At 50.8% G+C, this 115343-nt stretch carries 96 protein-coding genes, 1 tRNA gene, 1 other RNA gene and 6 pseudogenes (1 of these 104 running past the window's edge); 15 read left to right on the top strand and 89 right to left on the bottom strand.

Annotated features, from left to right (window positions below; all coding sequences use genetic code 11):
- The 10 genes and pseudogenes from clpX to ruvA form a co-directional block, all read right to left on the bottom strand.
- Positions 1-1209, bottom strand: partial view of an ATP-dependent Clp protease ATP-binding subunit ClpX gene (gene clpX, locus BR86_RS0104830; protein ID WP_031471862.1) — the 5' portion only. The gene continues 102 nt to the left of window position 1, outside the view; 1209 of the gene's 1311 nt are visible here — the first part of the coding sequence; it begins with the start codon at positions 1207-1209; its stop codon lies beyond the left edge, outside the window.
- Positions 1210-1236: 27 nt separating this feature from the next.
- On the bottom strand, positions 1237-1821 hold the full coding sequence (clpP, locus tag BR86_RS0104825; protein ID WP_031471861.1) for an ATP-dependent Clp endopeptidase proteolytic subunit ClpP: 585 nt from the start codon (positions 1819-1821) through the stop codon (positions 1237-1239).
- A 100-nt stretch (positions 1822-1921) separates the two neighbouring features.
- Positions 1922-3208: a trigger factor gene (gene tig / locus BR86_RS0104820; RefSeq protein WP_031471860.1), complete on the bottom strand. Its 1287-nt coding sequence runs from the start codon at positions 3206-3208 to the stop codon at positions 1922-1924.
- Between the two features lie 156 nt (positions 3209-3364).
- Positions 3365-4078 (bottom strand): DJ-1 family glyoxalase III, encoded by a 714-nt coding sequence (locus BR86_RS0104810; RefSeq protein WP_330372089.1) that lies wholly within the window; start codon positions 4076-4078, stop codon positions 3365-3367.
- Positions 4079-4083: 5 nt separating this feature from the next.
- Positions 4084-5583 (bottom strand): peptidoglycan D,D-transpeptidase FtsI family protein, encoded by a 1500-nt coding sequence (locus tag BR86_RS0104805; protein ID WP_031471858.1) that lies wholly within the window; start codon positions 5581-5583, stop codon positions 4084-4086.
- Positions 5584-5821: 238 nt separating this feature from the next.
- Positions 5822-7141, bottom strand: a pseudogene (locus BR86_RS0104800) (FtsW/RodA/SpoVE family cell cycle protein); the annotation flags it as partial.
- A complete protein-coding gene (locus BR86_RS0104795; RefSeq protein WP_031471856.1) occupies positions 7141-9522 on the bottom strand; it encodes a U32 family peptidase in 2382 nt (793 codons plus the stop codon). The pseudogene BR86_RS0104800 and the gene BR86_RS0104795, both read right to left, overlap by 1 nt.
- The gene (locus BR86_RS0104790; RefSeq protein ID WP_038287788.1) at positions 9506-9838 is read right to left on the bottom strand and encodes a cell division protein ZapA; all 333 of its coding nucleotides are present in this window, start codon (positions 9836-9838) and stop codon (positions 9506-9508) included. The genes BR86_RS0104795 and BR86_RS0104790 overlap by 17 nt, the downstream gene beginning before the upstream one ends.
- A 68-nt stretch (positions 9839-9906) precedes the next feature.
- The gene (ruvB, locus tag BR86_RS0104785; RefSeq protein WP_031471854.1) at positions 9907-10911 is read right to left on the bottom strand and encodes a Holliday junction branch migration DNA helicase RuvB; all 1005 of its coding nucleotides are present in this window, start codon (positions 10909-10911) and stop codon (positions 9907-9909) included.
- A 24-nt stretch (positions 10912-10935) separates the two neighbouring features.
- Positions 10936-11556: a Holliday junction branch migration protein RuvA gene (gene ruvA / locus BR86_RS0104780; protein ID WP_031471853.1), complete on the bottom strand. Its 621-nt coding sequence runs from the start codon at positions 11554-11556 to the stop codon at positions 10936-10938.
- A 369-nt stretch (positions 11557-11925) separates the two neighbouring features.
- Between ruvA and BR86_RS0104775 the strand changes: the two genes are divergently transcribed.
- Positions 11926-13227, top strand: a complete 1302-nt coding sequence (locus BR86_RS0104775; RefSeq protein ID WP_051684583.1) for a ribonuclease H-like domain-containing protein — start codon at positions 11926-11928, stop codon at positions 13225-13227.
- Between the two features lie 32 nt (positions 13228-13259).
- Here the strand turns inward: BR86_RS0104775 and BR86_RS0104770 are convergent.
- Positions 13260-13823: pseudogene (locus BR86_RS0104770) on the bottom strand (DUF5662 family protein); the annotation flags it as partial.
- A 389-nt stretch (positions 13824-14212) separates the two neighbouring features.
- Between BR86_RS0104770 and BR86_RS0104765 the strand changes: the two are divergent.
- Positions 14213-14416: a cold-shock protein gene (locus tag BR86_RS0104765; protein WP_031471850.1), complete on the top strand. Its 204-nt coding sequence runs from the start codon at positions 14213-14215 to the stop codon at positions 14414-14416.
- A gap of 270 nt (positions 14417-14686) precedes the next feature.
- Here the strand turns inward: BR86_RS0104765 and hslO are convergent, their stop codons facing one another.
- From hslO to pckA, 9 genes are all read right to left on the bottom strand, one after another.
- Positions 14687-15604 carry an Hsp33 family molecular chaperone HslO gene (gene hslO, locus BR86_RS0104760; protein ID WP_031471849.1) on the bottom strand — a complete coding sequence of 306 codons (918 nt, stop codon included), beginning with the start codon at positions 15602-15604 and terminating at the stop codon, positions 14687-14689.
- A 13-nt stretch (positions 15605-15617) separates the two neighbouring features.
- Positions 15618-16376 (bottom strand): class I SAM-dependent DNA methyltransferase, encoded by a 759-nt coding sequence (locus tag BR86_RS0104755; RefSeq protein WP_031471848.1) that lies wholly within the window; start codon positions 16374-16376, stop codon positions 15618-15620.
- A 223-nt stretch (positions 16377-16599) separates the two neighbouring features.
- Positions 16600-17112, bottom strand: coding sequence for an SEC-C metal-binding domain-containing protein (locus BR86_RS0104745; RefSeq protein ID WP_031471847.1), 513 nt, complete (start codon positions 17110-17112; stop codon positions 16600-16602).
- Positions 17113-17339: 227 nt separating this feature from the next.
- The gene (locus BR86_RS0104740) at positions 17340-19682 is read right to left on the bottom strand and encodes a SpoIID/LytB domain-containing protein (RefSeq protein ID WP_051684582.1); all 2343 of its coding nucleotides are present in this window, start codon (positions 19680-19682) and stop codon (positions 17340-17342) included.
- Positions 19683-19783: 101 nt separating this feature from the next.
- On the bottom strand, positions 19784-21046 hold the full coding sequence (locus BR86_RS0104735; RefSeq protein ID WP_031471845.1) for an AI-2E family transporter: 1263 nt from the start codon (positions 21044-21046) through the stop codon (positions 19784-19786).
- A gap of 249 nt (positions 21047-21295) precedes the next feature.
- Positions 21296-21477: non-coding RNA, 6S RNA (gene ssrS, locus BR86_RS15575), on the bottom strand.
- Positions 21478-21581: 104 nt separating this feature from the next.
- Entirely contained in the window at positions 21582-22910 is a 1329-nt protein-coding gene (locus BR86_RS0104730) for a thymidine phosphorylase (protein WP_031471844.1), read from the bottom strand.
- On the bottom strand, positions 22907-23332 hold the full coding sequence (locus tag BR86_RS0104725) for a cytidine deaminase (RefSeq protein ID WP_031471843.1): 426 nt from the start codon (positions 23330-23332) through the stop codon (positions 22907-22909). The genes BR86_RS0104730 and BR86_RS0104725 overlap by 4 nt, the downstream gene beginning before the upstream one ends.
- 274 nt (positions 23333-23606) lie before the next feature.
- On the bottom strand, positions 23607-25220 hold the full coding sequence (gene pckA / locus BR86_RS0104720) for a phosphoenolpyruvate carboxykinase (ATP) (protein WP_031471842.1): 1614 nt from the start codon (positions 25218-25220) through the stop codon (positions 23607-23609).
- 346 nt (positions 25221-25566) lie between these two features.
- On the opposite strand from pckA, the gene BR86_RS0104715 reads away from it, so the two are divergent.
- A complete protein-coding gene (locus tag BR86_RS0104715) occupies positions 25567-26469 on the top strand; it encodes a LysR family transcriptional regulator (protein WP_031471841.1) in 903 nt (300 codons plus the stop codon).
- Between the two features lie 319 nt (positions 26470-26788).
- Here BR86_RS0104715 and BR86_RS0104710 read toward each other — a convergent pair whose 3' ends face one another.
- The 11 genes from BR86_RS0104710 to BR86_RS0104660 form a co-directional block, all read right to left on the bottom strand.
- Complete coding sequence (locus BR86_RS0104710) at positions 26789-27262, bottom strand: NUDIX hydrolase (protein ID WP_031471840.1); 474 nt, start codon at positions 27260-27262, stop codon at positions 26789-26791.
- A gap of 27 nt (positions 27263-27289) precedes the next feature.
- On the bottom strand, positions 27290-27571 hold the full coding sequence (locus BR86_RS0104705; protein ID WP_242841563.1) for a DUF1294 domain-containing protein: 282 nt from the start codon (positions 27569-27571) through the stop codon (positions 27290-27292).
- Positions 27572-27579: 8 nt separating this feature from the next.
- Complete coding sequence (locus tag BR86_RS0104700) at positions 27580-28839, bottom strand: AfsR/SARP family transcriptional regulator (protein WP_051684581.1); 1260 nt, start codon at positions 28837-28839, stop codon at positions 27580-27582.
- 216 nt (positions 28840-29055) lie between these two features.
- Complete coding sequence (nudC, locus tag BR86_RS0104695; protein ID WP_031471837.1) at positions 29056-29955, bottom strand: NAD(+) diphosphatase; 900 nt, start codon at positions 29953-29955, stop codon at positions 29056-29058.
- 124 nt (positions 29956-30079) lie between these two features.
- Entirely contained in the window at positions 30080-30871 is a 792-nt protein-coding gene (locus BR86_RS0104690) for a prolipoprotein diacylglyceryl transferase (RefSeq protein WP_051684580.1), read from the bottom strand.
- Positions 30864-32156 carry a phosphoribosylamine--glycine ligase gene (gene purD, locus BR86_RS0104685; protein WP_031471835.1) on the bottom strand — a complete coding sequence of 431 codons (1293 nt, stop codon included), beginning with the start codon at positions 32154-32156 and terminating at the stop codon, positions 30864-30866. Before purD ends, BR86_RS0104690 begins: the two co-directional genes overlap by 8 nt.
- Before the next feature lie 144 nt (positions 32157-32300).
- Positions 32301-32903, bottom strand: coding sequence for a phosphoribosylglycinamide formyltransferase (purN, locus tag BR86_RS0104680; protein ID WP_031471834.1), 603 nt, complete (start codon positions 32901-32903; stop codon positions 32301-32303).
- Positions 32897-33928, bottom strand: a complete 1032-nt coding sequence (purM, locus tag BR86_RS0104675; protein WP_031471833.1) for a phosphoribosylformylglycinamidine cyclo-ligase — start codon at positions 33926-33928, stop codon at positions 32897-32899. Before purM ends, purN begins: the two co-directional genes overlap by 7 nt.
- Before the next feature lie 178 nt (positions 33929-34106).
- Positions 34107-34619: a 5-(carboxyamino)imidazole ribonucleotide mutase gene (gene purE / locus BR86_RS0104670; protein ID WP_031471832.1), complete on the bottom strand. Its 513-nt coding sequence runs from the start codon at positions 34617-34619 to the stop codon at positions 34107-34109.
- A 192-nt stretch (positions 34620-34811) separates the two neighbouring features.
- The gene (locus BR86_RS0104665; RefSeq protein WP_031471831.1) at positions 34812-36254 is read right to left on the bottom strand and encodes an RsmF rRNA methyltransferase first C-terminal domain-containing protein; all 1443 of its coding nucleotides are present in this window, start codon (positions 36252-36254) and stop codon (positions 34812-34814) included.
- 230 nt (positions 36255-36484) lie between these two features.
- A complete protein-coding gene (locus BR86_RS0104660) occupies positions 36485-38053 on the bottom strand; it encodes a helicase HerA-like domain-containing protein (protein ID WP_031471830.1) in 1569 nt (522 codons plus the stop codon).
- A gap of 120 nt (positions 38054-38173) precedes the next feature.
- On the opposite strand from BR86_RS0104660, the gene yqeC reads away from it, so the two are divergent.
- Together yqeC and BR86_RS14540 are read left to right on the top strand one after the other, a co-directional pair.
- Positions 38174-38929: a selenium cofactor biosynthesis protein YqeC gene (yqeC, locus tag BR86_RS0104655; protein WP_051684579.1), complete on the top strand. Its 756-nt coding sequence runs from the start codon at positions 38174-38176 to the stop codon at positions 38927-38929.
- Between the two features lie 12 nt (positions 38930-38941).
- Positions 38942-40078, top strand: a complete 1137-nt coding sequence (locus BR86_RS14540; RefSeq protein WP_051684578.1) for an XdhC family protein — start codon at positions 38942-38944, stop codon at positions 40076-40078.
- 92 nt (positions 40079-40170) lie between these two features.
- Here the strand turns inward: BR86_RS14540 and BR86_RS0104645 are convergent, their stop codons facing one another.
- The 8 genes from BR86_RS0104645 to trkA form a co-directional block, all read right to left on the bottom strand.
- Complete coding sequence (locus BR86_RS0104645; protein WP_031471827.1) at positions 40171-40407, bottom strand: putative Se/S carrier protein; 237 nt, start codon at positions 40405-40407, stop codon at positions 40171-40173.
- 187 nt (positions 40408-40594) lie between these two features.
- Entirely contained in the window at positions 40595-41749 is a 1155-nt protein-coding gene (locus BR86_RS0104640; protein ID WP_031471826.1) for an aminotransferase class V-fold PLP-dependent enzyme, read from the bottom strand.
- Positions 41750-41843: 94 nt separating this feature from the next.
- Positions 41844-42473 (bottom strand): sulfurtransferase-like selenium metabolism protein YedF, encoded by a 630-nt coding sequence (gene yedF, locus BR86_RS0104635; protein WP_031471825.1) that lies wholly within the window; start codon positions 42471-42473, stop codon positions 41844-41846.
- 203 nt (positions 42474-42676) lie between these two features.
- Positions 42677-43759 carry a selenide, water dikinase SelD gene (gene selD / locus BR86_RS0104630; protein WP_081844096.1) on the bottom strand — a complete coding sequence of 361 codons (1083 nt, stop codon included), beginning with the start codon at positions 43757-43759 and terminating at the stop codon, positions 42677-42679.
- 176 nt (positions 43760-43935) lie between these two features.
- Positions 43936-44811: a selenium-dependent molybdenum cofactor biosynthesis protein YqeB gene (gene yqeB, locus BR86_RS0104625; protein WP_075034411.1), complete on the bottom strand. Its 876-nt coding sequence runs from the start codon at positions 44809-44811 to the stop codon at positions 43936-43938.
- Between the two features lie 265 nt (positions 44812-45076).
- Entirely contained in the window at positions 45077-45448 is a 372-nt protein-coding gene (locus tag BR86_RS0104620; RefSeq protein ID WP_031471822.1) for a metal-dependent transcriptional regulator, read from the bottom strand.
- 30 nt (positions 45449-45478) lie between these two features.
- Entirely contained in the window at positions 45479-46918 is a 1440-nt protein-coding gene (locus BR86_RS0104615; RefSeq protein ID WP_031471821.1) for a TrkH family potassium uptake protein, read from the bottom strand.
- An 11-nt stretch (positions 46919-46929) separates the two neighbouring features.
- Positions 46930-48285: a Trk system potassium transporter TrkA gene (gene trkA / locus BR86_RS0104610; protein ID WP_031471820.1), complete on the bottom strand. Its 1356-nt coding sequence runs from the start codon at positions 48283-48285 to the stop codon at positions 46930-46932.
- A 496-nt stretch (positions 48286-48781) separates the two neighbouring features.
- Between trkA and BR86_RS15090 the strand changes: the two genes are divergently transcribed.
- Complete coding sequence (locus BR86_RS15090; protein ID WP_161767281.1) at positions 48782-50005, top strand: polysaccharide deacetylase family protein; 1224 nt, start codon at positions 48782-48784, stop codon at positions 50003-50005.
- Here BR86_RS15090 and BR86_RS15940 read toward each other — a convergent pair.
- From BR86_RS15940 to BR86_RS0104580, 5 genes are all read right to left on the bottom strand, one after another.
- Positions 50000-50176, bottom strand: a complete 177-nt coding sequence (locus BR86_RS15940) for a hypothetical protein (protein ID WP_154661364.1) — start codon at positions 50174-50176, stop codon at positions 50000-50002. The genes BR86_RS15090 and BR86_RS15940 overlap by 6 nt on opposite strands.
- Positions 50177-50344: 168 nt before the next feature.
- Positions 50345-52696 carry an HD domain-containing phosphohydrolase gene (locus BR86_RS15085; protein WP_051684576.1) on the bottom strand — a complete coding sequence of 784 codons (2352 nt, stop codon included), beginning with the start codon at positions 52694-52696 and terminating at the stop codon, positions 50345-50347.
- Positions 52697-52726: 30 nt separating this feature from the next.
- Positions 52727-53800: a protein-glutamate methylesterase/protein-glutamine glutaminase gene (locus BR86_RS0104590; RefSeq protein WP_031471817.1), complete on the bottom strand. Its 1074-nt coding sequence runs from the start codon at positions 53798-53800 to the stop codon at positions 52727-52729.
- Between the two features lie 31 nt (positions 53801-53831).
- The gene (locus BR86_RS0104585) at positions 53832-54686 is read right to left on the bottom strand and encodes a PRD domain-containing protein (RefSeq protein ID WP_031471816.1); all 855 of its coding nucleotides are present in this window, start codon (positions 54684-54686) and stop codon (positions 53832-53834) included.
- Positions 54687-54911: 225 nt separating this feature from the next.
- On the bottom strand, positions 54912-57146 hold the full coding sequence (locus tag BR86_RS0104580; RefSeq protein WP_031471815.1) for a PTS sugar transporter subunit IIABC: 2235 nt from the start codon (positions 57144-57146) through the stop codon (positions 54912-54914).
- A 351-nt stretch (positions 57147-57497) separates the two neighbouring features.
- Between BR86_RS0104580 and pyk the strand changes: the two genes are divergently transcribed.
- Positions 57498-58949, top strand: a complete 1452-nt coding sequence (gene pyk / locus BR86_RS0104575) for a pyruvate kinase (RefSeq protein ID WP_075034412.1) — start codon at positions 57498-57500, stop codon at positions 58947-58949.
- Positions 58950-59120: 171 nt separating this feature from the next.
- On the opposite strand, the gene BR86_RS0104570 is transcribed toward pyk, so the two are convergent.
- Both BR86_RS0104570 and BR86_RS0104565 read right to left on the bottom strand, forming a co-directional pair.
- On the bottom strand, positions 59121-60662 hold the full coding sequence (locus tag BR86_RS0104570) for a BCCT family transporter (RefSeq protein ID WP_031471813.1): 1542 nt from the start codon (positions 60660-60662) through the stop codon (positions 59121-59123).
- Entirely contained in the window at positions 60659-62419 is a 1761-nt protein-coding gene (locus BR86_RS0104565; RefSeq protein ID WP_031471812.1) for an NTP transferase domain-containing protein, read from the bottom strand. Before BR86_RS0104565 ends, BR86_RS0104570 begins: the two co-directional genes overlap by 4 nt.
- Positions 62420-62747: 328 nt before the next feature.
- On the opposite strand from BR86_RS0104565, the gene BR86_RS0104560 reads away from it, so the two are divergent.
- Positions 62748-63890, top strand: a complete 1143-nt coding sequence (locus BR86_RS0104560) for a hypothetical protein (protein WP_031471811.1) — start codon at positions 62748-62750, stop codon at positions 63888-63890.
- A 132-nt stretch (positions 63891-64022) separates the two neighbouring features.
- Here BR86_RS0104560 and BR86_RS0104555 read toward each other — a convergent pair whose 3' ends face one another.
- Genes BR86_RS0104555 through BR86_RS0104530 form a run of 6 tightly spaced genes read right to left on the bottom strand, consistent with a single transcriptional unit; the run spans position 64023 to position 70388 of the window.
- Positions 64023-64811: an ABC transporter ATP-binding protein gene (locus tag BR86_RS0104555; protein WP_031471810.1), complete on the bottom strand. Its 789-nt coding sequence runs from the start codon at positions 64809-64811 to the stop codon at positions 64023-64025.
- Positions 64812-64814: 3 nt separating this feature from the next.
- On the bottom strand, positions 64815-65813 hold the full coding sequence (locus BR86_RS0104550) for a FecCD family ABC transporter permease (RefSeq protein ID WP_031471809.1): 999 nt from the start codon (positions 65811-65813) through the stop codon (positions 64815-64817).
- Positions 65814-67004, bottom strand: coding sequence for an ABC transporter substrate-binding protein (locus tag BR86_RS0104545; protein ID WP_242841562.1), 1191 nt, complete (start codon positions 67002-67004; stop codon positions 65814-65816).
- Positions 67005-67048: 44 nt separating this feature from the next.
- On the bottom strand, positions 67049-68344 hold the full coding sequence (locus BR86_RS15080; RefSeq protein ID WP_031471807.1) for a nitrogenase component 1: 1296 nt from the start codon (positions 68342-68344) through the stop codon (positions 67049-67051).
- 15 nt (positions 68345-68359) lie between these two features.
- Positions 68360-69634: a nitrogenase component 1 gene (locus BR86_RS0104535; RefSeq protein ID WP_031471806.1), complete on the bottom strand. Its 1275-nt coding sequence runs from the start codon at positions 69632-69634 to the stop codon at positions 68360-68362.
- Positions 69603-70388 (bottom strand): nucleotide-binding protein, encoded by a 786-nt coding sequence (locus BR86_RS0104530; RefSeq protein ID WP_031471805.1) that lies wholly within the window; start codon positions 70386-70388, stop codon positions 69603-69605. The genes BR86_RS0104535 and BR86_RS0104530 overlap by 32 nt, the downstream gene beginning before the upstream one ends.
- Positions 70389-70765: 377 nt before the next feature.
- Between BR86_RS0104530 and BR86_RS0104525 the strand changes: the two genes are divergently transcribed.
- The gene (locus tag BR86_RS0104525; RefSeq protein WP_031471804.1) at positions 70766-71431 is read left to right on the top strand and encodes a Crp/Fnr family transcriptional regulator; all 666 of its coding nucleotides are present in this window, start codon (positions 70766-70768) and stop codon (positions 71429-71431) included.
- Positions 71432-71446: 15 nt separating this feature from the next.
- Here the strand turns inward: BR86_RS0104525 and BR86_RS0104520 are convergent, their stop codons facing one another.
- From BR86_RS0104520 to BR86_RS0104465, 12 genes are all read right to left on the bottom strand, one after another.
- Complete coding sequence (locus tag BR86_RS0104520) at positions 71447-71689, bottom strand: hypothetical protein (RefSeq protein ID WP_031471803.1); 243 nt, start codon at positions 71687-71689, stop codon at positions 71447-71449.
- 685 nt (positions 71690-72374) lie between these two features.
- Positions 72375-73487 (bottom strand): DnaA/Hda family protein, encoded by a 1113-nt coding sequence (locus tag BR86_RS15075; protein ID WP_051684575.1) that lies wholly within the window; start codon positions 73485-73487, stop codon positions 72375-72377.
- A 12-nt stretch (positions 73488-73499) separates the two neighbouring features.
- The gene (locus tag BR86_RS0104510) at positions 73500-74777 is read right to left on the bottom strand and encodes an AAA family ATPase (protein WP_031471801.1); all 1278 of its coding nucleotides are present in this window, start codon (positions 74775-74777) and stop codon (positions 73500-73502) included.
- A 105-nt stretch (positions 74778-74882) separates the two neighbouring features.
- Positions 74883-75635 (bottom strand): PDDEXK family nuclease, encoded by a 753-nt coding sequence (locus BR86_RS0104505; RefSeq protein WP_031471800.1) that lies wholly within the window; start codon positions 75633-75635, stop codon positions 74883-74885.
- Positions 75636-75647: 12 nt separating this feature from the next.
- Positions 75648-76826 (bottom strand): MBL fold metallo-hydrolase, encoded by a 1179-nt coding sequence (locus BR86_RS0104500; RefSeq protein ID WP_031471799.1) that lies wholly within the window; start codon positions 76824-76826, stop codon positions 75648-75650.
- A gap of 20 nt (positions 76827-76846) precedes the next feature.
- Positions 76847-77812: a helix-turn-helix transcriptional regulator gene (locus BR86_RS0104495; protein ID WP_242841561.1), complete on the bottom strand. Its 966-nt coding sequence runs from the start codon at positions 77810-77812 to the stop codon at positions 76847-76849.
- Positions 77813-78094: 282 nt separating this feature from the next.
- Positions 78095-78165: transfer RNA gene (locus BR86_RS0104490), tRNA-Gly, on the bottom strand.
- A 162-nt stretch (positions 78166-78327) separates the two neighbouring features.
- Positions 78328-78747, bottom strand: coding sequence for a CBS domain-containing protein (locus BR86_RS0104485; protein WP_031471797.1), 420 nt, complete (start codon positions 78745-78747; stop codon positions 78328-78330).
- A gap of 167 nt (positions 78748-78914) precedes the next feature.
- Complete coding sequence (locus BR86_RS0104480; RefSeq protein WP_031471796.1) at positions 78915-79592, bottom strand: LbetaH domain-containing protein; 678 nt, start codon at positions 79590-79592, stop codon at positions 78915-78917.
- Positions 79593-79689: 97 nt separating this feature from the next.
- Positions 79690-81876: a DNA topoisomerase gene (locus BR86_RS0104475; RefSeq protein WP_075034413.1), complete on the bottom strand. Its 2187-nt coding sequence runs from the start codon at positions 81874-81876 to the stop codon at positions 79690-79692.
- A gap of 308 nt (positions 81877-82184) precedes the next feature.
- Positions 82185-83270: an aspartate-semialdehyde dehydrogenase gene (asd, locus tag BR86_RS0104470; protein ID WP_334291603.1), complete on the bottom strand. Its 1086-nt coding sequence runs from the start codon at positions 83268-83270 to the stop codon at positions 82185-82187.
- A 322-nt stretch (positions 83271-83592) separates the two neighbouring features.
- Positions 83593-84732 (bottom strand): RNA-guided endonuclease TnpB family protein, encoded by a 1140-nt coding sequence (locus tag BR86_RS0104465; RefSeq protein ID WP_031471793.1) that lies wholly within the window; start codon positions 84730-84732, stop codon positions 83593-83595.
- A 71-nt stretch (positions 84733-84803) separates the two neighbouring features.
- Here BR86_RS0104465 and BR86_RS15935 point away from each other — a divergent pair, with 71 nt between their 5' ends.
- Together BR86_RS15935 and tnpA are read left to right on the top strand one after the other, a co-directional pair.
- Positions 84804-84992: a hypothetical protein gene (locus BR86_RS15935; protein ID WP_143099308.1), complete on the top strand. Its 189-nt coding sequence runs from the start codon at positions 84804-84806 to the stop codon at positions 84990-84992.
- Positions 84985-85389 (top strand): annotated as a pseudogene (gene tnpA / locus BR86_RS16570) (IS200/IS605 family transposase). The gene BR86_RS15935 and the pseudogene tnpA overlap by 8 nt, the downstream one beginning before the upstream one ends.
- Before the next feature lie 132 nt (positions 85390-85521).
- Here the strand turns inward: tnpA and deoD are convergent.
- From deoD to BR86_RS0104440, 4 genes are all read right to left on the bottom strand, one after another.
- The gene (gene deoD / locus BR86_RS0104455) at positions 85522-86265 is read right to left on the bottom strand and encodes a purine-nucleoside phosphorylase (RefSeq protein WP_031471792.1); all 744 of its coding nucleotides are present in this window, start codon (positions 86263-86265) and stop codon (positions 85522-85524) included.
- Between the two features lie 224 nt (positions 86266-86489).
- Complete coding sequence (locus tag BR86_RS0104450) at positions 86490-88724, bottom strand: DNA gyrase/topoisomerase IV subunit A (RefSeq protein ID WP_031471791.1); 2235 nt, start codon at positions 88722-88724, stop codon at positions 86490-86492.
- Positions 88725-88753: 29 nt separating this feature from the next.
- A complete protein-coding gene (locus BR86_RS0104445) occupies positions 88754-90673 on the bottom strand; it encodes a DNA gyrase/topoisomerase IV subunit B (protein ID WP_031471790.1) in 1920 nt (639 codons plus the stop codon).
- An 86-nt stretch (positions 90674-90759) separates the two neighbouring features.
- Positions 90760-91923, bottom strand: a complete 1164-nt coding sequence (locus tag BR86_RS0104440) for an RluA family pseudouridine synthase (RefSeq protein ID WP_161767276.1) — start codon at positions 91921-91923, stop codon at positions 90760-90762.
- A 166-nt stretch (positions 91924-92089) separates the two neighbouring features.
- Between BR86_RS0104440 and BR86_RS0104435 the strand changes: the two genes are divergently transcribed.
- Positions 92090-92746: a metallophosphoesterase gene (locus tag BR86_RS0104435; protein WP_031471788.1), complete on the top strand. Its 657-nt coding sequence runs from the start codon at positions 92090-92092 to the stop codon at positions 92744-92746.
- A gap of 166 nt (positions 92747-92912) precedes the next feature.
- On the opposite strand, the gene BR86_RS0104430 is transcribed toward BR86_RS0104435, so the two are convergent.
- Positions 92913-94184: an O-acetylhomoserine aminocarboxypropyltransferase/cysteine synthase family protein gene (locus BR86_RS0104430; RefSeq protein ID WP_031471787.1), complete on the bottom strand. Its 1272-nt coding sequence runs from the start codon at positions 94182-94184 to the stop codon at positions 92913-92915.
- 220 nt (positions 94185-94404) lie between these two features.
- Here BR86_RS0104430 and BR86_RS0104425 point away from each other — a divergent pair, with 220 nt between their 5' ends.
- Complete coding sequence (locus tag BR86_RS0104425; RefSeq protein WP_031471786.1) at positions 94405-96117, top strand: DUF5722 domain-containing protein; 1713 nt, start codon at positions 94405-94407, stop codon at positions 96115-96117.
- 233 nt (positions 96118-96350) lie between these two features.
- Here the strand turns inward: BR86_RS0104425 and BR86_RS0104420 are convergent, their stop codons facing one another.
- The 11 genes from BR86_RS0104420 to BR86_RS0104370 all read right to left on the bottom strand — a co-directional run bounded on the left by BR86_RS0104420 (position 96351) and on the right by BR86_RS0104370 (position 106958).
- Positions 96351-98477 (bottom strand): peptidoglycan D,D-transpeptidase FtsI family protein, encoded by a 2127-nt coding sequence (locus BR86_RS0104420; protein ID WP_038287780.1) that lies wholly within the window; start codon positions 98475-98477, stop codon positions 96351-96353.
- Complete coding sequence (locus BR86_RS0104415) at positions 98455-98970, bottom strand: hypothetical protein (RefSeq protein WP_031471784.1); 516 nt, start codon at positions 98968-98970, stop codon at positions 98455-98457. The genes BR86_RS0104420 and BR86_RS0104415 overlap by 23 nt, the downstream gene beginning before the upstream one ends.
- A gap of 2 nt (positions 98971-98972) precedes the next feature.
- A complete protein-coding gene (rsmH, locus tag BR86_RS0104410; RefSeq protein ID WP_038287853.1) occupies positions 98973-99920 on the bottom strand; it encodes a 16S rRNA (cytosine(1402)-N(4))-methyltransferase RsmH in 948 nt (315 codons plus the stop codon).
- 194 nt (positions 99921-100114) lie between these two features.
- Entirely contained in the window at positions 100115-100537 is a 423-nt protein-coding gene (gene mraZ / locus BR86_RS0104405) for a division/cell wall cluster transcriptional repressor MraZ (protein ID WP_031471782.1), read from the bottom strand.
- A gap of 669 nt (positions 100538-101206) precedes the next feature.
- A complete protein-coding gene (locus tag BR86_RS0104400) occupies positions 101207-101461 on the bottom strand; it encodes a hypothetical protein (protein ID WP_031471781.1) in 255 nt (84 codons plus the stop codon).
- Positions 101462-101582: 121 nt separating this feature from the next.
- Positions 101583-102680, bottom strand: a complete 1098-nt coding sequence (gene ychF, locus BR86_RS0104395; protein ID WP_031471780.1) for a redox-regulated ATPase YchF — start codon at positions 102678-102680, stop codon at positions 101583-101585.
- A 127-nt stretch (positions 102681-102807) separates the two neighbouring features.
- Positions 102808-103938, bottom strand: a complete 1131-nt coding sequence (locus BR86_RS0104390) for a tyrosine-type recombinase/integrase (protein WP_031471779.1) — start codon at positions 103936-103938, stop codon at positions 102808-102810.
- A gap of 114 nt (positions 103939-104052) precedes the next feature.
- Complete coding sequence (locus BR86_RS0104385) at positions 104053-104286, bottom strand: excisionase (protein ID WP_242841560.1); 234 nt, start codon at positions 104284-104286, stop codon at positions 104053-104055.
- A 209-nt stretch (positions 104287-104495) separates the two neighbouring features.
- Entirely contained in the window at positions 104496-105248 is a 753-nt protein-coding gene (locus tag BR86_RS0104380) for a zinc ribbon domain-containing protein (protein WP_031471777.1), read from the bottom strand.
- An 82-nt stretch (positions 105249-105330) separates the two neighbouring features.
- Complete coding sequence (locus BR86_RS15070) at positions 105331-106287, bottom strand: YARHG domain-containing protein (RefSeq protein WP_031471776.1); 957 nt, start codon at positions 106285-106287, stop codon at positions 105331-105333.
- Positions 106288-106304: 17 nt separating this feature from the next.
- Positions 106305-106958, bottom strand: coding sequence for a hypothetical protein (locus tag BR86_RS0104370; RefSeq protein WP_031471775.1), 654 nt, complete (start codon positions 106956-106958; stop codon positions 106305-106307).
- 460 nt (positions 106959-107418) lie between these two features.
- Here BR86_RS0104370 and BR86_RS15930 point away from each other — a divergent pair, with 460 nt between their 5' ends.
- Positions 107419-107595: a hypothetical protein gene (locus BR86_RS15930; protein WP_154661362.1), complete on the top strand. Its 177-nt coding sequence runs from the start codon at positions 107419-107421 to the stop codon at positions 107593-107595.
- Between the two features lie 16 nt (positions 107596-107611).
- The gene (locus BR86_RS15570) at positions 107612-107806 is read left to right on the top strand and encodes a DUF6508 domain-containing protein (protein ID WP_081844068.1); all 195 of its coding nucleotides are present in this window, start codon (positions 107612-107614) and stop codon (positions 107804-107806) included.
- A gap of 171 nt (positions 107807-107977) precedes the next feature.
- On the opposite strand, the pseudogene BR86_RS16565 reads toward BR86_RS15570, so the two are convergent.
- From BR86_RS16565 to BR86_RS0104320, 9 genes and pseudogenes are all read right to left on the bottom strand, one after another.
- A pseudogene (locus BR86_RS16565) lies at positions 107978-108181 on the bottom strand (transposase); the annotation flags it as partial.
- A gap of 109 nt (positions 108182-108290) precedes the next feature.
- Complete coding sequence (locus tag BR86_RS0104360; RefSeq protein ID WP_075034414.1) at positions 108291-109322, bottom strand: tyrosine-type recombinase/integrase; 1032 nt, start codon at positions 109320-109322, stop codon at positions 108291-108293.
- On the bottom strand, positions 109309-110271 hold the full coding sequence (locus tag BR86_RS15065; RefSeq protein ID WP_051684574.1) for a tyrosine-type recombinase/integrase: 963 nt from the start codon (positions 110269-110271) through the stop codon (positions 109309-109311). Before BR86_RS15065 ends, BR86_RS0104360 begins: the two co-directional genes overlap by 14 nt.
- On the bottom strand, positions 110264-111496 hold the full coding sequence (locus BR86_RS0104350; RefSeq protein ID WP_031471772.1) for a tyrosine-type recombinase/integrase: 1233 nt from the start codon (positions 111494-111496) through the stop codon (positions 110264-110266). The genes BR86_RS15065 and BR86_RS0104350 overlap by 8 nt, the downstream gene beginning before the upstream one ends.
- Positions 111497-111616: 120 nt before the next feature.
- Positions 111617-112672, bottom strand: a pseudogene (locus BR86_RS0104345) (IS256 family transposase); the annotation flags it as partial.
- 211 nt (positions 112673-112883) lie between these two features.
- A pseudogene (locus tag BR86_RS0104340) lies at positions 112884-113075 on the bottom strand (AAA family ATPase); the annotation flags it as partial.
- 194 nt (positions 113076-113269) lie between these two features.
- The gene (locus BR86_RS0104330) at positions 113270-113812 is read right to left on the bottom strand and encodes a hypothetical protein (RefSeq protein ID WP_031471769.1); all 543 of its coding nucleotides are present in this window, start codon (positions 113810-113812) and stop codon (positions 113270-113272) included.
- Between the two features lie 84 nt (positions 113813-113896).
- Complete coding sequence (locus tag BR86_RS0104325) at positions 113897-114286, bottom strand: PH domain-containing protein (RefSeq protein WP_031471768.1); 390 nt, start codon at positions 114284-114286, stop codon at positions 113897-113899.
- Positions 114287-114795: 509 nt separating this feature from the next.
- On the bottom strand, positions 114796-115272 hold the full coding sequence (locus BR86_RS0104320) for a pyridoxamine 5'-phosphate oxidase family protein (protein ID WP_031471767.1): 477 nt from the start codon (positions 115270-115272) through the stop codon (positions 114796-114798).
- Between the last annotated feature and the right edge of the window lie 71 nt (positions 115273-115343).

Raw genomic sequence — 115343 nt, 5'->3', positions numbered from 1 at the left:
GGACGCATTGATCGTACAGATGCCGATAGTCGGATCGGACGGAATCTCATACATGATATCGTTCATGATGTTTTCCAGAATCGAGCGGAGTCCTCTCGCGCCGGTCTTCTGATCAACCGCCTTCTTGGCTACGGCCTCTACCGCATCCTCCGTAAACTCAAGTTTTACACCGTCGAGATCAAAGAGTGCCTGATACTGTTTGATCAGTGCATTCTTCGGCTCGGTGAGAATCCGGATCAGGGCCTCGGTCGTCAGTGTGCTGAGTTCCACCGTCACCGGAACACGTCCGATAAACTCCGGAATCAGACCGAATTTGGTCAGATCCTGTGTGGTTACCTGGCGAAACAGGGAATCAAAGTCAAAACTGTTCTTATCCACAAGTTCCGAGTTGAATCCGATGGATCCGGCATTGATTCTTCTCTCAATGATCTTCTCCAGTCCGTCAAAGGCACCGCCGCAGATAAACAGGATATTGGTCGTATCAATCTGAATCAGCTCCTGCTGCGGGTGCTTTCTTCCGCCCTGCGGCGGAACGCTTGCCATGGTTCCCTCAAGAATTTTCAGAAGGGACTGCTGCACGCCCTCACCGGATACATCACGGGTGATGGAGACATTTTCGGACTTCTTGGTGATCTTATCGATCTCATCGATGTATACGATACCGTACTCTGCACGGCTCACATCGTAATTTGCCGCCTGAATCAGCTTCAGCAGGATGTTCTCGACATCTTCGCCGACATATCCGGCCTCCGTCAGTGTGGTCGCGTCTGCGATCGCAAACGGAACATTCAGAATCTTGGCAAGGGTCTGCGCAAGATAGGTTTTGCCGGAACCGGTCGGACCAAGCATGAGAATGTTGCTCTTCTGCAGTTCCACATCCGTCTCCGACTTGGAAGTGATTCTCTTGTAGTGATTGTAGACCGCAACAGAGAGAACTTTCTTTGCCTCATCCTGACCAATGACATACTCGTCCAGGAATTCCTTGATCTCCTTCGGCTTCAGCAGATTGATGCCGGTGAAATCCGGGCGGATATTCTTTTTCTGTTTTCCCTTATAATCTTCCAGCTCTTCCTGGAGGATCTCTCCGCAGAGTTCTACACAGTCATCGCAAATGTATACTCCGTTCGCTCCCGCGATCATTTTTCGCACCTGATCCTGCGTTTTTCCGCAGAAGGAGCATCTGATCTCATTGTCGTTTCTGTTTGGCATCCGCCCACCTCTTATTCTTTCACTCTATCAGTGTTTTTCGATTACACGGTCGATCAGGCCGTATTCTCTGGCCTCTTCGGCGGTCAGATAATTGTCACGCTCCGTGTCGCGGGCAACTTCCTCAACAGATTTGCCGGTATTTGCGGCAAGAATCTCATTCATCTTCTGTCTTGTCTTCAGAATCTGCTCCGCTACGATACGGATCTCGGTCTCCTGACCGCGCGCACCGCCGCTCGGCTGATGGATCATCACTTCTGCGTTCGGAAGCGCATATCTCTTGCCCTTTGCGCCGCCGGCCAGAAGAAATGCACCCATGCTGGCTGCCATACCGAGGCAGATCGTGGATACATCACATTTGATGTACTGCATGGTATCATAGATCGCCATGCCTGCGGTTACGGAACCGCCCGGGCTGTTGATATAGAAGTTGATATCCTTTTCCGGATCCTCTGCTTCCAGGAACAGCATCTGTGCAACAATCAGACTTGCCTGTGCGTCCGTGACTTCACTGTCAAGAAACACGATACGGTCGGCCAGAAGTCTGGAATAAATATCATAGGAACGCTCACCGCGGCTGGTCTGCTCAACGACCATAGGTACTAATGATGCCATTGTCTTCGTCCTTTCTTATAAATCGCGTATATCGCGAATATCCCGAGAGCTGATGCCCCCGGGAATATTTCGACAGTTTTCTTATATTGTTAAATACGAATTACTGAAGATTTGCTGCGCCAACCAGGAAATCGATGGCCTTGGTTCTTGCGAGGCCTTCTACGATCTGCTCCTTCTGGTCCTCGGTCACAAACTTCTTCATCTGCTCAAGCTCGATCTTGTACTGATCTGCCATGTGCTGAACTTCCTTCTCGAAGTCCTCATCAGATACTTCGATGTTCTCTGCCTTTGCAACTGCCTCAAGAACAAGACCTGTTGTGATGTTCTTGACAGCGTTCGGCTTCAGCTGCTCCATCATGGAATCGATGGTCTGGCCGGTGTACTTCAGGTAATCCTGAAGGCTGAGGCCCTGGCTCTGAAGCTGGTTTGCATAATTGTCGATCATGCTTCTGCACTCGGTATCAACCATCGGCTGCGGAAGCTCAACCTTTGCGTTCTCAACAACCTTCTCAACGACCTTGTTCTCGTTCTCGGTCTTTGCGGCTGCAGTCTTGCGCTCCTGAACCTTCTTCTTCAGATCTTCCTTCATCTCTGCCAGAGTGGAGAACTCGGAGTGGTTGTCAGCGAACTCGTCGTTGATCTCCGGAAGCTCCTTCTGCTTTGCGGACTTAACGGTTACGGCAAATACCGCATCCTTGCCTGCAAGATCCTTTGCGTGATAGTCCTCCGGGAACTTCACATTGACATCAAAGGTCTCACCGGTCTTGTGTCCGATGATCTGATCCTCAAATCCCGGGATGAACTGGTTGGAGCCGATGGTCAGCGGATAATCCTCTGCTGTGCCGCCGCTAAATGCGGTACCGTCAACGGTGCCCTTGAAATCGATCACGGTCTGATCGCCGGACTTGATCTCACCGGTAACATCCACAAGACGTGCGCTTCTGTCTGCGATGTTCTTCAGCTCGTTCTCAACATCCTCGTCGGTAACCTGATCGTCAGCCTTCTCTACGGTGATGCCCTTGTACTCGCCGAGCTCAACTTCCGGCTTTACAGCAACGGTTGCCTCATAAACGAAAGTCTTGCCCTCTTCCATCTCAACGATGTTGATCGCCGGTCCGGAAACGATATCCTCTTTGGACTCCTCTACTGCCTGGCGGTAAGAACCGTTCACAACGATCTGTGCAGCCTCCTCATAGAAAGCGCCCTTTCCGTAGATCTTCTCAACCATGGTTCTGGTTGCGTGACCCTTACGGAATCCCGGAACGTTGATATTCTTCTTATTGTGGTTGAACGCCTGGTTCAGCGCTGCCGTAAATTCCTCTGCCGGTACTTCAACGGTCAGCTTAATAATATTCTTTTCGTCTGTCTTCTCTACCTTTACACTCATCAGTGGAGTCCTCCTTGAATTTTTGTACCGCCATTCTTCTTCACGGCGTCACACTACGAATCAACATTATAGCACACGGAATGCGAGTGTTCAAGCGGTTTTGTGCCACTCTTTCCGCTCTCTCCGCGTGTTTTCCGGCATTTTGCGCCCGCGCCTTCATCCGATCCTTTTCTCATAGATCATCCGGTCCTGAACCTCATCCGCCTTCGCCTGTCCGGCAAGAAGTGATGCCACTTCCAGCCCAAAGTCCAGTGCAAAACCGACGGATTTCGCTGTCGTGACATAACCGTCCGTCACAACACCAAGTCCCGTGTATTCCGCTCCGAGAAGTTTTTCTTCATTCGCCGCTCCCGGATAACAGGTGCAGCGTTTTCCCCGGAGCAATCCGAGACGCCCCGGAACCGTGGGCGCGGCACAAATCGCCGCGATTCGCTTCCCGTTCTTCTCCGCGGAGAGCAGTGCATCACAGAGCGCTCTGCATTCCGCGAGATGCTCCGTCCCCGGCTGACCTCCCGGAAGAAGATAACAGTCCGGAGCGGAAAGATCCGCATCCCCGATGCAGGCATCCGCCGTAATCCGGAATCCGTGTGTCCCCGTCACTTCCTTCTTTTCCGAGACGGAAATGAATTTCACCTCAATTCCCGCCCGAACCAGCACATCCGCTGCCGCAAGGCATTCCACCTCTTCAAGACCGTCCGCCAAAAATGCATAAACCAGTGACATCCTCTGCTCTCCTTTCTCATATTCTTTATAATGCTCTTCCCGATGTTCTGTCTGATACCCTGTTTCTCCCGGATGATTCTCTCCTGCCTTTTCCGGTGCTGCTTTTCCTCCGGTCTTCTTCAAACTGCTGCTTTTCTCCGGGCTCATGCCGATCACTTCTTCCCGGTCACCGGATAATCTTTAAAGTATTCATCCATCACTTTCCGCGCGATCGGCGCCGCCACCGATCCTCCGGATCCGCCGTCCTCCGCAATCACACAGACAGCGATTTTCGGATCATCCACCGGTGCAAATCCCACAAACCATGCATGGGAATTGTCCCCGACGCCGGTTTCCGCCGATCCGGTCTTACCCGCTGCCTGATACGGCGCACCGCGGAATGCCGATCCGGTTCCGTCTGTCACAACACTTCTCATGTAAGTTGTCAGGGCTTCCGCCTCCGCCGCACTCATGATCGAACCGGCCGACGCCGGAAGAAATTCCTTCACCGTCTGCCCCGTCGCCGTTTCCACATGATCTGCAAGATACGGCTTCATCATGGTTCCGCCGTTGGCAATCGCCGCCGTCACCATCAGATTGAGGAGCGGTGTCATCTGTGTCTTTCCCTGGCCGATCGCGGTCTGCGCCTTTTCCCACACACCGGAATCGCCCGCCAGCGCAAAGGTATTCCTGCTGTATGTCAGCTCATACGGAATCGATCCGTTAAAGCCGCAGGTCTCCGCCAGTTCACGGAAACGGCTGCTGTCCAGTTTCTCTCCGATACTTGCAAACGCTCCGTTGCAGGAGTTGGCAAAGGCCTGCAGAAGCGTCTGATGTCCGTGTTTTTCTCCGTGATAGCATTTCAGCGTATATCCGTTGGACGTATAGCTTCCGTTGCAGTCAAACGTAAAATTCTGCCAGTCATTCGGGTGTTCCCGGATGTATTCGAGAAGCGTCAGGATCTTAAAGGTTGATCCCGGCGGATACAGTCCCTGCGTCGCACGGTTCACCAGCACCGCCCGGTTCGAATCCGCGGTCAGTTCCGACCACCTTGCGTCAACTTCATTGGCGTTAAAATTCGGTTGGGAAACCATTGTCAGAATGCGGCCCGTATCCGGCTCCATCGCGATCACGGCACCGCGGTATTTGCCCAGCGCATCGCTCGCGACATTCTGAAGTCTTGAATCCATGGTCGTCACCAGCGTGTCGCCCGGATTTTTCTTTCCGCTCAGTTCATTGAACGCCCGCTCCATCAGATTGACATGAGAGGACAGAAGGTAAAAGTTTCCGAGGGATTCCAGCCCCGTTCTTCCGTTCTTGCCCGAATATCCGACCGAATGCGTGTAGAGATACTCGTACGGATAGTAACGCGTGTCCGTCCCGTTCACGTTCTTCGTCTCCGCGAGAACCTGACCGTCGATGCTTTTGATCTCCCCGCGGGTCACGCGGTCCGCAAATGCATCCAGCCTTGCATTGTACGAGCTTCCAATAATCTCCTGACTCGTCACCTGAAGAAAATAGCCGTAGTACCCGATCAGCCCGAGAAACAGAACGCCGAAAAAGCAGGTGACGGTCATAATATTCCTTCCCGCTTCCGACCGCTCACGGTATTTCCGCGCTGCCGCAGACTCCTTCTTTCCGCGGGGATTCCGGAAGTAATCAAAGATCTTCATAGTAGTCCTCCTCATCCGCCGCCGGCATTTCCTTCTTCGCTACGGTCCGCCGGTATCCGTCCTGCGCACCGTTTTCCCTTCCGGTCCGCCGGTTTCCGTCCTGCGCACCGTTTTCTTTTCCGGTCCGCCGGTTCCCATCCTGCGCACCGCTTCCTTTTCCGGTCCGCCGGTTTACCTCCTGCATTCCGCTTCCTCTTCCGGCCCGTTTATCGCTCCGGTACGCTCCGCCGTAGCGGGCCTGCTCATCCATTTCCTCCTCATCCCGCGCCTTCATGATATAGAGGCCCTGAATGACACTGAACATGATGAAGCTTGACAGAATCGAACTTCCGCCGTAGCTCACAAACGGAAGTGTGACACCGGTCGACGGGATGAATTTGGTCACGCCGCCGATCGTGAGGAAAACCTGAGTGATGTAGATCACACCGAGTCCGAGCGCGATCATGCGGTAGAAAACCGCCTCCATCCGCATCGCAAGCTTCATAAACTGCATAAAGCAGCCGACGCAGATCAAAATGATGCAGACGCCGTAGATGCCGCCCAGCTCTTCGGAGATCGCCGCGAAGATGAAATCTTTCTCGACAACTGGGATCTTGTTCGGCATTCCCTGATAAAGGCCCATTCCGAACCATCCGCCGGTTCCGATGGCAAACAGTCCCTGCGCCACCTGATAACCGCTTCCGGAAATATCCGCGAACGGATCTTTCCATGCCTCCACGCGGACGCGGACATGGCGGAACAGGCTGTAGGCGCCGATGGCCGCGAGCGTCCCGCCGCCGAATCCCGATGCGAGGTAAACCCAGTTGGAGGAAGCGACAAACAGCATAAATACATACGCCACAAAGAAAATCAGCGCGCTTCCGAGGTCCTTGGAAAACACCAGGATCAGCACATGGAGCGCCGCCACCGCGCTGGTCTGCAGAATCCCCTCAAAACTGGTCGACCGCTCAAACATCGTCGCCACAAAGAAGACAAAGGTCAGCTTTACAAACTCCGACGGCTGAAAGGAAAATCCGCCCACATTCAGTGACAGCTGAGCGCCGAAACTCGCCGTACCGATTACGCGGACCGCCAGAAGGAGAAGCATTCCGCCGATCGCATAGACCCACGGAATCTTCGCGAGCTGCCAGATGTGCTCGATCATAACCGGAATCACGAGTGTGACGGCGGCTGCCGCCACGACAATCCCAAACTGGCGCATCGACCGCGACACGGAGATCCGGTTCAGCACCACAAAGCTCGTCGCCATCAGCATGCACATGTTGGTCGACAGAAGCCGTGACGACCGGCGATAGATCAGCTTACTCATCAGAAGGTAACCTCCGATGAAAAGTGCCTGCGCCGCGGCAAGCATCAGCGACGACACATTTTCCGTCCGGAGCCACATGACGGTGTCCGCCAGCGTAAGAATCAGGAAAATGCTGATTACCTGATTGCGGACCACATAATCGCGGTCCTCTTCGTATGTATAGGAATAGTATCGAAAATTATAATAGGTGTAGATCGCGATCAGCAGAATGATCAGGAATCTGGCCACCTCCGTCACTACATTAGCCATTACTCCACTCCCCTGCGGAAATGTCCTCTTGTGTAATCCCAGTCTGCCGTCCGGTCCTGTCCCCTCAGGAAGGCATCGCCGTAGGCGCGCAGAATCTTCTCCGCCTCTTCCGGCTTCTCGGTCGTAAAGGTCAGCCGGAGCCAGCGGCACCCGAGCCTTCCGACAGCGGCCCGGTCTCCGAGAAGTGTGACCGGCGCGGCATTGTAAATTGTGTTATAGCAGAACCGGCAATGATTCTTCACCGGGAAGAGCGCATTTTTCCGGTCGCGGATCTCGAGAACGCACGGTTCCTTCGTGCATTTTCCCGTATTCTTCCGAAAGCACTGCGCTGTCACCATCATCGGCACCCGTCCGTAGGCAAAGAGTTCCGCATTCTCAGCACCGCGCTCTGAGAGCTCGTGAAAATTCAGTTCAAGAGGAAGCGTAAACCGCATCGGCGGCATTTCGCCTTTCCGCTGATCCGATCCCGTCCCCGCATCCCGGGCGAATTCCCGGATCTGCGTTTCCGACAGATGATTCATGGTATAGACATTGGCATCCGCCACCACCGGCATGTCCGGGAAATGAACCCGGACATAGGCAAGTTCTTCCAGATTTTTGATCATCAGCGCGTCAAAGCCGGCGTTTGTGAGTTCTTCCCGGTGTTTTTCGAAATACTGTCTCGCCCCGGCACGCCACATATGCGGCAGAATGAGCGCACATTCCTTGTTCGCGGCGTGACAGGCATCCGCATACGGTTTCCAGGTTTTCGCATCGAAACCGGTTGAATCCAGATAGACAACGGAAATGTCGTCCGAGCGGATCACCGTATCCGCAAGAAGCGGCGACTCGATCGCCGCGGTGAGTCTGACTGCGTCATCACTGCATTTTCTCTCCGCCAAAGCATCTTCCGCGTTATCGCTGCATTCCTTCCGCGCCGGAGCGTCTTTCGCCTTCTCCGCAGTTTCTTTCCCGCATTCCGGTCCACAGACCATGGTATCCCCGATTTCCGATATCCGATCCGAAGCGTCCGGGCAGGATTCGCTCTCCGTTCCTTTCCCGCTCCGCATAAAGAACGAATGAATGTTTTCTTCCAGAACGGCGAGCGCTTCCCTCCGTAATTCGTTGAGCTGCTTTACCGGGACAAACACATTTCCTTCCGTCACAATCTCGGTATTGCCGATCACAAACGGCGTGTTCCCCGTCTTTCGTATCTGCTTTTCCAGATCCGCCTCTGAAGTCGGAGCCTTAAGCGCACTCGCACAGACTGCCCCCTCCGCGTATCCGACCGCCGGCGGAAGTTCTCTCCCGGCACCGTCTGTCTCCCGAAGCGTCACCATCAGGGAGATCGGCTCGCCGACCCTCGCGGTGAAGACCGCATCGGCCGTCTCCTTCACCGGAACGCGGAGAAAACGCTCTTCCAGCTCCTTCGTGTACGCCCGGTCTTCCTCGCGGAACTGCGGTTTCTCGTGAAAGACAACCATTTCCGGTCCGTTGTGTCGCCGGTAATATCCGTCGGTCAGGCCGCCCCGGTCAAAGAGTTCCAGAAGTTTTCTCCGGTCTTCCGGATCCACGCGGTATCCCTCTCTTCCGTGCTCCAGCCAGTAGTCCACGTATTTCCGGTAAATGCTGACAACCCCCGCCGTATAGCGCGGGCTCTTCATCCGCCCCTCGATTTTCAGCGAGAATGCGCCGCCCTCGAGTAGATCCGGAAGCACATCCAGCGCGCAGAGATCTTTCATGCTGAGCGGATAGCGCTCGTCCTTTCCGGTGAGATTCCTTTTCCCCTCCAGCACTTCGAACGGAAGCCGGCACGTCTGTGCACACCGGCCGCGGTTGCCGCTTCGCCCGCCGATCATGCTTGAGAACAGGCACTGGCCGGAATAGCAGAAACAGAGCGCGCCGTGCACAAAGCACTCAATCTCCAGTCCCGTTTTCTCATGCAGATCACGGATCTCCGGAAGCGAAATCTCACGGGCCGGCACAATCCGCGTCACCCCGAGTTTTTTCAGTTCCAGCGCCGACTCCGCGCCCGTAACCGACATCTGCGTGCTCGTGTGAATCGGAAGTTCCGGGAAATGTTCCCGGATTGCGCGCAGAACGCCCATGTCCTGCACCAGAACCGCATCCAGACCGGCCTCATAGTACGGACGGAGAAATGCGATCAGATCCTCCATCTCCCGCTCTTTCACCAGCGTATTGACCGTCATATAGAGTTTTCTTCCGTGAAGGTGCACATAGCGGATCGCCCGGATCATCTGATCCTCGTCCGCATTTTCCGCAAAAGCCCTCGCACCGAAGCGGCTTCCGCCCATATAAACAGCGTCAGCTCCGGCAGACACGGCAGCCATAAGGCTGTCCATGGAACCCGCCGGAGCCAGAATCTCAGCTTTCCTGATCATTTTGTTTTCCCTTTTTTACGCGCTTCGTCACCAGTTCTGCCCTGAGCCGGTAGACTTCCTTCTCCAGTTCATCCTTCTGCGCCGCCAGAACGCGGTTGTGCTCGCGCTCCTTAAAATAATCATCGGCCAGATTCAGATTCAGCGTCAGATTCCGGTAATCGTCCGGCAGTCTCGAATATCCTTCCGTCCGCGAAATCTGCTGGATCTTGTCATTCAGATAGGCAGCGACCTGATGGAGGTAGGATTCCTCCTCCAATCCGCCGAGTGTATAAATCTTTCCGCCGATCAGTACATCCACATAATTCTTATTATCCATTCCAGTCTCTCACATTCCGAGAACCGATGTTCTCCCTGTATATTTCCGCTATTATCGTCTGTATGTCTTTACGGTTCCGTCCTCTTCGCGTACCCGAGATGAGAAAATGCCGCCCCGGTCGCCACACGGCCTCTCGGCGTGCGGTTTATAAGACCGTTCATCAGAAGATACGGCTCATAGACATCCTCCAGCGTGCCGGCGTCTTCTCCGAGGGCCGCCGCGAGAGTCTCCAGGCCTACCGGACCGCCCTCGAATTTTCCGATGATCATGTCCAGATACGCCCGGTCATTGTGGTCAAGACCCATTTTATCCACATTCAGAATATCCAGCGCAAAATCCGCCACTTCCCGTGTGATCTCACCGTTATACTTCACCTGGGCAAAATCGCGGACGCGCTTCAAAAGCCGGTTCGCCAGACGCGGCGTTCCCCGGGACCGGCGCGCAATCTCATACGCACCGGTCTCATCGATTGCAACCTGCATCACCTTTGCGGACCGCGTCACAATCTCCGCCAGTTCCGCCGGTGTGTAAAAATCCATCTTTTCCACGATACCAAAGCGGTCACGCAAAGGCGCCGACAGCAGTCCATAGCGCGTGGTCGCACCGACCAGCGTAAAATGCGGCAGATCCAGACGGATCGACCGGGCATTCGCGTCTTTTCCCAGCATGATATCGATCGCATAATCTTCCATTGCCGGATAGAGAACTTCCTCTACCTGACGGTTCAGGCGATGAATCTCATCGATAAACAGAACGTCCCCTTCCTGAAGACCGTTCAGCACTGCCGCGATCTCCCCCGGCTTCTCGATTGCCGGTCCGCTCGTCACTTTCATGTGCACGCCGAGTTCATTGGCCACGATTCCGGCCAGTGTCGTCTTGCCGAGTCCCGGAGGGCCGTATAACAATACGTGATCCAGCGATTCGCCGCGGACTTTTGCCGCCTCGATATAGATTTTCAGATGTTCGGTCAGCTTCTTCTGACCGGTGTATTCGCTCAGCCGCTGCGGCCGGAGATTCGCCTCGATCCGGCGGTCTTCCTCGGACACTTCCGTGCTGATAATCCGTTTTGCCATAACTTAATGCCTCATCCTCACCGCTTACAGGAACGCCAGATATTTCAGAGACGCCTTGAGCACATCCTCGGTGGACATCTCCCCGGTGATTTCTACCTTCTTGACTGCCTTTGCCGCCTCAAACGCGGAATAGCCGAGGGCGGTCAGTGCCTCCACCGCTTCTTTTGCGGTTCCGGTGACATCCGGCACATCCTGCGCCGACAGGACTTCGCCGCTTCCCGACGGCGGTGTGAGCACGTCGTCCGCAGAAATCCGGTCCTTCAGTTCCAGGACAAGCCTCTGCGCGGTTCTCGCGCCGATTCCCGGAGCTTTCGCGATCCGCTTCACGTCACCGGTAAAGAGTGCCATCCGCAGATCCGAAAGTGTCAGCGCGGAGAGAATCCCCATCGCCCCCTTCGGTCCGATTTTATTGACGCCGATCAGCATTCGGAACATCGCCAGTTCCTCCCTGCTGAGAAAGCCGTACAGCGACATGTCATCTTCCTTTACGGCCATATGCGTATATATCTTTACTTCCTCACCCACCGGCGGAAGCGCCTCCAGAACCGACATCGGCACGTGAATTCCGTACCCGACCTGACCGGCCTCGACGACGATACTGTCCGCATCCTTGTCTGTGAGGATTCCTCTGACGTATGCTATCAAAGTTCTTCTCCATTCCACCCGTACAGCGCATTTCTTCTCTGTACAAAGTTATACTTCATTATCATATCATGCCAACATGGCCAATGCAACCGCGCCGCTTCTTTGAAACTCTCCGTTCTTTTTGCTATACTGATATCGGTTTTATATGACAAACCCGGTTACCGGGCAACCGTCACGAAAACCGTTCCGATTCCGGCACATTATGCCAAAACAAACCGATTCAGGTTCACTACGCCAAAAGCAAACCGATTCAGGTTCATTACACAAAAAGCAAACCGATTCAGGTTCACTACGCCAAAAGTAAATTGATTCAGGCACATTGCACCAAAAGCAATTCGATTCAGCTACAGTCAGCGAGGTAACATCATCATGAAAGTCATACAGGAAGCGTTCGATTTCAATCCGGAAAAAATGTATCCTCTGTCCGGGATCGCCGACAGAAGCGAAATTCTGTTTTTCGACATTGAAACAACCGGCTTTTCCGCCAAAACCGCCGAAATCTATCTCATCGGCTGCGTCTGGTACGGGCGGCCGGAAGACGGCGCAGGAAGCGATCCCTCCTCTTCCGGCGGCGGTTGGCAGCTCATCCAGTGGTTTGCCGAAACTCCCGACGACGAGAGCGATGTCATCACGGCCTTCTTTGATTTTCTCTCCCGCTTCCGTGTACTGATTCACTTTAACGGCGATATGTTTGATATTCCGTTCATCACCGGGCGCTGCGCGCATCTCGGCATCCGTCCGGAGTTCGACGCGGTGGAGAGCTTCGATATCTTTCGAAAAATCCGGCCGCTCCGCTCCTTCTTCGGTCTCGATTCCCTGAAACAGAAAAGTGTCGAACGTTTTCTCGGTATCCGCCGCACCGACGAATACACCGGCGGTCAGCTGATTGAGGTCTACCGGGAATATGTCAGCCATCCGACGCCGGCCCGGCTTCACCTTCTCCTTCTTCACAATGCGGACGATCTGCGCGGAATGCCGGAAATCCTTCCGATCCTCTTCTACCCGGATCTCCTCACCAGGGCGGAATTCCGCTTTCTCGGAATCGACATTCCGGAGTCAGCCGGAAATCGACCGGAAGCGGCTTCACCGAATGACATTTCCTCAAGTGAAGACCATCTCGATGCGGATTTTCCGGACGCCGCTCCCGCAAATGAAGCCAGGACAAATGCGGACTTTCCGGACGTCGCTCCCGCAAATGAAGCCCGGGCAAAGTACTCTTCCCCATCCGGAAACGGCTTCGCGGAACTTCGCTTTCAAAGTTCGGTGGCCGTCCCGTGCCCGGTAGAATGGGAAGAGACCGGATTTTTTACCCGTTTTGAGCGCAATGAGATCACGGTCCGGCTTCCTCTCTATTCCGGAGAGCTGAAACATTTCTACCCGGATTACCGGAACTATTATTATCTCCCGGCGGAAGACTGCGCCTACCACAAGAGTGTCGCGGAGTTCGTCGAAAAATCCGCCCGCAAAAAAGCCACCGCAAAGACCTGCTACACCCGTACCAGTGGAGTTTTTCTCCCGGTACCGTCCGGCATCTTTCCGGTGACTTTCCGTGAAGATTATAAATCAACGCCCGAATTCTGCGAGGCGAAAGAGGATCTCTTCCGTAAAACGGATCTGTCCGGCTTTCTCCCCTGCCTCTTTTCCGGCATCCGCGCAAAGCTTCTCAACTGAGCAAGACGCATCTTCGCTTTTTCTCTTTTCTCCCTCCGAAGGAGTGCCCGCGCGAAGGCAAAGGTTTCTTCTTCTCCGCGCTCACTCAGCATCCGCAGGAGCACCCGCAGCTGATGTTTGGTGACCGGGTGCATCGCCTTTGAGCGGATTTCCCGGGATGCCTCAAAATACTGCAGCGGCGCGGCGTCGGTATAATCGGATCCCTTGTATACTTTGGACGCCGCGATCCGGTCGCACATCATTTCCAGAAGATACCGGAGCGGCATCCTGTTGCCCATAAGTTCCGTACACTTGATGCCGTCCCGATCCGGACCGTAATCGATCCAGTATTCATAGTGATGCCGGTTTCTCCCTTTGTGGTGCAGCCATGCCACCGAGTAACCGTGCACTTCCTTCTCCGCCGCATTCGGACTCCGATTTCCCTGATAATAGAATACTCCGGTCATAAACTCTTCCGGCGTGTATTTCGAAAGGTCATGCAGAAGTCCCTGCCCATACAGGCCGATCCGAAAACAGTTCTTCATCACTTCGGCCTTATGCCTTGTGATAGTTTTAAAATGTCCCGTTGCATTGCGGAACAGCTCACCGATCGTCATATATTTCTCCTGTCCGTCTGATCACGAAGCCGGCATATCTCCATTCATTTGCATAAACTGACGTGTTTTATTTCAATTACCATGAATTCCAACACGATTTTACCGCATTTTTGCTTTTTAATGCTATTGTTTGTATTTTGTTTCCATTAAAAACACAAACAATTGTGTTCTTCTTCCCAAAACCTGTGCTGTATATTTTTTTACTTTCAATAAAACCGAGGTGATTTTGCTTCGTAAAATTTTCACAAGGCCTTTTTCTGTATTTCACCATATTTTGTGAAAATTCATTAAAAAGGGAATTGACACGCCATTCGAATTATGTTATTCTTCAGTTAGCCGTTATGAGGGCGGCGACAATACTTATTTTTTTATTTTTTTGGAGGTACAGTATGCATAAGGGTACAGTTAAGTGGTTCAACAATCAGAAGGGCTACGGCTTCATCAACGACGAAGAGGGCAATGACGTATTCGTACATTACACCGGTCTCACCATGGAAGGCTTCAAGTCTCTGGACGAGGGCGCCAAGGTAGAGTTTGACGTTGTCAACGGAGCAAAGGGTCCGCAGGCTACCAACGTTACCGTAATGGCCTAATCATCTCAATCCGATGTACCCGTTTCACAATTATGCATTGTCATATATTGGCTGAACCGTTATATTGAATTACAAGTGATGACAGAGAGCTGCTCTTTCGGGAGCAGCTCTTTTGTTTTTACGCAAGCAGCGAGCCAAAGCCCACGCTTGCGTGAAACCTTGGCAACTGCCGCGATAATGAGCGAAAATCACGAAACATGTTTCGACTCGTTGCATGGCTGACCCGCCGGCACCGGATTCACCAGATTCCGTGAATCCGGCGGATTTGCGTCACCCGTTTTCTCTTTCTTCAATCATCCCGTCAATCTTGCGGACATACATTGCCCTGATCTCTTCCGGATGGAATACATACTTTTTGTCACAGAACTGGCAGCCGACTTCCACGTCTTTTCCATCATCCACCATCTCCTTCAGATCATGGGCTGAAATGCTCTGAAGCGCACGGCTCACCTTGTCATGAGAGCAGGTGCAGCGGTATTCCAGCGGAATCTTCTCCAGAATCCGCAGATCCAGTCCCTCCAGAACTCTCTCCAGAACCTGCTCCGGGGTCATTCCGTCTTCCAGCATCTGTGTCATGCTCGAAAGACCCGTGAGATTCTGCTCCAGCCGGTCAATGACGTCATCCGGGCAGTCCGGCATGAGCTGAATGATAAAACCGCCGGCCTGACGGATGGTGAGGTCTGTATCCACCAGAACGCCGAGGGCCACGGAGGACGGAACCTGTTCCGATACGGCAAAATATTTGGTGATATCTTCTGCGATCTCTCCAGACACCAGTGTCACCTGACCGACATACGGATCGCCGAGACCGATGTCCCGGATCACACTGAGCGTGCCGTTTCCGACCGCCGCGCCTACGTCCAGCTTCGCCGGCCCCTTTAACGGAAGTTCCACATTCGGATTTGTCACATATCCACGGGCCGTTCCGTGGGAATCCGCCGTCACGATCAGATGCTGCACCGGTCCGTCTCCGTCGATTTTCAGGGTGATCTCATCCCGGTCGCCCTTCATCATGGTTCCCATCATCACGCCGGCTGTGAGAAGCCTTCCCAGCGCCGCCGACACCACCGGTGCGGTATTGTGCACTTTTCTGCAGTACTCCGTCATTTCCTTTGTCGTTGCGCTGAAGGCGCGGATCATATCTCCCGCTGCCGTTCCACGCACCATATAATCTTTCGTCTTTTCCATCCTGTATTCTCCCTTACTGTGCAGCTTTTCCGTGTTCCCGCGCGATCACATAGATCCGCTCGCTGTCCGGCCTCGGCTCATCCTCGGTAAATGCGTCATACATGGCCACCAGCTCCATGCCGGCGTCTTCCACCGCCTTCCGGATCTCCTCCGGAAGCCAGGCCCGCTGAATGTGCGTCTCCGTGTATTTGCGGTAGAGATCCCCTTCCGTACGGATAAAGAGTGCCAGATCGTATTCATTGATCCGCTCCTCCTCATCGTAGGAATTGTCCCAGATAAAACTGGAGTCCTCGCGGTCTTCCGCGATCGTGGAATCCCCGACCTGACGGTACTTCCAGTCCGTATTCAGGTCAAAGATAAAGATTCCCTCCGGATCCAGATAGTTGTTCGCCAGCCGGAGAACCTGTGTAAGATCCTCCATGGTCAGAATATAGCTCATACAGTCGCACAGGCTGACGATCGCACGGACCGTTCCGTACAGTTCGAACTCCCTCATATCCTGATTCAGATAGAGAATATCGTGTCCAGATGCATCCCGTTTTGCCAGAGCCTGTTCCAGCATCTCCAACGAAGAATCCACGCCGATCATATCATATCCGGCATCGGCCAGCCGCTCCGTAAGGCTTCCCGTTCCGCAGCCAAGTTCGAGGAGAAGTCCGTCTTCCACTCCGTATTTCCGAAGGAGACGGATCAGATACCGGCACCAGTCATCGTAGGGCACATTGTCCATAAATTCATCATACACCTCGGCAAATTCGGTGTAAGCATTGATATCCCGCAGATCCATAATCCTCCATTTCACAGCGGAAAAGCCGCTGCTCTCTTAATCATGAGTCCGAACATTCGCCGCAGCGCCATCCTCCGATGCCGCAACGCGATGGCCGCACTCTCCGGCTCACACGATCTCCGGCTCATTTCTTCCATAAACGATATGCCGGCGAAGGCATTCTCACACCCACGCCGGCAAATGATGTTCTGTTCTGATTGGTTTTGGCTCAGGCGTTCTTGCCGTGGCACTTCTTGTACTTCTTGCCGCTTCCGCACGGGCATGCATCGTTCGGGTAGATCTTGCGGCCCTCACGGCGGATCGTGCCGGATGCCTTCTGTGCGCGGTAAAGTTCGGTTCTCTTCTCCTGGCTCAGGATGGAATCCCACTGCGGGAGCTCATAGAGCCATGTTGCCTTCGCCTCTACCATATTGTAATAGAGCTTCTCCGGATCGATCAGAATGCGAACCTCAGTGTCCTCTTCCATGGTCTCGATCGGATTCTTGTAGTCCTTCAGAGACTCGCTGATACCATCAAGGAATCCGGTCATGGTCTGTACATCGGTTCCGTACTTCTCAGCCAGTTCTTTTACGGTTCCCTTTACCTCGGTCTCCGGTGCGGAGAGAATCTGCTCATAGATTCCCTTCTCCACTTCAAAGTAACGGTTCCAAAGCTCTGTCTGCTGTTTCTGATCCAGAGCATCGCCGTATGCAAGATTTCTCCAATTCTCAAGTAAGCTCATATTCATTTCCCTTCTATGCGTGAATTTATCGTTCGGTGTCGGCACCCGCCCGGCTTCACTGTGGCACTGCATGAAAAAACGTGCCGCCTGAAGTCCCGGCAGCTGCCGCGAAACCCTCGAAACCCGCAAAGCAGGTTTCGCTTCATACCGCTATTCCGAGATAGTATAGTACAAATCCGGCATTTTCGCAACCATCCCGAAATTCCTGTCTTCCCCGGCAGAACCGCTCAGCGCTTCCGGACTTCCGCCCCGTTATAAAAGAACTGCAGAATCTCCCCGAAGCTTTTTCCTTTCTCCGCCATGGCTCCGGCCGCATTCTGGCTCATGCCGATGCCGTGGCCCATGCCGCCGCCCCAGACGGTAAACACGCGGTCACCGTCCGCCGTGCGGCTCGTCTCGTCGATGTGGATGAAGGCGCTGGGTAAAATATCGATTCCGGAGATTTTTCCTCCGCCGTTCGGATAATAGTTCCGAGCGGGATCCCCCAGAAGCCGCCGGATGTTCATCATGCCGCGGATGACTTTTTCCCCTTTGCTTCCCACAACACGGATCTTCAGCGCCGATCCGCCCGCAGCTCTCTTTTCCACAAAGAATCCGTAGATCGTGCCGATCCCCGTGATCCGCTTTCTGGCCCACTGCCCGGTAAATTCCGCGGTCCAACGGTACATCGGATAAGAGGAATCATAACTTCCGCCGTCCTTTTTCATGATAAACGGGGTGAAATTCTCATCCTTCGTCATATCCTTTCCGGGATCCGCCGCGCCGACAAATCGGCCGGCAATGCAGTCCGGATTCTGCTCCTCCGTTCCCCACGCGCTCATATCGGTGGTATATCCGCAGGAAGTCGAGAAATAATACACCTGCGCCGGCTCATCGCCGTCGTACAGCATGATACCAGCGGTTTCTTCCACCGCCCGGTTGGACTTCCCGGTTTCGCCGATATTGTTATAGACCTGGCAGTTTACGCTGTCATCCACATGCGCGCCGTAGCGGCTGTAAACATTGTTCAGAATCTGCCGGCAGGCGAATGTCCGTGCCGTCACTGCCTGAGCCTTCAGGGCCTCGAGAGGAAATGATTCCGGCATCTCGCTCGGAACCACCCGTTTCAGGTAATCCTCCAGCTTCAGTTCATTGATGATCAGAAGCCCCTGCGACGTACTGAAGAGTTCAATCGTTCCGCGGCAGGTCGGTTTCCCCTGCAGCCGGTTGATCGATGTCAGCTCAATCTCTTTTCCATTCTCCGCAGGCCGAACTGAAATGCGGCCGCGGCGGAGAAGTTCATCTCCCAGCCGGACAGTAAAACGTTCTCCCGCCGGAACAGACTTTGAGATTCCCTCTCCCGTGACGGTCAGTCCGCCCTCACTCCTGAGAACAGCCATATCGTGGAATATGGTCGAGAAATCATCGGTCATGATCAGCACGCGAATGCTGTCACCGATCCGGTCTGTCGCGATCAGCGCCGCACAGGCTTCACCTTTTTCAACGATCACCGGGCCAAGATCATATCCGATCAGCATATCACCGGTCTTTTCTTCCCGCATTTCTCCGTATGTCTTATACACATGGAAATTCTCTGCCATCGGGATGGTTCCGACGCCCTCAATCTCGATTTCCGAGTCACCGACTGAGAGAATCCTTCCCTCCACGGTCTCCTTCTTGAGGACCGCATCCTCCGGTTTTCCCTTCTCGAGTGAAATGTCCGCTATCACACCGTTTTGTCCGCCCAGATCTTCCACCTCGATTCCGGGCAGTTTTTTAAATGTCCGGACAATGCCGCCGACAAACACCTTCCAGTCTTTTTCCGCCCGGGCGACCCATGCGTTGGGATAGACGATGCGATCCGACAGGATCTCTCCGCCGCCGATCACCGCGTTCCCGCGCACGAGTGCGGAGACATCCCGGTCGGTCCAGTCGGAAACCGATTCTCCTTCACAGCGCAGAATGCCGAGACTTGTGGCAATTTCCCACTGTCCAAGGCTCACGTCCTCTTTCCTCGAGCCAAACACGGTAAATGCAGTCTTTTTGACATTTCTCTCCGGATCTGCCGCCAGAAGAAACTTCTCATAATAGTTTCCCCACTCTTCCGCAGAGAGCGTCTCCTCCGCCCATTTTCCGTACACATGATATTCTTCCGCCAGTCCGGCCGAGACCTTTTCGGCCGCCTTCATTGCGTCACCCCTGGTGAATGCGCCGTCTGCCCAGACGCGGGCATCCTCTCCCGCCTCCAGATAACCACTTCCGGCAAGATATGTCAGATACCCCTCGTACCATTCCGCACGCTGATCCGCGGATTCTCCGGAATTCTCCCCGTTATCCGCCGATTTCTCCTGAAACAGACTCCCGTGTTCCTCAAGATAGGTGTCGATCTGCTCCTGATCGGTCAGGGCCAGTGCCAGTCTTCTGCCCGCTTCCTTTCGGGAAATGTTTCCGCTCTTTTCTTTCTTTTGAAATACAAAAAGGGAAACCAGCACAGCGAACGCGAGAAACATGAGACCGGCAAAAAACAGGATTCGTTTTCTGCCTGCCGCATGATTTCTTACGTTTCTGTCCGGTTTCCCTGTTCCTCTCATATCTTATCCTTGCATGCCGTCTTCCTGTTCCGGCCGGCTTCTTCCTTTCATTGCTGTACGCTCAGATACTGCAGGACCATTTCGATGTTTACGCTGCCATATTACTCTTTTGTCTTCGAGACCACTCCCCCTGTCTCTTCGTCAATCTTTTTCAGATGGATGTACTTTGAGGTCTCAACCGGAAGTCCCTTGTTCTTCAGCCAGTGGTGAACCACTCTCTTGATCAGGTTTGCAATGACCGCAAACAGCGGCACACCGACAATCATACCTACAAATCCGAAGAAACCGCCAAAGAAGATAATGGCAAACATAACCCAGAAGCTCGGAAGTCCCGTCGAATCGCCGAGAATCTTCGGGCCCAGAATATTGCCGTCAAACTGCTGCAGAAGCAGGATCAGTCCAAGAAACCAGAGGCACTTGATCGGGCTGACGAGAAGCACCAGAATGGCGGTTGGAATCGCACCGATGAACGGGCCGAAAAACGGGATGACATTCGTCACACCGATAATTGCCGACAAAAGCATCGGATACGGCATCGAAAAAATGGTCATCAGAAGGAAGCACAGGATACCGATGATCACGGAATCCAGAATCTTTCCGACGATGAATCCGCCGAATACGCGGTCAATATAACGGAACTCTTCGATGATGGCATTCGCGGTTCCTGTGCTGAAAATGCTGTAGATCACTTTCTTTGCCTGCGCACTCAGCGTCTCCTTCAGGTTCAGAAGATAAACCATGACGATCAGTCCGATCAGCCAGTTCTTGATTTCCACGAGAATGCCGATAATTCCGGTAGAAAACTGCGAGATCAGATCGGTGATCTTACTCATATCCAGACCCCGGAGATAATCCTCCCCCCAGATCCGGAACCGCTCATAGGTATTCGAGAGCTGCGTCATAACCGACTGCTCCAGATCCGGATTGTTCATCAGCTTCTGCTCGATTAAATCATTGATATTATACCAGTACTGCGGAAGCGACTCATAGATTTTCCGGATACTCTCGATCAGCTGAGGAAGGATAAGGGCTACCACACTTCCGACAATCACAATAACCAGAGCGAGCGATACGACGGTCGCGATCATTTTGGAAAAGGTCCTGACTGCACGTCCTCCCGTCTTTTTTTCCCGGTTTCCGAACAGGCGGCACACTCCGTCCTGCACACGGTTATACGCGGGTGAAACCAGATAGGCCAGCACTGCGCCGTAGATAAACGGCGACGTGACTGCGACAAGTTTGGACAGGAAGTCCGCAACTCCCTCCCAGTGCTGGAATCCGAATCCGATCAGAATGCAGATTGCAATGACCGATACCAGGGTGATTCCAAGGTAAAGATAATCCCGGAACGTTTTTTTCTCCATACCGTATTTCCTCTTCAAGTCAGATCAATGATTGTCAAATTATGTTCTTACGCGCTGCCGCAAATGGCTGCTCACTCCGTTGTTTCAGCCGCCTGCCGGACTTTTCAGGTCATAGTCCGCAAAGTGTCATCTTCGCTGGCGGAGCACTTAGAGACGTGCGCATCCTCACGGAGCGTTTTCTGCCACAGGAAGTGCGAAGCACTCTCCTCTTGTACAAGAAATAAGCAGCGTCTGCGCGCTGCTTATTTTTTTGAGCCCAAGATGCCGGTTCTTACCATATTGACTCCTAGCTCGCGCCAGGTGGGCAACCTCACTTATACTTCTGTCTACCAACGAAAACGGAGGCCTGACATCCGCATAAAAATATTGGAATCCCAATCGTCAAATGTAGGATCAAAACTGGTAAGAATTATCGAACACCCCAGGAATTCTGTCTCACATTTTACGGTTCTCATTTCTATTTGTAGTTACACTATACTACAAATTTCTACCGATGTAAAGTAATTCATTCAATTTTAAGAATTCGTCATATTCATTACAGATATGTCACACCGGTTGCATCCGCGCGTGCGAGGACAATCTTCTCCGGTTTTTCGCAGGTGCCGAGGATTGGGCAGGAAGCCGTAAACTGTTTTTCCGCCTCATCAAAGAGGGTTTCATCCTGCGCGTACATGACCGCTGTCACATCCCCGTTCTTCACCGGATCTCCCTGCTTTTTCCGGAGAATGATTCCGGCAGTCGGGTCAATCACATCATCACTGGTCTTCCTGCCCGCATGGAGCATCATGGATGCGATTCCAACGCCTTCCGTATCCATTTTCCCGACATACCCGTCCTTTTCCGCAAGAATCGGCCGGGACGGCGCGTCGAACGGCTTTCTCCCCGAAATGACGTCATCCAGCCATGTGCCATCGCCGCCCTGGGCGATAACCATGGTCCGGAACACCTCCAGCGCACGGCCGCCCGCCAGCGCTTCCTCCGCCATCCGGCGGCATTCGGCCTGAGATCCTTTTTTTGCGGTGCAGAGCATCTCGGCCGCAAGAAGAATGCTCAGTTCTCTCAGGTCCTCCGGACCTTCTCCCTTCAGAACGTCGATGGACTCCCGAACCTCGATCTCGTTGCCGATTCCATACCCGATCGGGCTGTCCATATTCGTGATCAGAGCGGTCACCGCCCTTCCGGCTTCCGTGCCAATCTTCACCATCTGCTCCGCCAGCCGGACCGCATTGTCCAGCGTCTTCATAAATGCTCCGCCGCCGGTCTTGACATCGAGAACGATACCGTCCGAACCGCCGGCCAGTTTCTTACTCATGATGGAGGAGGCAATCAGCGGAATGCTGTCCACCGTCGCGGTCACATCCCGGAGAGCGTAGATCTTTTTGTCCGCCGGAACAAGATTTCCGCTCTGTCCGATCACCGCGATGCCGTTCTCACTCACGAGCCGGAAAAATTCCTCCCTCGGAATGGACGTACGGAATCCCGGAATCGCCTCCAGCTTATCAATGGTCCCCCCGGTGAATCCGAGACCTCTTCCGCTCATTTTGGCCACACGGACACCGCACGCGGCGGCGATCGGCCCGACGATCAGCGTTGTCTTGTCTCCGACGCCGCCCGTCGAATGCTTGTCCACCTTGAATCCGTCGATGGCGGACAGATCTGCCGTCTCGCCGGAATGCTCCATTGCGATCGTCATTGTGGTGATCTCACGGTCATTCATCCCGTTGAACCAGATGGCCATCAGCATCGCCGACATCTGATAATCCGGAATTTCACCGCTCACAAAACCGGCGATCAGATACCGGATCTCCTCATCCGACAGCGCGCTGCCGCGTTTTTTCGTTTCAATCAGGTCATAGATTCTCATTCTGGCTCTCCTTCCAAAAATTCAGGTCCGAAACTCTCCGGCAGAAGATCCGCAAGGCGGAATTCTCTCCGGTCATCCGCTGTTTTTACCAGTATCACGGTCATCTTCTCCGGATCGCAGAACTCGCGAAGCACCTGACGGCAAATGCCGCAGGGCGCACAGTAGTCTGTTACCTTTCCGTCTTTTCCACCGCAGATTGCGATCGCCGAAAAGGCCGTAGCGCCTTCGGAGACCGCCTTGGAAACGGCCGTTCTCTCCGCACAGATTCCGGCCGGATAGGATGCATTTTCCACATTGACTCCGGTGAACACTCTCCCGTCTTCCGTCAGGAGAGCCGCCGCAACACGGAATTTCGAGTACGGAGCGTACGCGAATCCAAGCGCCCCCAGCGCTTTCTGCGCCAGCATCTTCTTCCCGTCCATGATCTACCTCCTCTGACCGCCTGAAAATCCAACATCCGCAAAATGTATTCTCCCATTCCTCCGATCCGCTCTGTATCTTGAAATTTCATTAAAGGTATTCAAACGTACTCAAATATCTTTAAATATCCCTGACTGTCTTTTAAAACACAGCGCTTTCCCGCAGGCCACAGAAGGCCGTGCCCCGAAACCGGAGCGCGGCCTTCTGAATTATGCTTGATTACCGGACATTTCTGCCCGTTCACGGACGATGGAAATACCGTTATTCTGCGGTCTGTCAGGCCTTCGGACCTGCATTCTTTACGTTCTCCGGCATATCCGGGTACTTCTCCTCGAAATTCTTCTGGAACATCTTGGCCAGCTTCTTTGCCTGCTCATCGTAAGCTGCCTTGTCAGCCCAGAGATTTCTCGGATTCATGATCTCCGCCGGTACATCCGCACCCGGAACCGAAGTCGGAACTTCCAGATTGAAGATGTCATTGTGCTCGAAGGCAACGCCTTCCTTTGCATACGCATCGTTCAGCGCAGCGGTGATCATCGCACGAGTGTAGGAAAGCTTCATTCTCTTGTTCTTTTCGCCGGTCTTCGGATCAACCGCCGGGCCGGATACCCATCCGGTGTTGACCAGATATACCTTTGTATTGTACTTCTCGATTCTCTCACCGAGCATATCCGCGTAAACCTGCGCCTTCAGCGGCATGAACGGCTCGCCGAAAAGTGTGGAGAAGGTCGGAACCGGCTCCGTTACGCCGATCTCTGTTCCGGCAACCTTGGAAGTGAATCCGGTTACGAACTGATACATTGCCGCTTCCTTGGACAGCTGGCTGATCGGCGGAAGTACGCCGAAGGAATCGCAGGTCAGGAAAATGACAACTTTCGGGATGCCGCCGACACCCGGAACCGCCGCGTTCGGAATAAACTCAACCGGATATCCGACACGGGAGTTGACCGCCAGTGTGCTGTCGCTGTAATCCGGGGTTCTCTTCTCCGGATCGATCACAACGTTCTCTACCAGTGCGCCGAAGCGGATTGCGTGGTAGATCTCCGGCTGCTCCTCTTCTACCAGGTCGATGCACTTTGCGTAGCATCCGCCCTCGATATTGAATACGCCGTGGTCACTCCAGCCATGCTCGTCATCGCCGATCAGCATACGCTTCGGGTCCGCGGAAAGTGTGGTTTTTCCGGTGCCGGACAGGCCGAAGAATACTGCGGTTTCCTTTGTCTCCGGATCCATATTGCAGGAGCAGTGCATCGGGAGCACACCCTGCTGCGGAAGAATAAAGTTCATGGTAGAGAATACGGATTTCTTGATCTCACCGGCATACTGGCTGCCGCAGATGATGATCATATGCGCTTCATAGTCGATCATGATCGCAGCCTCAGAGCGCGTTCCGTCGATTTCCGGATCGCACTTGAATCCCGGAGCAGCAATCAGAGTGTAATCCGGATCGCCGAATGCGGCCAGTTCTTCATCGGTCGGCCGGATCAGCAGATCGCGGATGAAAAGATTCTGGGATGCCAGCTCGTTGATGATGCGGAATTTCTGCGTGCAGGCCGGATCAGCGCCTGCCATTCCGTCAAAGATAAAGATCTCACGGCCCTGCAGATACGCACAGATCTTTGCCTTGATTGCGTTGAACTTCTCGCGGGAAACCGGAACATTGACCTTTCCCCATGCGATCTTGTCATGCACTGCCGGCGTATCAACGATGAACTTGTCCTGTGCGGAACGTCCGGTGTACTTGCCGGTCTTTACAACCAGTGCGCCGGTGTCCATCAGCTCACCCTCGCCTCGCTGAAGTGCTTTCTCGGTCAGAACAGCCGGTGTGAGATTGCGATAAACAGCTTTCGCATTGAGAATGCCAAGCTTTTCCAATCCGTATGTCTCCATAAACAAACCTCCTACGTAAACAATCATTCGGCCTTTTCTAACAAAAGGCACGTTAATTATTGCATAAATATCGTCAAAGCGCAACACTTTGCAGACATTTGCATCCGTCATATCTCTCTGTTTTCACTACATTTTGACGTGTTTGCTTCTGGAAAAATACAAAAATTGCGATGTATTTTTTTCAACATAACCTTGCATTATATAGAACATGTGGGTATAATACAGAAAAATACAAGCAAGGACATATTATAACTGTCTGACGATTTCGCTTTTTCCGGCATCTCCGCCGTGAATGCAGCCTCTGTTCAGACCCGTCCGGTGTTATTTTGAAAGAAAGGGAATATTTATGGAACAGCATCTGTCTCAGTACCGTGTATTTTACGCTGTCGCGCGCACCGGCAACATTTCTCATGCTGCCAAAGAACTCTATATCAGCCAGCCGGCGATCAGCAAATCGATCAGTAAACTCGAAGAAAATCTCGGCGTCACGCTGTTTAAGCGCTCTTCCCGCGGTGTCACGCTGACGGTAGAAGGGCAGGTTCTCTACAACCACGTCAGCAGCGCCTTCGCTACACTGGATCGGGGTGAGAGCGAACTGAAAAGAATCAAGAATTTCAACATCGGACAGATCCGTTTCGGCGTCAGCAATACGCTGTGCAAATATGTTCTCCTTCCATATCTGAAGGACTTCATCGAAGAATCACCGCATATCCGCATTCTGGTCAACAGTCAGGACACGGCTCACAGCCTGTCTGCGATTGAAAACCAGCAGATCGATATCGGTCTGATCGCAGAGCCGAAAAACCGGAAAAACCTGTATTTCTACCCTCTCATGAATATCACCGACACGTTTGTATGCACCAAAGCGTACCTCGACAATCTGAAAATCCGCGAGGGCGAGAACTGCAACATCTTCGAGTGCGGCACCATCCTGATGCTCGACCGGAAAAACATGACCCGCATGTACATCGACTCCTATTTTGCGGAGCACGGCATCGAGCCCCGCCAGGTTCTCGAGACCAACACGCTGGATCTTCTGATCTCGTTCGCGAAAACCGGCCTCGGCATCGGCTGCGCTGTGCGTGAATTTGTGAAAGACGAACTGGCAGACGGAACGCTCATTGAGATTCCGGTCCATGACGCCATCCCGTCCCGCACCATCGGTTTTGCGTGGAACCCGGCCGGTGAGACAAAGACCATGCAGCAGTTCCTCTCTTTCATCAAGAGCACCAACGCTCCGAGTATGTGACAGAACAACGCCTGCCGCGGGTGACCGCAGAGTGACATCTTCTGCTCAACGCGGTGTACCTGTGCAGAGGTTTTATGTTTCACCGGAAATGCGGAGCAGTTCCCTGTGAAACACGAAAATTCCGGTTGCGCCCCCTTCTTACGGGAGCGCAGCCGGAATTTGTTCTTTATTTGTTCTTTATTTGTTCTTTATTTTTCTACGTATTCTCCGGTCTTTTTCTATGTCACTTTTCAGTATTCTATGTTCCTACTGCCGGCTTCGATGAGGATTCCTCTGTTTTTCCCGGATGCAGATTCAAAATGCTGCACCGTTTCGGATGTCAGCTCTCCATCTTCTGTCCGTCGAGAACCGCTTCGCAGAGCCGGTCCTCCGCATCATAGACCAGTTTCAGGGAAAAGAAAGGCCGATCCTCTGTCAGAAGGCGAAGAAAAATCCTGTCCCCCTCCCACAGATTCAGCTCGGGGACCTCATTTTTCCTGATCCACTTCAGAACCCCTTCCGTGCATTCCTGGAGTTCCCCCTCAAACCCGTCCGCCGTGTAAAGCGACATATACTCCGTCTCGCCGCGCGCGGTGACAAAGGTAATGATGCCCCGGTAACGCCAGGATGTCAGCGTATAACCGGTCTCTTCCCGGACTTCGCGAAGAAGACAGTCTTCCGGACTCTCATCCTTCTCAAATTTTCCGCCGACACCGATCCATTTCCCTTCATTGATATCATTTTTCTTCTTGATCCGATGCAGCATCAGATAAGAATCATCCTTCTCCAGATAACATAGCGTTGTCAAATACAAATCATTTCCTCCTGCGGGCCCGACCGGTTACATCTGCGACCGCATCCATATTAGAAGTGCCGCCTGCGCCAGCATCATCACAGGAATGGAGACCGTAAACTTTGGCTTCCGGGTCTTGTGATGAAAAAACCGCATTCCCATCCAGGCTCCGACACTTCCGCCGATCAAGGCGACGGTGAGAAGCGAGGATTCCGGAATTCTCCACTCATTCCGCTTCGCCCGCATTTTATCCATTCCGAACATCAAAAAGGCGATGATATTCACTGCCACCGCATATACCATCGCCGTATTTGTCATGACTTTTTCCATGAAACCTCTCAGTTCTTCTCTCCCGCAGTCAGAATCTGCTCAAGTTCGTCCGGGGCTACGATTCGATACTGCACGTCAGCCCGGCTTCCTGCCAGCTCGTGGAGTTTGACGGAAATCCTTCTGTGGAATGTCGCGCAGTCCTCTCTCTTGACGCCGACCAGAAGCGCCACATACTGAGTTGAGCTGTATCCCGTAAAGACATCCGTCGAGCGGAGAACGTCGTGGATGGACATCTTCAGGCACTCGGAACGCCTCTCAAGCACGTCCGGCATACTCCGGAAATTGCTCTCGAAATCCACGAGAGAAAGAATCATCAGATGAATGGAATTTCCTCTCTTGTCAATGTTGCGGTTCAGCACATTGCAGATATCGCGGAAACTGCTGTACTGGCAGAAATATCCGCCGGCACGGTTCAGGCGAAGCTGCGCTTCCATCTCCTCATCCCTGCGGACCGTGCTCATCTGAAAACTTCCCGCCGCTTCCACTTCACGGGTAATTCCCTCGCGGAAACGGTCATAGATATCCAGAAGCACCTTCGGTACCGGCTGTTCCAGCGTCTCCAGATAATACTGCACAACCTTCGTATATTCCTCATACGCCTCGCGGTACTTTTCCTGCATCGCCAGCGCATTGATCCGTCCGATCTCCCATTTTTCATGCGGATATACGCTGTCCGCATGTTTCATGATGCGGTACATTTCCTCGTAGTTGTCGTCTTCTTCCGCGAGATCCGCGAGATACTGCGCCGCACGTTCAAAATAGTGCTTCAGCACCATTCCCGGCTTGATCACCCAGAATTCGGTCTCAAAATCCGGCAGAAGCGGTCCGCGATAATACTCGAGCGCCTGCGTGTAAAGATCTTTCTTCTCCGCTCTGCTGGCCGCCGCATCCGCTTTCCGACAGATTCCGAGGAAAATTTCGATATCGGTCACCGCATTTTCCGCACACTCGAGGCGGATCATCCCTCTGTGGTTGTCGATAAACTTCGCACCGTCCATTCCGGAATTCTGCAGAAGTTTTCTCGACTGGTAAAGAAGATTGTTGAAACTGTTGTTCTGATCCGAAAGGACCTTGTCGCTGAACACTTCGTTCAGCAGCTCGTTCTTGGATATTCCGTGCTCCCTGTTCAGAAAAATGATCTCGATCATTTTCACCGCATTCGCAGTCATATTTCTGCCGAGATCAGCAAGCTGACCGTCAACCTCAATCGAGAAGCTGCCAAGAAGCCGCGCAACGACATTGACCGTTTTACCATTCCATTCTGTCAAAATAAGCCTTCCTTCCACTGTAAGTCATGTCATAATTTCATCTTGTTTTTGAATTATTTTAATTCAACTAATTTTAAGTTATAAATTTCAAAAAGTAAACAGGCGCCGGGAATGACTGCCTTTTTTCATCGTCTGAAAATCAGCATTCATCACCGACGCCACAAATTTGTAAGATATTACTTCTTATTATATAAAATATTACTGTTAATAATACTGTTACGATTCCGATTCACGCTGTATTTCCGCAAGTTCGGAGTCGATTCTGTCTTCTCCGTATTTGAAAGCCATCCGGAGTTTTGCGGAAATACTGGTCATCCGCCAGTCATCCGGAATCTCATCTTTCTCAAACCAGCCGGCCATCGCCAGCTCATCTTCCTGAAGCGTGATCCGGTCGTCGCCGTCCAGTTCCGCAAAGAAACCGATCATCTCCGTGTCGGAAAATGCCCACGGCTGGCTCTGGTAGTAACGGATGTTTTTCACTTTCAGTCCGACTTCTTCCATGACTTCCCGGCGCACGGTGTCCTCGAATGTCTCTCCGATCTCCACGAACCCGGCCACCAGCGCGTATCCGGCATAGGGTCTTCCGCGGTATTTCGTCATCAGAAGCTTCGAACCGTTTGTGATCGCCACGATGATCGCCGGACTGATCTTCGGATATTCGATCTGATGGCATTTCGGGCATACCAGTGCCCGCTCCGCCGTGCTGTCCTCCATCGGCGTTCCGCAAAAGCCGCAGTAATGATGCGCCCTTTTCCACCGCGCAAGCTGCACGCCGGTGATGATCGCAAATGCCTCGTATTCCGGATCCATATTGCGCAGAAACCGGCTGTCCTTCATGCAGAACGGACCGCTCTCGGGAATTTCAAATTCCCGGTGTTCGTCCACATTGACCAGAAAATACTGAAAATCATCAATGGAGAAAAGGTAATATGCCTCCTTTTCCGCTTCGGGAAAGATCTCGCGGATCTCCCGGAGTGTGGGAATCCGCAGCATATCCTCCTCCCTGCGGATAAGAATTACGGAATTTTTCCGGATCGCAAGAACAAAATCCTCCGCCTCCGGCGTACAAATCTTATAGTCGTTATGAAACTGTCTCGGTGCGATATCCTGAATCACGGTGATCGTCTCCTTTTTCTATTCTGCGTGGCCCGTAGGGACGGGGTTATCCGTCCACATCCGGTCCGACGTCTTATATTCGAACGATGCCGTTCCAACGGATCGTCCCGGAGATATCTTCTTATCACATTTTCGGCTCTTCTTCAAGGGGAAGATCAAATTTTGCCAGTTTCGGTGCAAACGCGTAGGCAAACGCGCCAAGAATCAGAATAAAAATGGCAATAAACTGGGACGTCGACAGAACGCCGACGCTTCCGCGAATGGCATCTCCTCTCACAAATTCCATCATAAAACGGCCAATCGAATAGAGGATCAGGTACAGCGATCCGGTGCGGCCCGGAACCTTTTTCAGTTTCCGGAATGCCACAAGAAGAATCAGGCAGTGCACAAAATTCAGAATCGCATAGACCGGTTCCGACGGAAACAGACTGACGCCGTTCGGCGCGAAATCCGAATGGGAGAATACGATCGCCCCCGGGCCGGAATACTCCATCCCGAAACAGCATCCGGCCAGAAGACAGCCGATCCGGCCAAACCCCTGTGCCAGCGCGATGCTCGGCATGCAGAGATCAAACGTCCGGAGCACCGGCATTCCGATCACCCTTGCAACCGCAATGCCGCCGAACAGTCCTCCGATGATTCCCCCGTAAACGACAAATCCGCTCGCAAAATCCTTCAGGATCAGGGAGGGATCCACGGCAATCTTCGGTGCTATGGTGATCAGATAGAGAACCTTCGCGCCGAGAATTCCGAGAACCGCAGCCCAGATCGTCAGAATATAGAGTTTATCCCGGTTGATCCCCTGCAATTTTGCACGGTAATCCGCCATCGTATATGCCGCAATGATTCCGATTGCGATCATCAGCCCGTAACCATGAACCGTCACGCCTCCGATCGTAAAGAGATCATTATACATTCACGTCCTCCCCTGCCTCGTCAATTGCCTTTCCGATATCGTGACGCATATATTTGTTATCAAAATGGATCCACTCTGTAGCCTCGTACGCTTTCGCCCGGGCCTCCTTCAGATTCTTGCCGCGGGCAGTCACGGCGAGAACTCTTCCACCGTTGGTGAGCACTTCTTTGTTCTCTCCAAACTTTGTGCCGGAATGGAACACGAAATAATCTTCCTTTCCGCGGAACTTCTCCAGTCCGGAGATCGGGAATCCCTTCTCGTACTTTTCCGGATAACCGTCACTCGCGAGAATGACCGTCACACAGGCGTCATCCGAAAACTTCAGATCGATCTGATCCAGCGTTCCGTCAATGCAGGCGTTAAAGACATCGATGATATCATTTTCCAGTCTCGGCAGAACCACCTGAGCCTCCGGATCGCCAAAGCGCGCATTGTACTCCAGAACCTTCGGTCCCTCCTCGGTCAGAATCAGTCCGAAGAAGATAACGCCCTTGAACGGTCGGCCTTCCTGCTCCATCGCATCGACGGTTGCCTGATAAACGTATTTTTTGCAGAACTCGTCCACCTCTCTGGTGTAGAACGGAGTCGGTGAGAAATTGCCCATACCGCCGGTATTGAGACCCTGATCACCGTCTTTTGCTCTCTTGTGATCCTGTGCGGAGCTCATCAGTTTAATGTGCTTTCCGTCCACAAAGGTCAGAACAGAAACCTCGCGTCCGGTGAGGAACTGCTCCACCACCATCTCGTTTCCGGAATCGCCGAACTGCTTGTCCAGCATGATCTCCTTTACGCCGGCTTTCGCCTCCTCCAGCGTATTGCAGATCAGAACACCCTTTCCGAGAGCCGGGCCGGATGCCTTCAGAACGATCGGCATCTTTGCGGTCTCAAGGTATTTCATCGCCTTGTCCGCATCGGTGAAGACCTCGTATTCCGCGGTAGGGATGTGGTATTTCTTCATGAGATCCTTGGAAAATGCCTTCGATCCCTCGAGAATTGCCGCCTTCTTATCCGGTCCGAATACACGGAGTCCGCGTGCGCGGAAGACATCGACAATGCCGCCGATCAGCGGATCGTCCATGCCGACCACCGTGAGGTCAATTTCCTTCTCCTCGGCAAAATCCGCCAGCTTTTCAAATTCCATCGCGCCGATCGGAACACACTCCGCCAGTTCTGCGATTCCCGCATTGCCCGGTGCACAGTAGATTTTCTCTACCTGACTACTTTTGGATACCTTGTATGCGATGGCATGCTCACGGCCGCCGCCTCCGACGATCAGTACTTTCATCTGTATTTCCTTTCTGAATTCCGGTCCGCTTCCCCCGTTCCGGGAGCGGAAACGGACCCGATACAATATTTCTTTTATTCTCCGTCATAAACCGCAGACAGATTCCCTCTGCTGTTTTCCTGCAAAGTCCGCAGGTGAATTCCGTCAGCCGATCGGAATCTCACCGGCCGCGATCATATCGATCGCCTTCGGAAGGATCACCCACTCCGCCTGTTCCATGACTCTCTTCTGGAGCACTTCCGCGGTGTCGCCCGGCAGAACGTCAACCGCTTTCTGCAGAAGAATCGGGCCGCTGTCGGTACCTTCATCGACAAAATGAACCGTGGCACCGGTCACTTTCACGCCCCTGCTAAGAGCCGCCTCGTGGACGCGAAGTCCGTAGAACCCCACACCGCAGAACGACGGGATCAATGCCGGATGGATATTGATGATCCGGTTCCGGAACGCATTCACCATCTGTGCCGGAATCTTGACAAGACAGCCGGCCAGAACAATTAGATCCGGGCAGAGCGCCTTCACCCTTTCGGTCAGCGCTTCATTGAATTCCTCTCTCGTTGCGTAGTTCTTCGGCGAGATCACCTCCGCCGGAATCCCGTGGTTCTTTGCTCTCTCAAGCGCATACGCATTCGGATTGTTGCTGATCACGGCCGTCACCTTCGTGTTCCGGATGGCACCGTTGTCGACCGCGTCAAGAATCGCCTGAAGATTGGTTCCGCCGCCAGAAACCATCACGAGGACATTCAGCATAATGTAACTCCCTTTTCTCCTGCCTCAATCCGTCCCACGCGATAGCATGCATCGCCCGCGGACCGGATCGCCTCCATGGTCTTCTCCGCATCGGCCGGATCCACTGCCAGAACCATGCCGAGTCCCATGTTGTAAGTGTTATACATCATGGTCTCCTCAATATCCCCCTTCTTCTGAAGAAGTTTAAAGATCGGCGGAATCGGATAGCTGTCCTTTTCAATCACCGCTCTGGTTCCCTCTCTCAGCATTCTCGGGATGTTCTCGTAGAAACCGCCGCCGGTCACATGGCTGCAGGCCTTGATTGTCACGCCGCTCTCACGGACCGCCTTCAGCGCGTGAACGTAAATGCGGGTCGGGGTAAGCAGCGTATCGCCGAGAGTTCCACCGAGTTCTTCATAGTATGTCTCGAGGCCTTCCTTCGTCATTTCCTTTTCAAACACTTTGCGGACGAGGGAGAATCCGTTGGAATGCACGCCGGAGGATGCGATACCGATCAGGACATCGCCGTCCTTCAGTTTTTCTCCGGTGATCATATCCTTCCGGTCAACCACACCGACAGAGAAACCGGCAAGATCGTATTCGTCTTCCGGCATCAGTCCCGGGTGCTCTGCGGTCTCACCGCCAAGCAGTGCGCTGTCGGCCTGAACGCAGCCCTCTGCCACACCCTTCACGATCGAAGCAATCTTTTCCGGAACATTTTTTCCACAGGCAATGTAATCCAGGAAGAACAGCGGATCACCGCCGGCGCAGGCCACGTCATTGACGCACATCGCCACGCAGTCGATTCCGACTGTATCATGACGGTCCAGAAGAAACGCCAGTTTGATCTTTGTTCCGACTCCGTCTGTTCCGGAGAGGATAACCGGGTCCTCCATGTCTTTGAATGCCTTTGCGCTGAAGGCGCCGGAAAAACCGCCGATTCCTCCGAGTACTTCCGGTCGGTTCGTCCGCTTCACAAATTCCTTCATCAGTTCAACCGATTTGTATCCGGCCTCGATGTCAACTCCGGCTTTCTTGTAATCCATATGATCCTCCTGTTGGTGCTGTCGGGATTTCTCCCGGCATTTCATGTATCAGCAAGGCGTCTCCGGTCACCCGCAGACGCCGGGCTTTCAATCGTACTGAATCCGCTTTCAAAACGCTTTTTATAGCACATGTGGGCCCGGCTGACAAAGCCCGGACCCGCATAGTTCTATTGAATATTTATTTGTCCGCAAGGAAAGCCTTATAGCCGGCCGCCTTGAGTTTTTCATCCTTCTTTACGACTTCATTTTTCATATTCTCAGAATACTCTTTCAGCTTTCCGAGAAGACCGCTGTCGGACACTGCGAGAATCTTCGCCGCTAAAATGCCTGCATTCTTCCCGCCGTTGATGGCAACCGTCGCAACCGGGATTCCGCCCGGCATCTGAACGATCGAATACAGAGAGTCCACGCCTCCAAGATCGGATGTCTTCATCGGGATTCCGATAACCGGCATCGGGAACAGTGCCGCACACATGCCCGGAAGATGCGCTGCTTTTCCCGCGCCCGCAATGATGACACGGATTCCTCTGGACTCGGCGCTTTTTGCCCAATCAAAGAAAATATCCGGCTCTCTGTGCGCGGAAATGATGCTCATCTCGTAGTCGATTCCGAACTTTTCCAGAATCTCAGCTGCCTGTGCCATGATCGGCATATCCGAATCACTGCCCATCACGATACCAACTTTTGCCATGGTGTCTCTCCTTTTTCAAAAACTGCGAAAAAATGGTTTTTCCGACTTAGCCGCCAGAAAAAATCATACTGTTTTTCTAAAATCAAGTCAATATGACTTTTCGAAACCGGCCGGTATTTTCCTGTAGGAAAGGTCTTTCCGCGCGACCGTCAAATGTCCCTCCGTCGGACGCAGGACGCGCACGGGCGGACCTCAGTATTTCGTGCGAAGGCCCTTCGGATAGTGGTTTTTCAGCGTTCCGCCGCCGAGTTTTGCCCAGCCCAGGGAGTAACCGTCCACCGTGATCAGCGTCCAGCCCTTTTCCCCCGACCGTTCTTCCCGGATCGGTTCCCCGTGGAGGAACCCGCGGATTTCCTCCGAGTCCGCCGCATAGGACCGGCAAAGCCGGACCTCATCCGGATGAAGCGCCATCGCCAGACTGTGATCCGGTTCAAACCGGTCTCTGGCAAAGGTTCCGAGAAGAATTCCCTGGCGCAGGACACGGATTCCGGACAGAAGCGGCATGGATGCCCGATCCGTCGGAAGAAACCAGAGACACTCTCCCTGCTGGACCAGACGGCTTTCGTCACACCATTTTTCCGGCTCCCGGAAGATCTCTGCGGCCGCATCCATATAGATTTTCCGGTAATCCGGCGAGCGAAATGCCCCCTTCGTCTTTTTGGCGGACGGCTTCGCACTTCCCGAAAGTTTCGGCGCATCTGACCGGAGAACGGCGGCATAATGCCCCTCCCCGGCGGAAATGTGCGGCCAGATCCGGAATGTCTTCCCGATCTCCTCTGTATGCGTCTTTACCAGTTCCCGGACTCCGGCCGAAACGCCGTTCGGATCCCGCTCCGGTGACACGGCATGCATGTCGGCGTGTTTTTCCAGAAACTGTTCGATCTGAAGCTCATCTTCCGCGGGTGCGAAGGTACAGGTGGAATAGACAATTCTTCCGCCCGGTGCAAGCATCTCATAGGCCGCCTCCAGAATATGCGCCTGACGTTCCGCACACATGGATACATTGTCCTCGCTCCACATCCGGAGCGCGTCATCCTCCTTCCGGAACATTCCCTCTCCGGAACAGGGCGCGTCAACCAGGATGCGGTCCATTTTCCCGGAGAGCGCACCCACAAGGCCGTCCGGATCCGAGTTGGTGACAATACAGTTTCGGATTCCCATGCGCTCCACGTTCTGTGAGAGGATCCTGCTTCTCGCCGGATCGATCTCATTGGCGATCAGTAAGCCTCCGCCCTGCATGCCGGACGCAGTCTGCGTGGTCTTTCCTCCCGGTGCGGCGCAAAGGTCCAGAACCCATTCTCCGTTCTTTCCCGCCTCGTCCGCGCCAATCAGTTCCGCCGGCAGCATAGCGCTCGGCTCCTGCATATAGTAGACACCCGCCGCATGATACGGATGGAGTCCCGGACGGTCTTCACTGCCGTAATAAAACCCCTTTGTTATCCCCTCAGATGCCCACGGAACAGGTCTCAGATGAAAGGGATTCTGTTTCTCCCAGGTTTCCGGATCGGTCTTCAGCAGGTTCAGCCTGAGCCCCTGATTCCGTTCCTTTTCATAGCTGTCCCGAAAAGCCGCAAACTCGTCTCCGAGAATTTCTCTCATCCTGTCTTCAAACTGTTTTGGTAATTCAAATGCCATACTTCTCTAACCTTGTCTGTTCTGTATATTTTATTTCCCGTCCTCGGCGTGACCGTTCGCAATGAGACTTCCGGGAGACCGTCCGCAAATTGCCCTGCGCATGATCTCCGCAGAAATGCCTCTGCGTTACCGTCCCCAAAACACCCTGCGCATGATCTCCGCAAAAAAAGACTCTGCGCTACCGTCCCCAAAGCACCTTGCGCATGATCCTCAACCGTAAGCCACACGAGTTACCGTCCGCCAAACAGCGTTCCGATGATGCCGCGGAAGAGCGACGCGCCGACATTTCCTCCGATCTTCTTTCCGAACTTTCCTCCGACGGAGCTTCCGACCGCGTTGCCGAGTTCCCGGCCGACGGTGCCTGCTGCCGTCTTCGCGATGGAGCCGGCCGCACTCTGATAGCGCTTTGTCTTTTTTGCATTTTCCTTATCCCGGTCGCGGGCATCCTTTTCCGCCTGCTTCTCCGCTTCCTGCTGCGCGCGCTCCTCTGCGGCAGCCTGCGCTAAGACCGCATTCTTGCGCCGAAGGAACTCATAAGCGGAGTCCCGGTCAAAAAAGTCATTGTACTTCTCTGCCAGATCCGACGAGCTGACCTGATACTTCCGCGCCGATTCGGATATGGTTCCCAGCTTCGACTGCGGCGGAAGAATCTTCGCCCGCTGCACCACGGACGGGATGCCATTTCCGTCAAGGAAGGAAATGATCGCTTCCCCTGTTCCGAGCTCCGAGAGCACGGTTTCGGTGTCAAATGCCGGATTTTCCCGGAAAGACCGGGCTGCGGCACGGATCTTTTTCTTCTCCGCCGGAGTATAGGCGCGGAGCGCATGCTGAATCCGGTTTCCAAGCTGTGAGAGAACCGCATCCGGAAGATCGGCCGGATTCTGCGTGATAAAAAAGATTCCGACGCCCCTTGAACGGATCAGCTTGACCACCTGCCCGATTTTCTCCTCCAGAAGCGGTGTCGCGTGATCAAACAGAAGATGCGCCTCATCAAAGAAGAATACAATCTCCGGTTTATCCGCATCCCCTTTCTCCGGGAGCTGTTCAAACAGTTCGCTCATCAGATAGAGCATAAATGTGGAATACAGCACCGGATTCTGAATGGAGCTCCGGGCATCGAGGATATTGATATAGCCCCTTCCGTCCGAATCTCTCCGGAACCAGTCATGGATATCGATGGCCGGCTCGGCGAAAAAGGTCTCTCCGCCCTGGGTCTCCAGCGAGACAACCGCGCGGAGAATCGCATTAAGGCTCTGTTTGGTCATATTGCCGTACTGTGCGGAAAACTCTGCATTGTTTTCCGCCACATACTGGATCATAGCGCGAAGATCCTTGGTATCGATCAGCAGAAGATTCTGTTCATCCGCCACCCGGAAAATGATCTGAAGAATGTCGCTCTGCAGATCGGACAGCCGAAGAAGACGGGAAAGCAGGAGCGGTCCCATCTCGCTGACCGTCGTGTGAAGAGGAAGTCCGTTTTTCCCTTCCAGATCCCAGAACTGCACCGGATATGTCCGGTAAGCAAAGCCCTCCCGATCCAGTCCGAACGCCGCAATGCGCTTCTGCATATCCTCCGTGTTCTCGCCCGGCTCGCACATTCCCGCCAGATCTCCCTTCACATCCGCGAGAAACACCGGGACACCGGCATCGCTGAGCGATTCCGCAAGAACCTTCAGTGTGACCGTCTTTCCGGTTCCGGTCGCTCCGGCGATCAGTCCGTGCCGGTTCATCATTCCGGGAATCATGCAGAGTTTCTCGTCGCCGTCATTTGCCATCCAGATCTTATTCTCATAGAACATCAGGGAAACCTCCTTTTATCGTGTTTTCTGACTGTTATTGTAGCAAATGACGAAACGAATTGAAAGACACGCTGCGTTCTTTGGCTTGTGCGGTTTTCAAATCCATACTATAGTGTCAGTATGATGAATGAACACACTTTACACAAAACGCTGGACATCCGGCGCGGCATCACGGCCGTCATCGGAAGCGGCGGAAAAACAACTCTCCTGCGGGAACTGTCCCGGGAGCTGAGCAGCCGCGGGACCGTGATTCTCACCACATCCACGCATATCCGTCCGTTCCCGGATCTTCCGTGTCTATCCTCATTTTCCCCGGACCTTGCGGAAAATGAAGCCGTGATCCGGAGCCGTCTTTCCGGCTCTCCCGTACTCTGCGTCGGCACTCCGGTGAAAGAGGGAAAACTGTCTGCGCCCCCGGTTCCGTTTGAACGCATCGCCCGGCTTGCCGATTATATTCTGACAGAGGCAGACGGCTCGAGAGGTCTCCCGGTCAAGGCCCATCGTGACGGGGAACCGGTCATCCCGAAGGGGGCCGCGCGGACCATCCTGATCGCCGGCTTTACCGGCTTCGGAAAAACGGTCCGGAACGCGGTCCATGTTCCCGAACGCTTCTGTGCGCTGACCGGCGCGGGCGAACAGGATCTTCTGACCCCCGAGCTCTGTGCCGAAGCCATTCAGAAGGAACAATTAACCGATACCATTGTCCTGAATCAGGCGGACGCCCTGTGGGATCCGGATAATGCCGTCCGCACGGAGACCCTGTCTCTCTGCCGCCGGTTCGCAGAAAATACCGACATTCCGGTATACGCCGGAAGCCTGCGGGAACATTTGCTAATACGGATCGACGCCGGGACAAATCAAACTCAAAACAGATAAAGGAGCAGCACCATGTCCCATTCATATTATTCTGCGCTTTCCCGAATCAACCCGAGAGAGGAATACCTCTCTCTTCTCGCGATTGACGGCCCATCCGCGGGGGAAAAGATTCTGTACCGGTTGGAAAATGACGGCCCTGTACCGGTCGCCGAAGCCATGCCGGACCACCCGGAACACTACAGTATCCGCAATGTGGATCCGTCCGCGCTGCCGCCGCTTAAGCCGTCCGACCCGACGTTTCCGACGCCGGACGGCACGGTATACGCGGAGCGCTTCGGCGGAAAGACCGAAATCGTCCTCTGCGGCGCAGGTCACGTTGCGCTTGCCGTCATCCGGATGGCCAAACTCCTCTCCATGCATGTGACGGTCATCGATGACCGTTCGGAGTTCACGGAGAAAGCCGAGGCCGCCGGCGCAGACCTTACCATCTGTGATTCATTTGAACATGCGCTCGAAGGCATTCCGGGAAACGCGAACACGGCATTCATCGTCATGACCCGCGCGCACATCTATGATAAGGTATGTCTCCGGAAGATCCTCGAAAAACCCCGTCTCTACCTCGGCATGATGGGAAGCCATGGCAGAGCCGCGCTCATCCGAGAAGAATTTCTCGCTTCCGGATACGAAAAAAAGACGATGGACACGATACACATGCCCATCGGTCTTGAAATCCATTCCGAGACACCGGAAGAAATCGCCGTCTCCATTCTGGCGGAGCTGATCAGCATCGCGAACTCATCCGCCAAAGGATTCGGATACTCGTCCGAAATGCTCTCCGCCCTTCGCACCGTAGCGAAAAATCCGCTTGCCATGGCTGTCATCGTCCGCAAAGAGGGCGAAGCACCGCGAAATCCGGGTGCGAAACTCTTCGTCCGGCCGGACGGCACATTGATCGGAACCATCGGCGGCGGCTTCGCGGAAGCCATGATCCGGAAAGCCGGCCTTGTTCTGCTGAACGACGGTGACGGCGCCGGAGAACTGGACCGGGAGCTTGCGCTTCACGGCGGACGGATTCTCTCACGGGACCGGTCCCGTATGCTGATGGACCTGTCCATTCATTCTGCCGCAAATGACGAAGCCGGCATGTTCTGCGGCGGCCAGATTCTGGTGTATGCAGAGCGGATCGTCGCTGCATCCGGACCTCAGTGACCTTTTCCGGCGATATGCCGCCCGAGCGGATTGTCGCTGCATCCGGACCGCAGTGACCTTTTCCGGCGATATGCCGCCCGCGCGGATCGTCGCTACATCCGGACCGCAGTGACCTTTTCCGGCGATATGCCGCCCGAGCGGATCGTCTCGCGACAGTTTCCGTATGCTCCGACATCCATGCGCCAGGCAATCCCGCATCCCGCGGAAATCTCCCGCGGGACCGGTATGGTCCTTCCGGGAATTCCTTTCTCTGCGGCAAATGCCTCGAACCGCATGGCCGACCGCGTCGTCGAAAAGGTAAGGATGATATAATCTTTCTTCTCTCTCATATCTCTTTCTCCGGAGTTTCTCCCCGCATTGGAACAAAATCCACAAGCGGACTTCGGCTCCCCCCTCCCTCTCAATCCTGATGGGAGCGCCACGGACAGTCCGGTCTCTCGGTCTTATCCATTGTCTTCCGGATCATCCGTCTCTCAGGCCGTTTTTCTTCCGGCAGTCTTCCTCTCTTATCACCTTTTACAAAGTCTTTGCGATATTGATCAGTGCGTCCGCTGCCCGTTCCGCTTCTTCTTCCGTATTAAATGCAGAAAAGCTGAACCGGACAATTCCCTGTTCCTTCGTCTTGAAGAATTCATGCATGAGCGGCGCACAATGCGCCCCTGCCCGAACACAGATCCCGGCCTCATCCCACAGCCGGTCCGCGACCACCGCCGCATCCTCTTCTCCGAGGTTCAGCGAGACGATGCCTGTCCCCTCCATGTCCCGATATCCGTATAGTTTCAGATCCGGAATCTCACGGATCCGGCGGACAAAGCTGCCGGCCAGTGTCCTCTCATGCTGCAGAATCTTCTCCGGACCGGTCTTCAGAACAAAACGGATGCCGGCTTCCAGACCGGCTATTCCGGGCGTATTCCGCGTCCCTGCCTCCAGTGCCGTCGGCATTTCCTCCGGCATATCCCGGTCAAAGCTGTGAATTCCGCTTCCTCCGACAAGGAGCGGGCGGACCGAAAGACCGTTCCGCACATAAATGCCGCCGGTTCCCTGCGGGCCGCAGAGGCCTTTATGCCCCGTAAAACAATAGATGTCAATTCCGTCCCGGGTGACATTCACCGGAACCGCGCCGAGAGCCTGTGCGCCATCCACAATCAGAAGGAGCCCGCTTTTCCGGGCAAATGCAGCCGCCGCCGAAAGGTCCGTGATTCTTCCCGTCACGTTCGAGGCGTGGGTGATCACCATCGCCGCAGTGTCCCGTGTCAGAAGATCCGGAAGCCGCGATGGATCCAGTCTCCCGTCCTCCTCCGGTTCCCAGAAGGTCAGCGATGCTTTCCCTTCTTTTTCCAGCCGGTATAACGGCCGGAGAACCGAATTGTGTTCTGTCCGCGTCGTGATGATCCGGAACGGCGCACGCTTATGTACCATCTCCGGAAGAGCATTGACTGCCGCATTCAGGGACTCGGTCACGTTCTGGGTGAAGGCAATCCGTTCCGGATCTTCCGCCCCGAGAATCTCCGCTGCCGCCTCCGATGCCCGGAAAAGGATCCGTGACGCATTCAGCGAAGCCGCATACGCACCTCTCCCGGGATTTCCGGCCTCCTCCAGAGCCCGGATCACCGCCTGTTTTACCGCGTCCGGTTTCCTGAGCGTCGTCGCCGCATTGTCAAGATAAATCATGTGTTCTCCCTGTCTTCGTTATGGATACGCCTCATTTTCCCCCGCATTCCCGTTTCTCCTGTACAGGCAATTCTTGTTTTTCCCGTTTTTTCCTTTACGGGCGGATGATACGGGATGCGTTCATCTGCTTTTCCACGATCTCATACATATTGGAGACGCCTCCGACCGCAAGCTTCTCCTTGATCTCATAGAATCCAAGGCAGGTTCCGCAGGTGAGGATCTCCACGCCGCTCTCCTCCAGTTTTTTCAGATCCTCAAGAACCGGAGATCCCTCACAGGTAAGCTTTGCGCCGCCGTTATAAAACAGCATGGTATCCGGGAGTACTTCCTGCTGTGTGAGAGCAAACGTGAATGCCTTGATCAGGACAGTGCCGAGCTCCTCGTTTCCCTCTCCCATCCGTTCGGAAGAAACCACGACCACGGTCTTTCCCGCAGCCGAAACCGGAGTTTCTTCCGTTTCGGAAATGTTCTCTTTCGCATCGCGATCACCTGCCGCCTGATCCGGTGCCGGCACGTTCATCTCCACACGGTATTCCCCCTCCGCTTTTTTCTCCGAGCGGACCGGGTATCCCATCTGCACGGCCATCTTGGTCAGGTTCTCCACCGAAGTCGGATTGTCTACCAGAACCTCCACCGTATCTGCTGCAGTCAGTTCACGGATCGCCTGCTTTGCCATCACAATCGGCACCGGGCAAACCTCACCCATTGCATTCACTGTCTTCATCTCATTTATCCTCCATTGTTCACTGAGCTCAGTCAGACAACAGACAATCCTGCTTATCCGCCTGAGCCGTCAGTCTAAGTTTGAACTCGATCCCGCTTGATTTTCAAGCTTGTTTCCATGGTTTTCTGTAAAAACCTCTTTTCGCGAAATCCGGCCGGATTCTTTTTGATTTTCCGACATTATTCCGATGGTATTTTGCCACATTATCTCTGATCAGCCGAACATTTCCGACCGGTCACCGGATGATATTCCGGACCGTGTTCACACAGAACCGTGATCTCCGGTTCCTTCTTTTCCGTCACCTCGCCGACAATGGAAGCCAACGGAAATGCGCAGGTCAGATCACCGACCAGCCGTTCCGCCGGCTCCCGCGGAAGCGCAAAGAGAAGTCCTCCCGCCGTCTGCGGATCAAACAGCACTTCTTCCGCGCCAAACGGAATTCCGTCAAACCGGACGCGGTCTCCGACATAATTCCGGTTCTTCTGTCCGCCTCCCGTGATCAGAAATTCCTCCGCATACGCCAGCGCATCGCCCAGAACCGGAATATCCTTCCAGAAAATGCGGCAGGCTGTCTCCCCTCCCATCATCTCGTGGAGATGTCCCAGAAATCCGAAGCCGGTCACATCCGTACAGGCGTGAATCTCGTATTGTCTCGCGCAAAGACTTGCCTCCCGATTCAGCGTCGTCATGGACAGGATCGCCGCGTCCATCGATTCCTCGGATGCCTCTCCCACGCGATCGGCCGCGCAGATAATCCCGGTCCCGAGTCCTTTCGTCAGCACCAACGCATCTCCCGGCTTCGCGCCCACATTTTTCCAGATCTTCTTCGGATTCACCAGGCCCGTGACAGACAGGCCGTACTTGACATCGCTGTCCGCAATCGAGTGTCCTCCCGCCAGCGTCCCGCCGGCTTCGATCACTTTCTCGCTTCCGCCGCGCAGAATCTCTCCGAGAATATTCAGGCTGTAAGCTTCCGGAAAGCAGACAATGTTCAGCGCTGTCTTTACCTCTCCGCCCATCGCATAAATATCGCTCAGCGCATTGGTCGCCGCGATCTTCCCGAAGGTATACGGATCTTTCACCATCGGCGGAAAGAAATCGAGGGTCTGCACGATCGCAAGATCCTCTGAAACCTGATAAACCGCCGCGTCGTCGTGTGAGTCAAAACCGACCAGAAGATTCTCATCCTTCGGTCCTTTCGGCAATTTCTCCAGAACACGGGAAAGAATCCCCGCGCCCAGTTTTGCGGTACAGCCGCCGCTCCTGCAAAATACAATCTCCGACATCTCATTCCCTCTTTCCGCCGCTTTCACGCATCCCTTTTCTGAGTGCTTTATCTTGCCGGCGCTTTTGTCTGTTCCGACATGTTCTCCCGTTCCGGCGTATTCGTCCGTTGCGGTGTGTTTTATCTCTCCGGCGCTTTTGTCCAATCCGACACGTTCTCCCGTTCCGGCTCTTTCATCTACTCCGATGATCTCTCAATTTCCGGCTTTTTTACCCGCTCTGCTACCTCTCTGCTCTGCTGCTTTTTCCGGTATGCCGCGCAGACAAGTTCCAGAACGCTGCCGGCAATGCATCTCGCCTTATCAGAGATCGTAAAGCAGTTCCGGTACTGATCCTGTCTCGGGTCAATGTCGGCGATCTTAAAGCCTTCCGTCACCGGATATCCGTCCCGGATCATTCCCCGGATGAGACCGGAGATGGTTGCCGTAACCTCCGTCCCCCCGGTTCCCGGGCGGCAGATTCGAAGAATCACGTCTCCCTTTTCCACCGTATCTCCAATGTTCCGGACATGCCGGGCCACCCCCGCCGCCGGCGCGTGGATCACCCGCTCTTTTCCGTATCCCGCGATCACCCCGGGAATCCCGGTATTCGGCTGTGCGCACCCTTCCGCGATGATCCGCCCGAGGTTATGTCCGCGCATGGTTTCGATCACATAGTCCACATCCTCTCCCGCACAGAATCCGGGGCCGAGTCCGATGACGGTCGGCGCCGTCTCCCGCACGGTTCCAAGATTCTTCTTTGCGAGAATCGCATCGATCAGCACATCCGGAAGGTATTCCCCGATGGTCTTCCCGGCAGGATCGATCAGAACCGGAACCACGCCTTCTTTCAGCATCCGCACTGCGTCTGCAAGGGAATCGGCCCGTTTCGCTGTTATGCCCTCCACGACCGCCGCATCTCCGTATACACACTCGCAGAAAGAAACCTGCCGGCGGATCGCCGACGGCTTATCCGTCTCCAGAACGACCGGCCGAAATCCTGCCATCCAAAGCCGGTGAATGGTACCGGTCGCAATATCTCCCGCTCCTCTCACCATGATCCTGAACTGGTCCATTGCCGTCCTCCTTTTCATCCGTCTATTCTATCACCGTTATGTTTTTTTGAGAATAACGAATGTGCCGCGTATCCTGCGCCGCCGCGGCTCACCGTCAGATCACTCCATTCCTGCAACGGCGTGCGCATCCCGCGGAGCATTTTTGTTCCATCGAAAGTGTGAGGCATTTTCCATAGAATAAACACTCTCCCTGAGCAGCGATGTCCATTTGGACACCGCCACTCAGGGAGAGTGTTTCGATCGTCATATTCGCTCAAGCCGTTTCTTACTGCGTCAGCATTTCCGCCAGACTCTTCAGCGCCGCAAAGCTTTCCGGGCTCAGATCATGCTCTACCCGGCACGCATCCTCCGCCGCAAGTTTCTCCGGCACGCCCAGCGTCTTAAACAGCTGGGTCAGTGTTGTATGGCGCTCATAAATCTTCTCCGCGATCTGCAGTCCCGGTTCCAGAAGAGTAATATAGCCCTCCTTGGACATGGAAATGTAGCCGCCTTCCCGCAGATTTTTCATTGCTACACTGACGCTCGGCTTGGAAAACCCAAGATCGTTCGCCACATCGATGGAGCGAACCACCGGATTGGTCTTGCTGAGCATCAGAATGGACTCGAGGTAATCCTCCGCTGACTGCTGTATTTTCAAAATTACGCCTCCCTGTCTGTTTTGATTTCCTCAGTGTTTTCTCCACGTACCCGGATAGAACAGGACCAGCATCGGGAAAATCTCCAGACGTCCTGCCAGCATATCCAGAATCAGAACCACCTTGGAAAAGTTACTGAAAAATGCAAAGTTACAGGTCGGGCCAACCATGGAAAGACCCGGACCGATATTGTTAAACGTCGCCGCAACCGCGGTAAAGTTTGTGACCAGATCCCATTCATCGAGGGATATCAGGAGCACCGATACCGCAAAGATCATCACGTAGACGACCATAAACACATTGATCGAACGCACGGTATCATGCTCTACGGTTTTTCCGTCCATCTTGACCCGGTAGACCATGTTCGGGTGAAGGAACAAAAGGATTTCTTTATGCATACTCTTAAAGAGAATGATCAGACGCGAAACCTTGAATCCTCCGCCGGTACTGCCGGCGCACGCGCCGCACAGCATCAGGATCACCAGTACCGTCTTCGAGAGCGGCGGCCACAGATCAAAATCCGCCGTCGAGAATCCGGTCGTCGTTATGATGGATGCAACCTGAAAGAACGCTTTCCGGAACGCCTCGCCGACGTTCTGGCACAGGTGCAGGATATTCAGTGTAATGATGCCGACCGATGCGGCGATGATCGCAAGATACACTCTCGGTTCTTCACTGGACCATGCTCCCCGGATATTCTTCATCACGATCAGGAAGTAAGCGTTGAAATTGACTCCGAAAAGAATCATAAACACCGCGATCGTCATCTGCTGCAGGGGCGTATACGCGCCGCAGCTCACATTCAGAACGCCGAATCCTCCGGTTCCTGCCGTTGCGAAGGAAACACACATCGCATCATAGAACGGCATTCCCTCCAGAGAGAGAGCCGCCATCATGGATGCCGTGATGGCAAAATAGATCTTGTACAGGATCGCCGCCGTCGTCCGGACCTTCGGAAGCATGCGCTCCACGCTTGGTCCGGGGCTCTCCGCGCGCATCAGATTCATGTGCGCTCCGCCGGTAAGCGGAAGAAGACTCAGGATGAATACCAGAACCCCCATGCCGCCGACCCAGTGGGTGAAGCACCGCCATACGTTGATGCAGTGAGGCAGATCCTCCACGGAGGAAAAAATGCTCGCTCCGGTCGTCGTAAATCCTGATACGGTCTCAAACACCGCGTCAAACGGGTTGGTCAGAACCCCGGCAATCAAAAACGGCAGCGCGCCCAGAACCGACAGCACGATCCAGGACAGTGACACCGTCACCATGCTCTCCGCGGTATAATATATCATATTCTTCGGCTTTCGGAATGTCAGCGGCAGTCCGATCAGAAGGCAGATTGCCATCGTGATCACAAACGCCCATCCCTCCGGCTCACGCCGGACAATGGCGGTGATCAGCGGAAGCAGCATAAACGCCGCCTCAAAATTGCATATCCAGCCGAGAATATACCGAATAATAGAAAAATTCATAACCCCGGCTCCTATTTCAGAATGTCACGGATATCGTGAAGCCCCTTCTGGCTGGTCACGACAACAACCGTGTCCCCGCACATAATGCGGTCCTGTCCTCTCGGAATCGTGATCTTTCCGCCGCGCATGATCGCGGCGATCAGAAGATTCGATTTGAGGCTCAGCTCCATCAGTGTCCTGCTGGTCACTTCCGACTCATCCCGGATCCGGAACTCCAGAGCTTCCGCCCGTCCGTCCAGAATGTGATACAGTGTCTCGACGTTGCTGCCGATGGAATTCTGCATCGCGCGAACATACTGAAGGATGTAATCGGCGGTAATGTATTTCGGATAGATCAGAGACCCGAGGTCCATCCGGCTGATCAGTTCATCGAACGCAAGCCGGTTGACCTTCGTCACAAGTTTTGCATCGGAATTATCCCTCGCATAGAGCGAGAGGAATACATTTTCCTCATCGATATTGGTCAGCGTCACAAAAGACTCGACCGTACCGAGACCTTCCTCAATCAGAAGATTCTTGTCCGTTCCGTCTCCGTGGATCACGATGGCATTGTCCAGTTTTTCGCTGAGCTCTTCACATCGTTCCCGGGACTGCTCGATGATCTTTACGTGAATCTTCATGCTCTCCAGAAGCCGCGCCAGATAATAGGCGATGGTTCCGCCGCCGACGATCATCGTGCTTGAGACCTGATTGGTCTTCAGTCCGATCTTCCGGAAAAATGCCGCCGAATTTTCCGGCGACGCAATGATGGAAACCATATCTTCATCGTGAATGACATATTTTCCGTCGGGAATGGCGACTTCATCCCCTCTCTCGACTCCGCTGATCAGGACATCACAGTGATATTTGTTGTCAATCTCCATAACGGACAGTCCGTCTAGGCCGAACTCATGCTTCACCTTGAACTTCAGAAGCTCGATCTTTCCCTTCGCAAACGTATCAATCTGGATTGCGGACGGAAACCGAAGCACTCTGGAGATTTCATTGGCGGCCGCAAGCTCCGGGTTGATGATCATGGAGATTCCCATCTGTTCCTTGATGAATCCGATCTCATTCGAATAAATCGGATTGCGGACACGGGCAATGGTATGGCAGTGTCCCACTTTCCGCGCAATCAGACAGCAGAGAAGGTTTAATTCATCGGAGTTCGTCACGGAAATAAAAATATCCGCGGTCTGAATTCCGGCTTCCCTCTGAGTGGTAATCGATGCACCATTGCCCACCAGGCGGATCGCATCGATATCCTGAGATACCTTATCCAGTTTTTCCGCGGACGTATCGACCAGAACGACATTATGGTTTTCTGCCACCAGCTGGGAAGCAAGTGCAGTTCCAACCTTGCCGCATCCTATAACAATCACATTCATGAATCCGTATCCTCCAACGGTGAGATCATCTCCGCACCGTGTTGCTGTTCTATTTCAAAAGATATTTTATCAGATGCGGATATAAAATGCAATCCGACGGGAATTGTGATAGAATATCCTTCGATATGTCAGGGCCGGTTCATTTACCGGGCCGCCCGGCATCACAGCAATACATTTACAGGGGAGTTTTGGAAAAATGACGGAGAAAAACCATCACCGTTCCGCCTTGAAACGAAGCGATGGACGCCGGCCGGAAAGCCGGAAAAGACAGAACAATGCAAAGAATGAGCGCGATACGACAGGGTATCCGGAGGAACGAAGAGACAGTGCGTCCCGCTCTTCCGATGTGCAGAGCTCAACGCGAGGCAAAACCCGCTCTTCCGACACACCGAGTTCCATACGAGGCATAAACCGCTCTTCCGATATACAGAGCCCCAAACGAAGCAACACACGATCTTCCGATTCCCGAAATCAAAAATCTTCTTCCGATGTACCGATGAGGACCCGCAGCGGAAAACGGCGTTCCGATGCGGATTATCGCAGACCGGTCAGAAGCAGACGGCACCGCAAGTCGGGTCTCTCCCTGATCTCTGCCTATCTGATGCGGATTCTATTCCTTGCCGCCCTACTGGCAGTCATCATTTTTGCCGGAAAGGGAATTGCCGGAATCTTCTTCCGTGCCGAGGCGGAAACGAAGGAACAGACCGTTGCCTCTTCCGGGGAAGAGAGCGTGGGAACCTCGGAAGAAAGCGTTTCCGAGGAAGAAACGACCGAGGCCAACCCGAATCTCATCCAGTCAAACGGCAGAACATTGGATATCACAAAGCCGATGGTTGCCCTCACCTTTGACGACGGTCCATATCCGGAAGTCGGCAATGCGATCATGGATGAAATGGATAAGGTAGACGGACGCGCCACCTTCTTCCTCGTCGGAACCCGCGTGCCGGGATATGCAACGGAAGTCCGCCGCATGGCGACGGAAGGACATGAGATCGCGAACCATTCCTTTGATCACGACGAATCTCTCTCCAAAAAAGGAGCAGCGTATGTGGCGGAAGAATTCCAGAAATGCAATTCCGTCATCGAGGAGATCTGCGGCGTCCGGCCGACGGTGCTGCGCCTGCCGGGCGGCATCATTTCCAATGCGGTTCGTCAGGGCGTTCCGATGCCGATGTTCCATTGGAGCGTGGATACCAAAGACTGGAAGACGAGAAACACTCAGTCGACCATCGATTCCGTGATCGGTCATGTTCAGGACGGCGATATCGTGCTGATGCATGAGCTCTATCCCAGCACCGGAGAGGCCTGCCGTACCATCATTCCGAGGCTTGCCGAGCAGGGTTTCCAGCTGGTTACCATCTCCGAGCTCTATAACCTGAAAGCATCGGATGTTCAGCTGAAGCTCGACCGCCAGTACACCGATTTCCGTCCGGAAACCATCGCGAAACTCCGCGCGGAACAGGCCGCTCAGACGGCGGCACAGCCGGCGGAAACCGCTTCTGCGGATGCTGCTTCCGATAGTGTTTCCAATGCCGGAGAGACTTCTTCCGCCAACGGTTCTGCCGCGCCATCCGCCGGTTCCGAAGCGGATGCCGAGCCGACCGGAACAAAATCCGGGGCGGAGGCAGCCGATGGTTCCTCCGCGAATACCCAAAAGGGGCCGGCCGTCGCCAGCTACGCATATTCGGGAAATACAAGTATTAAACTGTACGGATCATGAGAATAAAGTCCGCAGACGGGCTTCGGCTCGTTGCCTGCTCAAATAAAAGAGCTGCCGGTTTCCCGGCAGCTCTTTTATTCCATATGCTTCCCGATGTGTTTGATCTGACACATCCAGCAATAACAACATCCCCAGATTTATATTATCATCCCCAGTATCTGTCTGATTCATACGGCGTTCCTCAGGTCGCGTCTCCTGCGTCAGCCGTCTGTTCCTGTTCGGAAAGATATGGACACATCCCTTCAGCAGAACATCCCCGGACCACTGAATGACTGTGTTTTATTATGGCAGTATTATATAAAGGGCACCTTCACAAAACCATCACACAAGTCCCAAACATCATTTCCGTGTGATCCAGTCGCCGATCCCCTCGTTTTCACTGCATTTTTCCGTCTTTTTTGCGTTTTTCCACGCCTCACTCTTTTCATATTCCTGCAGAATATTTCCGTCGAGTTTTCCCTCCGAAACCATTTCTTTCAGAATCTGAAGCGCGCGCTCAACATTCATGGAATCACGATACGGTCGGTCCGCCGCGGTCAGCGCCTCAAAAATATCGAGAATGGTAATGAGTCTTGCCGGCCAGCTGAGGGATTCCGCCGTCAGATGATTCGGATAACCGCTTCCGTCCAGGAACTCGTGGTGCGTGCCTGCCCACGAGGCGACATGCCGGAAATTCTTCGGGAAATTCAGCGCTCCCAGCATTCTCGACGTATAGACCACGTGATCCTGCATAATCTTTCGCTCTTCTTCCGTCAGAGTTCCCTTCCGGATCATCAGCTCCCGGCTCTCCTCTTTTGTGAGCTTCGGTTTCATGGATCCGTCCGCTTCGCGGTAGTCGGAAGAAGCGATCTCCCGAACCCGGCGGATCATGTCATCGCCCAGATAGCCGGCCCGGTTGACTTTCAGAAGGAACTCATACTCCTCCCAGAGTTCTTTTTTCCGCGCCTCCATCTCTGTTTCCGTCATCATCCCTTTTGCCGCTTCCAGCATCAGAATCAGTTCCCGACGATAATACCGTCCCGTCATCTTGTCAAAATGGCTGTCCGTCAGACGCTGTGCCTTGTCCATGACGTCGATCGGCGTCGCAAGCTTTCCGATATCATGCAGCCAGACACTCATCAGAAGTTCCTGCCGTCCGTTCTCATCCATCGCGTACGGACCGTCCGTCTGTTCCTCATAATCCAGAAAAGCCGCACAGTATTCGGCCATATTCCGGGAGTGGTTCGCATTGTATGGCGTTCGTGCATCCAGTCCCTCCGAAATACCGCGGACAAATCCATTCAGGAGCTCTGTCACATTTTTTTCATGGGCAATGTTGGAAATGCACACGCCGGCCTGCGACGCGATGGCATTGACCATCTCCTCGTCCTGAACGGTGAAGCTGATCAGACGTCCCGCCTGATCCAGCGCATTGATCAGCTGCAGAACTCCGATGACTTCGCCTGAAATGTCCTCCATCGGCACGACCATGACCGATCTCGTCCGGTATCCCGTCATGGCATCATACTTTCGCGGTCCGGAAAAGTCATACTGACCGCTGGAGCATACATCCTCGATATTAATGATGTTTCCGGACAGCGCCGCTGCCGCGCACACGTTGGTCGGGGAAAGCGGAACCGGCGGAAGATGGATCGGATCGTTTGCCCCGCCCTTGAAGATCCCGAGGGACTTGTTGATCATGATCCGGAAATGAAGCCGTTCATCGCGTTCCAGCGTATAGAGCGTTCCTCCGTCCGCCCTTGTAATCTCCATCGCCGACCGGATAATGTGCTCGAACAGCTTTGTTCTGTTCTTCTCCGAGTTCATCCGGACACTGATATTGATCAGACTGCGGAGTTTGTCAAGCTGACCGCTGTCCTTTCCGCTGTTGCAGAATCCGGGAATCCGTCCGCCCAGAACAAACCGGAGACCTCCGTAAGCAAAAAACAGATTGGGATACCGTTCCCGAAATTCGTGTTCGCGGACATCCAGATCCTGATCGGTCGCAAACGGGCTGTGATGCGAGATTGCGATCGCCCCGACGCCGGCCTTCTGTGCGATCTCGGCCCCCATCTCCGCGGTGGAATGTCCCCATTCGGAGCAGCTTTCGTAATCGGCCTTCGTCAGGCTCCCGTCATAAATGATCAGATCCGTATTCCTCGAAAAACCGATCAGCTCCCGGTCCGCACCCCCGTTATGGTTGAAATCCGACGCGATGACCGCCGAATGTCTGCTTCCGTCCAGCCGGTAGAGCGTGCATCCGCCCGGATGATTGGATTTCATGGTCCGCACCGTGATCGGCCCGATCGAAAAAGGTTCCGGTCCGATCTCATGATAATGGACCTCACGATCCATCGTTTCCGGATAAACCGGCCAGATCGGAGGCCCTACCAGTCGTTTAATCTGTTCTTCAATCGTCAGGCCGTTAAAGGTGTTGCCGTAGATGTGAAGCGGTTTCTGCTTCATCATCGGAATCAGCTGAAAAAGGCCTGCAATATGATCAAGATGGGAATGAGAAATCAAAAGATGAAGTTCCGGCAGTTCATCCAGCACCGCTCCTGCTCTCTGCACTCCTGTTCCGCAGTCCACCATGACCGCGGTACCGTCAAGGGTGACCAGATAGCAGGAGGTGTGCCTTCCGTATGCCTCAAATTCTTCGCCGTTTGCCGGAGCACTTCCCCGGACTCCCAAAAATGTGATTGAATCATCCATGTTGTATTCCTGTCATTCGTGATTCCATTCTCAGGAATTCAGTTCCTTTACAATCAGTGACGGAATGGTGTTCAGCGGCGCTACGGTCTGCACCGCACCGCATCTTGCCGCTTCCATCGGCATTCCGTATACCACACAGGTTTCCTTGTCCTGCCCGATCGTGTAAGCTCCGCGGTCGCGCATCTTCAGAAGACCGGAGGCGCCGTCCGAACCCATACCGGTGAGAATAATGCCGATCGCTTTTTCGCCGGCCACTTCCGCAACCGAATTAAACAGAACGTCCACCGACGGTGCCACATTGTGCACCTTTTCGCCCTCTTCGCAGATGACCGCATATTCCGAACCATGACGGGTGAGACTCATGTGAAGACCTCCCGGCGCGATCAGAATCAGCCCCCGGCGGACCACATCACCGTTTTTCGCCTCGCGAACCTCCATCTTGCAGATCCGGTTCAGTCTCTCCGCGAACATCTCGGTGAAACCTGCCGGCATATGCTGCGTGATGACGATACCCGGAGTCGACTCCGGCAGATTCCGGACAACCGCCACAATCGCCTCGGTTCCGCCCGTGGAAGCGCCGATCGCAATCAGATCACGCTTTGAATTGCCGCGGATCACCGCACCGGAAATGTCTTCTGCGGCCGGCTCCGGCTTTTTGCCGAGAGACGGTGCCTCCACTTTCCGAAGCGGAAGATGCACTTTGGCACGGGACGCCGCCACAATTTTCAGTTTTATCTTAAAAGCAAAAGAAGTAACGTTATCACCCTCATAGCTGTCCGGCTTGTGGACAAAATCCACCGCACCGGCCGCCAGTGCATCAAACACCCGCATGTCCAGTGTGGAGACCAACACAACCGGGATCGGGAACGCCGGAAGAAGACGTCCCAGAAATTCCAGTCCACTCATCCTTGGCATTTCAATGTCCAATGTGACGACATCCGGCTTTGCCGCCGGAATCTTATTGGCTGCATCAAACGCGTCCACGGCCGTTCCGACAACCTCGAAGCGATCGTCGTCACCGATACACTTTGTCAGGAAACTGCGAAATACCATCGAGTCATCCACAATAAATACTCTGATTTTTTTCTCTTCGGTCACGTTCATTACCTCATCAAATTCTCATATCAGACTGGATTTACAGTTTGTCAGAAGACGTCCCCTCGGGATCATTGCCCAGAACACGTTCGATATGCATCGCAAGATAACCGATCTCCGCCTCATGATAACTCCGTTTCATCCCGCGACCGAGCTCATCGCAGATGCGCTGCGCGATCTCATAGGACAGCGGATAATGTTCTTTCATGTACTGGTTCAGATTCAGGTTCAGGGGTTCGTCCGTCAGAATCCTCCGCACCATAAAACGGATGTGATTCATCATCCGGTTATAGCCGAGTGACATCACTTCAATGTGTCTTCCGGTCTCCTGCTCAATCAGGGAAATGCAGAAGCGAACCAGCTCTGCCGTTTTCAGTGCTTCCGATACTTTTTCGTCTTCGATCGCCGTATGCACATGAAGCGCAATATACCCGATCTCATCATTTGAAATATCGACATGAAAGGCATCATGAATAAGAGCGGATGCACATTGCGCCACCTTGTATTCCGTGTGAAACAGCAGCTGAATATCCGCATTCAGAGGATTACGGATTTCTTCCTTTTTCTTCATGCGCTGAACCGCAAATGCAATATGGTCCGCCATCGGAAAAAGAATCGAACGGTCAATGCGGCCGAACTCTTTTTCCGCCGCATTGAGAATGCTGTCTGCCACCTCCAGACACTCAGGGGCGACGTCTTTTACAATTGCCATGGCTTCTCCGCGCTCCGACGTCTCTTTCAGAGAATACATCGTATCTTCCGGCCGCGTCTCAATTCTCTCTGTCGGCTTCCGGTTAAAACCGATTCCCTTTCCGAGAATAAGATACATCTGCTGATCGTCGCTGTTCAGCGCAATCACAGAATTATGATTCAATACTTTTCGAATTCGGAACATGAGCTGCCTTCCTGTCTTTCTGACTTCCTCCTCCGGCCGGGCCGGTGGATTCTTCCTTATCATAGCATAGAATTCGATAAATCTCCCGCATTTGTTAAAAACGGGAACGAAAGGCTCTTTCAAAAACCAAAGAGCATTCCGTTCCCGTAAGGCATTCAGAAAACCGGTTTCGCAGCGGTCCCCCGAAAAAAACGGGGAACCGGCGCAGATATCTGCTTTCTGACGTTATGATTCATAAATATCCACTGCGATCAGATCATCGCCGGCTTTCACCGGACCTTCCGCGAGAAGGCGAACCTTCTGGTCGTCCTCCAGATCCGTGCAGAGAATCGGCGAGACGATGGACGGAGCGTGGGCTTTCAGATAATCAAGATCCAGTTTCATGATCGGATCTCCCTTCTTCAGTTCCTGTCCCTGCTGAACCAGAATCTCAAAACCTTCTCCGTTCAGTTTCACCGTATCGATTCCGATGTGGAAGAGCATTTCAATGCCGGAATCGGTCGTAAATCCCACTGCGTGCTTCGTGTCAAAGATGAATGAGACGGTGCCGTCGGTCGGAGCGCAGACGGTTCCTTCCGTCGGTGTGAGCGCTGCGCCCTCTCCCATCATTCCGCTTGCGAATCCCTCATCCGGTGTGGCGGAGAGATCAGCGGCCTGACCGGTAATCGGACTGCCGATCACAATGGTTTTTGCCGGTTTTGCGGAGGCATCCGACGCGCCCGATGTGTCATTTGCGGTTTCGCCCGCATTTGCCCCGTTTTCCGGCTTCGCGGACACTTCGCCTGCTCCCTCTGCCGTCCTGTCAGCATTCGATTCGCCCGTAAACCAGGTGTCCGGCATTTTCTCCAGATAATCTTCCAGATTCGCCTTGATCACGGTAACGCGCGGTCCGAAAACGACCTGAATGCCGTTCCCCCGATGTACGATTCCGGACGGGCCCGCCTCCTTCAGAATCTCATCACGGACTCTGCTGCTGTCCTTTACCGTCACACGGAGGCGGGTGGCACAGCAGTCAACATCGGAGATATTGGCCTTTCCGCCGAGGCCGTTCATAAGAATCCGGCTCACCGGATCATCTTCCTCATCCGTCGGGGCTGCCACCGTCTGACCGGCCTTCTTAGCGAGATAATCAGCCTTATTGTAGAGTTTTGTGTTCGCATCCAGCTCACGGCCCGGCGTTTTCAGATCAAACCGGCGGATCAGATACGAGAATGAGCAGTAATACAGTAAAAAGCAGACTGCTCCGGCCGGGAGCACCAGCATCCATCCGGTCTTCGCATTTCCCTGGAGAATTCCGAACAGAAGGAAATCCAGAAAACCGCCGGAGAACGTGAGTCCGATCGCAATCTTCAGCATGTGAGCCACCATGTAACAGCTTCCCGCAAGAACGACCTGCACTGCAAAGAGCGCCGGTGCGGCAAACAGAAAGGAGAACTCGATCGGCTCGGTGATTCCGGTAAAAATGCTGGCCAGTGTTGCGGACAGCAGAAGCCCTCCGACCTGTTTTCTCTTCTCCGGCCGCGCGCAGCGATACATGGCGAGAGCCGCCCCCGGAAGACCGAACATCATGAAAATAAACTCACCGGAGAAATACCGGCACGCATCCGCGCTGAAATGCGCAATATTTGCCGAATCCGCAAGCTGTGCGAAGAAAATGTTCTGTCCGCCCTGAACCGTGTGTCCGGCAACATCCATGGTGCCGCCGACGCCGGTCTGCCAGAACGGCATGTAGAATACGTGGTGAAGTCCGAACGGAATCAGTGCTCTCTTCACAATGCCGAAAATGAGCGTTCCGATGTAGCCGGATCCTGCCACCAGCATTCCCAGACCGGAGATTCCGTTCTGAACCGTCGGCCATACAAAGAACATCACAATGCCGACCAGCATGTAGACAACCGTGGAAATGATCGGGACAAAACGGGATCCGCTGAAGAATGAGATCGCGCCGGGAAGCTCGATCTTGTGGAAACGGTTGTTCAGCGCCGCAACGCCGAGACCGACGATCACTCCGCCGAATACCCCCATCTGGAGCGTCTGAATTCCGCACATGCTGGTGATGGTTCCCTCCATCACATCCGCGGCAAGATTTCCGTCCGCATCGATCCTGCCGAAAAGCATCAGCATCGCCTGAACGGATACGTTCATGACAAAATACGCCAGCATGGCAGAGAGAGCCGCAACCTCTTTTTCCCTCTTTGCCATGCCGATGGCAACGCCGATCGCAAAGATCAGCGGAAGGTTGTCAAAGATCGCGCTGCCGACCGCATTCATGATCATTAAGAGCGCGTGCAGAACGGTTCCCTGTCCCAGCAGGGCTTCCATTCCATAGGTTTCGATTGTTGTCGGATTGGTAAAAGAACTTCCGAGACCGAGCAGGAGCCCCGCCACCGGAAGAACCGCGATCGGCAGCATAAAACTTCTGCCGACTCGCTGCAGCACGCCAAATACTTCGTTTTTCATTTGTTTTCCCCTTTTTCGCCGTATGTTCTCTTTTTTTACAAAAAAAATGCATCCACATGACACGAAACAGGGCTCCCGCCGGGAACCTTTTTCTTATCAGTGAATGCCTGCTTAGAGTAACATACTGTCTTTTTTGTTTGACACGATTTTATCATACGTCATTTTCACTGTCAATCGAAAGAATATGATAGTTTCTGACTGAACTTGACTTTCCATTTCTTTTATGATAACTTTTCATGCTGATAATAGAGTAATAATAGAGTATGCATGCGGGATGCGCAGCGCGCACGGCATGCGGAAGCCCGGCTGTGACTGATGATGGAATCCCGATGGAATGTGTGATGCCGGGCAATGGAGGAAAAACAATCAATGAAAAGAACCAAAATCGTATGCACGATGGGTCCGAATGAGGACGACTACGAGCTGATGTACAAGATGTGCGCCAGCAACATGGATGTAGCCCGCTTCAACTTCTCTCACGGAACACATCAGGAACAGGCAGCCCGCCTTGATCTCCTGCGCAGAGCCGCCAAAGAGGCAAATCGTCCGATCGCGGCACTCCTGGATACAAAGGGTCCGGAAATCCGTACCGGCCTTCTGAAGGACGGAAAAAAGGTCCTGCTGGAAGCAGGAAAGGAAATCACGCTCACAACCGAAGAATGCACCGGCACCGCCGACCGCGTTTTCATCAACTATAACGGTCTGAATGATGATGTAAAGGCCGGCGATACCATTCTGATCGATGACGGCCTGATCGGTCTCCGGGTCACTTCCGTCGACGGCGCAGACATCCGCTGCACCATCGTTAACGGCGGCGAGCTCGGCGAGCGTAAGGGTGTCAATGTTCCGAATGTCAGCATTCATCTCCCGGATCTGACCGACAAGGATATCGAAGATATCAGGTTCGGCATTAAGGAAGGCTTTGACATCATTGCGGCAAGCTTCGTCCGCTCCGCTTCCTGTATCCGCCAGATCCGCAGCCTTCTCGAGGAGGCCGGCGCGAGCATGCTGATCATCGCAAAGATCGAAAACCAGGAAGGTCTGGACAATCTCGACGAGATCATCGCGGAAGCCGACGGAATCATGGTTGCCAGAGGCGACCTCGGCGTCGAGATCGAAGCACAGTACATCCCGCATCTCCAGAAGAAGATCATCCGCAAGTGCAATGAAGCCGGAAAGGTCGTTATCACCGCGACACAGATGCTGGATTCCATGATCCGTAACCCGCGTCCGACCCGTGCAGAAGTTACCGATGTGGCCAATGCCGTCTATGACGGAACCGATGCGGTAATGCTCTCCGGTGAGACCGCTGCAGGCAAGTACCCGTTCGAGGCACTCAGCATGATGGCGGATGTCGTGGAAAATGCAGAAAAATATCTTCACTATGACAAATACATGAACCGTGATGTCAGCGACGAGCTTGTCGGCAACATTGCCAACACGATCTGTGCCTCTTCCGTCACGGCTGCCAATGAACTGAATGCGGTGGCGATCATCACGCCGACCATCTCCGGTTCGACCGCAAGACTCATCTCCAAGTACCGTCCGAAGATGAAAATTCTTGCGCTCTCTCCGAGCCAGTCCATTGTCCGTCAGATGATGCTGTACTGGGGCGTCACCCCGATCTGGTCCCGCAGGGCCGAGACCACAGATGAACTTCTCGACATCTCCATGGACGAGCTGAAAAACACCATGCTCATCAATGAAGGGGATATCTGCGTTGTCACCAGCGGCGTTCTCTCCAGAAACAAGAACAGCACTCCGGCAAGCGCAACCAACATCATGCGCATCATGCAGGCATAAATCATCCGCGGGTCCCCTCACTTCCGAGGGCGTTCGCATTCTCAAAAACACAGACCGCTTCGCAATCTGCCATCCCGGCAGACCGTGAAGCGGTCTGTGTTATGTTATGGGAAACACTCCGCGAGGATGAGGAAGCCCAAGTCCTCTTGCGAACGTTGTTCTCATTGCTCTTTACATGCTTTCCCTTTTTCTTCCCGTTTCTTCCAAATACGCCTTTGCGTCTTTCAGAAAGCTTGCCATGATCAGCAGAATCACCATTGCGACCGGAAAGGCGGCGATGATGCTGACTGACTGAATGTTGCTCATGGAGCTCTCGCTGAACAGGAGCGCCACCGGCAGCACGATCAGCAGAATGCACCACATCAGTTCGATCAGCTTGTGGGGCTGCTGCCCCTCTTCCAGCCTGCGGTAGCTATAGCAGGACGCGATCAGCGCAATCGAGTCAAAACTCGTCGCATAAAAAGCGATCATGGTCGCAAGGAGCCAAATCAGCGCCAGCTTTGCCATCGGGAGCGTCTGTACCATCTCGATGATCATCCCGTACAGATCACCGGTCTGCTCGTAATACGCGATAAAATCCGCCATCTCCCGCATCTGAAGTCCCATGGAATAATTGCCCAGAACAATAAAGCTCACCAGTGTGGAGCCGACGCCGAACACATATCCGCCCAGAATCGTCTGCCGTACCGTGCGTCCCCGGGATATCTGGCCGATAAAGAACGGGGATGCCACACACCATACCATCCAGTACGCCCAGTAATAGATCGTCCAGTCCTGCGGGAAATTGGATGTCCGGAGCGGATCGGTGAACGTCGACAATTCGATGAAATGATTCATCATTTTTCCCATGGACTGAACGCCGACCTCCAGGATGAACTTCGTCTGTCCGCCGAACAGAAAGACTGCCGCCAGAAGACCGAAGAACAAGTACATGCAGAGGTTGGCCAAAATGGAGATTCCCTTCATTCCGTGAAGCAGCGAATACGTGTACACGATACAGGTCACGACCAGAATCGCGATCGTCACTAACACACGGTCCAACTCGATCCCGAGAAGACCGCCGATCGCCGTTGCCATCAGCGGCGTTGCCACGGAGAAAGTCGTCGCGGTTCCGGCCAGCAGCGCAAATACCGCAAGGAGATCGATGATTCTTCCGCCCCAGCCCTCGGTGTGCTTTCCGAGAAGCGGCCGGCACGCCTCCGAATATTTCTGACGGTTCCGTCTGCGGACGTGCAGCATAAAACCGAATGCCACCGCAAGAACCAGATAAAATGCCCACGGAATCAGGCTCCAGTGAAACAGCGGAAATACGCCGGCCCAGTCAATGATGCTGCCGAGTTCCGCAATGTGCGGGTTTGTCGCATACATGACCCATTCCGAAAACGAATAAAACAAAATGTCCGCCGCGAGACCGCAGGTAAACATCATGGATCCCCATGCAAAGAAACTGTATTTCGGTTTTTCATCCGGAGATCCTAAGACAATATCGCCATAACGGCTGAATGCCAGATACAGCGAGAGGATGAAAATCCCGAGGCCGATGATCAGATAATACGAGCCCAGCGTATCTCCGAAAAAGAAGCGAACCTGCCCGATCACGGCATTGGACTGCTCGGAAAAGACAAAAAACAATCCCGCCAGAAAGAGAATCACGCCCATGGGAACCAGAGTGATAAACCAGTCTATTTCGCCTTTCTTTACCTTATCCTTCATATGGAACCTCCCTCCATCATTTCCTTCGCATATCGGAAGAAATCCTTCGCGTATCGGTACTGCCGCAGACTGTACTCACCGAATTCCACGCCAAGCTTTGCCTTGTATTCGCACCAGTTGCTCCAGAGGAGACCGCAGGACGCAATGTAGCAGTAGATCTTGCACCGGACATCCGAGGGGCACATGCCGTCAAAATAGAGATCGATCAGCCGGTCCGACTGTTCCCGGTCATAAAGGGAATAAATGCACCACATGGCAATATCCACATGCGGGTCCTGCATTCCGGCATATTCCCAGTCTGTCAGCTGAATCTGCTCTTTCCCGTTTTCATCCCGGCAGATCAGGAAATTATCCGGCACCGCATCGATATGCGTCAGACACCGTTCTTTTTTCTGCGCGTCAATGTATTTCCGAAGTTTCAGGACATTGGCCTTCACCGCTTCATAGTCCCGGTACATGGACGGCGTTCCCTCCCGGAGGCGCTCATAGAATTCCATCTGCCCGAAGATATCGAAGGAGTGACCGACCGAAATCCGCATCCCGTGAAACTCCCGCATCTTCGCGATCGCCTTCACCAGATCATCCGGGTTTTCCGGATCACACGTCCGCACGCCATTCAGATACTTCGTGATCTTGTAACCGTTCTCCGGGTTGATGTAAACCGGATCGTCACAGAGTCCCCTGCCGCGGATCGCGCGATAGACCTCCGCCTCCTGCCGCCGGCTGATCAGCTGATCGGTGCCGGCTCCCGGAATCCGCATAATGTATTTATTCCCCCGACAGTCAAACATAAACGAACGGTTGGTCATACCCTTTTTCAGCACTTCAATTCCGGTAATCTCCTTCGTGTCACAGTGAAATACCTCCGCGGCACATTCCAGCGCGTCCGATTTCAGCTGATCCGAACCCTCATCGATCTCCCGGAGCTGTTCGTAGGTGTTGATCTCCGCGACGGCGGATGCCTGAACCTCACGGGCCGTGACGATCATCCGGTCATCCGTATAGAGAGCTTCCTCCCAGAAACATCCGTCGTAGGAACGGTCACGGCTGAACGATTCAATCCGACTCTTCACGGTCTCCGCAGCCTCTCCGCACAGATAGGAAATGCCGATCATCGCATTGCCCGGAGCGGCTTTCACGCGAACGAGTTCATTTTTCCGGTTGATCCGCACATCCGACTCATCATCGACCAGATCGCTCACCATATACCAGGAATACAATTCCGACCGGGCAAATGGATTCTGTTCGCACCAGACGTCGCACGGAACGATATACGTATTGCCGATATACGGAAGCGCCAGCGCCAGAGAAGACAGATTGTTGTGCGATGCGTACTTCGGATTCACGATCAGATCCACACCGTACTGATCGATCAGATAATCAAACTGTTCCTTCATGAAGCCGACAACCACGTGGATCTCGCGAATGCCCGCTTCGTGAAGCTGGCGGATCTGACGCTCGATCAGGGTCTCCTTGTTGATGGTCAGCAGCGCCTTCGGCGTCTCCTGATTGATCGGAACCATGCGCATACCGAACCCTGCCGCCAGAATGACCGCATTCTTCGGGGCATGTTCCTTCTGGAGCTTCTTCGCCTTTGCGGTCACCTTAAGCCCCTTCACGAAGCCCTCCTGCTCCAGCGCCTTCAGAGATTTGTTGACCGCACCGAGAGCATGTCCGGTTTTCGCAGCGATTTCCCGCTGACTTGCAATCTGATTTTGCAGAAGAACAAGCAATACATCGTATTCCTGTTTGTTCATGTTCCACCATCCTTTCATGTTCACGAACATTATAACTCTATTTTTCATGAACGCAAGAGGTGTAAGAAAAATGACAGAATTTCTGCGGAGCGCAAATAAATCCGGCGTTTTTCCACGGCCGGCATGATAATAATCCCGTCGTACGCGACGATATATTGGATGATAAAAATAGTTATGTCATATTCCGGGATCAGGATGCCTATGAAATCCTTGATCCCGACAATGCGTCCATAATACCACCGAAAACGGAAAGGGAATTCCCAGCCGGTGGATAAGGATGCGGATAAAGATCACGATCCGACATCATTTCAGCAGAAAGGAGGCCTTTATGCCGGATATCAGTTCTCTCTCCCGCTACGGCAAGATCGGCAGCTACACAAAGCAGTTTAAAATGCAGCAGAAATGGGAGCAGAAAAAGACCAGCGGCAATGTCCTCTCGAAACAGAGTTCATCGGTGACAGAGCCGCAAAAGGAATATAAAAGCGCCGCAGGAATGGCACTGGCAGAAAAGCAGGCAAATGATCAGCTCCTTCTGGATCAGTTCTCGGAACAGCAGGCTAATCGTGATGAGAAAATGGAAGCCATCACCAACAAGGTGATGTACGGAAATGATCTCACGCCGGAGGAGATGGATTATATCAAGGAGAAAAACCCGGCTCTCTACCGCCAGCTCATGGAAGAAGAGGCGGAGGCAAAGCTTGTGGAAGAAAAGCTGAAACATGCAGAGACCAAGGAAGAAGCCCGGGAAGTAATTTGGAACGAGACGGCCAAGGCAATGTCTGTCGCCAAGACCACCTCCAGCGATCCGCATATCTCCGAAGCGGACAAGCTGGCCATCCTGGGAAAGCAGCTCCGGAAAGTCAAAAATGCCGCGGAGAAAATGCAGGAATTCCAGGAATCCGGCGCCTACGAAAAACTTCCTACCGAGGTTGAAAAAGACATCGCCGAGCGCGATGAAAAAGAAGCAAAAGAATACGAGATGGAAGAAGCTCTCAAATCCATCACCGAGAAGATGGAGGAGATCCAGGATCGAATGTCGCCGTCTGAGGAAGAAGCCGTCTCCGAACCGGAGAATGCCGGAGCTTCGGAGAATGCCGAAATTGCAGAGAATATCGAATCTGCAGAGAATTCTGCAGCTACAGCGAATTCCAAACCTGCGGCGAATCCCAAAGTTGCAGTGAATTCCGAGATTCCGGAAAGCGCCATGAAACCGGAAAACCGGAAAAACATGACGCTGAACGAAGCTCAAAATACCTATGAGGCACAAAAACTCCGGCGCTCCAGACATAAAAAAGAGGAGACACTGGAATTAAAGACCGAGAACCGCGGGGCTGACCCCGTTCCGCTCCAAAAAGGGAGCAGCGCCGGCGCTTCCGGCGGCATCAGCGGCCTGTTCGGCATGGGCGGCGCGGTGGGAAGCAAAACGTCCACCGGCGGTTCCTCCTCCCGGTCTCTGGATGTGAAGGCATAGTATAGCGGTTTTCAGGCTCTTTCTATAAAAAAACCATATTTATTGATATATCCAAAGAGAGTGACCGAATCACGACTTCCGCATTTTCCGCGGCGTGATGAAACAGTCACTCTCTTTTTCATGGCTATGATCTTATCTTGCCACCTTATACGGAAAGATGGTCTGATACTCTTCCGAGCTGATCCGGAGGGAGACAATCTTGGAGCAGACACTGAAGAACTGCCGGATATTTTCTTCCGTCACAACCTCCTTCGTTTTTCCGAGGAGCTTCCGGTTGTAAGCTCCCAGCATCAGCGTGGTGTCGGAGATCGCGAGGGCGTGATCCGGAAAATGGGTATTGATCAGACAGCTTGTTCCGAATTCCTCTTTGATCTTTACGATCGTATCAATGACACGGAGCTGGTTCTTCATATCGAGATTGGATTCCGGCTCATCCAGAATCACCAGCTCCGGGTCGGAGATAATCGCCCTGGCAATCATAACCATCTGGAGTTCGCCGCCGCTGAGGGCATTGCAGTATTTGCCTGACAGATCCGCAATCCCCAGCATTTCCATGACATGCTCCGCTTTTTCGTAGTCTTCTCTCGACGGAACCTCAAAAAAATTCTGTCTGGAGCTGAGTCCCATCACAATCATGTCGATGCACCGGTACGAAAAGACGCTTCGCTTTGCCTGCGGAACATAGCTGGTTTTCTTCCAGAATTCCCGATCCGTATAAGAGGCAATCTTTCTCCCGTCGAGATAGTTTTCACCGCTGACCCATTTCAAAAATCCCATGATACATTTCAGCATGGTCGTCTTTCCGACGCCGTTCGGCCCGAGAACCGTCATGATGGTTTTCTCGCCGATCTCGAAATTGATATCCCTTAAAATCAGTTTTCCGGCATATCCAAAGCATCCGTCTCTCACTTCCAGTTTCATCCCTCAGATTCCTCCATTCTTCATGGTTTTTCGAAGCATCACGCCAAAAAACGGCGCACCGATCATCGCCGTCAGAATCGACAGCGGAAGTTCTGCTGCCGTCATGGTTCTCGCGGCCGAATCAATCATCAGAAGATATCCTGCCCCCAGCAGCACGCAGGCGGGAATCAGTCCCCGGTGATCGTCCCCCACCAGAAAACGGCCGATGTGCGGTATGACGAGGCCGATCCATCCGATGATTCCGCAAAGCGACACCGAAACCGCAGTCATCAGTGTCGAGACCACGATAATGATCATCCGTACTTTTCCCACATTAACTCCCATGGAAATGGCCTCTTCCTCCTCCAGCGACATGAGATTCATCTTCCACCGCAGCGCCATCAGAATCAGCATGCAGGGAACGATGGTGGCAAAACTGATCATGACCTTTTCGTAAGACACCGATGCCAGACTCCCCATCAGCCAGACCGTGATCGCCGGAAGCGTGTTCTGCGGATCAGCAACGTATTTTACCAGCGAGATCAGCGCCTCAAAAAATGCGGCGACGATCACACCGGAGAGAACCAGCATGAACAGTTCGGTCTTCTTGTTGATCCGGGAGATGGCCAGAACCAGAGCCACCGCGGCCAGTCCCATGAAAAGTGCCTGTCCCTGAACCAGAAAACTTCCGCCGGCAAGGAGGATTCCCAGCGCCGCGCCGAAACCTGCTCCGGCCGATACCCCCAGAATGTCCGGGCTGACAAGCGGATTTCCGAAGATGCACTGATACGATGCGCCGGAGCAGGCCAGGCCTGCTCCGACGATCATGCTCATGAGAATTCTCGGAAGTCTCACCTGAAGGATCACGTTTTTTTCAAGCGGATCCAGGTTCGGATCAAACGTCAGCGCTTTTATCACGTCCGCCGGCGAGATGCCGTAACGCCCGATGCAGATGGAAAAAATAAACATTGCCGCCAATGCTGCCGCTAAGAGCAGCAGTGTAAAACGTACCTTCTTATTCATTTAGTTCTGTGTATCCCCTAAAATCTCTTCCAGCATCTCATCGGTGAGATCGAAATGATAAACCGTCTTGTAGAACTTCTTTACTTCGTCCTTCATGTCCATGGCTTTCATCTCCTCCGGATGCTGGATCTTCGCGAGCCACTTCACCATCAGCGGGGTCTCCACGCCCGGCGGATCCCAGCGGTATCCACCGATCGGAATCTTGTAAACGTTTCCGCTCTTTACCGCGCTGACCGCAGACCAATCCTCGCCCTCGATCTTATTCTCCAGAAGATCGGACGGCTGAATCGAGGTGAAGTTGCCAATGTAGATAATGTCCGGATTCCACTGATAAATCTGCTCCATGTTGACATTCAGCGCCTCACCGGTCAGATCGGAAGACGGGCTGACCGCTTTGCTGTGTTCCAGCCAGTAGTTGGAGAATCCTTTTCCGGTTACCTTCAGCTTGTCGGACAGGAGAAGGACATTGCTGTAATCCTCTTTTCCGACGCCGGCCAGCACCTGGTCAACTTCGCCAACACTCTTGTGGAAATAGGTGATCAGTTCCTCCGCTCTCTCCGGCTTGCCCATCATGGTGGAAATGATCTTGATCCAGGTTTCTAGATCTTCTGCGGAACCGTACTGGAGGGCGATGACCTTGATGCCCGCATCTTCCATCTTCTTGATCTCGTCATCCATGTAATTCCACTGGAACACGACATCCGGCTTCAGTTTGATCAGCTCCTCCACATTGACTACAAAGCTGGTATCCACGAAGCTCGTGTCCGCCTTGGCCAGTTCCGGATACATATACTTCAGCGCACTGTCATTGTAGGCGAGAATGGACGACGGATTGCATCCGATCAGGTTGTCGTTATTTCCCACAACCGCGTAGAAAATGTACGGGAAAGGCATGATGGTCGTTGCCACCCGGTCCGGAACCCCGTCCAGCTCGATGGTCTTTCCCAGCTGATCCACGATGGTGATGGTTCCGTCCTCGTTAATCCGGCTCTCGTTCCCGTTCTCTTTGTCCTCCGCAGTGTCTTTGGTCTCCTGTGCCTTTGTCTCCGCCTTTTCCGAAGACGCTTCACTCACCGCCTCTGTTCCGGCTGCCGCGCTGCTTTGAGGCGCTGCGCTGCCGCAGCCCGCTGCCGCAAGGAAAACCGCCGCACACAGGGAAACGGCCATTCTCTTTAAACTACCCTTTCTCATTGACTCCTCTTTCCTCTCTTTTTCTGAAACTGATTTGTTGCTGTTTATCTGATTCGCCAAAGATCCGTGATCTTTTTGACGATATCATCCATTTCTCCCCCGATAAAATGAACCGCACGGCTCCAATAGAGTTTACTGGACAATGCGGTATGCGGGATCGGGACAAGGGGCAGATCTTCCGGCTTCACATCGCCGAGAAGGGGATCTCCCACCAGCACCCGGAATCGGCCGGGCTCCAGCGCAGCGATCAGTTTCGCTTCACTGTTCAGATCAAGATCTCCCTCCTGCGCCAGTTCCTTCCGGAGTCCCGTCATCGTCGCCACCGTCACCGGTATTTCCGGATGAACCGCGTGAATGGCATGACGGATGCTGTTGCCGAGGATTTCCTCTCCCACGATCAGGACGCCGCCATCTCCGTTGTTCCCTATGGCATCTGATTCCGATTCATTTCCGGTCCCCGCGGCATCATTTCGCCCCGCAGCACTTCCGGTCCCCGTGGTGTCATTTTGCCCCGCAGCATTTCCGGTCTCTGCGGCATCATCCCGCCCGGTGTCTTTCCCGAGCACTCTGCACTTCCGGTCCTTCCGCGTCTCCTCGATCATCCCGAAAACCGACGTATCCGATCCGGCGATTGTTCCGGCCACAAACGGAATCCCGTATTTTTCCCAGAGATACTTTGCCGTATCCAGACCGGATTCTGTGACAACCAGATTGACCTCCGCCTTTGTGAGATCCCGTATCTGCCCCAGATCCGCTCCCATCATCAGTTTCCCGATGATGTGGAATCCGGCCTGTTCCAATGCACGGTAGAGATCCTCCGCATTGGAATTCGCGGAAAAATCCAGAGGCGTCGTTCCGATGACATTGATTCCGTGATCGGTTTTCCCGTCTGTCGGAGCAAGAAACCGACGGATCACCGCAAGCATCGCATCGGAAACACCTTTGTTGTATAGGCCGATTCCGTTGGTGGAAAAGCCGAACGCCGGCTTTCCGGTGGAATTCTCAATCTCCCGGGCAATCCCCTTCATGTCCGAGCCGATGACCATCGGCACCGGACTCCCGATCACCGCATAGAGGGTCGGATTCGTGTACTCGGACGCCTTTAAAATGTGATCAATCAGCTTGTCATCTCTTCCGAGAACCGCATCGATCTCCCGGAGCCCCGAACAGAATACCATCGAGTGTGCCCCGAACCATCTGGGCTCGTCGTATCCGGTGTAATTTCCCGTGCATCCCGACGCATCGTGAATGACGCTCATGCCGCCCAGGTCAAACAGGGCGGAGCAGACGCCGGAATAATCCGGCGACAGCGCCGGAAGTGTTATCCATAATTGTTCCAAACCATTTCTCCTTTGTCAGATGATCAGCACGGCGTCTTCCAGAATCTTCTTCAAATCCGGCGACTGGTTCTTCGCGCTGCGGATCCGCCCCAGCAGTTCTGTCAGCCCCCGGTATCCGTAAAGTCCGTTCTGCCCGCCGATGTCAACCACATGCGCCGCCCCGGAGAGATATCCCGCGCTGTAGCCGACGGCAATGCATTCCTCCCTCACCGGGCTTTCCACCGTCACCTTAGGATTCTGCGGCTGCCGGATCTCGGTTTCCGGATAATGTTCCATCACATAGTCAAAATGTTCCCGGTCATCCGGAATCACCTGCTGACAATAAATCCGTTTGATGTTCAATCCGTGATCCAGAAGACACCGCGCCAGTTCAAAGGGCCGGGCGATCGATTCCTCATCCAGGATCAGAGGCATTCCGTCCAGCTCATCCCTCGTGAGCACCAGCGCCGCTTCCGCTTCCCGTTCATATTCCTCCAGCGACGGGCAGGGGACACCGAGCACCTCGGCAACTCTCTCATAATTTTCCCGGATATCCTCCGGCCGGAAGGAAATCAGCATTTTTTCAAACGGTATCCCCAGTTTCCGCTTCATATTTTTTGAAGCGTAGACTGCCGACGGCGCGGCGATCAGATTCAGCCGGCTCTTTGCCATATCCTGATAAGACGCCATCGTCCGGTAATCCGTGATATGCCGCACCTCCGGGACTCCCATGTTCCGGAGGACCTCATAGAGCTCGCTGTCTTTGCGGAACGGCTCCAGATTGCCGACGATATTGACACCGGAATCCTTTTTCTCCTCCCGCTCCAACACAGAATAGATTTTATTCTGCACATTGATTAACGGCGGAACCCCGGTATCCGTGGAAGTCGGATTCATGTGACAGTCGATAAATCGTACGCCGGGATATTTTTCCTCCAGTTCCTCCCGCAACGCCTCATGATCGGTCCCCAGCAGATCGTCGATGCAGCTCACGAAGACACCCATAACTTTCGGCCGTCTTCCTCTCCGGTCCAGAAAACTGAAAAGCTCCTCCAGCGCATCCAGCAGCATCTGTTCATAATCGCCGGAGACGATGGACTGCTCGGTCAGAAACAGGTATGATACCCGGTTCTTTCGGCCCTCCATCCTTGCCCCCAACGCGCCGTGGCGCCCACAGGCAGAAGGACTGACGAAAATGAAGTAGCTCTCCGGAATCAGCTGAGCAATCTTCAGGACTCCCCAGCCGCCGTGGGCCGGCGACGCGTAATGCAGGCTGTTTTCAAACACATTTTCGAGCAGGCTGCAGCTCATCCGCACTCACCTCCAACACTTTCTCTGCCAGATTCCGGTACTGATCCGCCATCTCCGAGTCCGGAAGCGCCTCGATTACCGTCATTCCCTGATCCTCTGCCTGCTGAACCGCGCCGTCCCGCGGGATCACGCAGAGCACCGACTCGCCCATTTCATTTGCGGCTTTCTGAACGATTTCCAGTTCATTTTCCACATTTCTCCGGTTCAGAATGAGACCGCCGAGTCTCGCATAACCCCGTTTTTCAAACTGGTGAACCGCAGAGACAATGTTGGAAGCGGCATAGAGCGCCATCATTTCCCCGGATGTCACCACCAGCACGTGATCCGCATATCCCTCGCGGATCGGCATGGCAAATCCGCCGCAGACCACATCCCCCAGAACGTCATAGAGTACAATGTCCGGCTGGTATTTTTCATATGCACCGAGTTCTTCCAGCTTGTCGAAGGCGGTGATGATGCCGCGTCCCGCGCAGCCGATTCCCGGCGTCGGACCTCCGGCCTCCACGCAGAGAATTCCGTGAAATCCCTCAAACACAATATCTTCCAGTTCCACATCGTTCGGACCCTTATCCCGGATTCTGTCCAGTACCGTCGGAATCTTCCTTCCGCCCATCAGACATTTCGTCGAATCGGATTTCGGATCGCAGCCGATCTGCATCACCCGATATCCCAGAACAGACAGCGCCGCCGCCAGATTCGACGTGGTGGTGGATTTTCCGATCCCGCCCTTTCCGTATACTGCAATTTTTACCATCGTCTTTTTCCTCTTCCTGACCGGTACATCGCTCAAAATGCCCGGCCATTCCCTTTGACCGGTGCATCGGTCAGAATACCCGGGCTTTCCCTCTGACCGGATAATTCAGGAACGATGCACCGGTTGCATTTACAAAACTTTTGTTATACAATCTTTACTATAGTTAGTTTTTGCTTACCATAGTGTGGTCAGAAGTCCCATACCAACGTGTTTATCTGACGCTTTGCAATTGCTACGAATGAAAGCAGTCCCGCAAAACGTGCATCATCCCATTGGTTTTTATATTCTAACCATTGTTAGTTATAACTCACTAACACGAAGTACTTTATCAAAATGACAGAGCATTTTCTGTTGCGCAGGCAACACTTTAAAGCAATATGAGAGATTTTTCCGAAATACCAAAGGCCAAACTGTTCCGCAATCTGACGGATGACGAGATCCGACAGCTCGTCCGTCACACCTCCTATTTCATATCCAGTTTTAAAAAGGGAGCGGAGATCTTTCCGCCGGACTCTCCCATCTCGCATTCCGGCATCATTCTCTCCGGTGAGATCGACGTGATGCATCTGTCCCTCTCCGGAGACGAGGAACTGGTGGGCCGGAACCGCACCGGTGACATCATTGCACCCGCTTTCTGCATCACGGGAATTGAGAACAATCTCTCGCACTTCCGCGCGGCAAAGGATTCGGAGATTCTGTTTCTGGACATCCATTCGCTTCTTGCCCATCCGGTCAATGAATCGTTTTACTCCAAATTCATCGCCAATCTCACGACGATCCTTGCGACAAACAACATCATTCTCAACCGAAAAATTCAGCTCCTCACCCAGAAATCTCTGAGCAAGAAGCTGATGACGTATTTTATGCAATTGTCACGGGAATCGAAGAGCCGGACCTTCCGGCTTTCCTTCACCAGAGAGCAGCTCGCCCAGTATATCTCCTCCGAGCGTTCCAGCGTATGCCGTGAGCTCGGCCGGCTGCAGGACGACGGCCTGATCCGGGTGAACGGGAACGAGATTACGATTCTGGAACCGGTGGGGTAAAATACATCTTGTATTTTAAAAAGAGCTGCTTCCAGAGTGCGCATGTTTCACGGTCTTCTGGGCTGCGCTCATGTTTTTGAGCATCTTCTCCTGTGTCCGTTCCAGCGTATCGGTTGTGGTGGCAATATAGTTTTTGTATGTATAGATCGGGAAGTTTTTTCCGAGGCCGGAGAAGAAAGAATAGGAATCCAGCATCTCGTACTGAGCGAAATTCTGGACCGCACCCTTGAATCCGTCATAGATCCGCTTGTCTTCCATCGGCTTTAACTCCCGGAGTGCCGCATCTGCTGCCTCATCAACGTGCTACGGAGATAGAAAATATTACTAAAATGATTAACTGTGGCGACCCGTCTTACAGTGGCGCCATGTATGCATGTCCAAAATGCGGTCATCTTTTTCTTCTTCGTTCTAACTGGCGAGCAGGGCATAAATGAATGCTTCGTCCATTTATGCGTTTGCCGTTGGGGATTCCCAAACCCTTTTTCACACATCCGTGTGGCTGCGCGTTTCTGCGAAACGCTTTCTTTGGTTCCCTATGGGCCCTCTAAAAAGCAAAAAAACTGAGCCAGACACCAGATGATTTTTCTGATGTCCGGCTCCGTAGAGTCATTCTTGTATCTATTAGCCATTTTTATTTTTTTTTCATTTTTGGCTAATAGAAGCATAGCATTAAAAAAACAGCACCGGACTATACAAATCTGCCATTGCAATGGAGGACTTTCCTATAAAGCAAGAAGAATGTACATTTTTATGTACATTAGGCAATCGATATTCCATTTTCAAAAAAGAATGCACCTGCCGTAGTGAATCATCACTCACAGCAATGTGCATTCTTTCTTCGATCACTTATTCTATTCTATATCCGTCATGAAAAGCATTAATAAACGGTGATGCCATAATCTCCGGTTTCATCGTCAGAAACTTCTTTTTCAAACGCAAGCATTCATGAATTATTCGTCGATGCCAACTCAGTAATCAATTCGACTACCTTCCGTGCGCCGTTCTTATCAAGTTTATGCCCCATCTCGATATGATAGACTTTTGATTGGTCATCGTAGTATTGACTAAGAATGTCCTCATTTGCTGCAGTCTTGTCTTCGGTTCCATATATCAGAAAAGTCTGTTTTCGGAGATCAGCGTCGAATGTCTTACTAAAGAATTCACTCTTTACATTATCAATCGACTCTAGAAAATCCGGTGTTAACTTCTGGTTCTGTTCGGTACATAAAGCTTTAATCCGCATTAGATTATCCGGGAGGGCTACATTGATCATTATTTTGGGGATGTCAGGAATCTGCATAGCATAAAACGCTCCTAAAGAAGAGGCGACTATCACATCATAATGATTCCGAGAGATCAGCTTATTGAGTTTCTCTTTCATCTTATCCGTGTTGGTAAGGGGGAAATCGGGAGCGTCTAAATGATATGGTATTTTACTTAAGTCAAGTTCATCACAAAGTAAGCTCCATGAATGACCATATCCTGTGCCAAGATAACCATGAACGTAAAGGATTTGTATATCCCTGTTTTTACAAGCTGCATTGAGATACAGCATATCGGATGGAATCTCAACAGCTCTTCCCCACTCCAGTCTGGAAACGAGCATCTCTGACACACCTATTTTTCTCAATCCCGATATAGAATCATGACCGGTAACGACGATCTGGCCACCTGTTTCAAATACCGCGTTGAATACAGAAATGAATTCTTCCGTGCTTGCATCCTTGCCTGCCAGATAGTGTATATCATCTACAAGGAGGACATCAGCAGTTCGATATTTCTCTCTGAATTCCTGTCTTGCAGATGATCGAATTGCGAAAATAAGATCATCTATAAAATCCTTTGTTCTAATTCGTACGACGCGCAAATCGGAATAGGATTTCTGTAAGTACTGTTCAATAGCATGTAGAATATGCGTCTTTCCGGTCTGAGTATCCCCATAAATATATAGTGGGTTTGCAGTTTTACCAAGGTGATCTACTACAGATCTTGCAGCTAAAAAGGCTTCCCTGTTATTCTTGTTCAGATAAAAATTATCGAAGCTGTATTTTGACATACGGAGCACCTCCTACACTACGGTATTACCGTTTTCACTCATGATTCTTTGAATATCTATTCGGACTAACGTTGTTTTTTCGAGAAGTTCTGAGGCAAGCATGTCGAGAAGGGATCTGTGTTTTGCCAGGAGCTTCTTAACTTCAAGATAGTTTCTTTCCAAAACCATCGCCGCTGCTCTATTTCTGTTTTCTGCGACATACGCATCTGAACGATCTTCTATCCAGTTGTGGAACCCAAACATGCACTCATTATCAACCAGGCACATAGCTTTACGAAATGCATTATGGAGATCCGCATTTGCCCCCATATCGGTCTCACCAAAGACCAGTTCTGTCGTTGCTTTTCCCGCAAGCGACGCTTTGATCATCGCTTCGTTGTATTCTGCGCTGCAGTTTTTCTTTTCTTCCGGTCGGTAATACCGTACAAAACCGTAACTGTCATCATTTGTTTTTCGGATTGACATGATGCTTACGCATCCGGGATCCAATAGCTCAGAAATGAGCGCATGACCCGATTCATGATAGGCGATTTTCTTCAAAATGTCTTCCGGGAGTGTATCGCTGCTTTCCGGCGCATCAAAGATCAGATCCAGGCAGGAATCAATGATGTTTTGCATGGTCACTTTCTGTTGGCGATGGAAAGCTGCTTTGATTGCAGCATTATTGATTACGCTTTCTAATGTGGCACAGGATTCCCCGTCCAGCATTCTCGCAATGGATTCCGCATCCATTTCATCGAAGAGACTCGATTTTTCAATGTAATGCTTAATGATTTCTGCCGCTTCATCCTTTTGTGGAAGACGAATTCTTAACCTTTTCCCTATTCTTCCCGGTCTTAAAAGTGAATTAGGGATTTTTCGGAGATTGTTGACGGTTGCTATCACGAACACGTCGTAATCGCTGATTTCATCAATGCACGACTGAACCGTTACAAACTCTTCTGCATCACAGTCATTTTCACTCTGCTCTGAAAATTTATCCAGATCATCCAGAAGAACGATCGACGGTGCATGTCGTTTAGCTTCTTCAAAAGTGTCGGATATCGTCTTAATAAACTTTCCGTCGGAGACCTTTTTTCTACATATGTATGCTTTCCGCCCCGTGGATTCGATCAAACACTGGGCCATTGTTGTCTTTCCGGTACCGGGTCTTCCGTAAAGGACTAATCCGTCCTTTAAACCAGCACCAAGTTTTTGATAGATGTCCGGATGATTTAGCATATCGCTGATGATCCGGAGTTCCCGTTTTATGTCTTCATATCCTACGATTTTTTCGAAATGATCTTCCATATCACAGCCTCCTTCAAAATGCCATGTACTCTTTTGATTACATAATAAAAAAAGCAATGCGCATTTTTTTGCACATTGCTTTTTTTGCCTAAGTTTTTACCTAAACTATTTTTCTTTTACGGTATAGCCGCACTTATCATTCTTCTTAGGGTCACCGTATAAAAAGAATGGTACGGCCCTCATTTTTTGCATAAGAGCCTTCAGATAGGGGCGATTACCATTATTCATATCGACCCACTCTTTATATTGTTCATCTCCAGCAAAGACCAATGGCGCGATCAAAATAGCAGCTCCCTGCTTTCCAAACTCTTTTAGCAAATTATCTGTATCTACAATTCTATAATAGGTGAACGCTTCTAATACACAATGGAGCATTGTCGCGGGCACCTTAGCATTCTTTTTCTTCAATTCCAAAAAATAAACTATATTTTCATCTTCGTTAACGGATAATAAATCGATTTCACCATATGGATCAGATCTTTGGGTCTTTAATGGAATTTGATAGTCTAATATTTTACCTATATGATCAAACGTGCCCTGTTCCTTACATTGATTAAATAAATCTATCCCTATTATTTTTTCGCTTCTGTGATCTGCATTTGGCGGGTACTTCCCTTGATGACCCATATTATACTTTTTTCTTACTGCAGTTCTAGATTGAGTTGCAATCCCATTCAACCTTTCATAGTTTTCTTCTCGTAATAGATATTCTGCAATAAGTTCAGTACATAGCCTATTATCATCAGTTGTATTACTTCGATAGTCGATAAACTTTTGAGAATAAAACGTTTCCGGTACTCTCATAGCCTCGACACATTTTTTAATTATATCTGCGCTTGTGTAATAATTTTCTGACATTATAAAACCTCCCTATATTGCGATCACCTGATTATCTATTGCATTTTTTAACTCTGTATGGCATGGAATACTAATGCTACTAATATCGTCTTTACTCGCGTCCGTATGATTAATCATAAGTGTATCCGGCTTAACCATCCCAATCACCTTCTCCAGATCTTCTTTCGTAATGTGCCCGGAGACATGAATCGTCTCATGATTTTTCGCAATGTCAAGAAGCTTCTTAATCCCCGGTAGGGATCGGTATCCGCTCCACATGGAATAGATCAGAATCGTTTCCTCAGGGTACTCATCAAAGTATTTTTTTACAATCTCATAGAACTTCCCATTGGCTCTCACCACCATTCCGAATCCCTTGTTTTCGATTTGGTCTTTAAGGTAATCGCTATAGTACAACACTTTATGCGACTTATACGCCGCTTCCCGCTCTTCATCCGCTATCTCCAGAATACTCTTTTGGTAGTCATCCGTGATCACATATTGGCCATACGGGACCTGTCTGGAGAAAGCGGCGATCCGGTCAATGTTGGAAGATGACGTAAACAGAAAGACATACTTGTATTTCCGTTTTAACTCTTTGAAACGTTTTTCGACATCCTGTTCCGTTTTATAAATTCCACGGTAATCCTTGGTGAGATTTGTTCCCTCGGTAATCATGAGGTCGATATGCCCCATTTCCCGGAAAGTCCTTTCCATCCGTTCCGTGTAAAATCCGTGCATTCGATAGTCTCCGGTAAGGAGAATCCTCTTTCCCTGACCCTCGACTAAGAACATTAAGGAATCGATCGCGGAATGGTCTGATTCGATCGGCGTGATCTTCAGGTCTTTGATGATGACGGGAACACCATAGTCTAAATCTCTTGCTCCGTCAGCCCAAACCTCCTGACCAAGACACTGCATATGTTTTTGCTGTGCCATGAGTAGTTTTCTTGCTGTTTTCTGCATATACACAGGGATGCCTGCTTTGATGCGCGGAATCTCTCCCACATGATCGCCGTGGTAATGCGTCAGAAAAATGGCATCACAATCCGTCTCGCCTTTCGTTACACCTTCAACGATCAAGGGATCTTGGTCTCCTTCGCCCTCTAACGGCGAGCCAAAGTCAAAAAAGATTCTTGCAGTATCCGTGGCAATTTCGGTACATACTCCGCCAATCTGTCGCATTCCTCTGTGCGGTATTACTTTAATCATTAATTTTCCCCCTTCTTTGCCTAGACCGGGTTCGAGTCCTTATATTTTCTGTAAACACTCAGTGCTGCCTGCCTGATCCGGTTTCTCATGCTTTCCGGCTCCAGAACCTCAATGTTTTCGCCAAATTGCATTGCCCAATAGAAAAATGCCTCCGGATTGCATTTCAGATCAACGTAGATGTCGCTCCCTTCGCCTAACTCTACCCGGAAGGTTTTTCCGAAACTGTCGATCAGGGAATCCATCAGGATTTCATTGGTCTTTAATCGGATATGTTCACTTTCCCCGGAGTACATATAGACACGTTCCGCAATGTATTTCGAGAGATCAAGTCCGTTCTCCAGTCCCGTGATACTCTTCATAGGTTTTCGGTTCTCATCGAGGATCTCAACATTCGTGATACGATCCAGCCGATAATGCGAGATCCCGTCATACTTATCGTAATTGCCCAACAGATAGTATTTTCCTTTGTCGCTGAGCATCTGATATGGATTCACAATGTATTTGATGTCCCGTTTGGGATGGAGCTTAAAGTCGATCCCGTATTGCAAGTAGGAAAAGCTGATCTTTTTTCCTTTTGAAATTGCCGTGTCTATCACGGCAATGGAATTCATTACCGTTTTGTTTTCGGCATTTTTCCCGCTGGACGTGCAATGAATATGCGCTACATGGGACTTAAAATATTTGTTCGAATGCTTTTCAAGCTTTCTTACAAGGGAATGGGCTTCCTTATCTGTTATGGCTCCGGAAGTGAAAATGCTGTCGATCAGAATTCGAAGCTCGGCATCCGTGTATTCTCTTGTCTTAAGGTAGTACCCTTTCTCCGAGGCGATATCGTATCCCATCTCTCTTAGCGACACGACGTTACTTTTGATCGCTCGCCTTTCGCAGTCCATACCATAATTTGTTTTCAACAGATCTATGATATCCTGCTGCAGGAGCCTGTGGTCACTGTCAGAGTATTCCCTCAGGATATCCAGTATAAGCATGTTTAACATCTTCTTTGTTCCGGTACCGTACATATTGCATTCCTCAGATTGATTATATTTCGTGGTATGTATTTTCTTTATACCACGATCTAATGTGCGTTTTTTAGCACATTTACCTCTAAGCAATCTCGGCATATTCTTATTGTTTATAATTGAGTCACAAGATTTTGATTTAAAAGCTGTTTTGGATAGATAGCATCATAGCCAAAAAAGGCATAAAAAAAGAGGAACTAAGCGGCACTGTTGAGCGCTTTCCGCTTAGTTCCTCACTTTTTCATTTTAAGCGGCTGACGGGAGTCGGACCCGCCTCCTCGGCTTGGGAAGCCGATGTACTACCGATGTACTACAACCGCATATCAAATATACAAAAAGTATAACACAATTCAAACAAATGTCAATAACAAGCCGTGAACCGTTCCATGCTGCGAGCCCCCACCGCCCAAAGGCAGTTGGGGGCCTGCTTGCTGTTTTGTCTTCTGCCGTTTTTCTCCGAAATATGCGCGTTCCTTCCCGGCTCAGCCCTTTGGAATCCCTGACACTTTCTTGCGCAGATAACGGAAAACATCTTTTCTGGTTACAATTCCAATGAAGAACTTCTGGTCATCAAGCACCGGTACAAAACTCTGCTGCTCGATCTTTCCGTAAAGATCCTCCATATCCGCATCAATCCGGACTGCGACATTGTCGCGGAATCTCGGAACCTCGGTCACCTGAATCTTTTCCAGCTCATCTGCCGTCATCGCGTCAATTTTATCCCGAACAACCCTGAGAACATCTCCCTCCGTGATCGTTCCCAGATAATACCCCTTGTCATTCAGGATCGGCAAGGAATGGTAACGGTCTTTCGTCAGCATATCCATGGCTGTTTTGAGGTTATCCACATCGTGAATGCAAACTACTTCCGCCTTCGGTGTCAGGAAAAACAGAATGTTCATCTTGAATCCTCCTTGAATGTCAATGTTGCCTGATTTTCGGGTCCGGCAGGCTCCCTTCCGGGCTGATGGTTCGAAGAAGGATACCGTCTGCCTGCGGACTTTGTTCTGAACCCGGTAAACTCCGATCGTTGGCTATGTCCAAAACCGGATCCACCGTTTGTAATGCATCAATCTTCTCTCTTCGGGCTGATCTCTCCGTCTCTCTTGCAGATGGAGTTCTTATCGACACAGCCACGAACGCTTGTGAGTGGATACACATTGGAATCCCGGCCAACCACGGCTCCCGGATTCAGTACCGTGCCGCAGCCGATCTCGACGCGATCGCCGAGCATAGCGCCGACTTTCTTGCGGCCGGTGTCAATGTTGCCTTCCTCTGTATGGATCTGAACGTGTTTCTTGTCCGCCTTGACATTGGACGTAATTGATCCCGCTCCCATATGTGCGTGATAGCCGAGGATCGAATCGCCGACATAATTGTAATGCGGTGTCTCCACAGCATCAAACAGTATTACGTTCTTCAGCTCGGTGGAGTTTCCGACCACCGCGCCTTCTCCGATCAGCGCACTCTCTCGGATAAAAGCACTCTGTCTCACCTGTGCCTTCGGTCCGACGATAACCGGACCGTGCAGATACGCACTGTCAAATACAACCGCCGTCTTGTGAACCCAGACGTTCTCTCCTCTCTGCTCATATTCTTCCGGATTCAGTGACTTTCCGAGTTCCGTGATAAAATCGGATAGTCCGGCCAATGCCTCCCACGGATATGTGAACTGCATGAGATAATCTTTTGCCATGGTATGTGTCAGATCATAGAGCTCTGTGATCTTCGTATCTGCCTTCTTCATATGCTGGTTACTCCTCGCAATCGTATTATTGATAACCTTATATTCTTCGCTCGGATCGCGGAATATGCCGCCGGCTGTTTCGCTGCCGTGAACCGATTCATGAATCCTTGCGTTTCACCGTCTTCTTCCGCGGTGAGGTTCCCTTCTTCGCCCAGTTTTTCCGCCCCTGGTCGTAGATCTCATTTTCTTTATAATATTTTGCAAATGTGTCAAACAGGGCCATAAAATCGCCGGCGGAAGCTCTTCCATTAATGGCGGAAGCAGTCCTGCGTGAGACAAAATCACTCAGTTTTGCCATATATTCGTCACCGGTGATGGTGCCTTCCGAAACCTGCGTCAGACCTCTCTCCCAGCTGGCGGTCAGGGACGGCTCCAGAAGCGGCCGCATCGCAGATCCGACGACCACATATATACATTCCCCCAAAAACGACGGAGTTATAACCTGAGTTTTCTTATTCAGGCTGAGATAGCCGATGGAAAAGAGTTTTTTCAAAATGTCGGCTCTCGTCGCGCTGGTTCCGATCCCGCTTCCCTTGATCTCCTCGCGAAGTGTCTCATCCTCGATCAGCTGTCCGGCGTTCTCCATCGCAAGAATCATCGATCCGGACGTATACCGCTTCGGCGGGGACGTCTCTCCCTCCTTGATATTCAGGCCATCCAGATCAACTGCCGATCCTTTCCGGAGTTTTTCCAGAAGCGCCAGAAACGCCGGATCGGACAGGTCGGCATTGTTCTTTGCATCGGTGTCTTCTCCGGAGACATCATCTCCGTTCATTCCGTCTCCCGCATCCGGAGTGACAGCGGAAGACGCATCCTTTGCAGCCTGGGTCTCCTCCTTCTTCCGGTATGCCGCCGGGATCCCGGCAACTTTGAAGAATCCGGGATCCTCCAGTGTCTTAAAGTTCGCGAAGAAATGTTCTCCGCGATCGGTGATCTCGATCTGATACTTCCGGAAAACCGCCGGCGGGCAGAAAATGCTGAGAAAACGCCGGCAGATCAGTTCATATATCTTCCGCTTCTGCTCCGTCAGACTGTTCAGCGTCCCAAGTCCGCTTCCGGTCGGAATCACGGCATAGTGATCCGTGATCGCGCTGTCATTGACGTATTTCGTCTTTGCGATGGACTTCCAGCGCCCCATCTCCAGAACATCACCGGCAAGCCTGGCCATCGGGCCGTAATGCATGATGCCGCGGATATTGCGGTCGATCTCCTTCGCCACCGCCGTCGAGAGAACTCTCGCGTCGGTTCTCGGATAAGTCACAAGCTTTTTTTCGTACAATTCCTGAATCACCGCGAGCGTCTGATCGGGGCTGAGCTTGAAGATCTTCGAACAGTCATTCTGCAGCTCCGCCAGATTGTAGAGCATCGGCGGATTCCGAAGCTCCTTTTTCTTATCCACCGACGCGATCACGCCCGGCTCCTTCTCCGGCTGTGTGAGAAAGCGTATCAGCGCCTCCGCGTCCTCTTTCTTCGCAAAGCCGTTCTCCTTGTAGAGCAGCGGGCTCTGGAAATACTTCGAGCCCTCTACCGCCTTCCACTCTCCGTCAAAGGAGAAATGCCGTCCATCTGCGTCTTCCAGACCAAACGACGCGATCACGCGGTAGAACGGTGTCTTGACGAAGTTTCGGATCTCGCGTTCCCGCTTCACGACCATTCCGAGAACGCAGGTCATCACGCGTCCCACCGAAATCACGGTACGCTCCGCACGGCGGTAATTGGTGATCGCCTGTCCGTACTTCAGCGTCAGCACCCGTGAAAAATTGATTCCCATCAGATAATCTTCCTTCGCGCGCAGATAAGCCGCGTCCGAGAGATTGTCGTATTCCGCCTCATCCTTTGCCTCCCGGATTCCGCGGCGGATCTCCTCTTCGGTCTGAGAATCAATCCAGACACGCTTCTGTATCTTGTCTTTCACACCGGCCATCTGCGCGACCAGACGGTAAATGTATTCTCCCTCCCGTCCCGAGTCGGTACAGACATAGATGGTCCCCACATCTTCCCGGTTCAGAAGCCCGGAAACAATCTCAAACTGTTTCCTGACGTCCGGGATAATCTCATATTTCCATTCCTCCGGAATAAACGGCAGCGTTGCCAGACTCCATCGGCGGTATTTCTCATCGTATACTTCCGGATAGCTCATCGTGACGAGATGTCCGACACACCAGGTAACCACGAAGCGGTCATTCTCCAGATATCCGTTTCCGGCTCTCCCGCTCACCTGCAGCACCTGCGCGAACTGCTGCGCCACACTCGGCTTCTCCGCAATAAAAAGCGATTTACTCAAGGTAATTTCTCCGTTCAAAATCGATTGCCCCATGCTGCGGGCATGCGCTTCGGGGCCGCATGCCATATTGACCGGCAGTGTCCGATCCATTATCTTTATTATACCTTAACCCAAAGGGAAAACAACAAAACATTCCCTTAACATTTCCGATGATCCGGCTGAATCCCCGCGGCGAGCGCGCCCCCCGCGGAGCGTTTTATGTCGCATGTCGCGAAAAAACCTCAGATCTTTCAATGACATGAAAAGGCCCGGATGCGTATTATGCATCCGGACCCTCATATCCCGTCAGTGAACCTTCCGAAGACGGATTATTTTGCCTGAATGTATCCTTCCTCTGTCAGAAGCTCTGCACAGAGAACCGCGCCGCCTGCCGCACCGCGAAGAGTGTTGTGCGCAAGGCCCACAAACTTCCAGTCGTACACGGAATCCTCTCTCAGACGGCCGATGGAAACACCCATGCCGTGCTCATAGTCCACATCCAGCTTAACCTGCGGACGGTTGTCCTCCTCCAGATACTGGATGAACTGCTTCGGTGCGCTCGGAAGATCATACTCCTGCGGAAGACCACGGAAGTTTCTAAGCTTCTCGATAAGCTGCTCTTTGGTCGGCTTCTTGCGGAACTTTACAAATACCGCTGCAGTGTGTCCGTCCAGAACCGGAACACGGATGCACTGGCTGGTGATCTTCGGTTCCTGGGCCTTCACGATCTGTCCGTTCTCGATGTGGCCGAAGATGCGGAGCGGCTCCTGCTCACTCTTCTCTTCCTCGCCGGAGATGAACGGAATGATGTTCTCAACCATTTCCGGCCAGTCCTTAAAAGTCTTTCCGGCACCGGAGATTGCCTGATATGTGGTTACCACAACCTCATACGGTTCAAACTCTTTCCATGCTGCAAGCGCCGGCGCATATCCCTGAATCGAGCAGTTCGGCTTAACGGCAATGAATCCTCTGGTGGTTCCGAGGCGCTTCTTCTGATCCTCGATGACCTTAAAGTGCTCCGGGTTGATCTCCGGAACAACCATCGGAACATCCGGTGTCCAGCGGTGCGCGCTGTTGTTGGAGACAACCGGAGTCTCGGTCTTCGCGTAATCCTCCTCGATCTTGCGGATCTCATCCTTCGACATGTCAACCGCGCTGAAGAAGAAGTCTGCCTTCGCCGCAACTTCCTCAACCTTGCTGACATCCTCAACGATCATGTTCTTAACGTTCTCCGGCATCGGAGCGGTCATTTTCCAGCGTCCGCCGACAGCCTCTTCATATGTCTTTCCGGCTGATCTCGGACTTGCCGCGAGAACGGTAATCTCATACCACGGATGATTTGCAAGCAGAGTCACAAATCTCTGGCCGACCATACCGGTTGCGCCAAGAATTCCTACGTGAAGCTTTTTATCCAGTTTCTTCATTGGTGATGCCTCTCTTCCTGAGCTTACGCCGCACACTGGAAAATGGTGCCGCGCGGTTGAATACTCTTTTTACCCCATCGCTTCGGAAAGATGAATCTTTCTAAAGTGGAATGTGAATTTCGTTCTATACTAAACCAATTCATGGCAAAAAGCAATATCTTTTCATCTTTTTATAGCGTCAACTACCACGCACCTAAAGGTACGTGGCTTGCGACTCCCCTGTAGTTCGTTGCAATAACTCCTACATTTTGTCGGTGTAACTTCCGTGGGGTCGCATCATGGGACGGTTGACACCGCCCCTTACGACAAAGATTTACTCTGCCGTAACTGTATCAGGTACTTGACTATCTTCGAGATAGTTGATTCCCATGCGGTACAGATTCATAGCTCCAATGCGGTCATCGTTTGATTTATAGCCACAGTTCTTACAAGTAAACAGATGCAATTTCTTATCACGATTCGCTTTTTCAATGTGTCCACATACAGGACAGCACTGACTCGTATAACGAGGGTCAACCTTAATAACGGTAGACTGATTCTGTTTAGCTTTGTAGATAAGTTTCTGTTCAAGGTCATAGAAAGACCACGATACGGAAACGTAGCGGTCTTTGGTTCTGACACGCTCTGTAGCATTACGAACGCCTGACAAATCTTCAAGAACAAAGAGCGTATGCTTCGGGTTGGATTCAACGAGTGCCTTTGATACCTGGTGGTTAATATCATGCATCCAACGGTTTTCTCGTTGACCGATAGCTTTGAGTCTACGTCTTGATGATGAAGTCTGACACATTTGGAGTTCTTTACGAAGCTTAGAATAGTGAGCACGTTTCTGCTTAATAGACTTTCCACTTACAAAGTTTGACTTGTGTTTACTATCATAAGTGGCAACGACAAAGTTGATGCCTCTGTCAATGCCAACAACATTACAGATGTCAGAGACATTACTTTCTTCGACATCGTAAGTTACAGGGATATGCAAAAAATATTTACCATGCTTGTTTACGAGCTTAGCTGTGCCGAATTTATAGATTGTATGGTCAAAATATTTAGACATGCCCTCGGCGAAATAAGGTAACTTGACACGACCATTCAACGTATTTACTGAAAAACAGTTTTGTGTAAGGGAATAATCTCTGTTCCAAACAAGGTCATACTGTGGTTTTTTGAAGGATGGCTGAATCCACTCTTTCTGATTTTCGAGAATGGTCTTATATCTTGCAATGACAGTCTTAAATACGGACTGAGCCATCTGAGATTTGAGCCCAAACATTTCTCGGAGTGTAGAGTACAAAGCCTTGTTAAGTGAGAACTGCTTTCGGTCGTGAGTACGGAACACATAGTCAGATACATAATTACAGGCATCAGAATAAACAGACATGGTTTCATCAAGCAAAACCTTATTGTCTGCACTAACGGATATCTGAATTTTAGCCGTGACTGTCATATGTTCCATATATTAACCTCATTGTTGTTTCACTAAATATATGATATAATAATTATCAGTGAAAGTCAAGGAGTCAACGCATGGTACAAGAACTTATAGAGAAAGCGAAAAACAAATATCCTGTAAGTATTTACTATACAGGGCAACTGTCAGAAGAAGAAATCACCGTACTTGAAAAGGTATGTGATGTAAAATGTCCGTCTATCTACATGAGCGGTTCTGCAACATATAGTATCAGATATAAAGGACGCACAAGTGATAATGGATGATAGATACAATCACCGTAACAGGCGTAAATACAGCCTAAAAATACACATCGTTCTTGTCACTAAGTACCGCAAACAGATTCCTAAAGGCTCTATTGCTGACGATGTAAAGCAAAAGATATACGATATCTGCAATTCTAAAGGTTATGGCATTATTGCAATGTAAACCGATAAAGACCATATACATTTCCTGATAAGCTACGATACTACGGACAGAGTTTGCGAAATTGTAAAACTTATTAAACAGCAGACCACATGTTATCTGTGGCAAAGATATCCAAATTTCTTATCCAAGTGTTATTGGAAACATAAGATATTTTGGTCAGACGGATACTTTGTCTGTAGCATTGGTGAGATATCGTCAGCTACTATACAAAAATACATCGAAAGCCAAGGTTAATTGCTACGAATTTACAAGGCTCCTCCCACCGCCCAAGGGCAGTGGGAGGAGCCTACGACAACCGGAAGGATTTTATTTATGAACAGTCCGAAACACACTTCCTATAATTCTGCGCTCTGTCCGCGCTGCTGATCAGTCCGTGACTGCCGCCGCGGTCTCCAGAGCGACTTCCATCATTTCCACAAAGGTCTTTTCTCTCTCTTCCGCCGTCGTCGCCTCGCCGGTGACAAGCGAATCCGAGATGGTCATGAGAGCCAGCGCTCTCGCGCCGCCGTAGGCCGCATTGGCATAAAGCGCCGCCGATTCCATCTCCACGGCAAGGACGCCCATATCCTTCCACTGGACGCCGATCTCCGGCTTTGCTGCGCCGTAGAAGACATCGGAGCAGTAAACATTTCCCACATGATAGTTTGCACCGCGTTTTTCCGCGGCGTCCACCGCCGTGCGCAGAAGCGTGTAATCCGCCGTCGGAGCGAACTGTCCCGGAAGCCGGAACTGCGTCAGGTACGCCGAATCCGTGCAGGATCCCATGGCAAAGACGAGATCGCGGACATGAACGTCCTCCCGCATCGCCCCCGCGGTGCCCACGCGGATGAGGTTCCGGCCCCCGTAGAAATTGATCAGCTCATAGGAATAAATCCCCATGGAAGGACAGCCCATTCCCGTGCCCATCACGGAGATGCGCTTTCCGCGATACTCTCCGGTAAATCCGAGCATTCCTCTCTTCTCATTGAAACATTTCGGATCCGCAAGGAACTTTTCCGCGATGAATTTCGCACGAAGCGGATCTCCCGGAAGCAGAATCGTCTCGGCGATCTCGCCGGCTCCTGCCTCGATATGCGGTGTCGGAATCTTTTTCTCATCTACAGTACTCATTCGGAAGCCTCCTGTCTTTCTGACCTGGTGCCTGTGGTCACTGTGTTATTCCATTCCTGTTCCGGCGTCCGGTCCCGTGACCGGATGGCCGGCCCGACGGTCACGGAGCGAATCTCTCTCCGTTTTTCCTGTGGGGCATTTTTACGTTTTCTTTCATCTTAACATACGCGAAGAATCCCCGCGAAGCATTTTTCTTCGGCAACGGCCTCTTCGGGCAGAAAAAACTACTGTCTGGTTCCCTTTCCGCCGCGCTTTGCGAGTTTCAGCCGGTTCAGGTGTACCTCTTTTTCTTTGTACGGTACATTCAGTTCCGATCCGGTGGTCAGAAGCCATGCGGTCTGAACTTCATCATTTTTCCCGAGGGTCATTCCCTTCACGCCCTTGGTTCCTTTCTTCATCTCGGATACCTCTTCGAGCATGAAACGAAGGAAGAATCCGCTCTTCGACTGAAGTACCACCTCATCCATTTCCTCCACCGGAAGAATGGAAACCAGAACATCGCCGTCCATCAGTTTCGTCGCAGCAACCGCGCGGTTGTTGGTGATAAACTCGGAGCCCGGCACAATCTTGATCATGCCCTGCGCCGTCGTAAAGAGGAGTTTTCGGGATTCCAGATTCTTCGTGCAGAGGATCTGGATCGGCCGCTCCACGCTTCCGTCAAACCGGGAAATGTTGTCGATCGGCGTTCCTTTATCTCTTACTTTTCCGGCAGGAATATCCGTCACCTTCACGGTGTGCAGGAATCCGCGATCCGTAAAGAGCGCGATCCGGTCGTCGGTCATGCAGGGAATGATCCACACATTTTCGCTGTCGACCGTCTCTTTGTTCTTCTCGTAGAGACTCCGGTCGATGGTCTTCGCATATCCGAACCGGTCAAGCACAAAGACGGCTTCCCTTGCCGCTTCCACTCTCTCCTCATAGACCGCGATACCGGAATCCTCGATCTGTGTTCTGCGCTCTTTTGCAAATTCCTTCCGGATTGCGCGGAGATCTTCGCGGATGACATCATTCATCGACTCTCTGTTTTTCAGAATCTTGCTGTACTTGCGGATCTTCTGAAGAGAATCCAGATACTCCTTCTGCAGCTGGATCAGTTCCAGACCGACCAGACGGTACAGTCTCATCTGTAGGATGGCTTCCGCCTGTCTCTCGGTAAAATGGAAGCCCTTCGCCTGCTTTTCGAGCGCGGGATCCTGGAAGGTGATGCCGGAGGTATCTCCGGAGATCAGGCACGCTCTCGCCTCTTTCAGGCTCTTCGCGCCGCGAAGCGTCGCGATAATCAGGTCAATGACATCGACCGCCTTGATCAGGCCTTCCTTGATCTCCTTGTTCTCCTCTTCCTTTTCCAGAAGAATCTGATACTTTCTGGTATTGTTCTCATACTGGAAATCAAGATAATTCTTCAGGATGGACCGGAGCGTCATGGTCTCCGGCCGCCCGCCGGCGATGGCCAGCATGTTGACGCCGAAGGTGTCCTCCAGTCTGGTCTTTTTATAGAGGATGTTCCTGATCCGCTCGATGTCCGAGCCTTTCCGCAGTTCCAGCACAATGCGGATACCCTCTTTGTTCGACTGGTTCGAGATGTCCGTCACCTCGGTAAGGGTGCGGTTCTCCACCAGCGCCGCGATGTCCGTCAGACATTTCGCGATGCCGGCGCCCACCATCGTGTACGGAATCTCCGTGATGACGAGCTTGTCTTTATCGCTCTTGCGCTGTCCCTCCTCAAGGACGATCTTTGCGCGGAGGCGAAGCTTGCCCATACCGGTCTCATAGATCTCCTCGAGATCACTCTTGTTGGCCACAATGCCGCCGGTGGGAAAATCCGGTCCGTGGAGTTTTTCCAGAAGCTCCGATGTGCTGAGTTCCGGATTGTCAATGTACGCCATGACGGTGTCGATGACTTCGCCGAGATTGTGTGTCGGAATGCTGGTACTCATGCCGACCGCAATGCCTTCGGAGCCATTGACCAGAAGATTCGGAACCCTTACCGGCAGAACCTCCGGCTCGGTCTCCGTCTCATCATAGTTCGGCACAAAGCGCACGGTCTTATCCAGATCTTTCAGATAGACGTCCTGCGCAAACTTTTCCAGCCTTGCCTCGGTGTATCGCATCGCCGCCGCGGTATCGCCCTCGATGGAGCCGAAATTGCCGTGGCCGTCGATCAGCTTCATGCCCTTCTTAAACGGCTGCGCCATCACAACAAGCGTGTCGTAGATCGAGGAATCGCCGTGCGGATGATATTTACCCATGGTGTCGCCGACGATACGCGCCGATTTGCGGTGTGGCTTATCCCAGTCAACCTTCAGCCGTTCCATATCGAACAGCACTCTTCTCTGTACCGGCTTTAAGCCGTCCCTCGCATCCGGGATGGCTCTGGCCGTAATAACGCTCATCGAGTAGTTGAGGTAGCTGCGCTGCATCTCCTCCGAATACTCTGTGGTAATAATTTTCTCTGCCATGTTGATCTCCAAATGTGTGTACGATTTCGTTATGCGTCGATGACCGCTTCATCCGCGTGATCGTGGATGAAATCTCTTCTCGGCGGAACTTCGCTTCCCATCAGCATCTCCGTCACTTCGGAGGCGAGACGTCCGTCCTCAATCTCGACGCGCTTCAGAACGCGGTTCTCCGGATCGAGTGTGGTCTCCCAGAGCTGCGTCGCGTCCATCTCACCAAGTCCCTTGTATCGCTGAAGGGTGAAATCTCCCTTGTGGGTCTTTCGGTATTTCTCCAGCGCCGCGTCATCGTACAGATAGATGCCCTCGCCCTTTTTCGGAACCACCTTATACAGAGGCGGCATGGCGATATAAACATGGCCTTCGTTGATCAGGTCCGGCATAAAGCGGTAGAAAAAGGTCAACAGCAGGGTATCAATATGGCTTCCGTCGACATCGGCATCCGTCATCAGGATGATTTTGTCATAGCGGAGTTTGGTGATATCAAAATCATTTCCGTATCCTTCGGAGAAGCCGCAGCCGAAGGTGTTGATCATCGTCTTGATCTCCGCATTCGCGAGAACCTTGTCCATCGACGCCTTCTCCACGTTCAGGATCTTACCGCGGATCGGCAGAATCGCCTGATACTGGCGGTTTCGTCCCATCTTCGCGCTTCCGCCCGCGGAATCTCCCTCGACAATGAAAATCTCGCATTTGGAGGCATCCCGGCTCTCGCAGTTTGCCAGTTTTCCGTTGCTGTCAAAGGAAAATTTCGGCTTCGAAAGCATATTGGTCTTCGCCTTCTCCTCACTGCGGCGGATCTTCGCGGATTTCTCCGCGCAGGCGATGATATTCTTCAGAGTCTCGACATTTCGGTCAAAGAACAGTGTCAGCTCATCGCCTGCCACAGATGCCACCGCTTTCGACGCATCCTGGCTTCCGAGCTTCGTCTTGGTCTGTCCCTCAAAGACCGGATCCGGATGGCGGACCGAAATCAGCGCGATCATGCCGTTTCTCGTATCCGCGCCGGTGAAGTTGGTATCCTTTTCCTTGAGAATGCCGAGTTCTCTCGCATAGCTGTTGATCAGCTGGGTAAATCTTGTCTTAAAACCGACCAGATGGGTTCCGCCTTCCGTCGTGCAGATATTGTTGCAGAAGCCGAGAATATTTTCCTCAAACTCATTGACGAACTGGACCACCGCGTCGACCTGAATCCCGTCGCTCTCTCCGTGGAAGCTGATGGGATCGCAGACCCGCTCTTTTCCTTTGCTAATCTCCTCGACATATGCCACGATACCGCCCGGCTCGTGGAAAGTCACCTCTTCCTCCTCGCCTTTCCGATCATTTTTATAGAAAATCGTCAGTCCCGGATTCAGATAAGCGATCTCGTGAAGTCTGGACTTCAGCCAGTCCGCCCGGAACCGGATCGTCTCGAAGATCGTGTCGTCCGGAAGGAAATTCGTCCGGGTTCCTCTCTGACGGCTTTTTCCGACAACCGGAAGAAGTCCGTTCACCAGTTCAACCGTTGGTTTTCCCTTTGCGTAAGCATCATGGAACACCACACCGCCTCTGCAGATTGTGATATCCATATGAGTGGACAGCGCGTTGACAACCGACGATCCGACACCGTGAAGACCGCCGCTGGTCTTGTAGGAGTCATGATCGAATTTACCGCCCGCATGCAGTGTGGTAAGAACAACTCGCTCCGCGGAAACACCTTTTTTGTGCATCTCAACCGGAATGCCTCGGCCATTATCCTGTACCGTACAGGATCCGTCCTCCTCCAGTGTGACATGAATCTCGGTGCATTCTCCTGCCAGATGCTCATCGACGGAGTTGTCGACCACCTCGTAGATCAGATGATTGAGTCCTCTCGGGCCCAGACTTCCGATGTACATACCCGGTCTTCTGCGGACCGCCTCCAGTCCTTCCAGGACGGTAATACTGTCCGCATCGTACTTCGCTGCTGCCATCTATCTTCCTCCTAAGCTGTGTTTTTATGTAAAGAAATTTCGCGATTTTATCCCGCTTCCTGCTCGAATCAGAGCAATATATTATCTTACCGGAAAATATCTCCGATGTCAAAATCCCGGCTCCACTCCGGCTGTTTTGCCCAAACGGTGATCTTCTCTTTTGTAAACGGCTGGAGCAGCTCCATGTTCCAGGCGCAGAGCCCAAGCGGACTTTCCGCCGTATCCCCCGATGCATTGATCTCCCGCACTTTCTCCGGATCTCCGGTCCGCCGGAATTCCCCGGCTGCACCGCCCGGCCCGTAGAGAAGATCTCCCACAAGCGGATGTCCGATGGACGCCATATGAACGCGGATCTGATGGGTCCGGCCATGATCGATCCGGCATGCCAGAAGCGTGCATTCTCCCCGACGCTCATCCGGATGTTCTTCCCGGTATTCTGTCCGGAGTCCTTCCAAATGATCTGTTCCGGATTCTCCCCGATGCTCTTTCCGGTGTCCGAGTATCCGATACCATGTTCTCGCAGGCTTTCCCTCCGGATCCACCTGTCGGAGCATCAGGACGCCCGGTACATTTCCGATGGGGCCTTCGATGCAGCCGTCCGCCCGGAAACATTTCCCGGCTGCCACGCCTTCCGGAGCAGCCAATGCAGCTTCATCCGGCATATCGGTCCGGTTCTTCGGCGATTCCGCATCCGCCCGGATCAGCCCCTCCGCCAAGGCAAGATACGTCTTTTTCATGATTCCTTCTTCCCGCTGTCTGGCGAGAAGCCCCGCAGCGCCGGCATTTTTCGCAACGACAACCAGCCCGCAGGTGTCGCGGTCCAGCCGCCCGATCATGTGTATCTCCCGGGAGGTACCGGTCCATCCCATCCGAAACGCGATATGATTGGCGAGAGAATCCGCATAATGTCCAAAAGACGGGTGGCAGACCATGCCGGCCGGCTTATCCACGATCAGAAGATCTTCGTCCTCATAGCAGACCCGAAGTTCCGTTTTTTCCGGCGGCTCGGCCCATACGCTTCCCGACTCTTCCGGATCGGTGATATCCAGACACAGGCAGTCTCCCTCATGAAGAACCGCCGTAGTCCGGACGCGAGCGCCGTTCAGCATGATCCCGTCCGCCCGGTATTTGATCCGGCTCATCAGCTTTTCCGAGAAAAGGAGTTCGCCCCGCATCACATCGCGAACCGTTTTTCCTTCTCTCTCCCGACCGATTCCGATGGTCAGGATTCTTCTCTTTTCTTCGCTCATCTCCGGCATCCCTTCTGCTCTTTCTCATCGAGTCATATTGTATAAAAAAGATCCGTCTTCCGCAATATGGAATCCTTTCCCGCCCTGTGATATGATAAGGCTGTCGATGTTTGCAGACGGATCTGTTTCATCCCTGCAGACATAATAAAGACAGAAAGGATTTACCGTGAGATATTACATCGCAGACTGCCATTTCTTCCACGAAATTCAGCTTCACCACATGGACTGCCGCGGTTTTGACTCCGTCGAAGAGATGAACGAATACATGATCCGCCAGTGGAATGAAAAGGTCCGCCCGAGAGACGAGGTCGTCATCCTCGGCGATCTTTCCTGGGGCAGCGCAGAGGAGACCAATGACCTGCTGCAGCGCCTCAACGGCATCCTCTACCTGATCCGCGGCAATCACGACCGGTTCGGATCTTCCCCGAAATACGACAGCAGCCGCTTCGTCTGGATCAAGCCCTATGCCGAGATCCACGACAACAACCGGAAAGTTGTTCTCTGCCACTATCCGATTATGTGCTATAACGGACAGTACCACGAACATACCGATCATCACGGGGAAACCTATATGCTCTACGGCCATGTTCACGACTCGCAGGATCAGCGTCTCATTGAACGGTTTCAGGAGATCACGCTTGCTTCCCGGCTCACTTACGAGGACGGCCGTGAGCGCTCCATTCCCAGCCGCATGATCAACTGCTTCTGCAAATATTCGGACTATAAGCCGCTCTCTCTGGACGAATGGATCGAATGTGACCGGAAGCGGCGGGAATCCCGTCCGTTCTGTCCGGAAGGCCTGAAAGATCTTTACATTCCGTGACGAAAATGGAATGCGGGACAAACGGGTCGAAACAGGCTTTGCGAGTTTCGAGCGTGTCGCGGCAGTCGCCAAGTCCTCACCGGGTTGTGGTCTTTGGCAAGTTAGCCTCGAAAAAAATACGGACCGGAGTCATCCCTCCGGTCCGATTTTTTTCCTTATTCAGGCTTCAGGCCTCCAGCGCCTGTTTCAGATCATCAATGATATCCTGAACATCCTCGATTCCGACGGAAAGACGGATCATATCCGGCTTTACGCCGCAGGCGATCAGTTCCTCATCGCTCAGCTGACGGTGAGTGGACGATGCCGGGTGAAGCACAACCGTGTGTGCATCCGCAACATGAGTTGCGATAATACCGAGTTTCAGGTTCATCATGAACTTCTCTGCTGCCGCTCTTCCGCCCTTCACTCCGAAAGAGATCACGCCGCAGGTGCCCTTCGGCATGTATTTCTGCGCTCTGTCATAGTACTTGTCGCCCGGAAGTCCCGGATACTGAACCCATGCCACATGTTCATCCGACTGCAGATACTCCGCAACTTTCTGTGCATTGCTGCAGTGTCTCTCCATGCGGACTGCCAGAGACTCCAGACCAAGATTCAGGAGATATGCGTTCATCGGCGCCGGAGTGCAGCCGAGATCTCTCATCAGCTGAACCGTCGCCTTGGTGATAAACGCGCCCTCTTTCCCGAACTTCTCGGCGTAAACCAGGCCGTGATAGGACTCATCCGGCTCACACAGCCCCGGGAATTTCTCCCTGTGTGCCATCCAGTCAAAGCGGCCGGCATCGATGATCGCGCCGCCGACGGTCGCGTCATGACCGTCCATATATTTTGTGGTGGAATGTGTGACAATATCGCAGCCCCACTCGATCGGTCTGCAGTTGATCGGTGTGGCGAACGTATTGTCAATGACCAGCGGTACGCCGTGCGCGTGTGCGGCCCTGGCAAACCGTTCAATGTCAAAGATCACGAGAGACGGGTTGGCAATCGTCTCACCGAAAACCATCTTGGTATTCGGGCGGAATGCCGCTTCCAGCTCTTCATCGGTGCAGTCCGGATCGATGAATGTCACCTCAATCCCCATCTTGCGGAGGGTGACATTGTAGAGGTTGAACGTTCCGCCGTAGATTGCGGTCGATGCAACGATATGATCACCGCAGCTGCAGATGTTGAAAGCAGCGAAGAAATTGGCCGCCTGACCGGAGCTGGTCAGCATCGCCGCACTTCCGCCCTCAAGCGCACAGATCTTCGCGGCAACCAGATCGGTCGTCGGATTCTGAAGTCTCGAATAAAAGTATCCGGATGCTTCCAGATCGAAGAGTTTTCCCATATCCTCGCTGGTATCATATTTGAATGTCGTACTCTGAATGATCGGAATCATTCTGGATTCACCATTCTTCGGTGTATATCCCCCTTCGATGCAAATTGTCCCCTGTCTCATGCTTTTTCTCCTTCCGCTGCTGTTCAGTTCTTTTTCACAGCACCTGAAATCATATTATAAAGGAACCAAACTCAGCCCGCAATATCACTTTTATTTATGCTTCTTTCCGGAGTTCGTTATATTTCATTGTCCCTGCCGTCAGAAATTAGTAATGAAACCTCAATATCATTCCAATTGGGATTGTGTTAGAATAACCATTGTCTTATAAGGAGGGATATTTATGTATCTGAAAGGACGCAAAAAAACGGTCCGTCTTCTCCTCTGTGCGGCATCCTGCCTGATGCTTTCCGGCGCGGCAGCGATGAGCGCCTTTGCCGATGCGGCTAAGGAAACCGCGCAGACACAGGAGGCGGTGCAAAATGTGATCACGACGACAGGACAGATCTCTTCCTGCACGATCGACACAGACAAAACCAATGTCACGCTGAATATGACCAGCAATGCCGAGATGGCCGGAACCGACGGAAAGATCTACCTTGTCGAGATGAAAAACTGGCAGGACGATCTCACCGGCCGCACCGATTATCTTGCTTCTCAGGACGGCGCTTCACAGGTGAGCTTTCATTTTCCGCTGAATGCGGACAGCACCGGTGACCGGCGCTACTCCTCGTTCATCGCTGCCGTCTGGGATACGGAAAAGCAGGAATACAAGGCACTCACACCGAGATATTACATCACCAACCCGGAGATCATGGCGAAGGATCAGTCCGCGCTGCGTATCACCGGAAAAAAGGGCCTCTCGATCGAGTTTTCTCTGATTGAGGACGCGATGAACATGGGCATTAAGCAGGCGGAAATCAACATTCCGGTGAACTTCCTGTACGGAAACGGAGTGGATTACACTTACAAAGGCCAGACGTATCATTTTGCCAAGAGCTGGCTCGACACCTATGACCGTGTCATCAAGACACTGTCCGGCCGGGGCGTCGTCGTCACTGCTGTTATCCTGAACGGCTGGAACGCAAATGATCCGGACATGTTCCTTCCGGGAACCACAAAGTCCTCCGATCCATACTATATGTTCAACACAAAAACCGAAGCCGGCCAGCGAAAACTGGAAGCCGCTGCCAACTTCCTCGCTGAGCGTTACAACGGATCGAACGGTCACGGACGCCTTTCCAACTGGGTCATCGGCAATGAGATCAACAACCAGTACTGGAACCACACCGGCGCCATGGATGTCCGCAGTTACGTCGAACTGTACCAGAAAGCCTACCGGACCTTCTACGCAGCCGTAAAGAGCCAGAACGCCCATTCTAACGTTCTCTTCTCCATCGACTACTACTGGAACGACTCCTCGAAGGCAAACGGATCCACCTATTACAAGGGAAAGGATGTCCTCGATCAGTTCAACTCCGTCGCGGCCGCAGAAGGACCGATTGACTGGGGTATCGCATATCACCCGTATCCGTACCCGATGAACGACCCGGTATTCTGGGACGACGGTTCCCAAGGTCTGACCGACAGCATTACCACGCCGATCCTGAACTTCTACAATCTGCATGTTCTCACCGATTACATGCAGAGCAGTGAGCTTCGGGCACCGGACGGAAATGTACGCCACATTTTCCTGACCGAACAGGGTTTCACATCCACAACCCCGTCCGGCGAGAAACTGAAAGAACAGGCCGCGGCCTATGCGTACTCCTACTATCTGGTGGAGAGCAATCCATACATCGAAGGCTACAATCTGGCCCGCCAGATCGATGCGCCCAGTGAGGTAAAAGACGGTATCTCCTTCGGCCTGTTCTACTGCGACATGAATCAGCCGAACAACATCGTGGCTTACCACTCCAAGCCGATTTATTACGTCTTCAAAGACATCGATGTTCCGTCCAGAACACTGAGCGTCTCCAAAGAAGCAAAGCAGACCCTCGGCATCAGCAAGTGGTCCGAGCTGATCCCGCACTTCAAATGGTCGGGACTGGAATAATCGGAGAGGGAAGTTCGAAGAAATTCCTCATTTTACGAAAAAAAAAAAAAAAAAAAAAAAACCGCAAAAAAAGAGCCCGCATTCGCGAAACATCTGCGAATGCGGGTTCTTTTTGTTTTAAACTCTTATTCCAAGTATTCCAGAACGATAATCTCAACCGGCTGCAATTCCGGCTTTCTTTTTTGCGTTCTTTTTAACGTTCCTGTTTACTTTCTTTTTTCTTTTGCCTCTTTTTACTGCGGAGCCAGCGCCGCCGCCTGTGCTGCAGCAGCCTGCGCGTCATCATTTTCCCCGGCAGAATCTTCCGCCTGTTCCGTGGACGCTCCGCTCGGCATCTCCTCCGGAAGAGCCTCGGCATGTCCGCCCTCGATAAACTCCTCATCGTAGCTCGGGCCCTTCGTTGCCGCGCTTCCGTCCGGATTGGTCGGAGTCTCGGCCGCCTTCGTCTCGCTGTGAATGATTCCTTCACTCTGCTCGGCAAGTGCCGCATTGTCCCCGGCCGCTCCTGCTCCGCCCTCCGGGAAGACATTCAGATACGGAAGAGCTTCCGCCATGATCTTCTGGAACACGGTGCTGGCAAACGTGGAGTGTGCCTGCTGCTCGCCCGGCAGATTCGGCGTATCAATGACGACATAACATACCACCTGCGGGTCGTAAATCGGAACAGCGCCGATAAACGAAACCAGATAGTTTTTCTCTGAACGAGGCTGTTTCTGTGCCGTTCCGGTCTTGCCGCCGATCTGGTAACCCGGAATCTGGGCCGCCTTCGCGGTACCGGACTGTACTACCATCGCCAAAGCGTTTTTGATAAATGTGCTCGTATTCTCCGATACGGTCTCACGGACCAGAACCGGATCATTCTTGCGGATAACTGCGCCCTGGTCGTTCAGGATTTCCTTCACGACATGCGGACGGTAATACGATCCCCCGTTCACCAGAGAGCAGAATGCGCTGGCCATCTGGATCATGGTCGTATTGTAGTTCTGGCCGAAGGAGTTTGTCGCCAGCGACGCCACATCCATCGTCTCTTCTGTATAAACCAGTCCGGAGGTATCCGCCTCACCCGGAAGGTCAATGTTAGTCTTCTGTCCAAATCCGAACATCGCCTGATGCTTCAGGAAATTCTGAACACCCTGTGCCTGGTTGATGGACATCATGACAACGTTGCAGGATTTCTCGATACCCTGCGCAACCGTCAGCGGACCGTGTCCGCTTCGGATATCGCAGTGAATATCCCAGTCTCCGATGTGCATCACACCGTTGCAGACGTAGGATTCATTGCCGGTGATCGTACCCTCTTCCATCGCACCCGCAACCGTAAACGGCTTCTGCGGAGAACCCGGCTCATAGGTATCATTGACACAGAAATTGCGCCACATCTTATACCATGCATCCGCCTTTGTCTTTTCATCCATCGCGTCGATCTGTTCCTGTGAATAGTACAGAGAGAGATCATACGGATTGTTCAGATCGAAGCGGGTCGTCGTGTCCATTGCCAGAATCTCGCCGGATCGCGGATCCATCATAATGCAGGCTGCCACCTTACTTCCGGTCGTTGTCTGCCACTCGTCCAGATATTTCTGGACAATATTTTGAAGGTTGGCGTCAATGGTGAGCTTGACGGTATTGCCGTTCACCGCCGGTTTTACGGTTCTCTCCGGATTCGTGTCGTCATTCAGATAACCGAACTCCCGACCGTTGACTCCGGTCAGCTCGTCGTTGTAGTACTGCTCAACACCGCCGGATGCATTGTTGTCACGAAGGGCGAAGCCAATGACATTGCAGGCGAGATTGTTATACGGATACACCCGCTTATAGTGATCCTCAAACCACACGCCCGTGATTCGGTTCTTTCCGCCCTTATCTACGGTTGCCTTCCGGTATTCTTCATTTTTCTTCTGTTTGTATTCCTCGAACTTCGCCTTTTCCTCGCCGGACAGTTTCTTGTAAACCACATAGGAACTGTCTGCACGGTCACGGATCAGCTGCCGGAGTTCTTCCCTGTCATAAGAAAAACACTCCACCAGGGCATCGATCGTCGGTTCCACATAGTTGTAACCGTCATCCGAATTCATCTGCCGCGGATCCAGGATCATGTTATAGATTTTCTCACTCGTCGCAAGATAGGTTCCGTTGCGGTCAATGATGCTGCCTCTCTTGTACGGAATCATGCGGCTCTCATAATTCTGATGTCCCAGGACGATCTGGTTGTAATCGACTCCCTTATTCGACACCAGTCTGTACAAAATCACCGCAAGGACAATCAAAACCGTCAGAATAGCCAGAACGGTGATTGCCAGTTTCTCCTGCATATAACGGCGGAACAGCTTCTTCGTTTTAGTGTTCCGGGATGTCTTCATTTTGCCTTACATACTCACTTTCTGTCTTATCATAGAGCAGAATCTGGTTCTGATTCGCATAGACCATTCCAAGATCCTGAGTTGCAACCTGATAAACATGATTCAGATCACATGCGGTATCAATCGCGGTTCTCAGCTCGTCATTGGCTGTCTTCTGATGTTCCAGTTCCAGCTGAAGCTTTGCGATGGAATCCATCCTTGATGTAATACTCGCATTAAGGCGTAAATAATTGATACAGATCAGGAGTGTTGCGATTGCAGCAAATGCCAGACAGACCACATATCCTGCGCTGATATAGCTCGCTTTACTCTGATTGCGCTGAGCAGCCCGTTTCCGCGCCAGACGTTCCTGTTTGCGTTTTCGGGCGGCCCTTCGCCGTTCTGCGGATGAGGCTCCGTTTTCATACTCAACTTCGTAGTACGGATTCAGCTCTCTCGCCGCGCTGCCTGCGACATAAGCCTGCCGCCTGCCATTCACGTGCTTCTTGGCCATACCTACTCATCTCCCCCCGTTTTTTCAAACACTCTGAGTTTTGCACTCTTCGAACGTGGATTGTTCTCCATCTCCTCCTCTGTCGGAAGAATCGGTTTGCGAGTAATCACATGTCCCCTGGACTTTCGTCCGCACACGCACACCGGAAATTCCGGTGGGCAGATGCAAGGATTCTCAACGGTTCGAAAATGATTTTTCACGATCCGGTCTTCCAGCGAATGGAAGGTGATAATCGACAGCCTTCCTCCCGGATTCAGAAGATCGATCATGGTATCCAGGGAATCCCGGAGTACATCCAGTTCATGGTTCAGCTCAATCCGGATCGCCTGGAACGTCTGCTTGGCCGGATGACCTTTTTTCGCGCGAATCTTTGCCGGGATGGCACCCTTGATGATCTCGACCAGTTCAAATGTCGTCTCGATCGGCTTTTCGCTTCGTGCCTTCACGATGTGCTTTGCAATATTCTGTGCGAACGGATCCTCACCATAATCGCGGATCATCCGGAAAAGTTCTTTCTCTGAGTATTCGTTGACAATATCCCGGGCGGTCTGCTTCTCCCGCTTGTCCATCCGCATGTCGAGCGGTGCATCCGTGCGATAGGAAAAACCGCGCTCCGCATCGTCAAACTGGAACGACGAAACGCCGAGATCGAGATAGATTCCGTCCACTTTTCCGATCCCCAGTCCCTGTAGGACGCTTCGGATATTGACATAATTGTCTCTGACAATCGTAACCCGGTCTTCAAACGGTTTAAGACGTTCTGTCGCACGCCCGATGGCAAACTCATCCTGGTCGACGCCGATCAGTCTTCCGTTCTCTCCAAGTCTTGAGCACACCTCATACGCATGCCCGCCTCCGCCGAGGGTTCCGTCCACATAGATCCCGTCCGGACGGATATTGAGCGACGATACAGTCTCATCGAGCAGCACCGATACATGTTTGAATTCCACGCTCATTTCCCCCTTTTCGTTTTTGATATCCCGTATTCGATTGTTCAAAGAACCGGTTTTATCTGGGATTCCGAAATCTGCCGTTTCGAAACTCAAAATTTTTAATTCTTGATTCAAAATTCAAAATCCTGAATTCTTAATCTTTGATTCAAAATTCTATATTACCGAAGTTCTCATCTGCAGTTTGCATCCTATCAGAAGCTGAATCCTTCCATGCTCTCCGCAATGTCTTCGATATCATCGAAATTATTCTTTGCGTCATAGGTCGCCGGATCCCAGATTTCAAGGTGATTGCCGACGCCGGCGAGAATGACATTTTTCTCCAGATGCGCGTACTCGCGAAGATGCGCCGGGATCATGATTCGTCCCTGACGGTCCACTTCGTCGTCGGTCGCGCCAATGAAGAAGAAACGGTTGATTTTGCGGGCTTCCTTACTTCCGATCGGGAGCTCTTTGATGTGGTTTTCAAACTTCTCCCATTCGTCCGGAGCGTACACAAAAAGGCACTCGTCAAGTCCACGGGTCACATAGAACTTATCGCCCATCTGCTCCCTGTACTTGGCGGGAATGATTATTCTGCCTTTTGCGTCGATCGTGTGATCGTAACGACCTAACATTCCTGCTCCTTTTCCCCAAAATCTACCACAATGTTTCACAAATCACCACTTGATGTACTAATCATATCGTATAGGTCCGAAAATATCAAGATTACGTGCCGCATTTGTTTTGAATTTTTGAAGCATTTTTTCGCGCTGAAATCGTGGTTTTCCGCCGTTTCGCCGGAGACGAAACCACAAAATGTGCCGCCTGTGGTGTGAAGTGGGGAATATCTTGATCAGAAAAATGGAATACCTATGCAGAATTCATTTTAAGCAGGATGAAAGATGATAATTTTTCATGATAAAGCGAGTCCGAAAGCGAAATTCGGTCCATCATCCCCGCATTCCCGAGGAGGGTACCGAGAACTTCCGATCTCCGACCCGCATTCGTGAGCTCCCCCCGCGAACTTCAGGCCCTGTCCCGCAATCCCGAGGGGAGCTCACGAACGTTTCGCACCGCTCCTGGTCACCATAAGGTGACATTTTCCACTTCAGCGGCGTGTGACTCCTCGCGGAGCGTAATTTTGTTGTATGGGGAGTTTAAGAGAAACTCCCCATACAACAAAAAAGCCCTCCGGTTCTGCTGAACCGAAAGGCTTTATCTGCATTGCAATATTTCGATTTTATATAACTCTAATTTAGATGCCGATCCGGATGCCGGTCGGATATCCGAACCGTCTTCTGTGTTCAGACTTCCTTTACCAGCGCATCATACATGTTTGATCCGTCCATCTTGAGATATGCAACATTCTCAATGACAGCCTGTGCACATGTATCATAGGTGTTTCCGAGAATACTCTTGAATGTATGCTGGACATTTTCTCTGTAAGAGCCGTTCTTCTCAGCCGCCGGCTCATCCTTCTCGTACTGCACCGGTGTAACCAGAAGCTCTGCAAGTTTACGGAGTGTCATCTGTTCCATTAACTTATCGTAGTTTGTCATCATTTCCCCCAAAGTGCGCTATTTTCCTGTTTTTTTATATTTTTTCAAAGAACGGAACAATTCTATCGCACCTTTGGTTTCCTGTCAAACATTCACTGAAAGATAATGTTGTTTTTTGAGTTTACACGTTGAAACGGAATACAACGACATCGCCGTCCTGAACCACGTATTCCTTGCCCTCCATGCGGACAAGTCCCTTCTCACGGGCTCCGGTGTATCCCTGGCAGTCCAGAAGATCCTGATAATTGATAACCTCTGCCTTGATGAAACCTCTCTCGAAATCCGAGTGGATCTTTCCTGCTGCCTGCGGAGCCTTGAGGCCCTTCGTAATCGTCCACGCACGGGTTTCCTTCTCGCCGGCGGTCAGATAAGAAATCAGTCCAAGCAGGGAATAGGAAGCACGGATAAGCTTATCCAGGCCGGACTCGGAAAGACCGAGATCCGCAAGAAACTCCTTCTTCTCCTCATCATCCAGCTGAGAGATCTCCGCCTCAATCTCAGCGCTGATAACAAATACCTCACTGCCGGACTCCTTCGCATATTCGCGAACCGCCTCCACATATTTGCAGGAAGCACCGTCATCGGCAAGATCCTCTTCTGCCACATTTGCCGCAAAGATCACCGGCTTCCAGGTGAGAAGATCCAGCGTGTCGATAAATGCGCGCTCGTCATCATCTGCCGGCTCATAACCGCGAGCCATCTTTCCGTTCTCCAGAAAATCATACAGTTTCTGAAGAACCGCAACCTCAGCTGCCGCCTCCTTGTTGTTGAACGCGGACTTCTTTGTCTTGGAGATACGGCGTTCCAAAACATCCATATCCGCAAAGATCAGCTCCAAATTGATAGTCTCGATGTCACGGCGCGGATCTACGCTTCCGTCAACGTGCACAACGTTTCCATTATCAAAGCAGCGAACGACATGAACGATCGCATCGCACTCGCGGATATTTGCAAGGAACTGGTTTCCGAGACCTTCGCCCTTAGAAGCTCCCTTTACAAGTCCCGCGATATCAACGAACTGAATCACCGCCGGTGTCACCTTCTGGGAATTGAACAACGCTGCAAGCTGGTCCAGACGCGGATCCGGCACAGCAACAACGCCGACATTCGGGTCAATGGTGCAGAACGGGTAATTTGCCGCCTCTGCGCCTGCTTTGGTCAGGGAGTTGAAGAGCGTACTTTTTCCAACATTCGGTAAACCTACGATTCCTAACTTCATAATGCTATATATCTCCTTTAAAATCCTTATTTTACGCGGTTTCCAGCGCTTGTTCCTTAGCAGGTGTACCAATTACTGTACCAATTGATTTACTGTACCATCGAAATACATGGGATGGCAGAAAAAATCACCCAACATTAAGCGTCTTCGCCACAAGATTAATTTCTTTCGTTTTCTCCTCTTCGGTAATGTGAACATACAGGTTCATCGTAATCCCAATATTGGAATGTCCCAGAATCTTCTGTAACGTTTTCGGGAGCATACCACCCTCTATGCATCTGGTAGCAAAGGTATGCCGCAAAACATGCATCGAAAAATGCTTGATCCCAACGGTGTCACAGATCTTGAAAAGAGCAGTATCATAAGTACTGTTCTTAACCGGTTCTCCTTTTCTGCTCAGAAAAACCTGCTCCCTCCACTCCATATTGATTACTTTGATCTGATTGTTCTTCGCCTTCTGAGCTCTAAGGATCTTGATTGCTTCATCCGTAAGAGGAATCGTACGATACCCCGATTTACTCTTCGGCGGACCAACTCTCCACTCCCCGACTTTATGACGAAATTCCATTGATCTTGAGATTGTCATCATTCTATTCTCAAAATCAATATCTTCCCATCTCAATCCTACAAGCTCTCCTGTACGCAACCCAGTCTGCAGAACAAACCTATATTGATTCTCATAACTCTTTCCTACAACACCATTCAGAAAACGCTTCTGATTCTCCACTGTAAGCGCTTCCCTCTTTTCAGAAGGTGCCCCCATATCACTCTTAACCGATTTCTTGCATGGATTAGAAAGGATCACATCATTTTCCTTTGCAAACTCAAGCATATTATAAAGAGTAATTCTGGTCTGATAGATTGTAGACGTCTTGTAACCTGCATCTGCCATATCTGAAAAGATACGCTGACAATGGATCGGTTTTACTTCCGTAAGCAACTTCTTTCCAATCACATTGCGTATATTTCTCTCGTACCTTTCTGTATAGTTTCTCACAGTATTTGGCCTCACGGTTTTCTGTTTGATACTGATCCAGTATTCATACCAGGCCTCCACAATCATATCAGTGGCATTCTCAATGTCCGTATGTTCATCAATATATGTCGCATCCGCAATCCACTGTCTGCATTCCTGCAACTTCTTAAAACGTTTCACCTGGCGTTTTCCGTGTTTATCCGTATATCTCGCCGCATAAAGCCCATCCGTCTGCTGGACGATTCCCACGCCAAGTTCCTTACCTCTAAGGTCTTTTCCCATCTAACGGCTCTTTTCTTTAAAAAGCCCCCAGAATAGCAACAAACATTGTACTACAAAGGGGGCACCTTTTTCAATCAGCAATCCGGATTTTGCTAAACTCCCTGAATGCGCCGCTCATAACTGGATAGTTTCTGACAAGAACTTTTCAAACTCCTTCCTCTTCACCAACTTCTTTTTTCCCACATACAGCACAAACGGACACCTCGGCATCCGCAACATATTCTCCAGCCGATTGATCCCAATGTTCGAATACTCTGCCGCCTCCCGAATGGTCAATGTCACCTTCTCGTAAATCGGCACCCTTTCTGGCTCCTTCTGCGCGTCTCGATCTGAAATCAAGGTCATCATGTTTCCCCCTTCCTAAATGAAATGGTTGTCTTCCTCTACCTCTTTGGAAAAAACACGACTTTTGGATTTCGCATCTGATCACACAAAAAGACGCCACACGGAAATCATCGTTCCATGTAGCGTCGCGCCTTACCAAAAGATACGGATACTGGCAGCAGGTTCAATTCAGTTAGCAACACGCCTATAAGATATAAGCTGTTCCCATTCGATTAAAATCTATCATAATAGTTAATCTTTAAATACTCATCCCCTTTATAACTAAAGTCGGATACCGTTATCGAACTTGCTTCTGTTTTCCAAGAGTAAGATGTTATATATGCAGTGCTGTAATACTCGGGCTCCCCATATCTTTCTACATATAGTTTGACTATATCCTTAAAATGTTTAAGTCTAATAGTATAAGATACTCCATCTTCTTTTTGGTCTGCGGTTAGAAAAACTGAACTCAATCCCACATCTTTGTAGCAATCAGCAGATACCCAACAATCAAGGCCTTTTATACCCTCAAAGTCGTAAACATATCCACAGACACGTTCTTTTTCTATACGCATATTTGCTTTATACATGTTCTCTATTTTTTCTAGTGTGATTTGTTTACTATCCCCCCATTTTGCCCCAGCAAAATATCCTTGTTTAATATTTTGCCGAGTCATTAATGTGCGAAAACTTATTACGATTAGAATTATAGCTACTGTTAGAATAATCAGCTTTGCGGCTTTGTTTTTTTTGATATATGTAATTACTTTTTTAAGTCCACTTTTTAATTTGATAAAAAAATCATAGCTCAAACTGCCCTGGTTTACAGTTTCAGATGAACAGCTACTATTTAAGTTATTCTCGTCAACTTCTTCCCCACATTTATTACAATATTCTTCTTGAGGTGTAGCCTCAATCTTTTGCCCACAAAACATACAGAATTTTGAATCATCATCTATTTCTGCTCCACACTTTTGGCAAACCATAACGGCCACCTCCCATATCTAATTCCAGAATTCCCTAATAATGAAGTTTCCATGTCAAATTCTCTTATTCCGGATGTATCTATTATTTTTCGTGCGCTTTGATAAATTCCATATTTTTCTTCTCAATCTTATTTAACGTTATGTCAATATCGAACTTATCTGGATCAATAATGCCTTCATACCATGACTGAGAATCAAAATAAGCCTGCAATTCTTTATCCTTGAATCTCCGTCCATATCTTGCAGCAATTTCATTTCTTCCTTTTCTAAGTTCATCATTTGATAATCCCGTCAAGTCCGCTTCTGTCAACAATCTTTTCGAACTTTCAGGAAAAATATAATATTCTGTTGGTTCCACACTTATTCGTGAACCTTCATAGGCGCCGTTGGATTTCCTGTCCTCCCTATCATTCGGTTTCGCTTTCACAGTTGTACTTTTTTTGTTTTTTTCAGGAGTTTTCATCTCTATTGTTTTATTGGTTCTTTCCTCATAATTATCATTTTCGCCTATTACTGCCTCTATGCTTTGATCTACTGTATGATCATTTCTATTTGTATAATTATTGTTTTTTTCTTTCCCCTGTGCTTTATAATTAGCAACTACCTTTCGCAGCTCATCAAGAATCATCTTATCTGTATCTGACAAAAACAATGGGGCAGGTTTTTCCAAAAATCTCTCCAGTTCTTCGATGAACTCTTTGTCGTTTGCTTTATCATTACTTTCAATCAAAACCATAGTATAAGCTTTCAAATTTACTTCATATTTATCTTTTAGTGACATTATAGTAGCCAAAATAGCCCAAATCAAAAGTAAAAGAAGAACAAGTATGAATATTGTGATTTTAATTGTTCTTGCACCAAAATTTGCCTTCTTTTTATCTGTTTCATGATTTCCAAGCCAATCTCCCATTTGTTTCGTTTCTAAAGTGTTCAACGGATCAAATGATTTATTCTCAGTTTCTAATCCTGTCGAAGTTCCACAAAAAGGGCAAAAAAGCGATCCATCCTTAAGAGCCTTACCACATTCTTTACAAAACATCTTGAACCCCTTTTATTTCATCTCTTACCGGCAATCTCAAATATCCGATATTTTGCCAAGTTATCCTCGTACTCAACAGACACCTGAAAGACAGCTACATGTTTTAGTATCTCCGCAAGTGAATCCTCTCCACTGTGTTTCTTAAAAGATTCCCACTGATAGCTTCCTTCAAACAACGCTATCGCCGGTTTATATTTTGAACCAATCGTATACGTTAAGATTTCCGCAAGCATCCGAACAAGCGTTTCTTTACTATATGGCTTCTTTATTTCTGCAGCATATTTTCCATCAAGGATAAGGTCCATCCCACCTATGCCCTCCATCACTTGTTCAGTAGGGATCTCATATTCCGTGACCTCGATGTCTCCGATATTTTTCCACCTTCTAGGCAAATTACAACCTTCGCATATTGATGGATTTTTATCGTAATAATACATGCATCTGCAAATTCTTTTTTCCGTTTCAGAATCAGACTTACAGCCTGAGCATAAATCATGTTTTTCATGATGCCTCTTATCTGTATCACTCACTTCACCTATAAGTAATTTTTTTAGAAGCATGTCAGAATCCGGTGAAGTAAAAGATTTTCTGCATATATCCGCCAATTCTTTCATATTCTTTTCTTCTGCTGTTTTATTGTTGATATCAACCCTATCCTTGAATACTCCCATATCTCTTGACCCTTTTTGATTACTTTTTCAGTCTCAACATTAACGAGAATCCCATATTCAAAATTGCGCTTTATACTGTCTCACTTTAGATTAAATTCGCCAAAAAAACAAAAAAAATAAGTGCATTATCTTGTTTATTTTACATATATTGTCTATACATATCTTTTTTCAGTCAGATTGATCTTTTTCCTATATATACATCCGACAACAACGATACTATCAAAAAAAATCCCGCAGCCATCAGCTTTCGCCAACAACCGCGGGATTCCCTTTGATTATATTCTACATTCAAAAGCATGAAGAAACTGATTTTCCTTACTAACGGGCTAATTCGAAGAGCATAAACGGAAAAGTGAATCTGAAAAGTCAAAAAAGATCATTACTTATCAGTATAGTAATGGGTTTATAATTCCATTAGATGGATTATAGCACTGATAGCCAAATAAAGTAGGAGCACGTTATGAAAAGCAAATTTAAAGATTTGACTAGGTTTATTCCGGTAATCAAAGATGATAGCTTCGGAAAATGGATTGCAGATCATGATAATGACGGGACTTCAGAACATCCAATTCAGTTTCCGTTTGTTATTTATTCAAAGTGCGTCCTTGAATTAGAAGAAGCTATTTATAAAATTTGATAAACAGAATCCGGATATGGAATTCCATAATTATGGTGCGATACTTGAATCCAATGGGCTAGAATGGGACATTCGATCAATGCAAGAAGCAGATGTTTCTAATTTGGATGCACAAGCTATATTAGCACTCTTGTTAGGCGCTGTAAGAGCAGAGCGTTTTTGCGATGGCGCGTTATTAGAATTTTTGGAATCAGGTGCAATCCTGCGGTGAGAGTGTGAAATTTTTTCTGTAAATAGCCTTCTATGATGTTAAAGGTTGAGCCGGTGAGCACGTATGATGCTGACCGGCTCTTGACTTACTATTACCAAACAGCAGAGCGCATGTCAATAAGGCTGGCCGTTTTGACCATCCCATTTATTTGCGTCTGAAGTTTCTATAGCCTTATTCAGGCATCCTGCTCTCGTACATGATGGCCATTTCTCCGTAGACCTGGCCCCAGTTCCGGATCGGCATAGACCACTTCTTTGTTGCTTCGAAAGTGGACAGATACAGAGCTTTCAGAAGTGCCTGATCACTCGGAAATACGCTTCTCTGGCGGTTCAGCTTACGGTATGTAGAATTTAGGCTTTCAATGGCATTGGTGGTACTATGACGATATCGTTATAGTACTACTTATACCGATAAAATAATTATGCCGATATTTACTGAAAATGTTGAAGTTCACTTGGGATTCAGAAAAATATCGGCATAGTTTTTATAGCCTGTATAGCTGCTTCATAATGGATTTGTTTTTCCAAATCTTCTCTTCATTACCGGATGGATTGGCCTTTTCTATTGATTCTGCAAGTGTTTTTAAGGTTGCAAATGCATAGAATCCTGTTGTGGTCGATACGCTCTCATGACCTAGTAGCTGTTGGATATATGATAGCGGGCAACCTGCCTGATACAAGTCCATAGCTCTTGTTTTCCTGAACATGTGGAAATGAACTTTTTCTGGCATCATCACTTTCTTTCTGGAAATATCAGCATATTTTTTTAGAACATTTTGAATCGCATCTTCAGAAAGGGCATGTATTACACCGTGAGTGGTCGTATAAAACAAAGGATTATCCACTCTTTTATCTTTGTGAAATTCCTTGAGATAGTTGTATAAATGTCGGGTAGTCTTATTCATTAAGGGGATGTTTCTATATTTCTGTCCTTTCCCCAAAACTGTCACATATGGCACTTCTGCGTCAAGATGGAGTGATGACACTTTTAAGTTTATCAGTTCGCTTACACGCAGGGCTGCATCATATCCTATTATTAGGATCATCCGATTTCTTCGTCCAATCCTGGCATCTTCTGATGGAGCCGATAATAATTCTTTTAGCTGAGCTTTTTCAAAGTATTCAATTTCATGCTCCGTCACAGACAGTCCTTTTATTGCTTTGGAGTTAACATAGATGGCTGTTATATCCACTGATTCATCTGCAGCATAAGATAGAAGTGCGCGTATTGCAGTGATTCTTAAATTGCAGGTCTTTGCACTAAGCTTCTGAATGTCCTTCATATATACAAGATAATCTTTAAGATTATTCTTATTAAAGTCCTTATAACAAATGTCTTTGCGTTTTATTGATTTTTCAGCTTCAAGATAGTCTATGTAAGAGTTCAGCGATCTTCTGTAAGTCTCAATAGTATTGTTGCTTTTCTGACGTATTGTAGGTAATTCTTTATTTAAAAAATCTGATGCGTTATTCCAGAAAAACGCACTATCAGCATCTGCTGTTCTATTCTTGATCATTATCAGTCACCTCCGGTAATAAGTCTTCAAAAAAGGATGATTTTTCAATGATTTCTCGGTATATCTCAGGAACCAGATGGAAATAGTAAAGAGTGCTTTCAATGTCCTGATGTCCCATATAACGCATGAGATATGGAAGCATGGCATTTACATCTTTTCCTTCTTTCAGCCATCGGTTCATATTTGCGTAGGCGAAATGATGTCGGAGATCATACGCTCTAATGCTTACTCCATTTCCCTGTTTCTCTGGAAATGCTGTGTACCATATCTTAAGAAAAGTGTTTTCTACTGATTCGGAACTATATGGGGAATCACCTCTTGATGGAAAGAAGTATACTCGGTTTGGGAGCAATCTATTAACCGATTCGTTATAAGAAGCAAGATAATGAGATAATTCATCAGAAATAAAAATGCGCCTGCTTTTAGGACCTTTAGACTGCAGAATGTCGATATAGTTATGATTCAACACCACATTTTCACACTTAAGTGTACGCGCTTCTTTACAGCGGAGGCCGCAACAGTACATAAGTCTGTACATTGCTGGGAAAACTATATTTCTTTTTGGTACATGACAATCATATGGCATACTATCACAAGCCATGAAAAATACAGATATTTCTGCTTCGGTAAACAGATATGGCTGAACAGGTGTCGGTAATGGAACCTTTTTGTAGGGGATGATATATGCATCTGTATACCCAATACTGATGAGATACCTTGAAAACTCCCGAAGAAATGCTGCTAGATTATACAAAGTGCCCGGGGTATGTGAATGTTCCTTCAAGAATGAGTTTATGGATGTCTTGCTTGGGACATTTTCATCAGGAAAGTTGGCAGAAGTATACTCTGCATATTTCATAAGATGGTATTCTGCTGATACGTAAACATAACCATTATGTCTTTTATAGTTTACAAAATCGTCTATTAGCTCAGTTAATGATTTATTCATGGCTTACACCTCCTGGAAGGGGGAGCGTGCAGGATGCCATGATCTTGTCATCTGTGGAAAGGTAAACAGAAACTACATTTGGATCATGATGCCCTAAAACTGCTGAGATATTGCCCATAGTTACTTCAGACCTTAGCATCACAGAAGCTGCGTTATGCCTGGTTGTCCTGCTTCCAGTACTTCTTGCATCATTAGATATGCCAGCCAGCTTTTCCATCTTCTGGAGCACTACTCGAATAGAGGCGCCATCACCCTCAAGACGGGAAAATGGTGCAAGTGCCCGGACAAAAAGATATTTAGATTTGCAATCAGGCCGTTCGTTTAGTATATAGTCCGCTATAGCATTTCCATACGATTTGCGGAGTGGTAGGCTTATTGCATGCCCTGTTTTCTGTTGTTTTATATAGATTATCTCTTTGCTCCAATCGATATCTGACAGCTTTATATTGCATGCATCCACTGCTCTTAGCCCTGTTTCTAAAAGAAGCAGACATATAGCCTTATCACGCTTCGTCATACAGTTATCATTCAATACTTTATTAATAGCATCTATGTCAGGTTCGCTGTATATTTCAATGATTTTTCGTTCTCTGGGAAGATGTGATGGGAGCTCCATCGTAAGATTTTTTATATCTGGATAAAGTAATAGGAATCTTTTAAGTCCTGATAGCCCGCTAGAGATTGTTGTTGGTTTGAAATAACCATGATCATAAAGGTATAGTATAAAGTCACATATATCGCCGGGACCTAATTCTTCAACAGATGAGTACGACTTTTCTTCGCAATAAAGCAGAAGATATGCAACAATGCGTTTGTATGTGCATATGGTATTAGGTTGTATTTCATCATCTACTAATAACCGAATGTATTTGTCTAATTCAGTGCGTAATCTTTCAGATTTTATCCTGTTGGTAACAGCATTCCCGGGTTTTCTGGAAGTATCTACGTCACCATTTTCAATGAAAGACCTGATCAGGTTTACAACGCGGATTCTTTGCCGCTGTTTTAAAACTGAAAATTCACCAGTATATACATTATTACAGTCTTTCAGATATTCACTGAACAGCTTATCAGTGGGCTCTTGGATATCCAAGTTTTGCGCCAACTTATTAAGTACATTAAATTTCCGCCTATATCGACGAATGGTTTCCTCACTATACTCTTTTTCTTTCAATGACTCCAAAGTCTTTCTGAGTATTTCTTGGATTTTAGTTTCACTATGCATAGAAATATACCTCCTTATGGCAAGTATATATCATGCAAAAATTTATGCCGATATTTTTCTGAATACGCAGTAATTATCAGTAGTTTCAGCAAATATCGGCATATTTTTTTTATCGGTATAAGTGGTATAGATGACCGTTCTAACATCTGCTGAAAATTTAAAAATCGGTGTGATAGCATCCCAGTTCGTTCGCCAGGATCTCATAGCAGTTGGATACTTCTCGCTCCATTTTTCTTCGACTTCATCCCGGATCTCAGCTGCTTTGGTCTCATCCGGAGCATGATATATTTTTTTGAGATCAGCAGCAAACGGTTTACGATCCTTGTCTGCAACAAATTTCAAGGTGTTACGTACCTGATGTACGATGCAACGCTGGTATTCTGTCTGAGGGAAAGCGGTTGAAATGGCATCTTTGATGCCTGTCAGGCCATCTGCACATATGATCATGATATCGTGAACACCGCGATTTTTAAGGGTATTCAGGACAGATAACCAGTATTTGGCGCTTTCTGTCTGACCAACTTCGATGGTCAAGACTTCCTTACGGCCTTCAAGGTTGATGCCCAGAATAACGTATGCTGCAAGCTTTCGGATGACGTTATTGTCCCTGACAGAATAGTGGATTGCATCGATGTAAACCACCGGATAGATCTCATCTAACGGTCTGTTCTGCCATTCTTCAATCTGCGGCAAGAGTTTATCGGTTACGTCTGAAATGAAGCTTTCAGAGGCCTCAAATCCATATATATCCATAAGAGTATCGGAGATCTGACGAGTTGTCATACCCTTGGCATACATGGAGATGATCTTCTGATCGATACTGGAGATATCCTTCTGGCGTTTCTTTACAATCTGCGGCTCGTAAGTTGAATCTCGATCCTGCGGAACCTCAATGGTCATAGAACCGTAGCTGGTGTTAACCTGCTTCTGCTTTGTTCCATTGCGATAATCCGTATGCTCTGAGCGATCAACACGCTGAGATTTTCCGTAGCCAAGGTGTTCATCCATTTCGGCTTCCATCATTTCTTTGATGGTTCCGCCAAGCAGATCCTTTAGCGCATCCTGAATGTCCTCCGCTGTTTCGATATCGTATTCTTGGAGAAGCTGTGAGATGATGGCACGTTTACCATCTGTCATCTGAACATGATGTACCGGCTGTTTCTCTTTTCTTGCCATAATTTTAGGCCTCCTATGATTTAGTGTATCATAGAAGGCCTTGGTCAATTCATTTTTACAGACTTTTTCTCACACTCTCCCTGCGGTGGCTTAACAGGTTCCAGGAAAATAGATTCAAAATAACTTTGATGCGTTGGCCCTTTTTCTCTGACTGAAAAATGGCCCTTTTCACCCGACTCTGAATGGCCCTTTTAGCCCGACCCTAACAGCAGTCTTTGACATCCTTCGATGCTTCTGAAAAATCTATCAATATGTAAGATCTGTATTCCTTTTTGGCAAATTCCTCTACCAGAGTACTTTTTCCCACACGTCTGGCACCTTCCACAAGTATCGCATACTGTCCGGCATACCTGGCCTTCCATTCAAGCAACTTGCCATATAGTTTTCTTTTAAACACTGCCATAATGCACCTCCCGGCAAATGCAAGTCAAAAACATCCGTTTTGCCACGATTATTATACGCAATTTTATCCGTTTTACCAATGCTTTGTTTTCAAAAAGCATCCGTTTTGCTTGAAAAAAATTCAGGTAAAACATCCGTTTTTCCAGGTTTTTGGCTTTATGATGTAGAAGTTGTCAATTGACTTTTTGTACGTCATCAGATTTCCCGGCATTCTATTGGATCCTCTTTTATATAAGGATTTACTACAAAATCCACGAAATCACTTGCCGCCAGAATGATTCCGTCCGCGTGAAATAATAGGGTTCTTCTCTTTAACGATTCATTTTTATTCCAATGTGGAACAGCAATCTCCTCGACCTTATTGACACGGTATCCTACCGAAACCCAAAATGCTCGAATTCCGTGGTAGTCCTTATGCTCCAACGCCCTATCAACCATCGCATAATATGCCTCAAATATATTTGCTGAGTCATAATACTCAGTAGGACAATCCGTCATTTCTCCCATAGACCAATAGTCTAATTTCCCATCGATACTGTCCATAACACCACGCTCATCATCTTCGCTCGTTTTTACGGTAGGATCAGCACCGGCATCCAGTAACAGTTCTGCGACATCCAGAATATATTGATCATAAAAACTCCAGCAAAGCTGGAGCAAACAGCTTGCACCATTATGCCCGCTATTTTCTTTCACATCAAATCCATTTTCAAGGAATATCTCCGTCAACACGCTCATTATAGCCTTGTCTTTTCATAGACCTTAAGTAAAAAACAAACCCGGCAAAATATTTCTGCCAGGTTCGTCTTTTCATCATTCAAGTTAGAGAACACAATTGGAGATATAAGCACAAATCTGCTTAATATCAACATTGGACTGGAAATCGAACTGTAATCTTGTTCCATTTGCAAACGTCAAAAGAAGCTCGCTATCTATATCGAGAAGCCCAGCAGTTTCAACACCAAAATACAGAACTTTCGAATACGGATACGAAATATACGAAACTTTCTTTCCAGTGATTCCCTGAACATTTGCAACAATGATACGTTTGTTTGTAAAGACAACCTGATCTCGAATTGTCTGGAACGCCTGAACCACCGCTTCTCCATCTACAAGAAACATATTGATTTCATTCCGGATGGAAGAAGTATTGATTTCCTTGAGATTAAACGTACTTGCGTCTCCTAAAATGCCAGATGAAATATTTGCCATGGTTTCCTCCTTCATATTACAATCTATATTAAAAATAATACACCTACTCGAGTATTCATTAAAGTCATATTCCAAACAGAATCACTTTTTTCTACCACAAAAAAAGAGAGCAAGATCCTGTATCTTAACCTCTCCTGTATCTTGACCTCTTTGGGATATATTATGCTTTTTGTTTGGGAACAAATTGAATTTTCAGTGTCGCTTCCATTTCATCATCATGTCATGTATTGTAAATATACGATAGATCAGAATGATTTGAATCAACACCTACGCTTCGTAGAGTTCGTGTTTTAACCCTAACCGATGATTTCCACCACCTTCAACTCACCCCGCGTATTCCGGCTTTCTGTGTTCCCACCCTTCAGGTTCATCGGAAACTTCGTCGTATCCCCGCCGATCTCAACCGTAATCCCCCGGATCTGCCCGCCATACGATTCAACCTGAATTTGGTCAAAAGAAAAAGATCGGTCTCCCGATCCCTTTCGAAATTCTGTTATGTTTCAAATGTATTATGACTCATTTACCAGTTTCCCCGTCATATGATCCGGTATCAGTTTCAGACACTGAACCCGCGGAAGTGCATTTTTCAATTCCCTCTCAAGATATTCTTTGTCATCGGTAAATTTTTCCACAAGTCGAGTGCATATCTCTCTTGCCTTTTCCTCATCGGTTACCAATTCGATATGCCCAAATATAATGACACTTGTTATATTCAGAGGCCACTCTCCCGGCTTTCGAAATCCCTCATCATATACCGTGTAACAAGCCTTGTTACAGTTATTGATCGCGTCGATTTTGTGCCCCTCTTTTGCACCATGAAAATAAAGACAGCCGTCCTCTTCGCAATACCAATGATCGATCGGAATACCATAAGGATACCCGTTTTCGCCGATCAGAGACAAAACGCCTCTCTTCTGTTCATTCAGAACTCTCTTACATTCGTCATCGGACACCTGCTGTTTGAATCGTCTCATTTTTCTGAACATGATACACCTCTCTATTCTATCCCCTTGCTGATTAAAGAAATTAGAATTGAAAAAGCGCCAGCCTTTCATGT

The sequence above is a fragment of the [Clostridium] aminophilum DSM 10710 genome, from assembly GCF_000711825.1.
Taxonomy (GTDB): Bacteria; Bacillota; Clostridia; order Lachnospirales; family Lachnospiraceae; genus Clostridium_R; species Clostridium_R aminophilum.
This window is presented reverse-complemented; position numbering and strand designations above follow the sequence as displayed.

What these genes read in the sequence shown, in the direction of transcription:
- clpP (WP_031471861.1), bottom strand. Translation starts at nt 1,821, where the DNA reads ATGGCATCATTAGTACCTATGGTCGTTGAGCAGACCAGCCGCGGTGAG.
- tig (WP_031471860.1), bottom strand. Translation starts at nt 3,208, where the DNA reads ATGAGTGTAAAGGTAGAGAAGACAGACGAAAAGAATATTATTAAGCTG.
- BR86_RS0104810 (WP_330372089.1), bottom strand. Translation starts at nt 4,078, where the DNA reads ATGAGCCCGGAGAAAAGCAGCAGTTTGAAGAAGACCGGAGGAAAAGCA.
- BR86_RS0104805 (WP_031471858.1), bottom strand. Translation starts at nt 5,583, where the DNA reads ATGAAGATCTTTGATTACTTCCGGAATCCCCGCGGAAAGAAGGAGTCT.
- BR86_RS0104795 (WP_031471856.1), bottom strand. Translation starts at nt 9,522, where the DNA reads ATGATCAGGAAAGCTGAGATTCTGGCTCCGGCGGGTTCCATGGACAGC.
- BR86_RS0104790 (WP_038287788.1), bottom strand. Translation starts at nt 9,838, where the DNA reads ATGGATAATAAGAATTATGTGGATGTACTGATCGGCGGAAAGATTTAT.
- ruvB (WP_031471854.1), bottom strand. Translation starts at nt 10,911, where the DNA reads ATGGCAAAACGGATTATCAGCACGGAAGTGTCCGAGGAAGACCGCCGG.
- BR86_RS0104775 (WP_051684583.1), top strand. Translation starts at nt 11,926, where the DNA reads ATGAAAGTCATACAGGAAGCGTTCGATTTCAATCCGGAAAAAATGTAT.
- BR86_RS0104765 (WP_031471850.1), top strand. Translation starts at nt 14,213, where the DNA reads ATGCATAAGGGTACAGTTAAGTGGTTCAACAATCAGAAGGGCTACGGC.
- hslO (WP_031471849.1), bottom strand. Translation starts at nt 15,604, where the DNA reads ATGGAAAAGACGAAAGATTATATGGTGCGTGGAACGGCAGCGGGAGAT.
- BR86_RS0104745 (WP_031471847.1), bottom strand. Translation starts at nt 17,112, where the DNA reads ATGAGCTTACTTGAGAATTGGAGAAATCTTGCATACGGCGATGCTCTG.
- BR86_RS0104740 (WP_051684582.1), bottom strand. Translation starts at nt 19,682, where the DNA reads ATGAGAGGAACAGGGAAACCGGACAGAAACGTAAGAAATCATGCGGCA.
- BR86_RS0104735 (WP_031471845.1), bottom strand. Translation starts at nt 21,046, where the DNA reads ATGGAGAAAAAAACGTTCCGGGATTATCTTTACCTTGGAATCACCCTG.
- BR86_RS0104730 (WP_031471844.1), bottom strand. Translation starts at nt 22,910, where the DNA reads ATGAGAATCTATGACCTGATTGAAACGAAAAAACGCGGCAGCGCGCTG.
- BR86_RS0104725 (WP_031471843.1), bottom strand. Translation starts at nt 23,332, where the DNA reads ATGGACGGGAAGAAGATGCTGGCGCAGAAAGCGCTGGGGGCGCTTGGA.
- pckA (WP_031471842.1), bottom strand. Translation starts at nt 25,220, where the DNA reads ATGGAGACATACGGATTGGAAAAGCTTGGCATTCTCAATGCGAAAGCT.
- BR86_RS0104715 (WP_031471841.1), top strand. Translation starts at nt 25,567, where the DNA reads ATGGAACAGCATCTGTCTCAGTACCGTGTATTTTACGCTGTCGCGCGC.
- BR86_RS0104705 (WP_242841563.1), bottom strand. Translation starts at nt 27,571, where the DNA reads ATGGAAAAAGTCATGACAAATACGGCGATGGTATATGCGGTGGCAGTG.
- BR86_RS0104690 (WP_051684580.1), bottom strand. Translation starts at nt 30,871, where the DNA reads ATGTATAATGATCTCTTTACGATCGGAGGCGTGACGGTTCATGGTTAC.
- purD (WP_031471835.1), bottom strand. Translation starts at nt 32,156, where the DNA reads ATGAAAGTACTGATCGTCGGAGGCGGCGGCCGTGAGCATGCCATCGCA.
- purN (WP_031471834.1), bottom strand. Translation starts at nt 32,903, where the DNA reads ATGCTGAATGTCCTCGTGATGGTTTCTGGCGGCGGAACCAATCTTCAG.
- purM (WP_031471833.1), bottom strand. Translation starts at nt 33,928, where the DNA reads ATGGATTACAAGAAAGCCGGAGTTGACATCGAGGCCGGATACAAATCG.
- purE (WP_031471832.1), bottom strand. Translation starts at nt 34,619, where the DNA reads ATGGCAAAAGTTGGTATCGTGATGGGCAGTGATTCGGATATGCCGATC.
- BR86_RS0104665 (WP_031471831.1), bottom strand. Translation starts at nt 36,254, where the DNA reads ATGGCATTTGAATTACCAAAACAGTTTGAAGACAGGATGAGAGAAATT.
- BR86_RS0104660 (WP_031471830.1), bottom strand. Translation starts at nt 38,053, where the DNA reads ATGTTCTATGAGAATAAGATCTGGATGGCAAATGACGGCGACGAGAAA.
- yqeC (WP_051684579.1), top strand. Translation starts at nt 38,174, where the DNA reads ATGATGAATGAACACACTTTACACAAAACGCTGGACATCCGGCGCGGC.
- BR86_RS14540 (WP_051684578.1), top strand. Translation starts at nt 38,942, where the DNA reads ATGTCCCATTCATATTATTCTGCGCTTTCCCGAATCAACCCGAGAGAG.
- BR86_RS0104645 (WP_031471827.1), bottom strand. Translation starts at nt 40,407, where the DNA reads ATGAGAGAGAAGAAAGATTATATCATCCTTACCTTTTCGACGACGCGG.
- BR86_RS0104640 (WP_031471826.1), bottom strand. Translation starts at nt 41,749, where the DNA reads ATGATTTATCTTGACAATGCGGCGACGACGCTCAGGAAACCGGACGCG.
- yedF (WP_031471825.1), bottom strand. Translation starts at nt 42,473, where the DNA reads ATGAAGACAGTGAATGCAATGGGTGAGGTTTGCCCGGTGCCGATTGTG.
- selD (WP_081844096.1), bottom strand. Translation starts at nt 43,759, where the DNA reads ATGTCGGAGATTGTATTTTGCAGGAGCGGCGGCTGTACCGCAAAACTG.
- yqeB (WP_075034411.1), bottom strand. Translation starts at nt 44,811, where the DNA reads ATGGACCAGTTCAGGATCATGGTGAGAGGAGCGGGAGATATTGCGACC.
- BR86_RS0104615 (WP_031471821.1), bottom strand. Translation starts at nt 46,918, where the DNA reads ATGAATTTTTCTATTATTCGGTATATTCTCGGCTGGATATGCAATTTT.
- trkA (WP_031471820.1), bottom strand. Translation starts at nt 48,285, where the DNA reads ATGAATGTGATTGTTATAGGATGCGGCAAGGTTGGAACTGCACTTGCT.
- BR86_RS15090 (WP_161767281.1), top strand. Translation starts at nt 48,782, where the DNA reads ATGAGGACCCGCAGCGGAAAACGGCGTTCCGATGCGGATTATCGCAGA.
- BR86_RS15940 (WP_154661364.1), bottom strand. Translation starts at nt 50,176, where the DNA reads ATGAATCAGACAGATACTGGGGATGATAATATAAATCTGGGGATGTTG.
- BR86_RS15085 (WP_051684576.1), bottom strand. Translation starts at nt 52,696, where the DNA reads ATGGATGATTCAATCACATTTTTGGGAGTCCGGGGAAGTGCTCCGGCA.
- BR86_RS0104590 (WP_031471817.1), bottom strand. Translation starts at nt 53,800, where the DNA reads ATGAACGTGACCGAAGAGAAAAAAATCAGAGTATTTATTGTGGATGAC.
- BR86_RS0104585 (WP_031471816.1), bottom strand. Translation starts at nt 54,686, where the DNA reads ATGTTCCGAATTCGAAAAGTATTGAATCATAATTCTGTGATTGCGCTG.
- BR86_RS0104580 (WP_031471815.1), bottom strand. Translation starts at nt 57,146, where the DNA reads ATGAAAAACGAAGTATTTGGCGTGCTGCAGCGAGTCGGCAGAAGTTTT.
- pyk (WP_075034412.1), top strand. Translation starts at nt 57,498, where the DNA reads ATGGAGGAAAAACAATCAATGAAAAGAACCAAAATCGTATGCACGATG.
- BR86_RS0104570 (WP_031471813.1), bottom strand. Translation starts at nt 60,662, where the DNA reads ATGAAGGATAAGGTAAAGAAAGGCGAAATAGACTGGTTTATCACTCTG.
- BR86_RS0104565 (WP_031471812.1), bottom strand. Translation starts at nt 62,419, where the DNA reads ATGAACAAACAGGAATACGATGTATTGCTTGTTCTTCTGCAAAATCAG.
- BR86_RS0104560 (WP_031471811.1), top strand. Translation starts at nt 62,748, where the DNA reads ATGCCGGATATCAGTTCTCTCTCCCGCTACGGCAAGATCGGCAGCTAC.
- BR86_RS0104555 (WP_031471810.1), bottom strand. Translation starts at nt 64,811, where the DNA reads ATGAAACTGGAAGTGAGAGACGGATGCTTTGGATATGCCGGAAAACTG.
- BR86_RS0104550 (WP_031471809.1), bottom strand. Translation starts at nt 65,813, where the DNA reads ATGAATAAGAAGGTACGTTTTACACTGCTGCTCTTAGCGGCAGCATTG.
- BR86_RS0104545 (WP_242841562.1), bottom strand. Translation starts at nt 67,004, where the DNA reads ATGAGAAAGGGTAGTTTAAAGAGAATGGCCGTTTCCCTGTGTGCGGCG.
- BR86_RS0104535 (WP_031471806.1), bottom strand. Translation starts at nt 69,634, where the DNA reads ATGAGCTGCAGCCTGCTCGAAAATGTGTTTGAAAACAGCCTGCATTAC.
- BR86_RS0104530 (WP_031471805.1), bottom strand. Translation starts at nt 70,388, where the DNA reads ATGGTAAAAATTGCAGTATACGGAAAGGGCGGGATCGGAAAATCCACC.
- BR86_RS0104525 (WP_031471804.1), top strand. Translation starts at nt 70,766, where the DNA reads ATGAGAGATTTTTCCGAAATACCAAAGGCCAAACTGTTCCGCAATCTG.
- BR86_RS0104520 (WP_031471803.1), bottom strand. Translation starts at nt 71,689, where the DNA reads ATGGAAGACAAGCGGATCTATGACGGATTCAAGGGTGCGGTCCAGAAT.
- BR86_RS15075 (WP_051684575.1), bottom strand. Translation starts at nt 73,487, where the DNA reads ATGTCAAAATACAGCTTCGATAATTTTTATCTGAACAAGAATAACAGG.
- BR86_RS0104510 (WP_031471801.1), bottom strand. Translation starts at nt 74,777, where the DNA reads ATGGAAGATCATTTCGAAAAAATCGTAGGATATGAAGACATAAAACGG.
- BR86_RS0104505 (WP_031471800.1), bottom strand. Translation starts at nt 75,635, where the DNA reads ATGTCAGAAAATTATTACACAAGCGCAGATATAATTAAAAAATGTGTC.
- BR86_RS0104500 (WP_031471799.1), bottom strand. Translation starts at nt 76,826, where the DNA reads ATGATTAAAGTAATACCGCACAGAGGAATGCGACAGATTGGCGGAGTA.
- BR86_RS0104495 (WP_242841561.1), bottom strand. Translation starts at nt 77,812, where the DNA reads ATGCTTATACTGGATATCCTGAGGGAATACTCTGACAGTGACCACAGG.
- BR86_RS0104485 (WP_031471797.1), bottom strand. Translation starts at nt 78,747, where the DNA reads ATGAACATTCTGTTTTTCCTGACACCGAAGGCGGAAGTAGTTTGCATT.
- BR86_RS0104480 (WP_031471796.1), bottom strand. Translation starts at nt 79,592, where the DNA reads ATGAAGAAGGCAGATACGAAGATCACAGAGCTCTATGATCTGACACAT.
- BR86_RS0104465 (WP_031471793.1), bottom strand. Translation starts at nt 84,732, where the DNA reads ATGGAACATATGACAGTCACGGCTAAAATTCAGATATCCGTTAGTGCA.
- BR86_RS15935 (WP_143099308.1), top strand. Translation starts at nt 84,804, where the DNA reads ATGGTACAAGAACTTATAGAGAAAGCGAAAAACAAATATCCTGTAAGT.
- deoD (WP_031471792.1), bottom strand. Translation starts at nt 86,265, where the DNA reads ATGAGTACTGTAGATGAGAAAAAGATTCCGACACCGCATATCGAGGCA.
- BR86_RS0104450 (WP_031471791.1), bottom strand. Translation starts at nt 88,724, where the DNA reads ATGGCAGAGAAAATTATTACCACAGAGTATTCGGAGGAGATGCAGCGC.
- BR86_RS0104445 (WP_031471790.1), bottom strand. Translation starts at nt 90,673, where the DNA reads ATGGCAGCAGCGAAGTACGATGCGGACAGTATTACCGTCCTGGAAGGA.
- BR86_RS0104440 (WP_161767276.1), bottom strand. Translation starts at nt 91,923, where the DNA reads ATGAGCGAAGAAAAGAGAAGAATCCTGACCATCGGAATCGGTCGGGAG.
- BR86_RS0104430 (WP_031471787.1), bottom strand. Translation starts at nt 94,184, where the DNA reads ATGAGACAGGGGACAATTTGCATCGAAGGGGGATATACACCGAAGAAT.
- BR86_RS0104425 (WP_031471786.1), top strand. Translation starts at nt 94,405, where the DNA reads ATGTATCTGAAAGGACGCAAAAAAACGGTCCGTCTTCTCCTCTGTGCG.
- BR86_RS0104420 (WP_038287780.1), bottom strand. Translation starts at nt 98,477, where the DNA reads ATGAAGACATCCCGGAACACTAAAACGAAGAAGCTGTTCCGCCGTTAT.
- BR86_RS0104415 (WP_031471784.1), bottom strand. Translation starts at nt 98,970, where the DNA reads ATGGCCAAGAAGCACGTGAATGGCAGGCGGCAGGCTTATGTCGCAGGC.
- mraZ (WP_031471782.1), bottom strand. Translation starts at nt 100,537, where the DNA reads ATGTTAGGTCGTTACGATCACACGATCGACGCAAAAGGCAGAATAATC.
- BR86_RS0104400 (WP_031471781.1), bottom strand. Translation starts at nt 101,461, where the DNA reads ATGACAAACTACGATAAGTTAATGGAACAGATGACACTCCGTAAACTT.
- ychF (WP_031471780.1), bottom strand. Translation starts at nt 102,680, where the DNA reads ATGAAGTTAGGAATCGTAGGTTTACCGAATGTTGGAAAAAGTACGCTC.
- BR86_RS0104390 (WP_031471779.1), bottom strand. Translation starts at nt 103,938, where the DNA reads ATGGGAAAAGACCTTAGAGGTAAGGAACTTGGCGTGGGAATCGTCCAG.
- BR86_RS0104385 (WP_242841560.1), bottom strand. Translation starts at nt 104,286, where the DNA reads ATGATGACCTTGATTTCAGATCGAGACGCGCAGAAGGAGCCAGAAAGG.
- BR86_RS0104380 (WP_031471777.1), bottom strand. Translation starts at nt 105,248, where the DNA reads ATGGTTTGCCAAAAGTGTGGAGCAGAAATAGATGATGATTCAAAATTC.
- BR86_RS15070 (WP_031471776.1), bottom strand. Translation starts at nt 106,287, where the DNA reads ATGTTTTGTAAAGAATGTGGTAAGGCTCTTAAGGATGGATCGCTTTTT.
- BR86_RS0104370 (WP_031471775.1), bottom strand. Translation starts at nt 106,958, where the DNA reads ATGGGAGTATTCAAGGATAGGGTTGATATCAACAATAAAACAGCAGAA.
- BR86_RS15930 (WP_154661362.1), top strand. Translation starts at nt 107,419, where the DNA reads ATGAAAAGCAAATTTAAAGATTTGACTAGGTTTATTCCGGTAATCAAA.
- BR86_RS15570 (WP_081844068.1), top strand. Translation starts at nt 107,612, where the DNA reads ATGGAATTCCATAATTATGGTGCGATACTTGAATCCAATGGGCTAGAA.
- BR86_RS0104360 (WP_075034414.1), bottom strand. Translation starts at nt 109,322, where the DNA reads ATGATCAAGAATAGAACAGCAGATGCTGATAGTGCGTTTTTCTGGAAT.
- BR86_RS15065 (WP_051684574.1), bottom strand. Translation starts at nt 110,271, where the DNA reads ATGAATAAATCATTAACTGAGCTAATAGACGATTTTGTAAACTATAAA.
- BR86_RS0104350 (WP_031471772.1), bottom strand. Translation starts at nt 111,496, where the DNA reads ATGCATAGTGAAACTAAAATCCAAGAAATACTCAGAAAGACTTTGGAG.
- BR86_RS0104330 (WP_031471769.1), bottom strand. Translation starts at nt 113,812, where the DNA reads ATGAGCGTGTTGACGGAGATATTCCTTGAAAATGGATTTGATGTGAAA.
- BR86_RS0104325 (WP_031471768.1), bottom strand. Translation starts at nt 114,286, where the DNA reads ATGGCAAATATTTCATCTGGCATTTTAGGAGACGCAAGTACGTTTAAT.
- BR86_RS0104320 (WP_031471767.1), bottom strand. Translation starts at nt 115,272, where the DNA reads ATGTTCAGAAAAATGAGACGATTCAAACAGCAGGTGTCCGATGACGAA.